This window comes from Teichococcus oryzae, assembly GCF_008386565.1.
In the GTDB taxonomy this organism is placed as follows: Bacteria; Pseudomonadota; Alphaproteobacteria; order Acetobacterales; family Acetobacteraceae; genus Pseudoroseomonas; species Pseudoroseomonas oryzae.
In genome coordinates this window covers 1-83,163 of the sequence record NZ_VUKA01000013.1, presented here as the reverse complement: position 1 = coordinate 83,163, position 83,163 = coordinate 1, and the positions used below count along the sequence as shown (strand labels likewise).

General features: G+C 67.0%; 77 protein-coding genes and 1 pseudogene. 49 read left to right on the top strand and 29 right to left on the bottom strand.

What is annotated here, in order from left to right:
- On the bottom strand, positions 1-400 hold a 400-nt coding region (locus F0Q34_RS17615; protein WP_161600933.1), incomplete at its 3' end, for a Wzz/FepE/Etk N-terminal domain-containing protein.
- A 477-nt stretch (positions 401-877) separates the two neighbouring features.
- Here F0Q34_RS17615 and F0Q34_RS17610 point away from each other — a divergent pair.
- The 17 genes from F0Q34_RS17610 to F0Q34_RS17530 all read left to right on the top strand — a co-directional run bounded on the left by F0Q34_RS17610 (position 878) and on the right by F0Q34_RS17530 (position 22,804).
- Complete coding sequence (locus F0Q34_RS17610) at positions 878-2,164, top strand: hypothetical protein (RefSeq protein WP_149813561.1); 1,287 nt, start codon at positions 878-880, stop codon at positions 2,162-2,164.
- Positions 2,161-3,042, top strand: a complete 882-nt coding sequence (locus F0Q34_RS17605) for an aldo/keto reductase (RefSeq protein ID WP_149813560.1) — start codon at positions 2,161-2,163, stop codon at positions 3,040-3,042. The genes F0Q34_RS17610 and F0Q34_RS17605 overlap by 4 nt, the downstream gene beginning before the upstream one ends.
- On the top strand, positions 3,039-4,754 hold the full coding sequence (locus F0Q34_RS17600) for an FAD-dependent oxidoreductase (protein ID WP_149813559.1): 1,716 nt from the start codon (positions 3,039-3,041) through the stop codon (positions 4,752-4,754). The genes F0Q34_RS17605 and F0Q34_RS17600 overlap by 4 nt, the downstream gene beginning before the upstream one ends.
- A 27-nt stretch (positions 4,755-4,781) precedes the next feature.
- Complete coding sequence (locus tag F0Q34_RS17595) at positions 4,782-5,945, top strand: glycosyltransferase (protein ID WP_306419398.1); 1,164 nt, start codon at positions 4,782-4,784, stop codon at positions 5,943-5,945.
- Between the two features lie 195 nt (positions 5,946-6,140).
- A complete protein-coding gene (locus tag F0Q34_RS17590) occupies positions 6,141-7,460 on the top strand; it encodes a hypothetical protein (protein ID WP_149813557.1) in 1,320 nt (439 codons plus the stop codon).
- A gap of 123 nt (positions 7,461-7,583) precedes the next feature.
- Positions 7,584-8,222, top strand: coding sequence for a sigma-70 family RNA polymerase sigma factor (locus F0Q34_RS17585; RefSeq protein ID WP_149813556.1), 639 nt, complete (start codon positions 7,584-7,586; stop codon positions 8,220-8,222).
- A complete protein-coding gene (locus F0Q34_RS17580; protein WP_149813555.1) occupies positions 8,219-8,632 on the top strand; it encodes a hypothetical protein in 414 nt (137 codons plus the stop codon). Before F0Q34_RS17585 ends, F0Q34_RS17580 begins: the two co-directional genes overlap by 4 nt.
- On the top strand, positions 8,629-9,090 hold the full coding sequence (locus tag F0Q34_RS17575; RefSeq protein ID WP_149813554.1) for a periplasmic heavy metal sensor: 462 nt from the start codon (positions 8,629-8,631) through the stop codon (positions 9,088-9,090). The genes F0Q34_RS17580 and F0Q34_RS17575 overlap by 4 nt, the downstream gene beginning before the upstream one ends.
- A gap of 16 nt (positions 9,091-9,106) precedes the next feature.
- Positions 9,107-10,507 (top strand): efflux transporter outer membrane subunit, encoded by a 1,401-nt coding sequence (locus F0Q34_RS17570; RefSeq protein WP_149813553.1) that lies wholly within the window; start codon positions 9,107-9,109, stop codon positions 10,505-10,507.
- An 18-nt stretch (positions 10,508-10,525) separates the two neighbouring features.
- On the top strand, positions 10,526-11,791 hold the full coding sequence (locus F0Q34_RS17565) for an efflux RND transporter periplasmic adaptor subunit (RefSeq protein ID WP_149813552.1): 1,266 nt from the start codon (positions 10,526-10,528) through the stop codon (positions 11,789-11,791).
- Positions 11,788-14,895, top strand: coding sequence for an efflux RND transporter permease subunit (locus tag F0Q34_RS17560; RefSeq protein WP_149813551.1), 3,108 nt, complete (start codon positions 11,788-11,790; stop codon positions 14,893-14,895). Before F0Q34_RS17565 ends, F0Q34_RS17560 begins: the two co-directional genes overlap by 4 nt.
- A gap of 6 nt (positions 14,896-14,901) precedes the next feature.
- Positions 14,902-17,988, top strand: a complete 3,087-nt coding sequence (locus tag F0Q34_RS17555; RefSeq protein WP_149813550.1) for an efflux RND transporter permease subunit — start codon at positions 14,902-14,904, stop codon at positions 17,986-17,988.
- Positions 17,989-18,068: 80 nt separating this feature from the next.
- The gene (locus tag F0Q34_RS17550; protein WP_241665562.1) at positions 18,069-18,710 is read left to right on the top strand and encodes an AAA family ATPase; all 642 of its coding nucleotides are present in this window, start codon (positions 18,069-18,071) and stop codon (positions 18,708-18,710) included.
- Complete coding sequence (locus tag F0Q34_RS17545) at positions 18,710-19,000, top strand: hypothetical protein (protein WP_149813548.1); 291 nt, start codon at positions 18,710-18,712, stop codon at positions 18,998-19,000. Before F0Q34_RS17550 ends, F0Q34_RS17545 begins: the two co-directional genes overlap by 1 nt.
- A gap of 173 nt (positions 19,001-19,173) precedes the next feature.
- Positions 19,174-20,196 carry an extracellular solute-binding protein gene (locus F0Q34_RS17540; RefSeq protein WP_149813547.1) on the top strand — a complete coding sequence of 341 codons (1,023 nt, stop codon included), beginning with the start codon at positions 19,174-19,176 and terminating at the stop codon, positions 20,194-20,196.
- A gap of 87 nt (positions 20,197-20,283) precedes the next feature.
- Entirely contained in the window at positions 20,284-21,975 is a 1,692-nt protein-coding gene (locus F0Q34_RS17535) for an ABC transporter permease (RefSeq protein WP_149813546.1), read from the top strand.
- A gap of 142 nt (positions 21,976-22,117) precedes the next feature.
- Positions 22,118-22,804, top strand: coding sequence for a protein phosphatase CheZ (locus F0Q34_RS17530; RefSeq protein WP_149813545.1), 687 nt, complete (start codon positions 22,118-22,120; stop codon positions 22,802-22,804).
- A 12-nt stretch (positions 22,805-22,816) separates the two neighbouring features.
- On the opposite strand, the gene F0Q34_RS17525 is transcribed toward F0Q34_RS17530, so the two are convergent.
- The gene (locus F0Q34_RS17525; RefSeq protein WP_149813569.1) at positions 22,817-23,725 is read right to left on the bottom strand and encodes a LysR family transcriptional regulator; all 909 of its coding nucleotides are present in this window, start codon (positions 23,723-23,725) and stop codon (positions 22,817-22,819) included.
- 187 nt (positions 23,726-23,912) lie between these two features.
- Here F0Q34_RS17525 and F0Q34_RS17520 point away from each other — a divergent pair, with 187 nt between their 5' ends.
- The 5 genes from F0Q34_RS17520 (at position 23,913) to F0Q34_RS17500 (ending at position 28,951) form a co-directional block, all read left to right on the top strand.
- The gene (locus F0Q34_RS17520; RefSeq protein WP_149813544.1) at positions 23,913-24,836 is read left to right on the top strand and encodes a ring-cleaving dioxygenase; all 924 of its coding nucleotides are present in this window, start codon (positions 23,913-23,915) and stop codon (positions 24,834-24,836) included.
- Positions 24,837-24,847: 11 nt separating this feature from the next.
- Positions 24,848-25,465: an alpha/beta hydrolase gene (locus F0Q34_RS17515; protein ID WP_149813543.1), complete on the top strand. Its 618-nt coding sequence runs from the start codon at positions 24,848-24,850 to the stop codon at positions 25,463-25,465.
- A gap of 25 nt (positions 25,466-25,490) precedes the next feature.
- Positions 25,491-26,462 carry a pirin family protein gene (locus tag F0Q34_RS17510; protein WP_149813542.1) on the top strand — a complete coding sequence of 324 codons (972 nt, stop codon included), beginning with the start codon at positions 25,491-25,493 and terminating at the stop codon, positions 26,460-26,462.
- 310 nt (positions 26,463-26,772) lie between these two features.
- Positions 26,773-27,765 (top strand): amino acid ABC transporter substrate-binding protein, encoded by a 993-nt coding sequence (locus F0Q34_RS17505; RefSeq protein WP_149813541.1) that lies wholly within the window; start codon positions 26,773-26,775, stop codon positions 27,763-27,765.
- Positions 27,766-28,027: 262 nt separating this feature from the next.
- A complete protein-coding gene (locus tag F0Q34_RS17500; protein ID WP_149813540.1) occupies positions 28,028-28,951 on the top strand; it encodes a LysR family transcriptional regulator in 924 nt (307 codons plus the stop codon).
- A gap of 45 nt (positions 28,952-28,996) precedes the next feature.
- On the opposite strand, the gene F0Q34_RS17495 is transcribed toward F0Q34_RS17500, so the two are convergent.
- Together F0Q34_RS17495 and F0Q34_RS17490 are read right to left on the bottom strand one after the other, a co-directional pair.
- Positions 28,997-29,569: a thiamine pyrophosphate-dependent enzyme gene (locus F0Q34_RS17495; protein WP_241665559.1), complete on the bottom strand. Its 573-nt coding sequence runs from the start codon at positions 29,567-29,569 to the stop codon at positions 28,997-28,999.
- A 20-nt stretch (positions 29,570-29,589) separates the two neighbouring features.
- Positions 29,590-30,141 (bottom strand): thiamine pyrophosphate-binding protein, encoded by a 552-nt coding sequence (locus tag F0Q34_RS17490; RefSeq protein WP_149813539.1) that lies wholly within the window; start codon positions 30,139-30,141, stop codon positions 29,590-29,592.
- A 13-nt stretch (positions 30,142-30,154) separates the two neighbouring features.
- On the opposite strand from F0Q34_RS17490, the gene F0Q34_RS17485 reads away from it, so the two are divergent.
- The 4 genes from F0Q34_RS17485 (at position 30,155) to F0Q34_RS17470 (ending at position 34,918) form a co-directional block, all read left to right on the top strand.
- Positions 30,155-31,207 carry an NAD(P)-dependent oxidoreductase gene (locus F0Q34_RS17485; protein ID WP_370751245.1) on the top strand — a complete coding sequence of 351 codons (1,053 nt, stop codon included), beginning with the start codon at positions 30,155-30,157 and terminating at the stop codon, positions 31,205-31,207.
- Positions 31,208-31,290: 83 nt separating this feature from the next.
- The gene (locus F0Q34_RS17480; RefSeq protein WP_149813537.1) at positions 31,291-32,514 is read left to right on the top strand and encodes an ABC transporter substrate-binding protein; all 1,224 of its coding nucleotides are present in this window, start codon (positions 31,291-31,293) and stop codon (positions 32,512-32,514) included.
- A gap of 555 nt (positions 32,515-33,069) precedes the next feature.
- Positions 33,070-33,852: a LuxR C-terminal-related transcriptional regulator gene (locus tag F0Q34_RS17475; RefSeq protein WP_161600932.1), complete on the top strand. Its 783-nt coding sequence runs from the start codon at positions 33,070-33,072 to the stop codon at positions 33,850-33,852.
- A gap of 211 nt (positions 33,853-34,063) precedes the next feature.
- A complete protein-coding gene (locus tag F0Q34_RS17470) occupies positions 34,064-34,918 on the top strand; it encodes a response regulator transcription factor (protein ID WP_149813535.1) in 855 nt (284 codons plus the stop codon).
- Positions 34,919-34,938: 20 nt separating this feature from the next.
- Here the strand turns inward: F0Q34_RS17470 and F0Q34_RS17465 are convergent, their stop codons facing one another.
- From F0Q34_RS17465 to F0Q34_RS17430, 8 genes are all read right to left on the bottom strand, one after another.
- Positions 34,939-36,309, bottom strand: a complete 1,371-nt coding sequence (locus tag F0Q34_RS17465) for an HlyD family type I secretion periplasmic adaptor subunit (RefSeq protein ID WP_206668078.1) — start codon at positions 36,307-36,309, stop codon at positions 34,939-34,941.
- A 21-nt stretch (positions 36,310-36,330) separates the two neighbouring features.
- Positions 36,331-38,112 carry a type I secretion system permease/ATPase gene (locus F0Q34_RS17460; protein WP_149813534.1) on the bottom strand — a complete coding sequence of 594 codons (1,782 nt, stop codon included), beginning with the start codon at positions 38,110-38,112 and terminating at the stop codon, positions 36,331-36,333.
- 6 nt (positions 38,113-38,118) lie between these two features.
- Positions 38,119-39,852, bottom strand: coding sequence for a calcium-binding protein (locus tag F0Q34_RS17455; RefSeq protein ID WP_149813533.1), 1,734 nt, complete (start codon positions 39,850-39,852; stop codon positions 38,119-38,121).
- Between the two features lie 238 nt (positions 39,853-40,090).
- A complete protein-coding gene (locus tag F0Q34_RS17450) occupies positions 40,091-40,375 on the bottom strand; it encodes a hypothetical protein (protein ID WP_149813532.1) in 285 nt (94 codons plus the stop codon).
- Positions 40,376-40,513: 138 nt separating this feature from the next.
- A complete protein-coding gene (locus F0Q34_RS17445) occupies positions 40,514-40,813 on the bottom strand; it encodes a hypothetical protein (protein ID WP_149813531.1) in 300 nt (99 codons plus the stop codon).
- A gap of 217 nt (positions 40,814-41,030) precedes the next feature.
- Positions 41,031-41,726 carry a hypothetical protein gene (locus tag F0Q34_RS17440; RefSeq protein WP_149813530.1) on the bottom strand — a complete coding sequence of 232 codons (696 nt, stop codon included), beginning with the start codon at positions 41,724-41,726 and terminating at the stop codon, positions 41,031-41,033.
- Between the two features lie 182 nt (positions 41,727-41,908).
- Entirely contained in the window at positions 41,909-42,367 is a 459-nt protein-coding gene (locus F0Q34_RS17435; RefSeq protein WP_149813529.1) for a hypothetical protein, read from the bottom strand.
- A gap of 203 nt (positions 42,368-42,570) precedes the next feature.
- Complete coding sequence (locus F0Q34_RS17430) at positions 42,571-44,049, bottom strand: calcium-binding protein (RefSeq protein WP_149813528.1); 1,479 nt, start codon at positions 44,047-44,049, stop codon at positions 42,571-42,573.
- A gap of 122 nt (positions 44,050-44,171) precedes the next feature.
- On the opposite strand from F0Q34_RS17430, the gene F0Q34_RS17425 reads away from it, so the two are divergent.
- The 3 genes from F0Q34_RS17425 to F0Q34_RS17415 all read left to right on the top strand — a co-directional run bounded on the left by F0Q34_RS17425 (position 44,172) and on the right by F0Q34_RS17415 (position 46,732).
- On the top strand, positions 44,172-44,441 hold the full coding sequence (locus F0Q34_RS17425; RefSeq protein WP_149813527.1) for a hypothetical protein: 270 nt from the start codon (positions 44,172-44,174) through the stop codon (positions 44,439-44,441).
- A 324-nt stretch (positions 44,442-44,765) separates the two neighbouring features.
- Positions 44,766-45,749 (top strand): MDR/zinc-dependent alcohol dehydrogenase-like family protein, encoded by a 984-nt coding sequence (locus F0Q34_RS17420; protein WP_206668077.1) that lies wholly within the window; start codon positions 44,766-44,768, stop codon positions 45,747-45,749.
- The gene (locus tag F0Q34_RS17415) at positions 45,746-46,732 is read left to right on the top strand and encodes a Gfo/Idh/MocA family protein (protein WP_149813526.1); all 987 of its coding nucleotides are present in this window, start codon (positions 45,746-45,748) and stop codon (positions 46,730-46,732) included. The genes F0Q34_RS17420 and F0Q34_RS17415 overlap by 4 nt, the downstream gene beginning before the upstream one ends.
- Before the next feature lie 69 nt (positions 46,733-46,801).
- Here F0Q34_RS17415 and F0Q34_RS17410 read toward each other — a convergent pair whose 3' ends face one another.
- From F0Q34_RS17410 to F0Q34_RS21870, 5 genes are read right to left on the bottom strand one after another with little or no spacing between them, the layout of a single operon-like run.
- On the bottom strand, positions 46,802-47,689 hold the full coding sequence (locus F0Q34_RS17410; RefSeq protein WP_149813525.1) for a beta-xylosidase: 888 nt from the start codon (positions 47,687-47,689) through the stop codon (positions 46,802-46,804).
- Positions 47,689-48,438: a TIGR04290 family methyltransferase gene (locus tag F0Q34_RS17405; RefSeq protein WP_149813524.1), complete on the bottom strand. Its 750-nt coding sequence runs from the start codon at positions 48,436-48,438 to the stop codon at positions 47,689-47,691. The genes F0Q34_RS17410 and F0Q34_RS17405 overlap by 1 nt, the downstream gene beginning before the upstream one ends.
- Entirely contained in the window at positions 48,435-49,049 is a 615-nt protein-coding gene (locus tag F0Q34_RS17400; RefSeq protein ID WP_149813523.1) for a histidine phosphatase family protein, read from the bottom strand. Before F0Q34_RS17400 ends, F0Q34_RS17405 begins: the two co-directional genes overlap by 4 nt.
- A gap of 9 nt (positions 49,050-49,058) precedes the next feature.
- On the bottom strand, positions 49,059-50,141 hold the full coding sequence (locus F0Q34_RS17395; RefSeq protein ID WP_241665558.1) for an inositol-3-phosphate synthase: 1,083 nt from the start codon (positions 50,139-50,141) through the stop codon (positions 49,059-49,061).
- Between the two features lie 38 nt (positions 50,142-50,179).
- Positions 50,180-50,416, bottom strand: coding sequence for a hypothetical protein (locus F0Q34_RS21870; RefSeq protein WP_161600931.1), 237 nt, complete (start codon positions 50,414-50,416; stop codon positions 50,180-50,182).
- Between the two features lie 69 nt (positions 50,417-50,485).
- On the opposite strand from F0Q34_RS21870, the gene F0Q34_RS17390 reads away from it, so the two are divergent.
- From F0Q34_RS17390 to F0Q34_RS17360, 7 genes are read left to right on the top strand one after another with little or no spacing between them, the layout of a single operon-like run.
- Positions 50,486-51,601, top strand: a complete 1,116-nt coding sequence (locus F0Q34_RS17390) for an NAD-dependent epimerase/dehydratase family protein (RefSeq protein ID WP_174242072.1) — start codon at positions 50,486-50,488, stop codon at positions 51,599-51,601.
- Positions 51,598-52,701, top strand: a complete 1,104-nt coding sequence (locus tag F0Q34_RS17385) for an SDR family NAD(P)-dependent oxidoreductase (RefSeq protein ID WP_241665557.1) — start codon at positions 51,598-51,600, stop codon at positions 52,699-52,701. The genes F0Q34_RS17390 and F0Q34_RS17385 overlap by 4 nt, the downstream gene beginning before the upstream one ends.
- Before the next feature lie 32 nt (positions 52,702-52,733).
- Positions 52,734-53,816 (top strand): glycosyltransferase family 4 protein, encoded by a 1,083-nt coding sequence (locus F0Q34_RS17380; RefSeq protein WP_241665556.1) that lies wholly within the window; start codon positions 52,734-52,736, stop codon positions 53,814-53,816.
- Entirely contained in the window at positions 53,813-54,943 is a 1,131-nt protein-coding gene (locus F0Q34_RS17375; RefSeq protein WP_149813518.1) for a CgeB family protein, read from the top strand. Before F0Q34_RS17380 ends, F0Q34_RS17375 begins: the two co-directional genes overlap by 4 nt.
- Entirely contained in the window at positions 54,940-56,025 is a 1,086-nt protein-coding gene (locus F0Q34_RS17370) for a CgeB family protein (RefSeq protein WP_149813517.1), read from the top strand. The genes F0Q34_RS17375 and F0Q34_RS17370 overlap by 4 nt, the downstream gene beginning before the upstream one ends.
- A complete protein-coding gene (locus F0Q34_RS17365) occupies positions 56,022-57,122 on the top strand; it encodes a CgeB family protein (protein ID WP_149813516.1) in 1,101 nt (366 codons plus the stop codon). The genes F0Q34_RS17370 and F0Q34_RS17365 overlap by 4 nt, the downstream gene beginning before the upstream one ends.
- The gene (locus F0Q34_RS17360) at positions 57,119-58,138 is read left to right on the top strand and encodes a UDP-glucuronic acid decarboxylase family protein (RefSeq protein ID WP_149813515.1); all 1,020 of its coding nucleotides are present in this window, start codon (positions 57,119-57,121) and stop codon (positions 58,136-58,138) included. The genes F0Q34_RS17365 and F0Q34_RS17360 overlap by 4 nt, the downstream gene beginning before the upstream one ends.
- A 52-nt stretch (positions 58,139-58,190) precedes the next feature.
- Here the strand turns inward: F0Q34_RS17360 and F0Q34_RS17355 are convergent, their stop codons facing one another.
- The 8 genes and pseudogenes from F0Q34_RS17355 to F0Q34_RS17325 form a co-directional block, all read right to left on the bottom strand.
- The gene (locus tag F0Q34_RS17355; RefSeq protein ID WP_149813514.1) at positions 58,191-59,294 is read right to left on the bottom strand and encodes an LLM class flavin-dependent oxidoreductase; all 1,104 of its coding nucleotides are present in this window, start codon (positions 59,292-59,294) and stop codon (positions 58,191-58,193) included.
- 24 nt (positions 59,295-59,318) lie between these two features.
- A complete protein-coding gene (locus tag F0Q34_RS17350; RefSeq protein WP_161600930.1) occupies positions 59,319-60,284 on the bottom strand; it encodes a Bug family tripartite tricarboxylate transporter substrate binding protein in 966 nt (321 codons plus the stop codon).
- On the bottom strand, positions 60,281-60,403 hold the full coding sequence (locus F0Q34_RS22525; protein WP_277755298.1) for a hypothetical protein: 123 nt from the start codon (positions 60,401-60,403) through the stop codon (positions 60,281-60,283). The genes F0Q34_RS17350 and F0Q34_RS22525 overlap by 4 nt, the downstream gene beginning before the upstream one ends.
- On the bottom strand, positions 60,400-61,557 hold the full coding sequence (locus tag F0Q34_RS17345; RefSeq protein WP_149813512.1) for an acyl-CoA dehydrogenase family protein: 1,158 nt from the start codon (positions 61,555-61,557) through the stop codon (positions 60,400-60,402). Before F0Q34_RS17345 ends, F0Q34_RS22525 begins: the two co-directional genes overlap by 4 nt.
- 15 nt (positions 61,558-61,572) lie before the next feature.
- A complete protein-coding gene (locus F0Q34_RS17340) occupies positions 61,573-62,316 on the bottom strand; it encodes an ABC transporter ATP-binding protein (protein WP_149813565.1) in 744 nt (247 codons plus the stop codon).
- A 35-nt stretch (positions 62,317-62,351) separates the two neighbouring features.
- Complete coding sequence (locus F0Q34_RS17335) at positions 62,352-63,347, bottom strand: ABC transporter permease (protein ID WP_149813511.1); 996 nt, start codon at positions 63,345-63,347, stop codon at positions 62,352-62,354.
- Positions 63,344-64,432 (bottom strand): ABC transporter substrate-binding protein, encoded by a 1,089-nt coding sequence (locus F0Q34_RS17330; RefSeq protein WP_149813510.1) that lies wholly within the window; start codon positions 64,430-64,432, stop codon positions 63,344-63,346. The genes F0Q34_RS17335 and F0Q34_RS17330 overlap by 4 nt, the downstream gene beginning before the upstream one ends.
- A gap of 236 nt (positions 64,433-64,668) precedes the next feature.
- Positions 64,669-64,929 (bottom strand): annotated as a pseudogene (locus F0Q34_RS17325) (MarR family winged helix-turn-helix transcriptional regulator); the annotation flags it as partial.
- Positions 64,930-65,325: 396 nt separating this feature from the next.
- On the opposite strand from F0Q34_RS17325, the gene F0Q34_RS17320 reads away from it, so the two are divergent.
- The 6 genes from F0Q34_RS17320 to F0Q34_RS17295 all read left to right on the top strand — a co-directional run bounded on the left by F0Q34_RS17320 (position 65,326) and on the right by F0Q34_RS17295 (position 70,819).
- On the top strand, positions 65,326-65,637 hold the full coding sequence (locus F0Q34_RS17320) for a hypothetical protein (protein ID WP_149813509.1): 312 nt from the start codon (positions 65,326-65,328) through the stop codon (positions 65,635-65,637).
- Positions 65,638-65,808: 171 nt separating this feature from the next.
- Positions 65,809-66,666, top strand: a complete 858-nt coding sequence (kdsA, locus tag F0Q34_RS17315; protein ID WP_149813508.1) for a 3-deoxy-8-phosphooctulonate synthase — start codon at positions 65,809-65,811, stop codon at positions 66,664-66,666.
- Entirely contained in the window at positions 66,663-67,412 is a 750-nt protein-coding gene (locus F0Q34_RS17310) for a 3-deoxy-manno-octulosonate cytidylyltransferase (protein ID WP_149813507.1), read from the top strand. Before kdsA ends, F0Q34_RS17310 begins: the two co-directional genes overlap by 4 nt.
- 84 nt (positions 67,413-67,496) lie before the next feature.
- Positions 67,497-68,495 (top strand): KpsF/GutQ family sugar-phosphate isomerase, encoded by a 999-nt coding sequence (locus F0Q34_RS17305; RefSeq protein WP_206668076.1) that lies wholly within the window; start codon positions 67,497-67,499, stop codon positions 68,493-68,495.
- A gap of 403 nt (positions 68,496-68,898) precedes the next feature.
- A complete protein-coding gene (locus tag F0Q34_RS17300) occupies positions 68,899-69,621 on the top strand; it encodes a response regulator transcription factor (protein WP_149813506.1) in 723 nt (240 codons plus the stop codon).
- Between the two features lie 430 nt (positions 69,622-70,051).
- The gene (locus F0Q34_RS17295; protein WP_241665555.1) at positions 70,052-70,819 is read left to right on the top strand and encodes a sugar transferase; all 768 of its coding nucleotides are present in this window, start codon (positions 70,052-70,054) and stop codon (positions 70,817-70,819) included.
- 104 nt (positions 70,820-70,923) lie between these two features.
- Here F0Q34_RS17295 and F0Q34_RS17290 read toward each other — a convergent pair whose 3' ends face one another.
- The 3 genes from F0Q34_RS17290 to F0Q34_RS17280 form a co-directional block, all read right to left on the bottom strand.
- Complete coding sequence (locus F0Q34_RS17290) at positions 70,924-71,946, bottom strand: glycosyltransferase family 2 protein (protein WP_149813505.1); 1,023 nt, start codon at positions 71,944-71,946, stop codon at positions 70,924-70,926.
- A gap of 109 nt (positions 71,947-72,055) precedes the next feature.
- Complete coding sequence (locus tag F0Q34_RS17285) at positions 72,056-72,298, bottom strand: hypothetical protein (RefSeq protein ID WP_149813504.1); 243 nt, start codon at positions 72,296-72,298, stop codon at positions 72,056-72,058.
- Between the two features lie 284 nt (positions 72,299-72,582).
- A complete protein-coding gene (locus F0Q34_RS17280) occupies positions 72,583-73,482 on the bottom strand; it encodes a glycosyltransferase family 2 protein (protein ID WP_149813503.1) in 900 nt (299 codons plus the stop codon).
- A 372-nt stretch (positions 73,483-73,854) separates the two neighbouring features.
- Between F0Q34_RS17280 and rfbF the strand changes: the two genes are divergently transcribed.
- From rfbF to F0Q34_RS17245, 7 genes are all read left to right on the top strand, one after another.
- Positions 73,855-74,631, top strand: a complete 777-nt coding sequence (gene rfbF / locus F0Q34_RS17275) for a glucose-1-phosphate cytidylyltransferase (RefSeq protein ID WP_149813502.1) — start codon at positions 73,855-73,857, stop codon at positions 74,629-74,631.
- A 5-nt stretch (positions 74,632-74,636) separates the two neighbouring features.
- Positions 74,637-75,716: an NAD-dependent epimerase/dehydratase family protein gene (locus tag F0Q34_RS17270; RefSeq protein WP_149813501.1), complete on the top strand. Its 1,080-nt coding sequence runs from the start codon at positions 74,637-74,639 to the stop codon at positions 75,714-75,716.
- On the top strand, positions 75,713-76,279 hold the full coding sequence (gene rfbC, locus F0Q34_RS17265; RefSeq protein ID WP_149813500.1) for a dTDP-4-dehydrorhamnose 3,5-epimerase: 567 nt from the start codon (positions 75,713-75,715) through the stop codon (positions 76,277-76,279). Before F0Q34_RS17270 ends, rfbC begins: the two co-directional genes overlap by 4 nt.
- Before the next feature lie 13 nt (positions 76,280-76,292).
- Positions 76,293-77,579, top strand: coding sequence for an NAD(P)H-dependent oxidoreductase (locus tag F0Q34_RS17260; protein WP_149813499.1), 1,287 nt, complete (start codon positions 76,293-76,295; stop codon positions 77,577-77,579).
- Between the two features lie 401 nt (positions 77,580-77,980).
- On the top strand, positions 77,981-78,934 hold the full coding sequence (locus tag F0Q34_RS17255) for a replication protein RepA (RefSeq protein WP_149813498.1): 954 nt from the start codon (positions 77,981-77,983) through the stop codon (positions 78,932-78,934).
- Between the two features lie 173 nt (positions 78,935-79,107).
- Positions 79,108-80,463: an outer membrane beta-barrel protein gene (locus tag F0Q34_RS17250; protein WP_161600929.1), complete on the top strand. Its 1,356-nt coding sequence runs from the start codon at positions 79,108-79,110 to the stop codon at positions 80,461-80,463.
- Between the two features lie 107 nt (positions 80,464-80,570).
- Positions 80,571-81,167: a polysaccharide biosynthesis/export family protein gene (locus tag F0Q34_RS17245; RefSeq protein ID WP_149813496.1), complete on the top strand. Its 597-nt coding sequence runs from the start codon at positions 80,571-80,573 to the stop codon at positions 81,165-81,167.
- 294 nt (positions 81,168-81,461) lie between these two features.
- Here F0Q34_RS17245 and F0Q34_RS17240 read toward each other — a convergent pair.
- Positions 81,462-83,163, bottom strand: a 1,702-nt coding sequence (locus tag F0Q34_RS17240; RefSeq protein ID WP_149813495.1) for a GumC family protein, incomplete at its 5' end; no start/stop codon positions are given.

Below are 83,163 nucleotides of genomic sequence, written 5' to 3'. Positions count from 1 at the left end.
GCGGCTGGCCGTTCTCATCCGTCTGGGCCGGCAGCAGGCTGGTGATGCCATCGCGCACCCAGGCGGTGACGGGGGCGATCAGCTCGGCGATCGCGGCGCCCAGGCCTTCCTTCTCCGGCTTGTCGGCCAAGCCCAGCTCGCGCACCACATCCGCGGCCAGAGCGCGGGAGCGCAGGATGTCGGCCTCGGTCCGGATGCGCTGGGCACTGGACACGTTGGACGGCACGGTCTGGTTCAGCTCGGGAATGGCCTGGTCGCGGCTCTCGACCAACAGGAGGCCCTCGCTGGCGAAGCGGACAGGCAGGGCCTTGGTCACGGCATAGCCGAGCACGCCGGCAATGAACGCGGTCGTGATCAGGGTCAGCTTGCGTTGCCAGAGCAGGCTCAGAAGATCGGTCAAGCGCATATGTTGTGCCTCATGGGGCCAGTTCGACCATCTGGGTTGGTTGTCCCCTCTTGAGTGGCCGAGGCTCCCGCAAACAGCAGGCAGGAACAGGCCGGGAAGGTGTACGGATATTTAAACCTACGCGTGCTAATCTGTCCAAATAATCATCCATAACTCACAGGAATGTGGCTGGAGCCCCGCATTCCCTCACTTTAGAGAACATCCTGCGCCTGGGAGACAGATAAGCGCGTTCATTACTCTGCTTGTCCAGGCTGCGAGTCCAGCGCGGCTATGCGGTGGCCTTGCGGATCGGCCCCGATGCCTGGAGAACGAAATGCTGTTATTCCTCGCTCCGGTGACGATCCCGGCAAATGATGCCTGGCCGTCCTTTTCCTCCCCTGAGCGGTCCAGCCTCTCTAGCAGAGCTTGGGCCGGTTTGTGGAATGACAGGCTAGTGTCCTCTGTTTCCGATGCATGCAAGGGTTTTCGCTGGTGATCTCTCCTTTGGACATCCAGATCCCGGACAGCAGCGAGCGTGCCGCGGCGCAGGCGCGCTCGGTGACGCGCTGGTTGGTGGTGGCGCTGTTCACCTCGATCTTCCTGCAGCGCTTCGCACTGCCGATTGGTCAGGACGGCCTTGCTTTCAATCTGCTGGTGACAACGCTGATCGTGGTGGGGCTTGCCTTCCGCGGCGTGCTGGTGATGGACGCCACGCGCACGGTGATGTTCTTCGTGCTGTCCGCCACGGTGTCGCTCAGCGCCGCGTTGAATGCCGACAGGGCCTCGATGCCGTCGCTGATCTTGCTGCTGGTCATGTATGCCCCCTTCATGTTCTCGCTTCGGGCGGATCTGGCGGAAGCGGTGTTCAAGGGCTGTGTGCGTGCCTTCCAGATCATGGTGCTGATCTGCGCCTTCATGGGCATCGCGCAGTTCGTCGCGCAATTCGTCATCGGCAGCTCGATCCCCTTCACCTTCAAGGGCATCCTGCCGAACGAGATCCTGCTGCAGAACTTCAACACGGCCAATCCGCTGGCTTGGGATTCGCCCTACTTCAAGAGCAACGGCTTCTTCCTGGTGGAGCCTTCCACCTTCTCGCAATACCTGGCCGTCGCCATTGTGCTGGAATTGCTGTTCTTTGGCGCCACCTGGCGGTTGCTGGTGTTCGGCCTGGCGCTGCCGACATCCTATTCCGGCACGGGCCTGATCCTGCTGGCGCTGCTGACGCCTTGGGTGATGCTGCACAAGCGCGCCTATGGCGCGATCTTTGGTAGCGCATTGTTTGTCATCATTATCGTGGCCACCGGCAGCCTGTGGAACGCCGATGCGCTGTTCAGCCGCGCCAGCGAATTCGGATCGGAGAATTCCAGCGCCAATGCACGCTTCGTGGCCGGCGCCTGGCTGATCGGCGCCTTTCTGCTGGATTCCGGCCGAGACGTGGTGTTTGGCCTGGGGCCAGGTTCCTATGCGCAATACGCGAAGATGGTGACCTATTCGGCGCATGATCCGGCCTGGGCGAAGATGATCTTCGAATACGGGCTGGTCGGTTCCATGGTGTTCTGGCCGTTCTTCCTGATCGCGCTGTTCCGCCAGTCGCCGTCGCGCTGGATCAGCTGGGCCATGCTGATCGGCTATTTCACTTTCGGTGGAATGTTGCTCGACCCAAGGTTGCAGGTGATGCTGCTGCTGTTCTGCGTCCTGCCGAAGCAGCCCGCCCAGGCCCCCGCTGTCAACCCGACGGATGACTGGCTTCCTCCGCTCAACATCCGGCCGGCCGAATGACCATTTCCTCCACTGCCTTGCCTTCGGTTGCCCTGGGCTCCCGCAGCGGGCTCCGCGTATCCGCCATCGGGCTGGGGTGCAGCCGGCTTGGCTCCACCCTCAGCGGCTGCACCGGCCCGGTGGCCGAGCGGCTGCTGCGCCACGCGCTGGATTCCGGTGTCACGCTGCTGGATACCGCCAACATCTATGGCCAGGGCGAAAGCGAGCGGCTGATCGGCCGTGCCCTGCAAGGGCGGCGTGATGGCGTCACCCTGGCCACCAAGGCCGGGCAACGCTTCACCGCGGCGCAAAAGGTGGCGGCCCTGGCCAAGGCGCCGCTGCGCATGCTGGCGCAGCAGATTCCTGCTGTCCGGGACGCCATCGCCAATCGCCGGGCAGGCGCGTTGCCGCGCGATGTTTCTCCCACGCATCTGCAATCATCGGTGGAAGCCAGCCTGCGTCGGCTGCGGACCGATCGCATCGACCTGTTCCTTCTGCACAGCCCCGATGCCGAGGCGATCCGCCGTGGCGAGGCCTTTGCCATGCTCGACGGGCTGGTCCGGGCCGGCAAGCTGCGCGCCTGGGGTATCTCGGTCGATGATGCGGCGGCGGCGGAAGCAGCGCTGGCCGTGCCATCGGTCGCGGCGTTGCAGATCCCGCTTGAACTGGCCGAAACCATGCGCCCGGCGCTGGCCACCGCTGCTGCCCGTGGCATCGGCTTCATGATGCGCGAAATCTTCAACGGTGTTACCACCCGGCCAGATGGCCGAGCCGGCGCGATCCAGGCTGCGCTGGGATTTCCGCAGGCCGTGGCGCTGGTTGGCACCACTTCCCCCGCTCACCTGGATGAGGCCCTGGCGCATCTGCGCAACGCACGCCTCCCGGAGACGACCGCTTGATTCTTGATGCCCTGTCCCTGGCCCCCGACGCGATGCTGGAGGCCGATCTTTGCATTGTCGGCGGCGGCGCTGCCGGCGTGTCCCTGGCCCTGGCGCTGGAGGGCTCCGGCCTGTCGGTGCTGTTGCTGGAGGCTGGCGGCCGAAAATTCGATCCGAAGCAGCAGGACGGGCTGAATGGCGAAGTGGCGGAAGGCTCGGTCCATTCGCCGCCCCACATGTATCGTCGCCGGGTGCTGGGCGGCGCCACCTCGATCTGGGGCGGACGCTGCGTGCCCTTCGATCCAATCGACCTGGAAAAGCGCGATTGGGTGCCCGACAGCGGCTGGCCGATCTCCTGGGATACGCTGAGCCGCTACTACCCCAAGGCGCATGATTTTTTTGAAGCCGGCGCCTACGCCTATGACATCGCCGAAGCGTTCGGCGCCGAGGCGAAGCCGGTGATCGAGGGCCTCGCGGATCCGGACATCCTGTCTTCCCGCATCGAGCGGTTCAGCCGGCCGACCGATTTCGGCAAGGTTTATCATGACCGCCTGGCCGCCTCGAACAACACGAGGCTGGTGCTGAACGCCCAGGCGCTGCGGCTGGAAGCCGGCGGTGGCCCTGTGCAGCTTCTGCGGGCGGCCAGTGCCCCGGGCCGCAACTTTGCCGTCAAGGCACGGCGCTACGTGCTGGCCACCGGTGGGCTGGAAGTGACGCGTCTGCTTCTGGCCTCCGATGAGACGCGGCGTGGCGGCCTCGGCAATGAAGGCGGCGCGCTGGGCCGCTACTACATGTGTCATGCCGAGAACACGCTGGGCCGGCTGCGGCTGACGCCCGCCGACCGGCCGGTCACGCTGGATTTCGAGGTGACGCGGGATGGCACCTATGTGCGCCGCAAGCTGTCCGTTTCCGAGGCGGCGCAGCGGCGCGAAGGGCTGCTCAACACCATCTTCCGCCTGCATTATCCGCTGATCGCCGACCCGGCGCATGGCAGCGGCGTGTTGTCGGCCATGTATCTGGTGAAGGACGCCATTCTTCCCGAATACCGCCGCAAGCTGGCTACCATCGAGATCGCCAACCGCGGCAAGATGAAGCGCGATGCCGGCTTCTGGGCCCGCCACATGGCCAATGTGGTGCTGGATGCCCCAGGCGTGCTGGCCTTCGGGCAGAAATGGCTGCGCAAGCGCACCTTCGCCAGCCGCAAGCTGCCCTTCGTCGTGGTCAAGAGCCGGGATGGCAGCTACCCGCTCGACATCAATGCCGAGCAGGTGCCGAACCCGGACAGCCGCATCACCCTGTCCGACCAGCGTGATGCCTATGGCCTGCCGCGCCTGAAGGTGGATTGGCGGTTGCACCAGGCCGATGTGGACAGCCTGGTGCGCACCATGCGGGTGGCGCGCGATGCCTTTGCCCGCTCCGGCGTGGCCAGGCTGGAGTTTGACGACAACACCATCGAGGCCGAGATGCGCGCTTCCACCCCGGTGGGTGGGCATCATATCGGCACGGCCCGCATGGCGGATTCGCCGCGCAAGGGCGTGGTGGATGCCGATTGCGCCGTGCATGGCGTGCCCAACCTCTACATCGCCAGCGCGGCGGTGTTCCCGACCTGCAGCCATGCCAATCCGACATTGACCATTGTCGCCCTGGCCTTGCGGCTGGCCGACCACCTGAAGGCCGAGGCCCTGCGCGAGGCTGCGCCCGCCCGGCCCGCCCTTGCGGAGCTTGCCCCATGACCCGCTGCCTTTGGCTCGCCCGCACCCATTTTTTTCAAGCTGGCCGGCGCCCTGGCCGGTGCCGGCGCCGATATCACCTTTGTGGGATATGCCGCCGAGGTGCCGCCGCAGCCCATGCCCGGCATCACCTGGCACACCGTGCCTGGCGCGCCGCGGGGCCGGCTGGCCGGCCTGGCCAGCCCGATGCCGCTGGTGGCCGCCCGGCACGAGACGCCCGCCTACCATGCCACGCTGAAGGAACTGGCGGCGCAAGGCCCCTGGGATGCGGTGGTGGTGGACCAGTACGGCATGGGCTGGGTGCTGCGGCAGAAGGAGATCTTCCAGGGCGACCCGGTCTTTGTGTTCATCACCCATGACCATGAGGAAAGCGTCACCGGCATGCAGTGGCGCGACAACACAGCCTCGGTCGGCAAGCGGCTTTATCTCGGCCAGAACTACCTCAAGACCCGCTGGTTCGAGCGCTGGATCGCCCGCAACAGCGACCTCGTCACCACCATCACGCAGCATGATGCGGAACTGTTTGGCGCCAATGCGCCGGGCGTGCCGATGCTGCCGCTGGTGCCGGGCTATGATGGCGTCCGTGTCGCCGAGCGGACCATCGGTCCGGAAACGCCCCGCGCCGTGGTGCTGTTCGGCTCCTATCGCTGGTCGGCCAAGCAGGCGAATCTGAAGATATTCCTCGATCAGGCCGATCCGGTGATGGCCAGGGCCGGGGTCGAGATCCGCGTGGTCGGCGACATGCCGGCGGATTTCCGCCGCACGCTCGAAGGCCGCTACAAGGCGGCGCGTTTCACCGGCTTTGTCGATGATCCGGCACCGCATCTGGCCGCCGCCCGCATGGCGGTGGTGGCCGAGCCGATCGGCGGCGGCTTCAAGATGAAACTGCTGGAATATGTGTTCAACCGCGTCCCCGTGGCCGGGCTGACGGTCTGCGCCAGCGGCCTGCCGGACAGCGTCCAGGCCGAGATGCTGCTGGAGCCGGAGATGCCGGGCCTGTTGCAGGCGGTTCTGAAGCGTATCGACGATCCGGCGGCGCTGAACCTGCAGCAGCAGCGGGCCTTCATCGCCGCCGAGCATGCTTTCGACTGGCGCGACCGGGGGCGGCTGCTGTGCGATGCCATCCAGGAACGCCGGGGCGCGCTGCGGCCGGGCGTGGAAGCGCCTTATGCGGCTGTCGGGACAGCCGTATGAGAAAGCTATCTAGCTAGCTAGATATTTCTGGTATGGCGGGTGGGCTTCGGCGGCCCTCCGTCGCCATGATTTTTGGCAAGGCGCCTTTGTTTCCGCGCCGCAGCAGGGTTCCCGCACCACCGCCATGCAACGACCAATCCCGCCCCTTCCCGCCCCACCCCGGCCAGGACCCCTTCACCAGAGGGGGCGCCACTGATGCTGGGCAACAAGGCGGCCAGGAAGTCCGCGGTCTTCTTTCTGCTGAAGGCGAGCAACACTGCCCTCGCCTCGGTCTGGAGCTTCCTGCTGGCCTATGCGCTGGTGCGCATCGTTGGCCTGGAAAGCTACGCCTTCTTCGCAACCGTGATCGCCTTCGCCTCGCTGGTGCTGCAGGCGGATCTGGGCATCTCCATCCGGCTGTTCGGCCAGTTGCGGCAGAACTTCCTGCACCCCGAGAACGGCTCCCGCCAGGCGCTGGGCAATGCCGTGGCAGCCGCCCTTGCCTCCTATGCGGCAATCGCCGTGTTGGCGACGGTGGTGTTTGGCGTGATGGTGTGGGGGCTCGGCCTCGGCGTCGCGCAGTATCATGCCATCTATCTGCTGCTGTTCGCCGGCTCGGTGCTGCCGCTGCCCTGGATGATCCTGCGGCTGACCGCCAACGCCTTCGACTACTACGTGCTGACCGAGGCGATCGATTGCGTCCGCCGCACCCTGCTGCTGGCGCTGACCGCGGCGCTGGTGATCGGCCTGCCGCTGATGGCCTATGCGGTGTGCTTCGTGCTGCTGTGGCTGGCGGCGCTGGCCGTGCTGTTCGTGATGGCGCGCAAGCGGCTCGACATCCTGACCGGCGCCCGCATCCGCGAGGGCTTCGCCGTGCTGCGCGCCGATCTGAGGGGCATCACTGCCTCGGCGGTGCTGTCGATGTCGGAATTCCTGATCTACATCTATCCCTACTACGTCATCCCGCTGACACACCGGGATGCGCTGGCGCTGGTCGCCTTCGACATGTTCTACAAGGTGACGCGCTTCGCCACGACCGCCTACCTGACCGTCACCGAGACGGTGCTGCCGCACCAGACCCGCGCCTTTCATGCCGGCAACGTGCCGATGCTGCGCAAGATGATGCTGGTGGCCTTCGCCCTGGCCGCCGTGCCAATGATCGGCGCCATCGGCATCATCGGCCTGTTCGGCGACCGCTTCTTCGGCATCCTGCTCGGCAATCCGGATGTGGTGACGCCCTCCATCCGGCTGACCATCTGCGTGATGCTGTTCCTGATGATGGTGCAGACGGTGAGCGGCGCGGTGCTGGCGGGCATCGGGCGGCTGGCGGTGCTGGCCCGCCGCGCCTCCACCACCTTTGGTCTGATGCTGGTTCTGGCCCTGGTGTCCGGGCTGCAGAACTGGACCATCGAGCAGTTCATCGCCGGCTATGCCGTGGTCTACGCTTATGAGGCCTTCGGTTATTTCTGGTCGATGCTGATGATGTTGCGGGAGGTGTCGCGCAAGCGGCATGTGCCGGTGGCCAGCGTCGCATGACGGCGCTGGCGCCGGACGGCGCGATCCCGTAACAGGCGGAAACGCTTCGCCACAAAAAACCAGGGCGTTTGTTCATGGGTTGGCGCTGTCTTGTCCGTATCAGGACCGGACAAAGCGAGAGCCATGCCGGACGCCCTGCCCTTTCCTCCTCTTCCCTGGGAGGCCCCCATCACCGAGCGGCCCCTCCCCAAGGATGCCGGAACGCGGCTGTTGCGCGACCTGCCCGCGGCGGATGACGCAACATTGCTGGGCTGGGCCGCCGCCGGCGACCGGCGGGCCTTCGACCAGCTGGCGGGGCGGCACCTGCCGGTGCTCTACCGCGTGGCGTTGCGCATCACCGGCCAGCCTGCCGAGGCGGAGGAAGTGGTTCAGGAGGCCATGCTGCGGCTGTGGCGCCATGCCGCCCGCTTCGATCCGGGGCGGGCGCAGCTGGGCACCTGGCTGTATCGCATCACCGCCAACCTGGCGATCGACCGGATGCGGCGCCCGGCCGCCCATCTGCTGGATGGGGCGCAGAACCCGGAAGACCCGGCTCCCGACCCGGAAGCCCGGCTCGTGGAGCGGCAGCGCCAGACGCTGCTGGCTGCCGCCCTGGCCGAGCTGCCGCCGCGCCAGCGTGCCGCCCTGGCCCTTTCCTATGACCAGGGATTGAGCGGCGCCGAGGCGGCGGCGGCATTGTCGGTTTCCCCACGGGCACTGGAAGGGCTGTTGCGCCGCGCCCGGCAATTCCTGTTCGTTCGTTTGCGCGGAGCATCCTCATGAAGCCCGGCCGTTTCATCCGGCTGCTCGACACCCATGGCGCCGATCCGGCACGCTGGCCGGAAGCGGAGCGCGCGGCGGCTCTGGCCTTGCTGGAACGCTCGGCCGAGATGCGGGCGGCACATGACGCCGCGGCCGCGCTGGATGCAGCGCTGCGCGACAGCCTGCCGGAGCCCGATCCGGCGGCGCTGGCGCGGATGCGGGGCAGGCTGGCGCGGGCCATGGCACGAGAGCCCCTGCCCAGGGCGGAGCCTGCCCTGCTGCGCTGGCTGCGCCCCTTCGCGCCTTTCGGGGCGGGGGCGCTGGTGACGCTGATGCTGTGCGGGGTGTGGCTGAGCCGCCCGGGGATACCCGAGCCGGATGAGTTCCTCGGCGCGCCGCGCCTGATGGCGATGATGGAGGCCCGGCCATGATGTGGCCGATCTGGCTGAAGCCCATGCTGCTGAAGGGAGCGCTGGGCGCTTCCCTGGCCTTGAATCTCGTTCTGGCCGGTTTGCTGTGGTGGCAGCCTGACCGGCCGCCGCCCAGCCCCGGCCGCCTTCAGGCGCGCATCGAGCGCATTCTGCCCGAGGCGGACCAGGAGGTTTTCCGCCGCGCCATGCAGGCCGGCCGCCTCCACCATGAAGCGGCCCAGGCCCGGCTGCGCGGTGGCTTCGCCGCCGTCCAGGCGGCGCTGGCGCAGCAGCCCTTTGATCCGGCGCGGCTGCGCGCCGCCATGGCGGAATCCCGCGCCCGTTGGGCCGAGTTCGGTGAGCTTTACGAGAACAGCCTGGCGGAAGGGCTTGCCGCCATCTCGCCGGAAGGGCGGCAACAGGTCGCGCAGGACATGGCGCGCGGCGACCGGCATGGCGGCAAGCGCGGGCGGGATTGAGAGAATGATCTTGGGAATGGAACGCCGCGGCGCCGGGCGCGCATTGCTGCTGATGGCCCTGGCCGGCTCGCTGGCGGCCTGCGGACCCAGAGCGGCGCCAGTGATGTCGGGGCTGGAGCCGGGCGCCGCCTTCCGCAATGCCGCCCTCGCCGCCGAGCCGCAATGGCCGGACCCTGATTGGTGGCGCGGCTTCAACGCGCCGGAGCTGGACCGGCTGATGCAGGCGGCGATGGCCGGCAATTTCGACCTCGCCGCCGCCGCCGCGCGCGTGCGGCAGGCGGATGCGCAGCTGCGCATCGCCGGTGCCACGCTGCTGCCCAATGCCGGGCTGGATGCCGGGGTGACGCAGAGCCGCTCGACCGCTGGCAGCAATTTCAATCGGGACCGTAACTCCACCAGCTATGACGCCACCCTCTCGGCCAGCTATGAGGTCGATTTCTGGGGCCGCAACCGCAATCTGCGCGAAGCCGCGGCGCAGGATGCCCGCGCCCGTCGCTTCGACCAGGGCACAGTGCTGCTGACCACCGAGGCCTCCATCGCCAACACTTATTTCGAGGTGCTGGCGGCACGCGAGGAATTGCGCGCCCAGAAGGAGAACCTGGCGGCAGCGCGGCGCATCCTCAATGTCATCCGCCAGCAGGTGAATTTCGGCACCGCCACGGGGCTCGACCTGGCGCAGCAGGAGGCGGTTGTGGCGCAGCAGCAGGCCGCCATCCCCGCCCTGCGGCAGACAGCCGAGCAGGGGGTGAATGCCCTGGCCCTGCTGACCGGCCAGCCGCCCGCCACCCTGACCGTGGCCACCGGCCGCTTCGACGGCCTGCGCGTGCCGGCCGCCGCGCCCGGCCAGCCCTCGGACCTGCTGGCCCGCCGCCCCGATGTGCTGGCCGCCGAGGCAAACCTCGCCGCCGCCAATGCCGATGTGGCCGCGGCCCGGGCGGCGCTGCTGCCCACGATCAGCCTCAGCCTGTCCGGCGGCTTTCAATCCGCCGCGCTGAACACGATCCTGCGGCCGGAAGCGCAATTCTTCTCCCTGGTCGGCGGGCTGGCGCAGACCATCTTTGATGGCGGGGCGCTGCGCGGCCAGGTATCGCTGAGCCAGGCCCAGGCGGAGGAATTGCTGGTGGAATACCGCCGCGCCATCGTCCAGGCCCTGTCCGACACCGAGGACGCGCTGGTCGCCCTGCGCGAAAGCACCGAGGGGGAAGGCCTGCGCGCCGAGGCACTCTCGCGCGCGGCCCGCGCCTATGACATCGCCGAGGCGCAGCTGCGCGCCGGCACCATCAACGTGATCACCCTGCTGAACACGCAGCAGACCCTGTTCTCCGCCCGCGTCAGCCTGGTCCAGGCGCGGCTCGCCCGGCTGCGGGCCGCCGTCGCGCTGTTCCGCGCGCTGGGCGGCGGCTGGCAGTCCATCTGACACGGATATCACCGACCCATGGCCCGCTCCCGCTTTCTGCTGCTTTCCCTGGTGGTCCTGACCGGTGCCGGGGCGGGCTATTATTTCTGGCAGGCGCGCCAGGCCGCGAACCCCGCCGATCTCAGCACGGTGCAGACCGTGCCGGGCGGGCGGCGCGGCGGCCCCGGCAATGGCGTCCCCGTGCCGGTCACTGTGGCGGCCGCCGAGCGCCGCGACCTGCGCCTGATGCTGGACGCGCTGGGGACGGTGCAGGCGCTGAACAACATCACCGTCCGTTCCCAGGTTTCCGGCACCCTGACCGAGGTGCTGTTCCGCGAGGGGCAGGAGGTGAAGGCCGGCGAGATCCTGGCCCGCATCGATGACCGCACCTATGCCGCCGCCCTGGCCCAGGCGGTGGGCAAGAAGAACTACGACCTGGCGCAGCTGGAGAATGCCCGCGCCGACCTCCGCCGCTACCAGGGCCTTCTGGCCGCCAGCGGCGTGACGCGGCAGCAGGTGGACACCCAGCGTGCCCAGGTGGCGATGTTCGAGGCGCAGGTGGCGCAGGATCAGGCGGCGATCGACACGGCGCAGGCGCAGCTCGACTACACCACCATCCGCGCGCCGATCGATGGGCGGGTCGGGCTGCGGCAGGTCGATGCCGGCAATCTCGTGTCCTCGGGGGATGCAACGGGCATCGTCACCATCACCCAGATGCGGCCCATCGCGGTCAGCTTCACCATTCCGCAGGGCGAGCTGCCGCGGCTGATGCGCGCCATGGCAGCCGGCCCGGTGCCGGTGGAAACGGTGCCCGCCAGCGGCGGCACGCCGAACCAGCCGCTTACGCAGAACGAGGCGCCGGAACGCGGCACGGTGCTGACGGTGGACAACCAGGTGGACCAGGCCACCGGCACGGTGAAGGTGAAGGCAGTGTTCCCGAACGAGAACACCCGCCTGTGGCCTGGCGCCTTTGTCAGCTTGCGCATCGGCATCGAAACCGTGCCGGATGCGACCGTGGTGCCGCTGGTGGCGGTACAGCAGGGGCCGAACGGCGCTTTCGCCTTTGTCGCCAGGGCGGACAACACGGTGGAGCAGCGCCCGCTGGTGCTGGGCGCCGTCACCCAGAACGAGGCCGCGGTGCGGGAAGGGCTGCGGCCCGGCGAGCAGGTGGTGACCTCGGGCGCGCTGCGGCTGAACCCCGGCAGCGCCATCGCCCTGTCGAACGGCGCCGGCACGGGAACGCCGCCGGCCGATGCGCCGCCGCGCCAGGGGCGGCGCCGGCAGGCGGCGGAAGTCACGCCATGAACATCGCCGCACCCTTTATCAGCCGTCCGGTCGCCACCACGCTGCTGTCGGTCGCGGTGCTGCTGGCGGGGATCTTCGGCTATCTGCGGTTGCCGGTCTCGTCCCTGCCGGAGGTGGATTTCCCGACCATCGAGGTGACGACGCAACTGCCCGGCGCCTCCCCTGACACCGCCGCCGTGCTGATCAGCGCGCCGCTGGAGCGGCAATTCGCGCAGATTGCCGGGCTGCAGGTGATGTCCTCGGTCAGCGGGCCGGGGGTAAGCCGCATCACCCTGCAATTCCGCCTGGACAAGAGCCTGGACGAGGCCTCGCAGGACGTGCAGGCGGCGCTGGACGCGGCGCGCGGCACCCTGCCCTCCACCCTTCCCTATCCGCCGGTTTATTCCAAGGTGAACCCCGCCGATCCGCCGGTGGTTACCCTGGCGCTGACCTCCGACACGCTGCCGATCATGCGGCTGTCGGACACCGCCGACACGCTGCTGGCGCAGAAGCTGAGCCAGGCGACCGGCGTCGGTCGCGTCACCGTGCAGGGCAACATGCGCCCGGCGATCCGTTTGCGCGTCGATCCGCTGCGCCTCGCCGCCTACGGCATCGGGCTGGAAACGGTGCGGACGGCGGTGACGACGGCCAACCAGAACTCGCCAAAGGGCTCTCTGGACGGGGCGCGGCAGGCCTCCTCCATCCTGGCCAACGACCAGATCACCAGCGCCGCCGAGTTCGCCGATATCATCATCGCCTGGCAGAACGGCGCCCCGGTGCGGTTGCGCGACGTGGGCGAGGCGGTGGAAGCGCTGGAGAACGAGCGCAACGGCGCCTGGCTCAATGGCCGCCCCGCCGTGCTGATCGACGTGCAGCGCCAGCCCGGCGCCAACATCGTGCAAACCGTGGAAGGCATCCGTGCGCTGCTGCCGGAGCTGCAGCGCGCCATCCCGGCCGGCGCGCAGCTAACCGTGGTGTCAGACCGCACCGAGACGATCCGCGCCTCGGTGCACGAGGTGCAGTTCACCCTGGTGCTGTCGGTCGCGCTGGTGGTGGGCGTGATCTACCTCTTTCTGGGCAGCGGGCGGGCCACGCTGGTGCCGGCGGTGTCCTTGCCGCTTTCCATCATCGGCACCTTCGGCATCATGGCGGTGATGGGCTACTCTCTCGACAACCTGTCGCTGATGGCGCTGACCATCGCGACCGGCTTCGTGGTCGATGACGCCATCGTCATGATCGAGAACATCGTCCGGCTGATCGAGAAGGGGGTGAAGCCGCTGGCGGCCGCCTATGAGGGCGCGCGGCAGATCGCCTTCACCATTGTCTCCCTCACCCTGTCGCTGATCGCGGTGTTCATTCCGCTGTTGTTCATGGAAGGCGTGGTGGGGCGGCTGTTCCGCGAATTCGCCGAAACGCTCACTGCCGCCGTGCTGGTGTCCATGGTGGTGTCGCTGACGCTGACGCCAATGATGTGCGCCTTTGTGCTGAGGCCGGAGCACAGGCCCTCCTGGGTGGCGCGCGGTTTCGAGAGCGGCTTCGAGCGGCTGCGCCTGCTGTATGGCCGGGCGCTGGCGGTGACCATGCGGCACCAGGCGCTGACCCTGATAGCCGCCACGGCCACCGTGGCGCTGACAGCGTGGCTCTACGTCATCATGCCGAAGGGCTTCCTGCCATTGCAGGACACGGGGCTGATCACCATCACCACCGAAACGCCGCAGGACAGCTCCTTTGCCCGTTCGGCGGAAATCCAGCAGCAGGTGATGGAGGTAGTGCGGGCCGATCCGGCGGTTGCCGCCGTTACCGCGGTTGCCGGCGCCGGCGCGCTGAACCCGGCGCAGAACACCGGCCGCATCACCGCCGTGCTGCGCCCGCGCGATGAGCGCGACCTCGACGCGCAGGGCGTCATCGCCCGGATGAAGCCCCGGCTGGACAGCATCCCCGGCGTCATCGCCTATCCGCAGGCGGTGCAGGACATCCAGATCAGCCCGCGCATCAGCACCACCCAGTACCAGTACACCCTGACTGATTCCGATGCCGCCACCCTGTCCCGCTGGGCGCCCGAGGTGGTGGCGCGGCTGCGGCAGGTGCCGGGCCTGCGCGACGTGGCGACCGATCAGCGCGAGGATGGCGTCCGGCTGGCCATCCAGGTGGACCGCGACCGCGCGGCGCGGCTCGGCGTCAGCATGCAGGCGGTGGACAACGTGCTGTACAACGCCTTCGGGCAGCGGCAGATCTCCACCATCTATGGCCAGAGCAACCAGTACCGCGTGGTGCTGGAGGTGTCCGACCGGCTGCGCACCGACCCCACCGCGATCGGCCAGCTGCGCGTCGCCGGCACCGACAACGCACAGGTGCCATTGGCGGAGATCGCCAGCTTCACCCGCACCCGCGCGCCCCTGCTGGTGACGCGCGAGAACCAGTTCCCCGCCGTGACGGTCAGCTTCAACCTGGCCGAAGGCGTGTCGCTGGGCGAGGCGGTGGACCGCATCCGCGCCGTCGAGCGGGAGATCGGCCTGCCCGACAGCGTCACCGGCCGCTTCGCCGGTGACGCGGCGGAGTTCGCTTCCTCCCTGCAGGGCCAGCCCTGGCTGATCCTGGCCGCGGTGGTGGTGATCTACATCGTGCTCGGCGTGCTGTATGAAAGCTTCATCCATCCGATCACCATCCTGTCCACCCTGCCCTCGGCCGGCATTGGCGCGTTGCTGGCGCTGGAGCTGTGGGGGCTGGATCTTTCGGTGGTCGGGCTGATCGGCATCATCCTGCTGATGGGCATCGTCAAGAAGAACGCCATCATGATGATCGACTTCGCGCTGGAGGCGCAGCGCGACCGCGATCTCGCCCCGCGCGAGGCGATCGTCGAGGCGGCGCTGCTGCGCTTCCGCCCGATCATCATGACCACCGCCGCCGCCCTTCTGGGCGCGCTGCCCCTGGTGTTGCAATCCGGCACGGGGGCGGAGCTGCGGTTGCCGCTCGGCGTGTCCATCGTCGGCGGGCTGCTGCTGAGCCAGCTGGTGACGCTGTTCACCACCCCCGCCATCTATCTGGCGCTGGAAGCGGTGAGCGGCACGCTGCGGCGCTGGTGGCACCGTGGCCCGGTGGGCGACCATCCCGCGGCGGCCGAGTAAGGAAAGATGTTCTCGATCTCCGGTCCGTTCCTGCGCCGGCCCATCGCCACCATGCTGCTGGCGCTGGGCCTGGCGCTGGCGGGCCTGATGGCGCTGCGGCAATTGCCCGTGTCCTCCATGCCGCGCGTCGACATCCCGACGCTGTTTGTCAGCGTAAGCCAGCCCGGCGCCAACCCGGAAACCCTGGCGGCGACGGTGCTGGCGCCGCTGGAGCGCCGCATCGGCGAGATCTCGGGCATCACCGAGATGACGGCCAATGCGTCCACCGGCTCGGGCAACATCATCATCCAGTTCGACATCTCCCGCAGCCAGGCGGATGCGGCGCGGGACGTGCAGGCGGCGGTGAACGCGGCGCGGCAGGACCTGCCATCCGGCCTGCCCAACCCACCGCAGGTGCGCAAGATCAACCCCGCCGATGCGCCGGTGCTGATCCTGGCCATGACCTCCACCACGCAGCGCCCGGCCGCGCTCTACGACGTGGCCGACAGCATCGTGGCGCAGCGCCTGTCGCGGGTGGCGGGCGTTGCGCAGGTGCAGGTGGGCGGCGCCGACCAGCCGGCGGTGCGCGTTTCCGTCGATCCTGATGCCGCCGCCGCCGCCGGCCTGTCCTTCGACGACATCCGCACCACCATCACCAATGCCAATGTCACCCAGCCGGTGGGCAGCATCGAGGGGGCCGAGCAATCGGCCATGCTGCACGTCAATGACCGCATCGGGCGCGCCGCCGATTACGCGACGCTGGTGGTGAAGACGGCCAATGGCAACATCATGCGCCTGTCGCAGGTTGCCAATGTGACGGATGCCACCCGGTCCCGCCGCCAGGCGGCCTGGTTCAACGAGCGCCAGGCCATCCTGATGATGGTGTTCAAGCAAGCCGACGCCAACGTGCTCGACGTTGTGGCAGGGGTGAAGGAACAGCTGCCGCAATTGCAGAAATGGGTGCCCGGCGGCGTCACCATCGAGGTGATGAGCGACCGGTCCGGCACCATCCGCGCCAGCGTCGAGGAAGTGGAGCTGACCCTGCTGCTCACCATCGTTCTGGTGATCGGCGTGGTGGCCTTGTTCCTGCGCCGCACCGGGCCGACGCTCGCCGCCTGCGCGACCGTGCCGCTGTCGCTGCTGGGCACGTTGTTCGTGATCTGGCTGATGGGCTATTCGCTCAATAATTTCTCGCTGATGGCGCTGATCGTCTCGGTCGGCTTCGTGGTGGACGACGCCATCGTCATGATCGAGAACATGGCCCGCATGCGCGAACGCGGCCTGCCCCCGGACGAGGCGGCGCTGGAAGGCGCCCGGCAGATCGGCTTCACCATCGTTTCGATCACTGTTTCCCTGGTCGCGGTGTTCATCCCGCTGCTGGCGATGGAAGGCATCGTCGGCCGCTTCTTCCGCGAATTCTCGGCGACGCTGGCCATCGCCGTCGGCATCTCGGCGGTGCTGGCGCTGACCCTGACGCCGGTGATCGCGGCGCGCATGGACCGCCCCGCCCGCAAGCCGCCGGGCCGCTTCAGCCGCGGCTTCGATGCCGCGATGGATGGGGTGATCCGTGGCTATATGCGCTCGCTCGGCGTGGTGCTGCGCTTCCGCGTGCTGGCGCTGCTGGCGACGCTGGGCTGCGTGGCGCTGACCGTCTGGCTGTACATGATCGTGCCCAAGGCCTTCTTTCCGGAGCAGGACACCGGATTGCTGGCCGGCAGCGCGCAGGCGGCGCCCGACACCTCCTTCGCCACCATGGCGCGGCTGACCCAGGAAGTGACGCGCATCATCCAGGCCGATCCGGCGGTGGCCAGCGTCGGCGCGCAGATCGGCGGCAGCTCCTGGAGCGCGGGAACCAATTCCGCGCAGTTCTATATCGCGCTGAAGCCCGAAGAACAGCGCGATGCCTCGGCGCAGGAGGTGATCGCCCGGCTTCGCGCGCCCTTGTCGCGCATTCCCGGCGTCAACGCCTTCCTGCGTGCGCAGCAGGACATCTTCATCGGCGGCCGCCCCGGCAACGCGGCCTATTCCTACATCCTGCTCGGCACTGACCTCGACGAGCTGCGCCGCTGGACCAACACCATGGTGGAGAAGCTGCGCAGCGTGCCTGGCATTGCCGACGTGTCCAGCGACCAGGAGCGCGCCGGGCTGGTCAACCGCGTGGTGATCGACCGCGACGCCGCCGCCCGCCTCGGCGTCGGCATGGACGATGTGGGGACGGCGCTGAACAACGCCTTCTCGCAGCGGCAGGTCTCGACCATCTATGGCAGCCGCAACCAGTACAAGGTGGTGCTGGAGATCGACCCGGCGCTGCAGCAATCGCCTGCCCAGCTCGACCGCATCTTCGTGCCCGCCGGCGATGGCGCCCAGGTGCCGCTGCGTGCCGTGGCGCGGGTGGAGCGCGACGTGGCGCCGCTGCGCGTCACCCATCGTGGCCAGTTCCCGGCCACCACCATCACCTTCAACCTTGGTGAGGGGATGGCGCTGAGCGACGCCACGGCGCTGGTGCAGCAGGCCGAGCGGGAGGTGATGCTGCCGGGCACCATCCGTTCCCAGTATGGCGGCAACGCCGCGGCCTTCCAGAGCTTCAACCGCTCCCAGCCACTGCTGATCCTGGCCGCGCTGGTGTCGATCTACCTGGTGCTGGGCATCCTGTATGAAAGCTACATCCACCCGCTGACCATCATCTCCACCCTGCCCTCTGCGGGGCTGGGGGCGCTGCTGGCCTTGCTGGTGACGGGGGTGCCGTTCTCGGTGATGGGGCTAATCGGCGTCATCCTGCTGATGGGCATCGTCAAGAAGAACGCCATCATGATGGTGGACTTCGCCCTCGACCACGAGCGGCAGGAGGGGGCCGGCGGCGAGGCCGCGATTCTGGCCGCCTGCCGGGATCGTTTCCGGCCGATCCTGATGACCACCCTGGCGGCGCTGCTCGGCGCCGTGCCGCTGGCGATAGGCACCGGCACGGGGGCGGAGATGCGCCAGCCGCTCGGCATCGCCATCATTGGCGGGCTCGCGGTGTCGCAGGTGCTGACGCTGTACAGCACGCCGGTCATCTATCTGGCGCTGGACCGTTTCCGCCGCCGGCCCCAGGCCGTGGCGCAGGCGGCGGAATAGAAAGCTATCTAGAAGAATAGCTAGCTTTCTGCTTTGCTGGCTATCTAGCTAGATAGCCAGGAGGCAAGTCCTTGATTCTGATGGTAGGCGGTGAGAAGGGGGGCGTCGGCAAGACCACGCTGGCCACGCATCTGGCCGTGGCGCGCAAGGAAGCGGGACGATCCGTCGTGCTGGTGGATGCCGACAGCCAGGGCACCGCCTCGACCTGGAGCGATGCTCGCAAGGAGCATGCCGATGTACCGCAGCTGCCCTGCGTCACCCTGCGCGGCGGCAAGGTGCATGTGGAGCTGAAGGAACTGGCCCGGCACTATGACGACATCGTGGTGGATACCGGCGGCGCCGACAGCCAGGAATTCCGCTCCGCCATGCTGGCCGCCGACACGCTGCTGATGCCCCTGCGTCCCGGCTCCTTTGACTTCTGGACCCTGCTGAAGATGCAGGAGGTCATTGCCATGGCAGAGGGCTTCAACGACAAGCTGCAGGCGGTGGTCTGCCTGTCCCAGGTGCCGCCCACCGCCAGTGACCGCGCCCGCCGCGAGGCCATGGACGTGCTGGCTGAGATGCCGCGCTTCCGCCTGCTGAACTGCATGACGGTGTTCCGCGCCGCCTTCAACCATTCCGCCGGCGAAGGGCTGACAGTGGGCGAGATGCCGCGCCGCGATCCCAAGGCATGCAGCGAGATCGCCTTCCTGCATGACGAGCTGTTCGTGGGAGCCGCCTGATGGCCATCAAGATGCCAGGCCGCCGGCCCCCGCGCAGCGCCGAGGAATTCGTGGCCGAGGCCACCGCCCTTCCCACCCCGCCGCGCCAGGACCTGCCCTGGCTCGACCCGCGGGTGCGGCCGGATCTCCGGGTGCAGGTGAACACCAAGATCCCGGAACCATTGGCGCTGAAATACAGCTACCTCGCCATGCGGCTCGGCATGCGCAAGCAGGATGCGATGGAGGCGGCCTTGTCCAGTTGGGCGGCCGGGCAGCTCAAGGCTCTTGGCCTGCCGGATGATGAAGGCTAGGCGACCGGATTGATGTGGATCAGGGGCCAGCAGGTCATCTGACCCGTAGATAGATAGTAAGGTATCTAGCTAGATATCTTTCTATCTTCTAGCAGACGAGCTGATCGCTTGCCTGCTACTTGATAATCATTCACAACTTCCGCCCCGACCCTGAAATGAGCAGGATTGTGCCCATGTTCCTCCGCCCTTTCTGCGCCGTTCTTGGCGGATTGTCCCTGCTGCTCGGCGCCCAGCTTGCGCAGGCCGCCGAGGTGAACCTTTACACCACCCGCGAACCGGCGCTGGTCAAGCCGTTGCTCGACCGCTTCACCGAGCAGACCGGCACGGTGGTGAACACCGTCTTCGTCCAGGGCGGCCTGGCCGAGCGCCTGGCGGCAGAGGGTGCCCGCTCTCCCGCCGATGTCGCCATGGTGGTCGATGTGGGCAACCTGATGGAGCTGGTGGACCGCAACCTGTCGCAGCCGGTGGAATCCGCGGCTCTCAGCGCGGCCGTTCCCGCGGGCCTGCGGGCGCCGGACGGCCGCTGGTTCGCCCTGTCCACGCGGGCGCGCGCCATCTATGCCTCGCGCGAGCGGATCAGCGAGGCCGATGCCGCCCGGCTGACCTATGAGGATCTGGCCGATCCGCGCTTCAAGGGCCGCGTCTGCATCCGCTCGGGCCAGCATCCCTACAACACGGCGCTGTTCTCCTTCCTGCTGGTCAAGCATGGGGAAAGCTGGCTGCGCGACTACCTGACCGCGCTGAAGGGCAATCTTGCCCGTCGCGCCTCGGGCGGTGACCGCGAGGTGGCGCGCGACATCCTGGCCGGGCTTTGCGATGTGGGGGTGGCCAACACCTATTATGTCGGTCTGATGCTGTCGGGCCGCGGCGGCGATGAGCAGCGCCGCTGGGGGCAGGCGATCCGCACCGTGCTGCCGGCTTCCGGCACCATGGTGAACCTGTCGGGCGCCGTGGTGGCCCGCCATGCGCCGAACCGGGCCGAAGCCGTGAAGCTGCTGGAATTCCTGGTTTCGCCGGAAGCGCAGCAGCTCTATGCCGAAGCCAATTTCGAATACCCGGTCCGCCCGGATGCGGCGCTTCACCCGATTGTTGCCGGCTTCGGCACGCTGGCGGTGGGCGATGTGCCCCTGCCGGAGATCGCCGCCCAGCGCGTGCGCGCCAGCCGCATTGTGGACGAGGTCGGCTTCGACCAGTAAGACCCCGGCCGTTCCGGAAAGGCCCGCCTTTCCGGACGCTGCGGATAATCTGGCCTGGAGCCATGGGAATGGCGGCATGACCTCTCCATGAAGCTCCTGCGCGTTCTGGCGGCGCTGTGCGTCATTCCTGTTGCGCTGCCGGTGCTGGCATTGCTGCCGGCGGCGGCGGCCGGATCGGGCGATCTGTGGCCGCATCTGCTGCGGTTTGTTCTGCCGCAGGCCCTGTTGGAGTCCATCCTGCTGCTGGCCGGTGTCGGCATGCTGGTGGTGACGGTGGGGGCGGGCTGCGCCTGGCTGGTGAGCTGTTACCGCTTTCCGGGCCGCAAGCTGTTCACCGGCGCGCTGATGCTGCCGCTGGCGCTGCCGACCTATGTCGCCGCCTATGCCTGGCTTGACGTGCTGCACCCGGCGGGGCCGGTGCAGATGGCGCTGCGCCGCGCCCTCGGCATCACCGATCCCCGTGCCATTCCGTTGCCGGAGATCCGCTCGCTCGGCGGCTGCGTGATGGTGATGGGCATGGTGCTGTTTCCTTATGTCTATCTGGCGGCGCGCGCCGCCTTCCAGACCCAGGGCGCCGATGCCCTGCGCGCCGGCCGCTCCGCCGGGGCAGGGGGGTGGCTGCTGTTCCGCCGCATCGGCCTGCCCATGGCGCGCCCGGCCATCGCCGCCGGCACCGCGCTCGCCCTGCTGGAAACGCTGAACGATGTCGGCGCCAGCGAGTTCCTCGGCGTTCGCACCCTGACCGTTTCGGTTTATGTCACCTGGATCACGCGCTCCTCGCTGGAAGGAGCGGCACAGATCGCCTTGCTGCTGTTGTTGCTGGTGGGTGTCGTGATGTTGCTGGAACGGCAGGGGCACCGCCCGGGCGCGCATGAGGCGGCGCATCCGGCGCGGCCCGAATTGCAGCCCCTGAAGCTTCCGGCGGCTCTCGCCGCGACGCTGTTCTGTGCCGTGCCGGTTCTGCTCGGCTTCGTGATCCCGGTGGCCTATCTGGTCTGGGCGGCATGGCAGCGCATCGCCCAGTTCGGCCTGCCGCCGGATCTGGGGCAGTGGATCGGCAACAGTGCCTTTCTGGCCGGGCTGGCCACGCTGCTGGCGCTGGGCTGCGCCCTGCTGCTGGCCTTCACCGCCCGGCGCGACCGCACCGCCGCCGAGCCTGGCCGCGCCGGCGTGATGCTGCTGCGCTTTGGTATGCTGGGCTATGCGCTGCCGGGCGGCGTTGCGGCGGTGGGGCTGATCATCGCCTTTGGCGGCATCGACGCGGCGCTGGACCCGCTGGGGCACTGGGCGCCGCCCTTGTTGTCGGGAAGCCTGGCGGCGGTGGTGCTGGCCTATGCCATTCGCTTCCTGGCCATCCCGGCGGGTGGATTGGAGGCCGCCTATGCCCGGCTGCGGCGCGAGGTGGATTGGTCGGCATGCGCCGCCGGCGCCGGGGAAGCGCGGCTGTTCTGGCGCATCCACCTGCCCTTGCTGTTGCCGGCGCTGTCCGCCGCGGCGCTGCTGCTGTTTCTCGACGCCATGAAGGAATTGCCGGCCACCCTGCTGCTGCGGCCGTTGAACACCGAAACCCTGGCCACCGCCCTGTACGCGGAAGCGGCGCGGGGCACCTATGAGAATGGCGCGATCGCGGCGCTGATGCTGGTGCTGATCGGCCTGCCGCCGATCCTGCTGCTGGCCATGGCGCGCCGCTTCTTTCCGGCAGAAGCCCAGCCCGGCCGCGGCCTGCGCATGGCGCTGGCCGCGGGGCTGCCCGGCATGGCGCGGCCCCGGAAGCCTTGACCAGGGCCGGGCTTCCGCTGGCGGCGAGGGGGCGTTGCGGCATCGCGGTGGAGGCAGTGGCTGAGCCCCAGGCGGCAATCAGCCATTTACCTCAATGCCCTAGAACCCAAGGCGCCAGACCAGAGCCCACCGGAGTTCCGCAATGACTGCCCAGGCCCCGAACCCGCACGCTCCGGCCGCGGCCTCCTCCAGCTTGCGGGCCGACATCCGGGCCGAGATGGCGCCGATGTTCGCCGAACTCCGCGCCTTTATGGATCGCCGCATCGCCGAGCTGAGTGCCGAGGTCAGCGCCACGTCCGACATGGCCGACATGGCGGAGGAGAATATTTCCCGCAAGCTGGGCCAGGTGCACGAGCAGATCGCCAAGCTGGTCGCCATTCCCGCCGCCAGCACACGCAACAGCGGGCTGGAGCTGGAGGCGGTGGTGCAGGCCACCGAAACCGCCGCCAACACCATCATGGAAGCCACCGAGGCCATTCAGGCCTGGATCAACAGCGGCCAGAAGGACCAGGCCTCGATCGAGGCATTGTCCGCCAGGGTCAACTCGATCTTCGAGGCCTGTTCCTTTCAGGACGTCACCGGCCAGCGCATCCGCCGCGCCATCCAGCATCTGCAGCAGGTGGAAACCATGCTGGAGCACATCGTGCCCGGCGCCGCCGGCAACGGGCCGATGGCACAGGTGCGGGTGCTGACGCAGATGCGCACGGTCAGCGAGGAGGCCCAAAGGGCGCCCGACCTGTCGCAGGCCGACATTGACGCGCTGCTGAACGGCCAATCGGGCGGGGCGGGGATGTCGCAGGCCGATATAGATGCATTGCTGAATGGCTGAGGTGGGCAGCCTTCAGGCGCTGCCGCCCTCGATCAGCCCGCGCATCCCGGCGATCTCCTCCGCCAGATAGTCAAGCAGGATGCGGATCCGGGGTGCGTGGCGCAGATCGGGGTGGGTCAGCAGCCACAGATCGGTCGCGAAGCCGGGTTCGGGAGGCAACAGCCGGCGCAGCATCGGGGAAGCATCGCCGGCGAAGCAGGGCAGATGGGCAATGCCCATCCCCACCCTTGTCGCCAGCGTCAGCGCCTGCACGGAATCGAAGCGGCCGACAATGCGGGCCTCCGGCACCTGTCCCCGCAGGAAGCGGGCCGGCGCGAGGTGGCCCAACGCATCGGACAGGGACAGCCACCGCGCTTCCTCCAGCAACCGTGCCAGGGGCGGTGGATCGGCTTCATCCAGCGGGCCGTAAAGGGCCCAGGCCAGGCGCGCCAGCCGGCGCCCCACCAGGGTGTCCGGCGGGGCGGAGGTGGCGCGCAGGGCGATGTCGGCGTCCCGGCGGGACAGGTTCAGCGCCATGTTGCCGGTGACAATGTCCAACCGGATTGCCGGATGCGCCTGCCGGAAACGGGCCAGCATCGGCAGCAGCAACTCGGCCAGCAGGCTGTCGCTGGTGGCGATGCGCACCTCGCCCTCCGGCACCGGGGCAAGGCCGGCAAGGCGCCGCGTGACCCCGGTGATGTCGGCATCGACCCGGGTCGCCAGCGCCACCATGGCTTCCCCGGCGGCGGTCGGCACATAGCCGCTGCGGTGCCGCTCGAACAGCGCCAGGCCCAGCATTGCCTCCAGCTGGCGCAGGCGGCGGAATACGGTGGAATGGTTGACGCCGAGCCGTGCCGCGGCGGCGGGCAGGCTGCGCGCCTCGGCCACGGCATGGACCAGGCGCACATCATCCCAGGCGATGGAGTGGAGAGGGTTCGGCAAGCGGCTGTTCTGATGGTGGCCCACCAGGATGGCACTGATGGAAATGCAATTCCATCCCGCCGGAATGCCCGGAAAGCATTGCATGGATGCAATCCGTTTATGCTGGCCAGGAAGGGAGGTGGCCTGTTTCCTGTTCCTGACACGGCGCCTCCCGCGGCGCCCCTCGCACCCGACAGGAGATGCGGCCATGACGCAGAACGGTATCCACCATGTCACCGCCATCGCCGGCGCGGCCCGGCGCAACCTGGATTTCTACACCCGCACGCTGGGCTTGCGGCTGGTCAAGAAGACCGTGAATTTCGACGATCCCGGCGCCTATCATTTCTATTACGGCGATGCCGCCGGCACGCCCGGCACCATCCTGACCTTCTTCCCCTGGGAACATGCCGCGCCCGGGCGCGCGGGCATCGGCGAGTTGCAGGAAACCGTGTTTCGCGTGCCGCAGGCCGCGCTCGGCTTCTGGATGCAGCGCCTGATGGCGCATGGGCTGGAACGGTCCGGTCAGTTCGGCGAAACGCTGCTGCGCTTCCGCGACCCGGACGGCATGCGGCTGGCGCTGGCCGGCCTGCCGGGCATCGAGGCCGAGCCGGCCTGGGACAACGGTGAAATTCCCGTGGAGCACGCCATTCGCGGCTTCCATGGCGTCAGCCTGATGCTGGACAGGACCGAGGCAACGGGCGCCATCCTGGCCGATGTGTTCGGCTTCGCGGAAGCGGGGCGCGAGGGCGACACGGTGCGCTACCAGGTGCCGGGCCAGGCGCTGGGCGGCATTGTCGATCTGTGCGCGGTGGGCGGCTTCCTGCCGGCGCGGCTGGGCCGAGGCTCCGTGCATCACCTGGCCTTCCGCGCCGCCGATGACGCGGCGGAGATGGCGATGGTGCGCAAGCTGTCGGACAACCACCGCATCCAGACCACGGAACAGAAGGATCGGGATTACTTCCGCTCCGTTTATTTCCGCGAGCCTGGCCATGTGCTGTTCGAGATCGCGACCGATATTCCCGGCTTCGCGGTGGATGAGCCCGCGGACCGGCTGGGACAGGCGCTGCAGCTGCCGCGCTTCCTGCAGCCGCATCGCGGCACTATCGAGGCTGCCCTGCCGGCCCTGGATTAAGGAGTAGCGACATGGCCACCATCGATCCGGGCTTTGTTTATCGCTTCGAGCCGGGCGCCGATGCCGCGCGGCCGCCTTTGCTGCTGCTGCATGGCACGGGTGGGAATGAGGACGACCTGCTGCCGCTCGGCCAGGCCGTGGCGCCCTGTGCGGCGCTGCTGTCGCCAAGGGGGCGGGTGCTGGAGAACGGCATGCCGCGCTTCTTCCGCCGCCTGGCGGAAGGCGTGTTCGACGAGAACAGCCTGATCTCCGAGGCGGCGGCACTGGCCGCCTTTGTGCGGGAAGCACAGGCGCGGCACGGCCTGGCGGCGCCGGTTGCGCTGGGCTTCTCCAATGGCGCCAACATCGCCGCCGCCCTGTTGCTGCTGCATCCGGGCCTGCTGCGGGGCGCCGCGCTGCTGCGCGCCATGGTGCCGCTGCGCCAGCCCCCATCGGCGCGGTTGGAGGGAACGCGCGTGCTGCTGCTGTCCGGCACAGCGGACCCCATCGTGCCTGCCGCCAACAGCGCTGCCCTGGCGGAGCAACTGGGCAAGGCCGGCGCCGCCGTCACGCATCACGCATTGCCGGTGGGGCATGGGCTTTCGCAGATGGATGTGACGCTGGCGCGCAACTGGCTGGGCGCGCCCTGAACATCGCAACAAGGAGGAAGACAGGATGAGCGTTGAGCATGATCCCACCCAGCTTCCGCCCGGCCTGCCGGAAGGCCTGGAACAGGTGATATTGCCGCGGGCGCATGACATTGGCGGCTTCGAGGTACGGCGCGCCCTGCCGGCCAGGAAGCGGCAGATGGTCGGCCCCTTCATCTTCTTCGACCAGATGGGGCCGGGCGAGTTCCTGTCCGGCCAGGGGGTGGATGTGCGGCCCCATCCGCATATCGGCCTGTCCACCGTGACCTACCTGTTCGACGGCGCCATCCAGCATCGCGACAGCCTGGGCTCCGATCAGCCGATCGTGCCGGGGGATGTGAACTGGATGACCGCCGGGCGCGGCATCACCCATTCCGAACGCACGGGCGCCGCGCTGCGCAGCACCGGCAGCAAGTTGTTCGGCATCCAGTCCTGGGTGGCGCTGCCGCGCCATGCCGAGGACATCATGCCGGACTTTGCCCATCATCCCGGTGCCACCTTGCCGGTGATCGAGGATCAGGGCGTGCGGCTGCGGCTGATCGCCGGGGAGGGCTGGGGCAGCCATGCCCCCGTCGCGACGCAATCCGATCTTTTCTATGCCGATGCGGTGCTGGCGCCCGGTGCCCGGCTGCCCTTGCCGGACCGCCATGAGGAGCGCGCCGCCTATGTGCTGGAAGGCGAGGTGGAGGTGGCGGGCGACCGCTTCGCGCCCGGCCGGATGCTGGTGTTCCGCGCCGGCGACGGGCTGGCCCTGCGTGCCGGCCCGCAAGGCGCGCGGCTGCTGATGCTGGGCGGCGCGGTGATGGACGGGCCACGCTTCCTGTTCTGGAACTTCGTGTCCTCCTCGCGCGAGCGGATCGAGCAGGCGAAGGAAGACTGGAAGGCGGGGCGCTTCGCCAAGGTGCCGGGCGACGACAAGGAGTTCATTCCGCTGCCGGAGGAACGGGTCCGCCTGCGGGCCGGGACGCAGGCAGCGGCTGCCGGATCGGTCACAAGCTGAGCCAGCGGCCAGGTCGCGAGCCGTGTTCGGTATGAGGTTTCTGGGGGCGCCATCAAGGATATTCGCGCCATGGCGTGCCCGTACCGATCAACGATCGCGGCCGCAGGACAAAATACCCGGTAAGCCGGATTTATCGGATAAAATGCGCAGTTCCCGGTCAGGGCTCCGGCGCCTTGTTCCGGCCCTGTGAGACTGGAGACGTTGATTCCTTGCTTTACGGGTCCTGGCGATGGGTCATCATCCTGGTTCGATCAAGGCACAAGGCTGCTCCATGTCTTTCTTCCGCAACGCATTTGCCGCCGTCTCCCTGATGACTTTTTCTTTTGCCGCAGGCGAACAGGCCTGGGCCGGTGCGACACTGGACGCAGTCAAAAGCCGGGGCATCCTGACCTGCGGCGTCAATACGGGCGTCGCGGGTTTCTCGCAGCCTGACAGCCAGGGAACGTGGCGCGGCCTCGATGCCGATTTGTGCCGGGCCTTCGCGGCCGCGGTTCTGGGCGACGCCACCAAGGTCCGGTTCGTGCCGCTTTCCGGCCAGCAGCGTTTCCCCGCCCTGCAATCGGGCGAGGTGGACGTCCTGGTCCGGCAGACCACGGCGACGATGGGCCGCGACACCGCGCTGGGCCTGCGCAGCGTGGGCATCAACTTCTACGATGGACAAGGCTTCATGGTGCGCCGGGATGCGGGGATTTCCCGCGCCACGGAGCTTGATGGCGCCACAGTCTGCGTCCAGCAGGGCAGCACCACGGAAGGGAATCTGGCGGACTGGTACCGGGCCGCGAACATCCGCATCACGCCCGTGCTGTTCGAGCGCATCGACCAGGTCGCCGCCGCCTTCAGCTCCGGCCGTTGCGATGCGTTGACGACCGATGCCTCCCAGATCGCCGCGGTGCGCGCCTCCTTTCCCAATCCCGGCGATTTCATCGTGCTGCCCGACCGGATCAGCAAGGAGCCTCTGGGGCCCATGGTGCGCCGCGACGACCAGGAATGGTTTGACGTGATCCGCTGGACCCTCAACGCCCTGATCGAGGCGGAGGAACTCGGCATCACCGCGGCGAATGCCGAGGAGCGGCGGGCGAAGGATGCCTCGCCCAACGCCCGGCGCCTTCTTGGCACCGATCCCGTGCTCAGCCAGGGATTGAAGCTTTCCGCGAACTGGGCTTATGACGCCATTCGCGCCGTCGGCAATTATGGCGAGCTCTTCGAGCGCAATGTCGGCAAGGCCACCTCCCTCGGCATGGATCGCGGCCCCAATGCCCTCTGGACCCAGGGCGGCCTGATGTATGCATGGCCCATGCGGTAATCCGCCCGGCCATTCCAGGCTGTTGGCCCGGCTCCCGCATGGCCGGTCCACTGGCTGATGCAGGTATAGGCAAGGCGCGGGCGAGGCACCTTGCTTTTCCGCGCCCGGGCGCTGAAGAGCCGCCCGTGCTGAAAGGCACAGCCCCTTGATCAGGGGGTCCGCCTCCGGCGGGTGCTGGAATCCCGTGCCCGTGCCTGATCGGCGAAGATCAGCTTTCTGTTCTGGTTGGAACAGCCGGGGAGGGGAGAAAGGAGAGGAAAGGTTGGATTTTCGCCAGTTGCGGACCTTCAAGGCCGTGGCGGAGCTGGGAAGCCTCGGCAAGGCGTCCGACAGGCTGCGCATCGCCCAGCCTGCCCTGAGCCGCCACATCAAGCTGCTGGAACACGAGCTGCGCGCCGAACTCTTTATCCGCAACGGGCGCGGCATGCAGCTGACCAGCGCCGGCCGCATGCTGCTGGAGCGCACCGCCGGCCTGGTCCGGCAAATGGAACAGGCGCGCGACGACATCCAATCCTTCGGCGCATCGCCCGCCGGGCGCGTCGTCCTGGGGCTGGTGCCCACGGTCAGCGCCCTGCTTTCGGCCCGCTTCGCGCGCCGTGTCGTCAACGAATTGCCGGATGTGGCGCTGTGCATCGTTGAAAGCTATGGCGGCCATCTTCTTGAATGGCTTTCGCGCGGAGAGATGGACTTGGCGCTGATCTATGGCCCTGCCGTGGACCTGCATCTTTCGGCCAGGCCGCTTGGTCGCGACAAGGTGGTGGTGGTTGGCCAGCCCGGCTCAGGACTGAAGCAAACCGGTCTGGTCCGTCTGGAATGGCTGGTGCAGCAGAAGCTGGTTCTGCCCAGCCATCCCCATGGCCTGCGGAGCCTGATCGAACGTGCCGCGGCGAAGCGCGGACTATCCCTGCGGGTCATGCTGGAAGCCGATTCCTACCGGGTCCTGACCAGCTTCGTGGAGGAAGGGCTGGGCTTCAGCGTTCTGCCTCCTTCATCCATCGCGGCCGAGTTGCGTGCAGGGCGGCTGGAAGCGGCACCGCTCAGCCCCCCCGTCACCCGGGAGCTTGTGCTGGCGGCTCCGGTCGATCGTCCATCCTCCGTGGCGGCCGCCGCCATCGGCAACCTGATCGTCGAGGAGATCCGCTGCCTGTCCGGGGAAGGCCTCTGGGACATCCGGCTGGAGATGTGACGGCGTGCCGCCGGGGCTTCCGCACAGGAAGCCCCGGCCTCCGCCTCAATCCACCGCAATCCCCAGCTTCTCGCGGAAGCGGTTCTTCAGATAAACGCCATCCCGGGCCGGCAAGGCCCGCTCCTGGTTCCCCGGCGCGATCCGCAGGACGGCGAAGCGGGGCCCGCCGCCGACCTCCTGCAAGCGCGGGCGGAAGGCCGCCACCTCGTCGGGGTCGTGAAGGGTGACGACTTCGGAAAACCCGGCGCCCCGTGCCAGCGCCGCCAGATCGACGCCAAGGCCGGCATGGCTGCGCTGCATGCCGGTTTCGCCGAACTGCCCATTGTCCAGAACAACCACCGTCAGGTTGGACGGTTTGCGCACCGAGATGGTCAGCAGGCCGCCAACGCCCATCATGGCCTCGCCATCGCCGGTGATGACCGCGACAGGCTGGCACGGGCGCGCCAGGGCCAGGCCGAGCCCCATTATCGCGGCGCCCCCCATGGCGCCCCAGAGATAGAAGTTGGCCGCATTGTCGCCCGCGGCGAAAACGTCATAGCTGGGCGAGCCCAGGCCGCTCACCACCAGCAATTCCGCCCTGTCCGCCAGCAGATCGCGCACCGCGTCGCGGCGATCCATCGTGCCTTCCTGCATGGCCATCACTCGCTCACCCACTTCTTGCGGCCGATCAGGCGCTGGGAGATCAGCACGGCGATCTGCTGGTCGCCATTGAAGGCCAGGTCCGCCGCGGCGGTGATGACCTCATCCGCCTCGGCGGCATCGTCCAGGCGCATGACGGTGACGCCCATCAGTTCCAGCGCGGCCGGCGTTGCCCGCCCCATCGGGATCTGCCACGGATTGAACTCGGCCCATTCGCCACGCATGGTCACGATCGTCAGGAAGGGAAAGCGGCAGGAGTTCAGGAGCGACAGCATGTTGACGCAATTGCCGACGCCGCTCGACTGCATCAGCAGCACCGACCGGTCCCCGCCCAACCAGGCCCCCGCCGCCAGGGCGATGCCCTCCTCCTCGGTGGTCAGGACGGTGGCTTCCATGGCGGCATCTTCATGCGCCAGGTTGATCAGCCGGGAATGCCCGGCATCCGGCACATAGGAAACCTGCCGCACCCCGGCGCGCTTCAGTGCGCCATGGATGGCCCCTGGCCAGTCGATATCCTGTTGCAGGGCTGGCGGGCCGGCGATCTGGTTCATGGTCTAACCCCTGGTGTTTCCCGACAGGGCTAGGCTTGTTTGGCTCGATGCCGAATTCGCAATTCGATCATTCTGCCATGCCGTTCTTGTATGGGATCGCCAGACGCGAGACGCTGTTAAACCGGGCCTCGTGCCAGAGGCGCGCCATGAAACAAGGGGGAAGGAAACCGGTATGGACGTCGGATTCATCGGATTGGGGCGCATGGGGCGCCCCATGGCGTCGAACCTCTGCCGCAAGGGGTTCCGGCTGGTTGTCAACGACATCAATCCTGAAGCCGTGGCCGAACTGGAATTGCTGCAGGCACGCGCCGCGGCCACCGTGGCCGAGGTGGCGTCCGCCGGGCAGGTGATCGTCACCATGCTGCCGAACTCCGCCATCGTGGAGCAGGTCGTGGGCGGGGCGGAGGGCGTTCTGGCCCATGCGAAGCCGGGCTCCATCGTGCTGGACATGAGCACCATCGACCCCGAAACCACCGACCGCCTGGCGCAGCAGGCCAGGGCGCGCGGCATCGGCTTCGTGGACGCGCCGGTGGGCCGCCTCGCCAGCCATGCGGACCGCGGTGAGTCGCTGTTCATGGTCGGCGGCGATCCGGAGCATTTCGAGGCCGTCCGGCCGTTGCTGGAGGCGATGGGGACGACCATCCATCATTGCGGCCCCGTGGGCAGCGGCACGCGTACCAAGCTGGTGAACAACTTCCTGGCCGTGGCCTCGTGCCAGATGAACGCCGAGGCGCTGGCCCTGTCGCAACGCTTCGGCCTGGAGCTGGAGAAGACGCTGGACGTGCTCTACGGCACCACGGCGGTGAACGGGCAGCTCAAGATCGCCTGGCCGACAAAGGTGCTGAAGGACGATATCGAGCCCGGCTTCACCATCGACCTGGCCCACAAGGACCTGACGCTGATCGTCGATGCGGCCAATGCGGCGAAGGTGCCCATGCCAATGGCCGCCGCCGCGCGCGAGGCCTTCAGCACGGCGCGGTCCCGGGGCTTCGGCGGCAAGGATTTCTCGGCGATGGTTGATGCGCTTTGCGACCTGGCAGGGATCGAGAAGCCCCGGCTGCGCTGAACACGACCAGGGCTTCCGGCGCCATCAACACCAGGCACCGCCCCGCAGAGGGCGGACCATGACAACATACAGGGGGAAATTCCATGTTCACATCACGTCGGGTGCTGCTTCAGGGAACGGCCGGTTTCGCCGCCGGCCTGGCCATGCCGGCCCTTGCCCAGACACCCACGATCCGGATCGGCGTGGTGGCCGCCTTTTCCGGCATCTACACGGATCTGCTCGGCCCGGCCGGGGTGGCCTGCGCACGGCAGGCGGTGGCCGAGTTCATGCCGAAAATGCCGGGCCTCAATGTCGAGATCATGTTCGGCGACCACCAGAACAAGGCGGATGTCGGGGCGACCCTGGCGCGGCGCTGGTTCGACCAGCAGGGGGTCGACATGCTGATCGCGGGGCCCAACTCGGCTGTCGGCCTCGCCGCCGCGACGATCTCGCGGGACAAGGACAAGGCCTGCCTCGGCGTCGCCGTCACCGCGACGGAGTTCACCAACGCGCTTTGCACGCCCAACACCATCAACTGGACCTATGACGGCTACATGTTGTCCAAGGCCGTGGCAGCGGAAACGGTGAAGGGCGGCGGGCGCAAATGGTATTTCATCGCCACGGACAACGCCTTCGGCCATTCCCTGCAGGCCGAGACCACCGCCTTTGTGCAGGAAGCCGGCGGCAGCGTGGTGGGCGGATCGCGGGTGCCGCTGGGAACAGGGGATTTCTCGGCCACGCTGCTCGCCGCGCGCGGCAGCGGCGCGGAGGTGATCGGCCTGGCCCTGGGTGGCAACGACCTGCCGAACTGCATCAAGCAGGCGCAGGAATTCGGCATCACCCAAAGGATGAAGGTGGCGGCCCTGGTGATGTTCCTGAACGACATCAAGGCCGCAGGGCTGCAAACTATGCAGCACCTGCTGTTCACCAATAGCTTCTATTGGGACACCAATGAGCAGACCCGCGCCTTCACCAAGCGTGTGCTGCCCGTTATGGGGGGCGCCTATCCCGGCATGGTGCATGCGGGCTGCTATGCGACCACGCTGCATTACCTGAAGGCTGTCGCGGCACTTGGCGTATCGCGCGCCAAGGAAAGTGGGGCCGCCGTGGTCGCGCAGATGAAGAAGATGCCGACTCAGGATGATGCTTTCGGCTCCGGCACGATCCGCCAGGATGGCCGTGCAGTGCTGGCTGCCTATTTGCTGCAGGTGAAGACACCGGCGGAAAGCCGGCAGGAATGGGATTACTGCAAGCTGGTTTCCACCATGGCGCCTGAAGATACCGTCAAGCCCTTGCAGCTGAGCGCCTGCCCCCTGGTGCGACGATAAGGCGGATTGCGGCCTCCAGTTTCAGAAAGTCGCCTTGATCTTGCTTTGACGAGCCTTCTCACCCGGTCAGGTGATGTCGCCTGTCCGGGACCTACTTTTCCGGAACTTGCTTCAGGTCCATCGAGGATGTTTCTCCGTATGCCACCATCACGCGTGCTTGAGGTATGAATTCCAATTCTGTCATCGACGGGCTTCGAGGCCGGGCGCAGATTTTTCTTCTTCTTTGCCAGACGTCGACCTGACAGGAAGAAATCAACCCGGGGCACTTGGATGTTAACAATAAAGTAAATCAAAGGTTGATTTTTAGGCTTTTGTCCTTGCTTTGGCGTTGGCGAGAGGCTGCCGCCTGCCCTCCGTCCATTGAAGCCGCAAGCCTCCAAGATTTGATCATCAGCATTCTTTGAAATCAATTTAAAGAAAACTTTATCATTTCGTTTTGCTAATGGACTACATCTTATGCTCTGCTTTTGCCGGTTTAAGGAGAAATCTCCTGTTCAGGTTGAGGCCCGGCATTTGCCTGCGCAGCTCACTGGTACCCCGCATGGGAGGGCAAAAATGAACACCCAGATTTCCACAGGCGAAAATGCCTGGCTTCTTCTTCTGGTTGACCGCTTTCCCCTTCGACGAAATGCCTTCCGATATTTCCTGGAACATGGCGCATCAGCGGAGAATCAAGCTTGTCAGGTAATGGAAGCGGGTTCCATTGCCCTTCCGGCGTGCCGCGCGAAGGAGATTTCAGCGGTGCTGGTGGACCTCGGCTCCATGGCACCCTGCCAGAAGCAGTTGCAGGACATGATCGCCGCCACGGAGGAGTTTGCTCCGGAGCGGCCGGTGGTCGTGGTGTCCGACCATTGGAGGGCAGCCGATGTGGCGGTGGCCCTGGGGGCGGGTGTGAAGGGCTTCATCAGCACCGACATGGCGCCCGCGGCGGCCATTCGCGCCTTGTCCTTCATCATCGGCGGCGGCGTCTTCTTTCCCGCCGAAGCCCTGCTGGAGCAGCCGGAACCGAAGGTTCCTGCCATTCCCGCTGCCGAGGCGAACTTCCCGCTCGATGAAAGCACCTTTACCCAGCGCCAGCGCCAGGTGCTTCTGCAGCTTCGCCGCGGATATTCAAACAAGCTGATCGGCCGTGAACTGCATATGTGCGAGTCGACCGTGAAGGTGCATGTGCGGCAGATCATGCGCAAACTCGGTGTTTCCAACCGCACTCAGGTAGCATTGCGAGTTTCGGCGCAGGCGGATGCCTGCATCCCTTCGCCGCCGATCGCGGCGCTGCCGGCGGTTCTCGCATCTCCACCGGCAAAAGCCATCGCGCAGCTTCTACCCCTTCGGGCGTAGTGGCGCAGCCACAGCCGGGTCGCCGCATCCTGATCTTCCCAAGGTCATCCCCTTCTTTCGCCAAGGCTGTTCATCCTTTTGCGCCATGGTTGGCGATGACAAGGAGCGCGCAGAATTTCCCATCCGGAGCAGATTCCGAAAACCGGCACCGGACAAGGTGAGCCACCTGCAACACCAGGTGTCTGGACGCTGCAGCCAGTGAGAACAAACAGTGCAAAAGGCCATAGCTGAGCAAAAACCCGGCAGTGTTGTCCTTGTCGATGGGCGCGCCCTGCGCCGCACCGGCTGGGCGGAATTGCTGGCAGATTGGGCGCGCGGCAATGGCCTCGATGTTGTGGCCATCGCGCCCGAAGCGGTTTCCAACCTGTCCATGGCGGATTCGGATTATCGCCTCGCCATCCTCAGCCTGGGTGCCATGCCCCTCAGGGATCCGGTGGCCCTGGCCTGGCTGGAAGGCATGATGGCCGCGCTGCCCGCAACTCCCGTTGTGGTCATATCCGATCTGGAGGATTCCGCCGAGGTCGTGGCCGCCTATCGCGCAAAGGCGCGCGGCTTCGTGCCCACCAGCACCGAGCCTGAGGTGGCGCTGCGCACCCTCACATTCATCATGGGGGGTGGCTCCTTCTTTCCGCCCACGGCGCTGTTCGGGCGCGGGCAGGAAGCCGAGAACCGTCCCATCGACCTTGATGGCGGGCGCCTGGGCGAAAGCAGCTCACGCCGCAGCCGCGCCGACCTGACGGGGCGGCAGGAGGAGGTGATGGGTCATCTGGCAGCCGGACTGACCAACAAGGCCATCGCCCAGCTGATGGGCATGCGGGAATCAACCGTGAAGGTGCATGTGCGGCAGATCATGCGCAAGCTCGGCGCCACGAACCGCACCCAGGCCGCCCTGGCGGCGACCAACGCGGTGTCCCAGGCGCCCGCCCAGGCGGCTGCCGCGGAGGTGGAAACCGCCTCGCCCGAAGGTGCTGTTCCGCGCCGCCGGGATGCGAGCGCCGAGCCAAGGCTGACACTGCTGCCTTCGTCCCGGCCGGAGGCCCCCCCGCGGCTGCTGGGCCGCTCGTAAGGCCTGCGGGCCCGGGCGGCTCATACCTCGCGGAAGCTGCGCCGGAAGGCGGCCAGGAAAGGCTCCATCAGGTACTGGACCATGGTCCGCTGCCGCCGCACCACCAGCACCTCGGCCGGCATGCCTGGCACCAGGGATATCTGGTCCGCCAGTTCCCGCAGCGCCTCCCGCGGCACCTCGACACGGGCCAGATAGTAGCTTTGCCCGGTGGCCTGATCCGTCAGCCGGTCGGCCGAGACGGTGCGCACGGTTCCGTCGATGCGCGGCAGGCCCCGGCTGGAATAGGCGGTCAGCCGCACCTGCGCGACCAGTCCGGCCTGCACCACGTCAATGTCGAGCGGCGCCACATGGGCGTCGATCAGAAGCGTTTCCTCCGCCGGCACCAGATCCAGGATCGCCTCTCCCGCACGGATCACGCCGCCCACCGTGCTGAAGCGCAGGCCCACCACCGTGCCGCTGACCGGCGCCGTCACCACGGTGCGCGACAACACGTCGTCGCTGGCCAGCAGCCGCTCCCCCACATCGGCCAGCTCGGGGCGCAGCTTTTCCAGCTGCTCGGCGATCTGGTCCAGCCGGTCCGCCTCCAGCGACAGGATCTGCATGCGCGCCTCGCTGATGGCCTGGCGGGCCGTGGCGATGGCCGCCAGATGCTCGCCGAGCTGCCCGCCGATCTCCGCCTCGGCGCGCTGCAGGCGCAGCACGTCCGGCCGCGGCACCAGGCCCTGGCGGAGAAGCTGCTTCTTGCCGGCCAGCTCGTCGGCGATCAGGCCGAGCTGCGCCTTGGCGCTGGCCACCTGCGCCTCCAGCCCGCGGATCTGTTCCTGCGACTGCTCGATGCGCTGCCCCAGCACCTGGCGGCGGCTGGCATGGGCGAGGCGACGGGCGGCGAACAGCGCCTGCTGGCCGGTCAGGATGGTGGTGAGCTCCGCATCCGGCGATCTGCTGGCCAGTTCGGGCGGAAACACCAGGCGGGTCGCGTTGTTCTGTTCCGCCATCAGCCGTGCCTCGGTGGCACGCAGGGTGCGGAAGCGGTGACGCAGCGCGTTCAGCACGGCGCGCGCCTGCAGGCCTTCCAGCACCACCAGGGGCTGGCCCGCAGCCACCATGTCGCCGTCGCGCACGCGCAACTCGCTGATGATGCCGCCTTCCAGATGCTGCACCGTGCGGCGGTTGCCGTCCGGGCTGATGACCCCGGGGGCGATGGCGCCGCCGGCGATCGGCACCAGAAAACCCCAGGCCAGGAAGCCGCCGAGAAACACCAGGATCAACAGGAAGCCGAGCCGCGCGGGCGCGCGGATCGCCTGCCCCAAGGGTGCCTGGGGTGGCAGCGCCCCACCCCGGAACGGGATGAGGCCGGCTGGAGGACGAAGCGCGGGAAGCTGGCTGCTCATGGAAATGTCCGTGTGCTGGGCTTAGGCACTCTGGGCCTTTGCGGCCCCTTCGGAGGCGTCTTCGGCGGCGCTCCGGACCTGGTTGGCCGCCGGCGCGGCGCGCTCCCGGGCGCCCGCGGTCAGGCGCTTGAGCACCGCATCGCGCGGCCCGAACACTTCCACCTTGCCGTCACGCAGCACGAGCACATGGTCCGCCTGCGCCAGGGTGGAAGGGCGATGCCCGACGATCAGCAGCGTGGCGCCGCGCCGCTTCATCTCGCTCAGCGCGGCGGCCAACGCGGCCTCGCCCGCCTGGTCGAGATTGGCATTGGGCTCGTCGAGCACGATCAGCTTCGGGTTGCGGTACACGGCCCGCGCCAAGCCGATGCGCTGCCTTTGGCCGCCGGAAAGCCGCGCGCCGCTGTCGCCGATCGGCGTGTCATAGCCTTGCGGCAGCCGCTGGATCACCTCATGCGCATGCGCCAGCATGGCGGCTTCGACCACGGCCTCGTCATCCGCCTCGCCCATGCGGGCGATGTTCTCGCGCACGGTGCCGGCGAAGAGTTCCACATCCTGCGGCAGATAGCCGATATGCGGACCCAACTCGGCAGCGTTCCAGTGACGCAGATCGGAGCCGTCCAGCCGGACCTCGCCATGGTCCGGCTCGGCGATGCCGACCAGCAGGCGACACAATGTGCTTTTGCCGCTGGCGGAAGGGCCGATCACCGCCACCACCTCGCCCGGGTTCGCGCGGAAGGAGACGCCTTGCAGCGCCGGCAGCTTCGCGCCGGGCGGTGCATAGCTCACCTTGTCCACGCTCAGCACGCCAACCGGATCGGGCAGGCGGGTGCGCGGGCGCTCGGGCGGCACGCCCTGCATCCGGCTTTGCAGCCGGGCATAGGCGATGCGCGCCAGGGCAAGGTTGCGCCAGCTGGCCATGGCGATCTCAACCGGGGCCAGGGCGCGGCCGAGCAGGATGGAAGCGGCGATCATGCCACCCGCCGACAGGCTTCCCCCCAGCACCAGATAGGCGCCGAGGCCCAGCACGGCGGATTGCACAAAGAGCCGCACGAATTTGGTCAGGCCGAGCAGCAGGCCATTGCGTTCACCGCTGCGCCGGGTGGCGGCGGCGGCGGCGTCGCTGGTCTGGCACCAGCGTGCCATCAGCGCCGGCGCCATGCCCATGGCGCGCACCACCTCGGCATTGCGGATGGCCGTCTCGGCCTGTTGCGTGGCAGCGATGCCCATCTGGCTGGCCTTGAGGGTCAGGCCGCGCGTCAGGAACTCGTTCAACAGGCCCAGCGCCAGCAGGGTCAGCGCCGCGCAAAGGCCGAGAATGCCCAGGGCGGGATGCAGCATCCAGATCAGCAGCAGGAACAGCGGCGCCCAGGGTATGTCGAACAGCGCGGCAAAGCCGGGCGACGCCAGGAAGCCCTGCACCACCTGCAGGTCGCGCAAAGGCTGGGCGCCGGAATTGTCCCCCGCCAGCCGCGCGCGGATGCCGCCCTCCAGGAAGGCCGGCCCCAGGCGCTCCCCCAGCCAGCCGCTCATCCGCGTGGTGATGGCCGAGCGCAATGCCTCGACCAGGCCGAAGAACAGCAGGGCCGCGCCCGCCAGCAGCGTCAGCATCACCAGCGTCTCGATATGCCCGGTGCTCATGACGCGGTCATAGACCTGGAGCATGTAGAGCGATGGCGCCAGCATCAGCAGGTTGGAGGCCATGCTGAAGCCGCCCAGCACCCAGGCGGTGCCGCGAAGCGCGGCCCCCGCCTCATCCAGTGCGGTCCTGATCCGCCGGCCGCGCGGTTTGACCAGGGCTGCCATCGTGTCTTACGCGAACCAGTCGGCGTCGGATGCGTAGGACGGATTCACAAAAAGGTCGTTGGCGATGATGTTGCTCCGTATCGCCCTGGCCGTGGCTTCAGTCATCGAAGCAGTCGATCCAAGAATCAGGTTAGTACTGTGGCCGCTGCCGACAAATTGCAGGAACCAAACACCGCTTGCATTAGGCGTAGGCGGGGGGGTGGACCCAAGCCCGACGCCGCTGAGATTGGCGAACTGCAGATCCTCGCCGATCTGGTAGCCGGAAATCTGATTGTTGGTGCCGCCAAGGATACGGTAGGTATCGAGGCCCGCGGTGCCGCCATCGCCAACGCCATCCCCGATCATGGTAACCTGTCCGCCCGTGGCCACCAGCAGGTCGGCGCCGCTGCCGCCACGCAACGTATCGGTGCCGCCGCCACTGACAAGGACGTTGTCGGCTGCCGTGCCGAACATGGTATCGTTGAAAGCTGTGCCGATGATGTTTTCCACCAGCTGCATGGTGTCGGTCTGCCCGCTGCCATCAGTGGCGGTCAGCGTGAAGTTGGCGCCCGGTGCCATGGTGATACCCGTGGTGGAGCTGGAATAATCCACGGTATCGTCGCCGCCGCGGCCAACAATGGTATCTGCTCCACCCCCTCCGATGAACACGTTGTTGTTGTTGTCACCAAGAAACTGATCATTGAAATTGGAGCCGATAAATCTTTCAACAGAAGTGAAGGTGTCACCCATTGCCGCGCCGGCGGTGGCGCCGGACAGAAGGTCAAGACCGACCGCGCTGGCAGCAGTGGAGTAATCCACTGTATCGAAGCCGTCACCGCCATTGAAGAAATCGGCCGCGAGGCCGGATCCGCCGATCATCCGGTCATTGCCCGCGCCGCCTTCCAGCGTGTCGATGCCCTCGCCGCCATCCAGCACGTCATTGCCATTGCCGCCGCGCAGCGTGTCGGCGCCGACGGCACCTAGCAATTCGTCATTGCCATCGCCACCATCAAGCAGGTCGTCGCCCTCGCCGGCGTTCAGCGAGTCATTGCCGGCATCGCCATAAAGTTCATCGGCGCCCGAGGAGGCCACCAGGCTGTCATTGCCGGCGCCGCCGCGCATGATGTCATCGCCCATGCCCCCCAGCAACTCGTCATCACCATCACCGCCTTCCAGCGTATCGTTGCCGCCGCCGCCGATGAGCTGGTCGATGCCCGCGCCGCCGAGCAGCGTGTCGTCTCCATCGCCGCCGGTCAGCAGGTCGTCGCCGGTGCCGCCGGAAAGGAGGTCATTGCCGAAGCCGCCCAGCAGCGTGTCATTGCCGCCGCCGCCATAAAGGCGGTCATTGCCGAAGCCCCCATCCAGCGTGTCATTGCCGCCGGCCGTCGCGGTATCCGCGTCAGGTGGGGCGCTGTTGGGTACGAAATCCCGTGTCCCATCCCCGTTGGTATCGACCACCGCATCGCCATACAGCCAGTCATCGCCGTCATTGCCACGCAGGATGTCGTTGCCCAGGCCACCAAACAATTCATTGCTCAGGCTGTTGCCACTGAGCGTGTCGTTGAAGGCGGAGCCGCTCAGGTTCTCGATGCTGTTCAGCGTGTCCCCGTTGGCGTAGCCGCCGATGCCTCGCGTCGATCGCGTCGGGGTGGCGTTCAACGTAATGGTCACAGCCGCGTTGGAAGCGAAGTAATCCGCCGTATCCGCACCGGATCCGCCGTTCATTGTTTCAGCAGCCGCCTTGCCCCGGAAAATCGCCATGGTCGACACCTCCCCTTCTGATCCGGTCCCGCAGTCCGGTTTCGGCGCTGAGGTTATGGATGCCTACCCGGCATGGGCAACCGCGCGGGAGGAGGCTCCTCCTTTTGGATGAAGGGGCACGGAAGGCGGAAGCATGAGCCCCATACCATCGCACGAAAGAAGGCCACGGGGCGCCCTGCCCGTGGCCTTCCGCATCATGCCGCACAGGCCCGCCCACTGGGCATGCCCTGCCGCGCCATCAACCGACGGCAGAGGTGCCGCTGGCGGTGATCATGGACAGGTTGTCCGTGGTCAGAACCGCGAGGTTCAGCTCGACAAAGGTGTCGTCCCCAATGGCCTCTACATCGACGTTGAAGTTCGCGAGGTTGCCATTGATATCAACATCGACATCGATATTGGCATCGATGTTGATGTCCGAGCTGTAATAAACATCGACATCGGAATAGAGGTCGAGGTCGACGTCAACGTCGATCTCGATATCCGTTTCGAAGTCATAGTTGTCGTTCCCACCATACCTGCTCATGGACGTTTCCTTTTGTTGGTTGGTGCCGGCGTGTCGCCGACGTTCAGCGGGTTATCCAAAAGGCCACGGGGCACCCTCCCCGTGGCCTTCCACGCCATGCTGCAAGGGCTGGTCCGTGGGGCCAACCCAGTCGCGCCGTCAGCCGACGGCGGAGGAGCCGCTCGCGGTGATCATGGACAGATCGTCCGTGGTCAGAACCGCCAGGTTCAGTTCGGCAAAGGTGTCGTCACCCACAGCCTCAACATCGACGTTGAAGTTCGCGAGATTGCCATCGATGTCGACATCGACGCAAATCTCGGCGTCGACGTCGATATCGGAGTTATAGTCAACATCGACATAAGCGTCGAAGTTGTAGTCGATGTCGACATCGACATTGATGTCCTTGTCGAAGTCGTAGTCGTCATTGCCGCCGTGATGGCCACCACCGTAACCGCTCATAGGAGCCTCCTCGTGTCGATTGGCGTCGGCACGCCGCCGACATCGATCAACTTAGCCACGGCACGGCACCATGGAAGAACGCACATGGATGAAACTTCCATCGGTGGATGCGCCTCTGACTTTCTTGCCGGTAGGGCTTCTTTCATCGAAGGGATGATGACCGGACGGATCTGAAAGGCATGCCCTACGCCGGACGCGCCCGCAGAAAAGCCACGCATCAGCCAACGCCGACGGTCACCAGGGCATCCACCACGGAAAGCTGTTCGTCGACCGCCAGGGCAGATAGATCCAGCCCCGCATAGGTGTCATCTCCTATGGCCACCACATCGATATCGAAGAAGACGAGGTTGCCGTCCCATTCATCCACCTCCCAGGAGGGTACTTTGTTGTCCGTCTCAGCAGGCGTAGCGGTGCCTGTGCCACTGACCGGCTGGGACTGGGCGGTATCGTCGTCATCGTCTGACCCCAGATCCACGGCATAAAGGCTTTGGGAGGAGCTCGACTCCCAGGTGGTCGTCTCGTTCGTGCTTTTGCTGCGCTCGGATGTGTGCTGCACCGTCACCACATGATCAGCATCGCCAGCCAAATCGATGAAGGAGGTTGTGTAGGCGGTTCCACCCGATCCCGTCTCCCCCTGCGCGGCGGCATAGAAATCCGCGCTGGCGGAGATTTGCTGGGTGCCCGACTGGCTGCTGGCTTCCGCGGTGATCGAAGTGGAAGCCAGCGTGTCATTGCCGACGGCGGTGGCATTACCCCCTATAGTCGCAGACAAGCCATCGCTGCCGGACGAGGTATTGCCGGGACCCACGGCGACGCTGACTTCCTCTTTGTCGGTCGTCGCTGTCGTTGAGTCGTTCGATGTTGTGCTGACCGAAACGCTGCGGCTGATCCTGGATGATGTTCTGATGGCCATCGCCGTTTTCCCCCTGTTGCACGCCGCGGCATGTTAGGCCGATCATGCGGGAGTGAAGACGGCGCCTTTGGTGGTGGGGCTTCCACCAGGGAGAGGACCCATCCGCCAAGTGGCTGCTACGCCCAATGTGATACATGTCCGGCCCGGTCACGAAAGTGACGCGGGCCGGACATGCCACCAGGCTACATCAGTTCGCCAGCAGCAAAGGCTGCCGCCAATCCTGGCATGGGCATGAACATGTCCGGCAGGGGCAAGGAATCCTGTTGAAGCAGGAATTCTTCGGCAGGGCCAAGAGGCAGCATCATGAGGTCGATGGGCATTGGCATGCTTTCGGCCTCTCCTCCACCAGAGATGTCGAAGACGGTCAGGCTGGTTTCGGAGAACAGGAATCCTTGCGGCGTTTCCTCGGTGGATGTTTCCTCCGTGGTGGTGATCTCCGGCGACACCGCGCCGGGCGCTTCCGCGCTGGTTTCCGCCGAAACCTCGCCCATCCCCGTGGCCGTCACCTCAAGGCTGCCTGAGGCATCGGTCTGGCCATCCTCGGAACTGATCCTGAGCTGCAATTTGGTGCTGATGGAGGCCTGCGGCCCCGTCGCCTCGCCCGAGCCCTGAAGGTCGAGGATCACTTCGTTCCCGTCCATGGCCCTGGCTGAAAACCGGATACTCGCCATCGCTTCTCTCCCGCAGGATTGCCGCGCCACGGGCGGCGCAGCCTATCCGAAGGTGGATGATGCGGCCCGGGGCGGGGCGGGGCGACGGATCATTGGTGGATGCCGCGCACCCGCTGGGAGGAAGCCCCGCACCGCGTTCCTGCTCCGTGCTGACCCGAAGGCGTAGCGCGGCGTCAGGCCAGCATGCCGAGCAGGTCGCCCATGACGAACAGGTCCATCCGGCCCGCCGCCGCATTGTTGGTGTCGCCGTCCAGAAACGCCGCCTGCAGGATGGGAAGGGCGGCGTCATCGGAGAAGGCGCCCCGCGCCGGCGCGCCATTGTAACCCGCATTGAGCAGGAAGAAGTCGTCCAGCGTCAGCACCGAATCCACGCCTGCCATCTTCACCGTGACCACAAGGTCCCTTGCATCGGCACCGCGCTGGAGCGTCAGGCCATTGCCGTTCAATGCGCGCAGCCCGGTGGCCGAGTCCCAATCGCCATCATAGCCCACCACGCGGTCGCCTTCCGCGATGCGGAAGCCGCTGACCACGTCCCGCCCGAAGCGGCCGGCCATCAGATAGTAGTCGGCGCCGCTGCCGGCGGTGTAGCGATCATTCCCGTCGGCGGGGCCGCCCACCGTGCCAAGCAGCAGGGTGTTGTTGCCGCCGCCCGCCTCGATCACATCGTCGCCTCCGCCGCCGCTCAGAGCATCGGCGCCATTGCCCGCGGTGATCCTGTCATTGCCGTTTCCGCCATAGGCGAGGTTCTTGCCGTCGCCGAGCTCGATCACGTCGCGCCCTTCGCCGCCGAAGGCCCAGTCATCACCGGCGCCGGTCCTGATGGTGTCGTCGCCCCAGCCCCCGAACACGGTGTCCGCCCCGGCCCCCGATTGCAGCGTGTCGTTGCCGGTCAGGCCAAAGATCCAGTCATCGCCGCCGCCGGTGCTGATCCGGTCGCTCCACAGGCTTCCGAAACGGAAATCCCCCGGCGTGGTGTCGGCGGCGCCCAGAACGATGCTGGTGGTGGAGGAATAGCGGTCCTCCACCGTCACCGCATCGGCGGCGACATCCAGATAGGTATCGCTGCCATGCACCTCCGCATCGACCGAGAAGGTCGCCAGATTGCCCTGGATGGAGGGCGGCTTGCTGATAGTCCCGGAACTCTGGAAGTTCAGCTTGATGGGGCCGAACAATGGCTGCAGCCCATCGATATCAAGGGCGAGGAAGGTGGTGGTGGCGGTTTCGGTCGACCAGGCCTTGCCATTCGTGACGCCGCTGCCGGCCGTGGTGCGGGTATGGCTGAGGCTGATGTCGGCGCTTCCCACCGAAAGGTCGGAATAAGCGGAAGCGAAGGCCGTGTCGCCATTGGGCGCGAGGGCCGAGGCGGTCATCTTGGCCGAGCCCATCGCCAGGGTGACGGCACCGCGGTCGATGATCCGCAATGCCACGTCAAGCGCGGCCAGCGTGTCCTGCCCCGCGGCATCGGCGCCGGTGGCCAGGCTGACCACCATGGGCGAATCCTGCTTTTCCGCCTTGGTCAGCAACGCGCCCAGCGGCCATTTCCAGGAGGGGATGTCGCCGCCATTCCAGGCAGGATCGGTTTTGAGGTCGCGGCCCGGCCCGCGCGCGCTGTAGCCCTTGCCCCAGCCCCGAGCGCCTTCCCAATGCGGCATGCTGCTGTTCCCCCCTCAGCGAGAAGCAATGGCGCATTAGGCCAGCGGCGATGCCGAACAGAGAGGGGCGCAGAAAGTGGACGGACCTTCGGCTTGTCAAAACGCCGCGGATGGATGGCCGGATGATCCCGTTCCACACCCAAAGATGTACCACTTTCGGAGGTGGTGGCCGGAGGCGGATCGAAAGGCCATGCAACCGCATCACGGCCGGGGCACTTCCGGTTGTGGTTCCCTGGAGCAAGGCCGTGCAGAAAACACCCGATCCTGGCGATGCCGTTCCCGAAGGCGTGGCGGTCGAGCAGCCCGTTCCGCTCACTCCGGAGGAGGAAGCGGTGAAACGGAAACTGGAAGAATTGCCGGACAGCGCGCAAAAGCGCCGCGAGCAGAAATAGCCTCAAAGGAGGCGGCCGGCTGGCAGCCACATCGCGCATGCCTGTTTCGGGAGACTTCCCGGAATCGTGATGCGTTCGCTCCAGCTTCTTCTTCGTTGCTCAAGCTGGACCGTTGGAATGCGTTCCAGAACCATGCCGTCACGGCCATGTTCCGGCGGAAGCCATATCCGGGAACTCCAGGCTATTTCCGATGCCTGATCCGGTTCCAAGCAGGAAGGGTGGCCTGCCGGCGGCCGCCTTCTCGATTAAGTGGAGTATGTCCTTGCGGATCGAATGCCCTTCCCATCTCTCCTTTCCATCCCGCCATCAGCGGGAGATGCGGCGATGAGGAAGGCGGCGCCCGGTTCCACCATGCGCGCGGCGGTGCAGGCAGGCCCCGGCCAGATGCAGATCCGCGAAGTGGCCCGCCCCGTGCCCGGCCCCGGTCAGGTGCGGCTGCGGCTGGAAGGCTGCGGTGTCTGCGCTTCCAACCTGACGCCCTGGGCGGGGCCGGACTGGATGCAGTTCCCCGGTGATCCGGGCGCCCTTGGCCATGAAGGATGGGGCGTGATCGACGCGGTGGGAGAAGGGGTGAGCGGCCTTGCCCCCGGCCAGCGCGTGGCCGCGCTGTCCTTCCGCAGCTATGCCGAATATGATTTGGCCGAGGCGCGCAACGTGCTCCCCCTGCCGGATGCGCTGGCCGGACAGCCCTTCCTGGGCGAGCCATTGGGCTGCGCCATGAACATCTTCCGCCGTGCCGACATCAGGGCGGGGCAAACCGTCGCCATCATCGGCATTGGCTTCCTGGGCTCCATCCTGACGCGGCTGGCGACGGAGGTGGGGGCCCGGGTCATCGCGATCTCGCGCCGGCCTTATTCGCTGGAACTGGCCCGCCGCATGGGCGCCGCCGAGACCATCCCGATGGAAGACCACGGCGCCATCATCGAGCGGGTCAAGGACCTCACCGGCGGCCGCTTCTGCGAACGGGTGGTGGAGGCAGTGGGCAAGCAATGGCCCCTGGATCTGGCGGGGGAGCTGACCGCCGAGCGCGGCCGGCTGATCGTCGCCGGCTATCACCAGGATGGGCCGCGGCAGGTCAATATGTGGCTGTGGAACTGGCGCGGCATCGACGTGATCAATGCGCATGAACGGGATACCGAAATCTATATGTCCGGCATGAGGGATGCCCTGGAAGCGGTTATGTCAGGGCGGCTGGACCCGGTGCCGCTCTATACCCACCATTTCCCGCTGGAGCGGCTGGGCGAGGCGCTGGACGCCACCAGGGATCGGCCGGAAGGCTTCCTCAAGGCCGTGGTGACGATGCCATGAGCCGTCCACGCCTCGGCTTTCTGGGGATTGGCTGGATCGGCCGTCACCGCATGCAGGCCATTGCCGCGACCGGTCTGGCCGAGATCGCCGCCATCGCCGACCCCACGCCCGCCATGCTGGAAGAAGCCGCGAAGCTGGCCCCCGATGCCTATCACGCCGATGGGCTGGACGATCTGCTGGCGCAGGACCTGGATGGGCTGGTGATCGCCACCCCCAGCGCCCTGCATGCCGAGCAATCCATCCAGGCCCTGCGGCGCGGCGTCGCGGTGTTCTGCCAGAAGCCGCTCGGCCGCACGGCACCGGAGGTGCAGGCGGTGGTGGAGGCCGCCAAGGCTGCCGACCGCCTGTTGGCGGTGGATCTGTCCTACCGCTTCACCGAGGGCATGCGGCGCATCCGCGAATTGGTGCGGGCCGGCGAGCTGGGGCGCATCCATGCCGTGGACCTAGTGTTCCACAATGCCTATGGACCGGACAAGCCCTGGTTCTATGACCCGGCGCAATCGGGTGGCGGCTGCGTCATGGATCTCGGCGTGCATCTGGTGGATCTGGCGCTGTGGACGCTGGATTTTCCGGCGGTCGGGCGCGTTTCCGGCACCTTGTTCGCGGGCGGTGAGCGGCTGGGCCCGCAACCAGGCCGCGTCGAGGACTATGCCATTGCGAACATCGACCTGCAGGATGGTGCGGCACTGCGCCTTGCCTGCTCCTGGCGGTTGCAGGCCGGCTGTGACGCGATGATCTCGGCCGCCTTCTACGGCACCGAGGGCGGCGCGGCGCTGCGCAACATCGACGGCTCCTTCTACGACTTCACCGCCGAGCGCTATCGCGGCACGTCGCGCGAGACCCTGGCCACGCCGCCCGATGAATGGGGTGGCCGCGCCGCGGCGGATTGGGCGCGCCGCCTCGCCGAGGGGCAGCGTTACGACCCGGCGATCGAGCGCATCACCGATGTGTCGCGGGTGCTGGACGGCATCTATGGGCGGTAAGGAAAAGGCCTGGAAAAAGGAATTCCTCCAGGCCCACCCCTTCTCCTCGTCGCGCCGAGGCTGAAAGGATCAGCCGGCGTAGCGCCGCACCATGCTGGCGCAGAACTCGGCGAATTCCTCCTTCACCTGCGGCGGGCTGGTGTGGTGCGGCGCGATGCCGCGATGCTCCGGCGTGAAGCAGAAGGTGGCGGTGACCTGGAAGTCGCGCAGCGCTTCCATCTGCCGGTCGAACCAGGCGAGCGCGTCGGGGCGGAAGCTGTCGGCCCAGGACAGGCCGGTGCGCAGATGCGTGACGCCGAGGCGCTTCAGCCAGGTCACGGCATCGTCCAGCCGGTGATCCTGGTAATGGAACCACTGGCAGATGCCGAGATGCGGCGTGTGCTTCTCGAACTCCTCCATGGCCAGCTTCGGCGTGCCATCCTCGCGCAGCAGGCCCATGTGGAAGTGACGGTAATAGGAGGAGCCTTCCGCCTCCCGGTGCCGCGTGGTCGCTTCCCAATGCGACGGCAGGTCGTACAGGCTGTACCAGTGGATGCGCGGCGCCTGGCCGATCAGCAGCTCCGCCGTGCGCTTCAGGCCCCAGAGCTGCACTTCCTCGGCCCCAAAGGTGGACACGCCGACCTCCGATACCCAGACCGGCAGGTGCGTGACCGCCTGGATCTCCTTCAGCTTCGCCGGCCATTCATGGATCAGCCAGTTGTTCCAGTCGAGCGGGAAGCCATGCACCGCGACCGCTTCCATCTGGTCTAGCACGCCGCGCTGCTGCATCTTCATGATGAACACCGGGTCGATCGGCGACATGCCACCTAGCACGCGGGGAAGGGAGCCGTGCTCGGCGCGGATCGCCTGTCCCGCGAGCCGGGCCGTTTCCGCGAACATCACCCAATCCGGATCGAGCTCCGGGTCCCAGTGCGACTTGTTGTTAGGCTCGTTCCAGATCATGGCGGCTTCAAGCATCAACGCGGGCCCTTTGCAGGATAGACGGCCGCCGAGCCATAAGGTGGCGCGACGGGCCGACAAAGATAAATCTCGCGGTCGGGATGGTGCAGGATCTCGAAGCCGGCATTCCGCAGCATCGCCTCGGCACCGGCGCGGTTCGGGATCCACCAATTGGTGACGTCGCCGGCATAGCGGTGCTCGATGAAATGCAGCCGCGGCCAGCCGGGACGAGCGAATTGCTCCTCCGCCTCGAAGGGGTAATCCTCCTGCGCCGGCTCCACCTCGCGCGGGCCGCGCTGCATGCTCTGGAACACCAGAAGGTCGCCGACCACATGCTCGCGCAGCAGGTCAAGTGCCAGAAGCGGGTGCCGAAGATGGTAGAGCACGCCCATGAACAGCACCACGTCAAAGCGCTCACCCAGCGCGCCGACGTCATAGACCGACAATTCGCGGTATTCGATCTCGAGATCCAACGCGCGCGCCGCGAAGCGGGCCTGTTCCAGGTAGCGCGCATCGGAATCGACGCCGAGCACGCGGGCCGCGCCGCGCCGCTTCATCTCGATGGAAAAGAACCCGGCATTGCAGCCGATGTCGAGCACCGACTTGCCACGCAGATCCTGCGGCAAGGCATGGCCGAAATATTGCCAGACGCAGGCAGGGTAATCACCCAAGGGATGCTCCGGCGCGGTTGAAACACCGTGCAGGGTGATGTTGTGGAACCAGGGGCCGAGCTTTGCAGCTTCCGCACGGATCGTGTCGGGTGTCATGCCATCTCCGTTTTGGCCGGCGGCTGTTCGTTCAGGCACAGCACCCTGCCACCCCCCTGCCAGACAACAAGGGCGCTGAGCGAGGCCGGCGCGATGTCGAAGCGCTCATAGGCTTGCAAGGGAAGATCCAGAAAGAAACACAGCGCCGCCTTGATGACGTCGCCATGGCTGACCATGGCGACACGGCCATCCGGGTGCCGATCATGCGCGGCGGTGATCCAGCCCATCACCCGGCGCTGCGCCGCGCGCATGGATTCGCCACATGGTGGCGCTGCATCATCGCGGGCACTGTTCCAATGCCGCCACTGCGGATCATCCAGCAGCTCCGTGAAGCGCCGCCCAGTCCAGTCTCCGAAATCGATCTCGGTCAGCGCGTCATCGACCAGGGGATCGAGGCCCAGGGCGCGGCCAATGGGTGCGGCGGTTTCGTGGCAACGCTGGACCGGGCTGGTGTAGAGCGCCTCGATGCCTTCACCATGCAGCCGTGCCGCCAGGGCATCGGCCTGGGCCAGCCCCGCTCCGCCCAGTGCCACGCCCGGCATGCGCCCGCACAGCGTATCCGCCACACGGTCATGCGCCGCATGCCGCAGCAGGAACAACGTCATCGCCATGCGGTGCGGTCAGTCCAGGCCCTGAATGAAACGCAAGGTGCGCTCCCGTGCCTCCTGATCGGTGTACTGCCTGGGTGGCGACTTCATGAAGTAGCTGGAGGGCGCGGCCAGCGCGCCGGACAGGCCGCGATCCAAGGCCAAGCGGGCGCAGCGCACGGCATCAATGACAATGCCGGCGGAGTTGGGCGAATCCCAGACCTCCAGCTTCAGTTCCAGATTCAGCGGCATCCCGCCGAAGGCCGTGCCCTCCAGCCGGATATGGGCCCATTTCCGGTCCTCGAGCCAGGGCACGTAGTCGCTGGGGCCCACATGCACGTCATTGGCGGGCAGGGGAACGTCGAACTGGCTGGTCACCGCCTGGGTCTTGGAGATCTTCTTGGATTCCAGCCTTTCGCGCTCCAGCATGTTCTGGAAGTCGGTGTTGCCGCCAAAATTCAGCTGATAGGTGCGGTCGAGGCGCACGCCGCGCTCGCGGAACAGGTTGGCCAGCACGCGGTGCACGATGGTGGCGCCGACCTGGCTCTTGATGTCGTCGCCGATGATGGGGAGGCCGCGCTCCTCGAACCGCTTCTGCCAGGAAGGGTTGGAAGCGATGAAGACCGGGATGCAGTTGACAAAGGCGCAGCCGGCCTCCAGCGCGCGTTCGGCATACCATTCGCTGGCCTGCTGCGAGCCGACCGGAAGATAGGACACCAGCACCTGGGTGCCGCTGCGCCGGATGATGTCGGTGACATCGGCGGCCGGGGCATCCGATTCCTGAAACGCGCCGCGCACATAGCGGCCCAGGCCATCTAGCGTGGGGCCGCGCTCGACCCTGACGCCGGTGGGGGCGGGCCTGGCAAAGACCTTGGTGTTGTTGGGCGGGGCCAGCACCGCGTCCGCGACATCCTGGCCCACCTTGGCGGCGTTCACGTCAAAGGCGCAGCTCACCTCGACATCGCGCACATGATAGCCGCCGAGATCGGCATGCATCAGCCCCGGGATCGGCTCATTCACATCGGCATCGCGGTAATAGGACAGTCCTTGCACGAAGGAGGAGGCGCAGTTGCCAACACCGACAATGCCAACCCGAACAGATCTGGATGCCGACACGAATCCTCCTTGCATCAACAATGGGCCGCCGGCCGATCTCAGCGGATGAGTGCCGCGGATGCCAGCCGGGCTGAAACGTCACGGCGCGTTCTGGGCACAACACCACACCAGCTTCTTTGTTCCTCCTGCCCGATGACATCTTCGTGAAACCGCGCAGCCATGTGGGCCGAAACTGCAACCCTTGCCGAAAGAAGGATTTTGGCCTGTGGCCAAAGCAATTCCTGGGCCCTGGAGATTGTAGCAATCTGCAACTCGGCCTTCCCGTCGTCGTTCAACTTCAACTTCTTCTTTGTTCCGGCGCCTGCACAAGACGCCGCATGGCCCGAGGCGGGAGATTTGCCAGAGTGCAGGAAACTGTTCTGATTACAGGGGGCGGCGGCTTCATCGGCTGCCATCTGGCGCGGCGGCTGTTGCGCGGCGGGTATCATGTTCGGGTGCTGGACAGCCTGATCGAGCAGGTGCATGGCGCCCGCGGCCGGCCTGAATTGCTGGACGCCGAGGCGGAGTTCCTGCGGGGCGATGTGCGCGACCCCGAGGCGGTGCGCCGGGCGCTGCGCGGTGTTGATCGCGTCGTCCACCTTGCTGCCGAGGTCGGTGTCGGCCAGAGCATGTATGCGGTGGATCGCTATGTCTCGGTGAACGATGTTGGTACGGCGGTTCTGTTCCAGCAGCTGATCGACGCGCCGGTGAAGCGCGTGGTGGTCGCCTCCTCCATGAGCATCTATGGGGAGGGGCTGTACCAGGACGAAGATGGTGCGCTGCACGAGGATGTTCGGCGCACGCCGCGGCGCGGCCCCGATGCGCCCTGGGACCCGCTGGACAAGGCCGGCCGGCCGCTGCGCCCGGTTCCGACGCCGGAAAGCAAGCGCCCCGCGCTGGCCTCGGTTTACGCCATTTCCAAGCACACCCAGGAATGCCTGACCCTGACCCTGGCACCGGCCTACGGGATGGAAGGCGTGGCGTTGCGGCTGTGGAATGCCTATGGGCCGGGGCAGGCGCTGTCCAACCCTTATACGGGCGTGCTGGCGATCTTCGCGTCCCGCCTGCACAATGGCCAGCCGCCGGTGATCTTCGAGGATGGCCAGCAGCGCCGTGACTTCGTGCATGTCGAGGATGTGGCGCGCGCCTTCCACCTGGCGCTGGAGCGGCCCGAGGCCGCCGGTCAGGTCTACAACGTGGCCAGCGGCCATGACCGCACCGTGGCCGAGGTGGCGCGTGAACTGGCGGCCGCGATGGGCCGGCCGGAGATGGCCCCGGAGATCACCAACAAGACGCGCAGCGGCGACATCCGCCACAACATTGCCGATATCGGCAAGATTCGGCGCGAGCTGGGTTTCAGCGTCAGCCGCGACTTCCAGGCCGATCTCGCGGAACTGGCCGAATGGGTGGCCCGCCAGCAGGCGGAGGACCGGGTGCAGCAGGCCCGCAGCGAACTCGAAACCAGGGGGCTGGTGGCGTGAGCGGCCCCCTCGCCGCGCCGGCGCTGCGGCCGGCGAAGCGGCCAGGGAAAGGCCCGGTTCTCGTGACCGGCGGCGCCGGCTTCATCGGCTCCAACCTCGCCGATCGGCTGCTGCGCGAAGGGCATGAGGTGCTGGTGTTCGACGCGCTGGCGCGGCCGGGCGTGGCGGCCAATCTGGAATGGCTGAAGCAGCAGCATGGCAGCCGCCTGATCCCCATCATCGCCGATCTGCGCGACGATGCGGCACTCACCGAGGCGGCGCGCGACGCGCAGGCAGTGTTCCACCTTGCCGCGCAGGTGGCGGTGACCACCAGCCTCACCGATCCGCGCGAGGATTTCGATGTCAATCTGCGCGGCACCTTCACCCTGCTGGAAGCGCTGCGCCGGCGCGGCGAGGCCGTGCCGCTGGTCTTCGCCAGCACCAACAAGGTGTACGGCAACCTGCTTGACATCGCGCTGGAGCGCAGCGGCGATGCCTACCTGCCGGTGGACCCCGTGATCCGCGCCGCCGGCATTGGCGAGCAACGGCCGCTCGATTTCCACACGCCCTATGGCTGCTCCAAGGGCGCGGCCGACCAGTATGTGCTGGATTACTCCCGCTCCTTCGGCCTTCCCGCCACGGTGCTGCGCATGAGCTGCATCTATGGTGAGCGGCAGATGGGCACCGAGGACCAGGGCTGGGTGGCGCATTTCCTGATCCGCGCGTTGCGGCGGGAGCCGATCACCATTTTTGGCGATGGCTGCCAGGTGCGCGACCTGTTGCAGGTGCAGGATGCGGTGGGTGCCTACATGGCCGCCTGGCGGCACATCGGGGAAGTGCAGGGACAGGCCTTCAATCTTGGCGGCGGGCCGGGCAACGCCGTCAGCCTACGCCAGGTGATCGCCGCCATCGAGGCAGAGATCGGCCATAAGGTGGAAACCGTTTATGGCGACTGGCGCGCCGGCGACCAACGCTATTACGTGTCGGACACAAGGCTGATCCGGTCTCAGCTTGGCCTGCGGGAGCCGGTGCCGTGGCGCCAGGGCGTCGCCGCCCTGGCGCAATGGCTGGGCAGCCGGAAGGGCGGGATGGCGCTGGACGTGGCGGGCGCCGCATCGTGATGGCGGCGGAGCCCCGGCCTCTGCATGCGCTGGTGACAACGGATGCCGTGGGCGGGGTCTGGTCCTATGCCCTGACCTTGTGCCGTGGCCTTTTGGCGCGGCAGGTTCGGGTGACACTGGCGGTTCTCGGCCCACCGCCCGGTGCGACGCAGCGGCTGGAAGCGGCGGCCATTCCGGGACTTCGCCTGCTGGATACCGGCCTGATGCTGGACTGGATGGTGCCGGATGCGGCCGCGGTGCGGGACGCGGGGGGCCGGCTGGCCGCCCTGGCGCGTGATTGCGGGGCCGACCTGCTGCACCTCAACAGCCCGGCCCTGGCGGCGGGCAACCGCTTTCCCATCCCGGTACTGGCTTTCTGCCATTCCTGCATGGCGAGCTGGTGGGCAGCGGTGAGGTCAGGCCCGCTGCCGTCGGATTTCACCTGGCACCGCGACCTGCTGGCCGAGGGCTACCGCGTCGCCGATCTGGTGGCGGCGCCGAGTGCGGCCTTCGCGGCCGCGACGCAATCCCTTTACGGCCTGCCCGAGCGGCCCCGGCTGGTTTTCAACGGCACCGCGCCCTGGGCAATGCGCGGCGCATCGCCCACGCCATTCTTCGCCTTCACCGCCGGGCGGCTGTGGGACGAGGGCAAGAACCTCGCCACGCTGGACGCGGCGGCGGCGCAACTGCCTTTTCCCCTCCTGGCGGCGGGCCCGGTGGAAGGCCCCGGCGGCGCACGCATCGATCTGCGCCATTTGCAAACCCAGGGCAGCCTGGACCGCGCGGCGATGCAGGCCATGCTGGCGCGGCAGCCGGCCTTCGTGTCGGCGGCGCGCTATGAGCCATTTGGACTCGCTGTGCTGGAAGCGGCCCAGGCGGGGTGTCCACTGGTGCTTTCCGACATTCCCACCTTTCGCGAGATCTGGGGCGGGGCGGCGGATTACGTGGCGTCCGGCGATGCTGCAGGCTTCGCGGCGGCGCTGCGCCGGCTGGCGGCGCCGCGGCTGCGCCAGGCCCGCGGCGAGGCGGCCCGGCGTCGTGCCGCGCGCTACACGGCGGACGCCATGGTGACAGCGACGCTGGATCTTTATCGCGAGCTGGTGCCTGCCCGCGCTTTTCTGGAAACGCCGGCATGAAGATCGCCTATCTCACGCATTCCCTTCTGTCCTGCTGGAACCACGGCAACGCGCATTTCCTACGCGGCGTGCTGCGCGAGCTGGTGCTGCACGACCACGAAGTGGCGGTGTTCGAACCCGGCAACAATTGGAGCCTGGAGAACCTGCGCCGCGATGCTGGCGAGGCCGGGCTGAGTGCCTTCCGTGCCGCCTATCCTGAATTGTCCTCGCACAGCTACGCCGATGCGACGGAGATCGAGGATGCGCTGGGCACGGCTGATCTCGTCATCGTGCATGAATGGAATGATCCGGCAGTGGTGGCGCGGATCGGCCGCCTGCGCGCCGGGGGCGGGCGGTTCCGGCTGCTGTTCCACGACACGCATCATCGCGCGGTCAGTGATCCGGAGGCGATCCGTGCCTTCGACCTGTCCGGCTATGACGGCGTGCTGGCCTTTGGCGAGACGCTGGCCCGGGTGTATCGCCGCTGGGGCTGGGGCAACCGCGTCTGGGTCTGGCATGAGGCGGCCGATTTGCGCCACTTCCACCCTCCCGCCATCGAGGCCCCGCGCGAGGGCCTGATCTGGATCGGCAATTGGGGCGATGGCGAGCGCAGCGCCGAGATCGAGGATTTCCTGCTGCGTCCGGCGCGCGGGGCCGGCCTGTCGCTCGACATCCACGGAGTGCGCTACCCGGAGGAGGCGAAGGCGAGGCTGGCCGCATATGGCGCGCGCTATCGCGGCTGGGTGCCCAATGCCCGCGCGCCGGAAGTGTTCGCGCGCCACCTTGCCACGGTGCATGTGCCGCGCCGCTATTACACGCAGCTGCTCCCCGGCATTCCCACCATCCGCGTGTTCGAGGCGCTGGCCTGCGGCATCCCGCTGCTGAGCGCCCCCTGGGACGATGCCGAGCACCTGTTCCGGCCCGGTGAGGATTACCTCGTCGCCCGCGACGGGAACGAGATGCGGCGCCACATGACGGCGATCCGCAACGATGCCGCGCTGCGTGAATCCCTCGTGGCGCACGGGCTTGAAACCGTCCGTGCCCGGCATGGCTGCGAGCACCGCATGCGCGAGCTGCTGGCCATCGCCGGCACCCTGATGACTTCGCCCGACAAGATGGGCCCCGAGAGGATGGAGAACGCCGCATGAAGATCGCGTTCTATGGTTCCAGCCTGTTGTCCTCCTACTGGAACGGCGCGGCCACCTATTACCGTGGCATGCTGCATGATCTGTCCCGGCGCGGCTACGACATCACCTTCTACGAGCCCGATGCCTTTGACCGCCAGCAGCATCGCGATATCGAGCCACCGGACTGGGCGCGCGTCGTGGTCTATACGGCAACGGATGACGCGTTGCGCGGCGTGATGGCCGAGGCGCGGCAGGCCGATGTGGTGGTGAAGGCCAGCGGCGTCGGCGTATTCGACGATGAGCTGATCGAAGGCGTCATGGACGCCGCGCGCCCCGGCGCCATCCGCATCTTCTGGGACGTGGACGCGCCTGCCACCCTCGCGGAGATCACGCCGCAGCCGGACCACCCGTTGCGCCGCACCCTGCCGAAGCTGGACTTCGTGCTGACCTATGGCGGTGGCCCGCCGGTGGTCGCCGCCTATGAAGGGCTCGGCGCGCGGCGCTGCGTGCCGGTCTACAACGCGGTCGATCCCGCCACGCACCATCCGGTGCCGGCCGAGCCGCGCTTCAAGGCCGATTTGTCTTTCCTCGGCAACCGCCTGCCGGACCGCGAGGCGCGGGTGGAGGAATTCTTCCTGCGCCCTGCCGCGCTGCTGCCGGAACGGTCCTTCCTGATCGGCGGCAATGGCTGGGACAGCAAGGCGATGAGCGGCAATGTCCGCCATCTGGGCCATGTCTACACGCGCGAGCACAACGCCTTCAACACCTCGCCGCTGGCGGTGCTGAACATCGCCCGCGACAGCATGGCGCAAACCGGCTGGTCCCCCGCCACCCGCGTCTTCGAGGCGACGGGCGCCGGCGCCTGCCTGATCACCGATGACTGGCTCGGCCTCGACATGTTCCTGAAGGTGGATGAGGAGGTGCTGGTGGCGCGCGACGGAAAGGACGTCGCTGACCATGTCGCCGCCCTGACGCCGGAACGCAGCCGGGCCATCGGCGAGGCGGCGCGGCGCCGTGTCCTGGAATCGCACACCTATGCGCATCGCGGTGCCGAAGTCGATGCGCTGCTGCGTGGCGCCCTGGCGCGGAAGGATGCGGCATGAAGCTGGTGGTGCTGGGGCTGACCCTGTCCTCCTCCTGGGGCAACGGGCACGCCACCACCTTCCGCGCCCTGCTGCGCGCCTTCGCGCAACGTGGCCACGAGGTGCTGTTCCTGGAGCGCGACAAGCCCTGGTATGCCGCGCATCGCGACATGCCGGCGCCGGATTTCTGCCGCCTGGAACTCTATGGGGAACCCGCCGGGCTGCGCCGTTGGCAAGATGAGATCGCGGCCGCCGATGCGGTGATGGTCGGCTCCTATGTGCCGGACGGCGTCACGGTGGGCCGCATGGCGCAGCGGATGGCCGAGGGGGTCTGCGCCTTCTACGACATCGACACGCCCGTCACCCTGGCGAAGCTGGAGAAGGGCGATGAGGAATATCTCTCGCCCGCGCTGATCCCGGGCTACGACCTGTATTGCTCCTTCACCGGCGGGCCGACGCTGGAGCTGCTGATGCGGCGCTACGGCTCGCCCATGGCGCGGGCGCTGTATTGCTCGGTGGATGCTGCGGCCTATCAGCCGGTTGAAACGGGGCGGCGCTGGGATCTCAGCTATCTCGGCACCTACAGCCCCGACCGGCAGCCGGTGCTGGAGCGGCTGTTGCTGGAGCCGGCGCGCCGTGCACCGCAACTCCGCTTCGCCGTGGCCGGCCCACAATATCCGGCGGAGATCGACTGGCCCGCCAATGTGGAGCGGCTGGAGCATGTGCCGCCCAGCGAGCATCCGGCCTTCTACAGCGCCAGCCGCTACACGCTGAACGTCACCCGCGCAGACATGGTGCGCGCCGGCTTCAGCCCCAGCGTGCGGCTGTTCGAGGCCGCCGCCTGCGGCGCCCCGGTGATTTCCGATCGCTGGAACGGCATCGAGGACGTGCTGGAGCCCGGCTCCGAGATCCTGCTGGCCGATGGCGCGGAGGATGTGCTGCGGGTTCTGCTCAACCCGGACGAGGCGGCGCGCGACCGCCAGGCCGGGGCGGCGCGGCGGAAGATCCTCGCCGCGCACACGGCGGAGCATCGCGCCGCGCAGCTGGAAGCCATGCTGCGCGCGGCACGGCGAGACAAAACGACACGCCCGCAGGCCCAGGAAAGGGAAAGCGCATGAGTTCTGCCAAGCCTCAGAACGTCCTGGTTGCCGGCGGCGCCGGCTTCCTGGGCTCGCATCTGTGCGACGCGCTGATCGCGGACGGCGCGCATGTGATTTGCGTGGATAACCTGCTCACCAGCTCCGGCGAGAATCTGCGTCATCTGCGGCGCTCGCCGCGCTTCACCTTCATTGAAGCCGACATCATCGACGAGCTTCCGGCCTCGGCGTTGCCGCGCAGGCTGGACCGCGTGTTCAATCTGGCCTGCGCCGCCTCTCCGCCGCTGTACCAGGCGGATCCCGAGCACACCATGATGACCAATGTGCTGGGCACGCGGAACCTGCTGCGCCTGGCCGAGCGGCACCGCGCGCGTTTCCTGCAGGCTTCCACCAGCGAAGTCTATGGCGACCCCGAGGTGCATCCGCAGGTCGAGGCCTATTGGGGCAATGTCAATTGCACCGGTCCGCGTGCCTGCTACGACGAAGGCAAGCGCGCAGCAGAGGCGCTGTGCTTCGATTTCGACCGTGCCCGCCGGGTGGAGCTTCGGCTGGTGCGCATCTTCAACACCTATGGCCCGCGCATGCAGCCGGATGACGGGCGCATCGTATCCAACGTCATCACCCAGGCGCTGAGCGGCGCCGACATCACCGTCTATGGCGATGGCAGCCAGACCCGCTCCTTCTGCTATGTCGATGACCTGGTGGAGGGGATGACGCGGCTGATGGCGCATGACGGGCCGCAGCCGGGGCCGGTCAACCTCGGCAATCCGAACGAGCAGACGGTGCGCAAGCTGGTGGAGGATGTGCTGGCGCTGACCGGCCATCGCTCGGCGGTCACCTACCACCCGCTGCCGCAGGACGATCCGCGCCGCCGCAAGCCGGACATCAGCCGGGCGCGGGAGGTGCTGGGCTGGGTCCCAAGGACGCCGCTGGCTGAAGGCCTGCGCCGGACGCTGGAATGGTTCCGCAAGGCGGAAGCGCCCGCTACCGTGGCCAATGAGGCATCCGGCGCGGCGATGCCGCTTTCGGCGGATTGAAGGCCAGGGCCAGGGGTGCCGCCCCTGGCATCATGGCACCGGCGGAAAAGGTTCAGGCCGCGGCGCGGTTCGGCGCGCGGTCCAGGGAGCGCAGTGCCGGGATCAGCCCGCGACCGAAATCCACCGCATCCTCCAGCGGGTCGAAGCCGCGGATCAGGAAGGTGTCCACGCCTAGGCCGCGATATTCCAGCAGCGATTCCGCCACCTGCTCCGGCGTGCCGACCAGCGCCGTGGTGTTGGCGCCGGCGCCGACCGCCGCCGCCACCTCGGTCCAGAGCCGCTTGTCGCGCACCGCGCCGCCCTTCGCCGCATCCAGCAGGCGCTGGGAGCCGACGCTCTGCGGCTTGGCGCTGGTGCCCGGGGTGGCGCCGGCGGTGACGCCGCGCACCTCGTAAACGCGGGCCAGGATGGCGCGGGCCCGGTCCCAGGCGGCTTCCTCCGTATGCGCCAGCACCGGGCGGAAGGACAGGCTGAAGCGGATGCCGTCAGGGTCGCGCCCGGCCGCCACGGCCGCCGCGCGCACCTTGCCGATGGTCTCGCGCGCCTGGTCCAGCGTTTCGCCCCAGAAGGCATAGATGTCGGCATGCTTGCCGGCGAAGGCGATGGCATCGTCCGAGGAGCCGCCGAAGAACACCGGCAGATGCGGCTGCTGCACCGGATGGATGTCGGAGCGCGCATTGGTGAAGCGGTAATAGCGGCCCTCATGGTCGAAGGCTTCCCGGCTGGTCCAGACCTTCTTCAGCAGCCCGACATATTCATCGGTGCGGGCATAGCGCTCGGCATGGGACAGGTAGTCGCCGTCGCGCTGCTGGTCGGCATCGCTGCCGCCGCTGATGATGTGGATGCCGGCGCGGCCGCCGCTCAGATGGTCGAAGGTGGCGAATTGCCGCGCCGCCAGGGTGGGGGCGATGAAGCCCGGGCGGTGCGCCACCATCAGCCCGATGCGCTGCGTCGAGGCCGCCGCGTGCTGCGCCACCAGCAGCGAGTCCGGCGAGGTGCCGCTCCATGCCACCAGGATGCGGTCGAAGCCCGAGGCCTCATGCGCCTGCGCGAAGCGGGCGATGTAGTCGGGGTCGAAGGACGGGCCGCTCGGCGGGTGGATCTCGGAAACCGGGCGATGCGCGATCATGCCGATGATCTGCAGGGGATGGGCCATGATGGGTTCCTCCGTTCTCGTTGTTCAGGCTGTGATGCGCAGGCGTTGCAGGGTGGCACCGCTGGCGGCGTAGTCCTGCGCCAGGCGCTGGCTGATCTGCCTGGGCGCCGTGGGCTCCGGCTTCAGGCCGAGGCGGCGCAACGCGGCGGCGGTTTCCGGCTCGGCCAGGGCGTCGTTATAGGCGGCGTTCAGCCGCTCGATGATCGGCTCCGGCACGCCGGCGGGGGCGAACAGGCCGTACCAGCCGCTGGAAGGCCAGTCCTGGCCAATGTTCAGCTCGGTGATGTTCGGTACGTCCGGGAAGTCATCCCAGCGGCCGGAGCCGACCACCGCCACGGCGCGGACCTTGCCACCCTGGACATTGGGGGCGACCACCGGGTCGATCAGGATCTGGCAATCGCCGGCCAGCAGGCTGTTCACCGCCGCGGCGCTGCCGGGGAAGGGAATGTGCACCGCCTCGAAGCCGGCCTGCTCGGCCAGCAGCGCGCCGCGCAGATGGCCGGTGGAGCCGATGCCGGAGGACGCATAGTTCAGCTCGCCCTTGTGCTGCTTCGCATAGGCGATCAGCTCCGGCAGGGTCTTCACCGGCAGGGCGGCGCTGACGCCGATCAGCGAATACGCCTCGCCCGCCATGGCGACGGGGGCGAGGTCGCGCAGCGGGTGATAGCCGACCTCGTTCAGATAGGGCGAGATCAGGAAGTTGCCGCCCGAGGCGTTGAGCAGCGTGTAGCCATCCGCCTTGGATTCCGCGACATGGCGGGTGCCGACGGCGCCGCCGGCGCCGGCCCGGTTCTCCACCACCACCGTCTGGCCGAGCCGCGCCGACAGCGCGCGCGCCATCACCCGCGACACATTATCGCTGGTGGCGCCGGGCGGGTAGGGGCACACCAGGCGGATCGGCTGGCTGGGATAGCCTTGCGCGCGGGCGGTGCCGGACAGCAGGAAGGGCGCGGCGAGGCCGGCGCCGAGCAGGATGCGGCGGGTCGTCATGGTGTGGCCTCCTGGGCAGGGGTGTGCGGAGTGAAAGCGGGCGTGGCGAGGCCCAGCCACTGGGCCGCCAGCAGGGCGCCGCCGAGCAGCAGCCCGGCACGCAGGGCGAAGCGGGTCACGCGCCGCCCTCCAGCGCCTCGCGCCCGGCGGATTGGTGGGCGAAATCAACATGCGGCACATGGGCGCGGCCGCATTGCGCGTCGCGCCAATGGCGCTCCAGCGGGTTGCGGCGCGACAGGGCGTGGTTGCCGGCGAGCGACACGGCGATCTCCACGGCGCGGGCGGCATTCTCCACCAGCGTGGTCTTCAGCAGGCCGCTTTCGGCCGGGCCGGGCGGGGTGCCGGCATCCACCTCCGCCGCCAGCCCGCGCAGCAGCCGGGCATTGGCGGTGAGCAGTTCCTCGATGGCGCCGGCCTTTTCCTGCATGCGCGGCAGGGTGGCCAAAGGCTTGCCGAGGCCGCTCGGCACGCGGTCGCGCAGGAATTGCGCGATCCAGGCGGCAGCGGCGCGGGCCACGCCGGTGTAGAGCGCGCCGATCCCGGCGGTGTTCCAGGCGAGGCCGGTGGCATCCGGCACGCGCCACTCGGCGGGCGGCCGCAGCGCGGCGAGCTGGGCATCCTCCAGCCGCACATCGTCGAACACCACGTCATGGCTGGCCGTGGCGCGCAGGCCGAGATGGTCCCAGCTTTCCTCGATGCGCACGCCATGGGCGCGGGCCGGCACCAGCACCGGGCCGACGCGCGGCGCGGCGCCATCGTCGCGCGCCCAGACCAGCATCCAGCCGAGGCCAGGCGAGCCGGTGGAATAGATCTTGCGCCCCGAAAGCCGCCAGGAGCCGTCCGGCTGGCGGCATGCGATGGTTTCCGGCAGGCCGCCGCGCGAAGGGGAGCCCAGTTCCGGCTCCACCCGCAGCGCGTTGATCAGCGCGCCCTGCCGCACCGCATCGGCGCCGACCCGCGCACGCAGCGCCTCGGGGAAGGCGGTCTCCCGCGCGACGCCGGCCTGGTGCGTCAGGTGCATGGCGAAGACCAGCCCGGTGGAGGCGCAGCCGCGCGACACCGCCTCGATGGCCTTCAGAGCCGCCGCCATGCCCTCGCCCTGGCCGCCATGCGCGCGCGGCACGGTCAGGCCGAGCAGCCCGGCGGCGTGCAGCGCCGCGAAATTGGCATGCGGGAAGCGGCCGGTGCGGTCATGCTCGGCGGCGCGGGCGGCAAAGGCCTCGCTCAGCGCATCGAGATCCGGCGCGGTGTCCTGGTGCAGGGCAAGGGACATGCGACAACTCCGGGTTCAGGTTTCGAGGCCGAGCAGGCCCAGCGCCTCGCGCCGCAAGGACACGAGGTGCGGATCGTCGCGATGGCGGGGATAGGGGCGGTCCACCACAAGCTCGGCGGTGATGCGGGCCGGGCGCGGGCTGAACACGATGACACGCTGCGCCAGCAGCAGCGCTTCCTCGACATCATGCGTGACCAGCAGGGCGGTGAGGCCGGAGCGCTGCCACAGCCGCACCAGCTCGGCCTGCATGGACAGCCGCGTCAGGCTGTCCAGCTTGCCCAGCGGCTCATCCAGCAGCAGCAGGCGCGGATCGTTCACCAGGGCGCGGGCCAGCGCCACGCGCTGCGCCATGCCGCCGGAAAGCTGGTGCGGGTAGGCGCTCTCGAAGCCGGTCAGGCCGACCAGGTCGATGGCCTGCTGCACCCGGTGGGACTGGCGCCGCAGCAGCCCCTGCGCCTCCAGCCCGAGCGACACATTCGCCCGCACCGTGCGCCAGGGATAGAGCGTCGGGTCCTGGAACACGAGGACGCGGGACGGGTCGGGCGCGGTGATCGGCACGCCATCGCCCAGCACCGTGCCGCCGCTAGGCCGGTCCAGCCCCGCCAGCAGCCGCAGCAGGGTGGATTTGCCGCAGCCTGAGGGGCCGAGCAGGGCGACGAACTCGCCCGGCTGAACGTCGAGCGAAACGCGGTCCAGCACCGGCAGGGTGCGGTCCTCGATGGCGAAGGCCTGGCTGGCGTCGCGGATCGCGACCGCCATGCCGGGGTCGCGCGGGGTTTGGGAAAGGGCCGCGCTCACCACCGCACGGTTCCCTTCTGCCAGGCGAGCACCCGGTCCCGCCCCTTGAACAGCAGGGTGACGAGGCTGGAGCACATCAGCGCCATCACCAGCAGCGCGGCATACATGTTGCCATAGGCGGCCCAGCCCTGCGCCCATTGCAGGTACCAGCCGAGCCCGGCCTTCACCCCCAGCATCTCGGCGACCACGAGCACGGAGAAGGAGGCGCCGAGGCCCATGAACAGCCCAACGAAAACCTGCGGCAGGGCGGCCGGCACGGCGACCTTCAGCACCAGAAAGGTCTGGCTGGCGCCCAGGGTGCGGGCGATGTCGTAATACGCCTTGTTGACGCCCGCGACGCCGGACCAGGTCAGCACCGTCACCGGGAACCAGGTGGCCAGTGCGACGAGAAAGGTGCTGGCGCTGCCGCTGGTGGGAAAGGCGAAGAAGGCGATGGGCAGCCAGGCCGTCGCCGGCAGCGGGCCGATCAGCCGCAGCACCGGATGCACCCAGTAGCCGATGGCGCGCGACCAGCCGAGCGCGACCCCGGCCACGAAGCCCGCCGCGGCACCGATGGCATAGCCGCTGAGCAGCAGCCACAGCGAATGCAGCACGCTTTCGCCCAGGCGCGGCCAGTCCTCCAGATAGACTTCCAGCAACCCCTGGGGAGAGGCGAAGAAGGGCAGGGGCAGCAGGGCCAGCTTGGCGGTGGCCATTTCCCAGCCGCCCAGCGCCAGGGGCAGCACGGTCAGCCAGGGCCCGGCCTTGCGGATCTTCTGCCCGGCCGTTCCCAGCCATGGCGTGGCGAGGCCGGCCAGCAGCAGCGCGCCGCCCAGCGCCAGGGCGATCAACGCCAGCTCCTGCGTGCGGCCGACCTCGATCCGGTCGGGAAGAAGGGCCGTGACGGCGGCGGTGCCGATCCAGACAGAAGCGGCCAGGAAGCCGACCGGCCAAAGGCGCGGGCGATCGGCCACGGGGCTGCCGCTCAGCCCGCTGATGACGGCGCCGCTCATGCGCTCAGCACATCCACGGTGACGCGCTCGGCGAAGCGCTTCGGATCGGTGCTGGCACGCATCACACCGACCGATTTCAGCTCCTCCGCGTAAAGCTCGATCTCGCGCCGGATGTCGAGGCCGGCGGGGCTGTGGCCATGGGTGTGGCTTCGCATGATGGCGATCAGGTCGTCGCGCTTCACGCTGGCAGGGGCATAGGTGAGGAAGGCGTCCACCGCGACCTCGGGATGGTGGGCGGAAACCTGCTGCGCCTCGATCAGCGCCTGGGTCAGGGCGCGCGCGGTTTTCGGCTCCTCCTTCACCAGCCCGCCGGAGATGCCAAGGATGCAGCAGGCGCGGTCGGCCCATTCGCCGGACAGGTTGGTGGCCACCTCCAGCAGGTTGCTGTCGCGCCGCAGGGTCCAGGCGATCGGGTCACCCAGCGCATAGGCCTGCGCCTCGCCGCGCTCCAGCGCCAGGCCGAAGACATGGGCAGGGAAAACGCGCCATGTCACGTCGCGGTCCGGGTCGATGCCGCGCCGCTTCAGCAGCATGGAGAAGAAGTTCTTGTCGGGCGCGGCCATGTCGGTGACGGCGATGGTCTTGCCACGCAGCGAGTTGAGGTCCGTGGTGATGCCGGCCGCCGGATTGCCGACCAGCCGCATGCAGCCGCCATGGGTGCCGCCGGTGATCTTGACGTCGAAGCCCATTTCCATCGGCTTCAGCCAGCGCAGCGCCATGCCGACGCCGGCATCCGCCTTGCGGGTGGCGATGGCTTCCAGCAGCGCCTCGGTGGCGGCGCCGAAATTCACCAGCTCCACCTCCAGCCCATGCTTGGCGAAAATGCCGGAGCGGCGGGCGACCTCGACCGGCGAGGTGCAGATAGCTGTTGCGTTGAAGGCCAGGCGCAGCTTGCGCGGGGCGCCGGGGGCGCCGGGGGCGGCGGCCAGGACCGGGGCGCGGCAAAGCGGATCGCGGGCCAGCATCGCCTCGAAGGCGCGCCGTTCGGCACTGAGCGGCATGAAGCCGGCCAGTGGCAGGGCGAGGCCGGCGCAGCCAAGCGCACCCAGCAGGCGGCGGCGGGGCAGATCAGGGACAGCGGACATGGCGACTCCTGGGGCAGCGCCCGCGCGGGAACCGGGGACCGATTCCACATTGGAATGTCGCTATATCAGAAAAACACCATTAGACAGCAGTCAATTATTTTTGTGCGACGCAGGACGGCGATTAATTGCCTTCCCCCGCAGGGCGCCAGCTATCAGAGCCCGCAGGGCGGCGCCGGACATACAAAATAATCCGTCAGATTGATCACGCCTTCTCTATTCGCCGCGTGGTTTGGAATTCAGCTGCTTGCGCAGCTTGGCCACGGTCTCGTGCAGCTCTTGGCTTCCTCGCTTTGCTCGCAGAAGGTCCGCTCGAGCCAGATCGGCAGGCTGCGGGTCTTGTCGTGCAAGGCGACGCTCTGCTCGGTCAGGTGAATGCGGACTTGCCGTTCATCCTCGGCATTGCGGGTGCGCTTGATCAGGCCGGCCGTTTGCAGCCGCTTCAGAAGCGGCGTCAGGGTGCTGCTTTCCAGAAACAGCCGGTCGCCGATGGCACTGACCGTCTGCCCATCCTCCGCCTACAGCACCACCTGACGAGGTATTGCGGATAGGTCAGCCCAAGCTGTCCAACATGGGCTTGTTGGCACGCTGGATGGCGTGGGCGGAGTGGAGGGCGAGCAAAGGAAGTTTTCCAGCTTCAGCGGGTCATTCGTGCTCATCAGGCTAATGTCCTATGGCGGAAAGCGAAAAGCCCGGGCTGCCCTGGAGCGGCCACCGGCAAGGACAGGCATCAAGATGTGTAGCATTCCACATCAAATCGTTCGCGATTAAATCGGGCACAATAAAATGCATGGCTCCCATGCCAAATTGTATATCGCGTGCGATTTAATCGATAGTTATCTAGTCGCTCACACCGAGGCGCCGAGGGCGCTGACCTCTTCGAAAGGATTACCATCATGACCGCTTCCCGCACCCTTCTGGCCGCCGCCCTGCTGGGCCTCGCCGCTGGTTCCGCCGTGGCCCAGCCCCTGACCGTGACAGGGGAAGGCGAGAATTTCGCGGTCGCCTATGACCCCGCCTACACTGGCAATATCGTGGGTGGTGGCGCGGTGAAGGTGGTGAACTGGGGCCAGAACGTCCGGATCGTCCATCAGGATCCCAGCTTCACGCATCACTCCGCCGGCATTCCGGTGTTTGAAGGCGGCTCCGAAGGCAATGTCGTCTATCTGCCGCAGCTTGACGCCGGCACCAGCCTGGCTTCCCGCTGAGCCATCCGGCTGAAGCGTGAAAGGGCCGGCCCCGAAAGAGACCGGCCCTTTTCAATGGGCGAGGCGCCTCCGCCTGTCGCCATGGCCGCGGCCCGGCCTTCGCCAAAACCCATCGGGATGCGCTAAACACCCGCCCGGGCCACGGCCCCGATGCGAGTGAGAATGTATCCGATGCCCCATCCTGCCCCGATTGTTGACGTTGGCGCCGTCCGCTTCGGCAACACGCTGCCATTGGCGGTGATCGCCGGCCCCTGCCAGCTGGAAAGCCGCCAGCACGCGCTGGAAACCGCCGCGGCGCTGAAGGAGATCGCGCTCCGGGTGGGTTTCGGCCTCGTCTACAAGACCTCCTTCGACAAGGCGAACCGCACCAGCGCCAGCGCCCAGCGCGGATTGGGGCTGGAAAAGTCGATGCCGATCCTGGCCGAGATCCGCGAAACGCTTGGCCTGCCGGTGCTGACCGATGTGCATGACGCGCATCAATGCGCGCCCGTGGCCGAGGCGGCGGACATCCTGCAGATCCCCGCCTTTCTGTGCCGCCAGACCGACCTGCTGCTGGCCGCCGCCGCCACGGGGCGGGTGGTGAACGTCAAGAAGGGCCAGTTCCTGGCGCCCTGGGACATGGCCAATGTGGTGGACAAGCTGACCGGCGCCGGCAATCCGAAGGTGCTGCTGACCGATCGCGGCACCTCCTTCGGCTACAACACGCTGGTATCCGATTTCCGCGGCCTGCCGATCATGGCGCGCACCGGGGCGCCGGTGGTGTTCGATGCGACCCATTCGGTGCAGCAGCCGGGCGGACAGGGCGCCTCCTCCGGCGGGCAGCGCGAATTCGTGCCTGTTCTGGCGCGCGCGGCCGTCGCGGTGGGGGTCGCCGGGGTGTTCATCGAGACGCACCAGGACCCCGACCGCGCGCCCTCGGACGGGCCCAACATGGTGCCGCTGGCGCAGTTCGAGGGGCTGCTGCGCGACCTCGTGGCGCTCGACAAGCTGAGCAAGGCCCAGCTGGCCCAGGCAGGGGCCGCGGCATGAGGCCGGTTGTCCTGATCCCATCGCGGCTGGCGGCGACACGGCTGCCGAACAAGCCCCTGGCCGACATCCATGGCGAGCCCATGATCGTCGCCGTGTGGCGCCGCGCGATGGAAGCCGACATCGCTCCCGTCTGGGTGGCGACCGACGCCCCCGCCATCGCCGAGGCCGTGCGCGCCGCCGGCGGCCAGGCGGTGATGACCGCGCCCGACCACCCTTCCGGCTCCGACCGGGTGTTCGAGGCGATCGGCCGCATCGATCCCGATGGCCGCTTCGATGCCATCCTCAACGTGCAGGGCGACCTGCCAACGGTGCAGCCGGCCACCATCCGCGCCGCCGCCGCGCCGCTGGAGGATCCCGAGGTCGCCATCGGCACCGCCGTGGCGCCGATCCTGCGGGCGGAGGAGCGCGAAGCATCCAGCGTGGTGAAGATGGTGGGCTCGCCGCTGGGCGGCGGCCGTTTTCGCGCGTTGTATTTCACCCGCGCCCAGGCCCCCTGGGGCGAGGGGCCGCTTTATCATCATATCGGCCTGTATGCCTGGCGCCGCGCCGCGCTGGAACGCTTTGTCCGCCTGCCGCCTTCGGCGCTGGAACTGCGCGAGAAGCTGGAACAGCTGCGCGCGCTGGAGGCTGGCATGCGCGTCGATGCCATGGAGGTTGCGGAGGTGCCGCTCGGCGTCGATACACCGGCCGATCTGGACCGCGCCCGTTCGCTGCTGCGCCGCCGCGACGGCCAGCCCGCCCCCTGAGGGCACCCCCGCTTCTTGTTTGGCGGCCTCCTTGCCCGGCCAGGTGACGTTGCCGGGCCGGCACCCGCTTTAAAGGACTTGCCCATGCACGACCTGGCTCCCATGGCCGCCGCCCAGACCACCGCCCTGGCCTCGGCCCGCCATACGCTGGAGTTGGAGGCGCAAGGCCTGACCGCCCTGCGCGCGGCGCTGGATGGCGAACTGGGCACGGTGCTGGCGCGCGCCGTCGCCACGTTGCAGGCGGCCACGGGGCGGGTGATCGTCACGGGCATGGGCAAGTCCGGCCATGTCGGGCGCAAGATCGCCGCCACCCTGGCTTCCACCGGGCAGCCCGCCTATTTCGTGCATCCGGCCGAGGCCAGCCATGGCGACCTCGGCATGATCCAGGAACAGGATGTGGTGCTGGCGCTGTCCTGGTCGGGCGAGGCGCCGGAACTGTCCGACATCATCGCCTATACCCGCCGCTTCAAGGTGCCGCTGATCGCCATCACCGCGCGCAGCAGCGGCGCGCTGGGCCGGGCGGCCGACCTGCCGCTGATCCTGCCGGCCATGCCGGAAGCCTGCCCGAACGGCCTCGCGCCCACCACCTCCACCATTATGCAGATGGCGATGGGCGATGCGCTGGCGGTCGCGCTGCTGTCGCTGCGCGGCTTCACGGCGCAGGATTTCCGCCGCTTCCATCCGGGCGGCAAGCTGGGCGCCCAGCTGCGCAGCGCGCGCGACCTGATGCATACCGGCCTTGCCGTGCCGATGGTGCCGGACAATGCCACCCTTTCCCAGGCCATTGTGGAGATGACCGGCAAGCGCTTCGGCATCACCGCCGTGGTGGACGGGGAGGGCCGCCTGGCCGGTGTCATCACGGATGGCGACCTGCGCCGCGCCTTCGAGAGCGGCGGCTTCACCGATCGCCCGGTGCGCCAGGCGATGACGAGCAACCCCCGCACCATCGGGCCTGAGATGCTGGCGCCGCAGATCCTCGCCGAGTTGAACGCCGCCGCCATTACCGCCGTGTTCGTGGTGGAGGAGCGGCGGCCGGTCGGCGTGCTCAACATCCACGACCTGCTGCGCGCCGGCGTGGCATGATGGAAGGCGGCCCAGGCCGCCATTTGGCAGAATGGGGTTCCGGGCCCCGGCGCGTCCCGCGCCTTGCCATGATCCATGGCGGAACAGGTCCGTATGGATCACCAGCCCGCCATGCTCAGCATACAACCAGGCGATGCAGAAGCGCGGCGCGGCAGAGGAACGTGAGGCGGGTGGAAGCGGGGTGAAGCATCTCCCGGTTCCCTTTGCCTGGATCGCCCAGCGCGTTGCGCGATATTGCAGGCTCAAAGCACAAGCTTAAGGTTCATTGAAGCCCTGATGCTGAAAGGGCTGAAAAATCACAAAATCTTTATCGAGTTCACGAACTGTTGAATTCTTAGTTTGCGTTTACATTGTGAATCCGATATGCACGTCTTGGTTGCAACGACCGCGATTAGGCAAGCTCATGCGGATTCTTCTGGCGGAAGCCGATATCAAGCTGGCTCAGACGCTGAAGGGCGCCTTGAGGGATTATGGCGTGCTGGACGAGGCGCCGAATGGCGAGGAGGCGCTCGAGCTGGGGCGCCTTTATGATTACGACATCATCCTGCTGAGCCTGACGCTGCCTGGCCCCTTGAGCGGCCATGAGGTGCTGCGCCGCCTGCGGGCCGCTCGCATCACCGCTCCGGTGATGATCCTGTCCGAGGCTTCCCAAGCGCAAGCCCGCATCGAGAGCCTGAAGCTTGGCGCCGATGACGTGATGTCCAAGCCCCTGGACCCTGCGGAATTGCTGGCCCGCATGCAGGCCATCGTTCGGCGCGCCAAGGGCTACAGCGACTCTGTGCTGTCAGCCGGCCCGCTGACGCTGTGCCTGCACTCGCATGAGGTCCAGATCAATGGCCAGCCCCTGCGGCTGACCGCCAAGGAATACGCCATTCTGGAAGTCATGATGCTTCGCAGGGGGCTGGTGCTGACCAAGCAGGCCTTTCTGGACCACCTTTATGGCGGCATGGACGAACCCGAGATGAAGATCATCGACGTCTTCATCTGCAACCTGCGCAAGAAGCTTGCCAAGGCTGGACTGGGCGGATTGATCGAAACCGTTTGGGGTCGCGGCTATGTGCTGCGCGAGGAACGGAAGGTGGCGCCGGCTGTTCAGCAATCCCTGATGCGGCAAGCGGCAGCCTGAGCGAACAGCCAAGACAATCCTAGAAGAATTATCGAGTACAAGAATTCAACTATTAGGTTAGATCGCCAGCTGATGCTTTTCAGCAGAGCGTGATTCCGCAAGAAAAAGCACGCTTTCAGTCATTTCCGGCTCGATCATCGCGTCACTTCACGACAAGTTACGCCCGCTTGTCTTGCTGGCCGTTATGCTGGCACATGAACGAGTGGAGCCGACCAGCTGCACAGCACCTGGCGCAGCTTCCGCTTATCTGGGGGAAACACATCTGATCACCGGCAAGCGCTGGGGTTGAGTGCTGCCTGCAAGGGCAGGCCAACTCCTGGTAGCGATTGGTCACAAGGGTAGGTAGAGGCGTGTCATTAATATACACACAAACAGTTTATGAAGCTTAATAGGAATTTGCCGAATTAATTCTACCTTATCTTAATGGTGTGTGTATTTTGAGACGCAAGAGAACGGAAATCGAGGCCGTCTGTCAACGGAGTTCCTCCCAATGACCCATACGAACTGGCCCAACGACATCCAAATGGTGAATGCCACGAAGGTGGATGAAGGGCTGTATGGATCTGCGGCTTTCAGCGGTCGCGGCTTACATCATTTCGCCAAAAGGTCATTCGACATCGTCGCGGCAGGCAGCGCCCTGCTGGTGCTGTCACCATTACTGCTGATCATTTGCCTGCTGGTGATGATGGATGGCGGTCCGGCGGTTTTTGGGCATAAGCGGGTCGGCCGGAACGGCCGCAGCTTCCATTGCCTGAAGTTCCGCAGCATGGTGCCGAACTCTGCTGAAGTTCTGGCCAAGCTGCTGGCGGAAGATCCGGAGGCGGCGCGCATCTGGGCCACGACGCGCAAGCTGCAGAACGATCCGCGCGTCACCCGCATCGGCAAGTTCCTGCGCGGCACCAGCCTCGACGAACTGCCGCAGCTGCTCAACGTGGTGCGCGGGGAAATGAGCCTGGTCGGTCCGCGGCCGGTGGTGCAGGAAGAACTGGACCAGCATTACGGCGTCGCCGCCGCCAGCTACATGGCGGTGCGCCCCGGCATCACCGGGCTGTGGCAGATCAGCGGCCGCAGCGACACCACCTATGTCGAGCGCGTCCAGCTCGATTGCCGCTATGTGCGCGAGTTCTCCTTCTGGGGCGACATGCGCATCCTGCTGAAGACGGTTCCGGCCGTGCTGTTCGGGCGTGGCGCCTATTGAGGCTCCACGCCAACGCTCCGGCGCCATGATCACCCCGCCCTGTGGCGGGGTTTTTCATGTCTGCCATTCATGGAGGGCCGGGAACGCTGTTCCGGCCCGGCCTTTCATCCCGCCGATGCGGAAAGCGCGGCTGGCTGCGCGCCACGATGCTTCAGCAGGCTGCGCAGGAAACCGGCACCCCAGGCCATGTGCATGGTGATGGCCGCCGGGCCAGCGCCGGCCAGCCAGGGATCACGCTTCCGGATGGCCAGAAGCCCGCCCCAGCCCAGGCAAAGCGCCCCGTAAAGCCCGGGAACCAGCAGGGCGATGGGCCAGAACGGCGCCAGGGCCAACCCGCCGAGGCAGCCCAACAAAGCGATCACAGGCGCCATCTGCCGGGGCTTCGGCCGCATCCGGTGCTTCAGCAAGGTGCGTGCGCGGCCAGCGCCATGCTTCATGTATTGCCGCGCCAGGGAGGCAAGGTCCTTGCGCGGGTAATAGGTGCAGGGAGCATCGGCGCAAAGCCAGATACGGCCACCGGCCAGCTTGGCGCGGTGATCCAGCTCCGCATCCTCATTGTGGGTGAAGCTCTCGTCGTAGCCGCCGATCGACAGGAAGAAGGCGCGATCAAAGGCGGCATGGTGGCCGTGATCGATCCATTCCGAGCGCCGTCCGGTCCGGTGCGCCGATCCGCCATTGCCCAGGCGGCTGTTCTGCGCCGCGGCGATGCCGCGCTGCAGGCCTTCCCGCCCTTCCGTCAGCATCGGCACCACCACCGAGGTCGCGTTCTGCTCCCGCAATGCCGTCACGATGCGGGTGACGAAGCCAGGCGGATACCAGGCATGGGCATCGGCGCGGATCAGGATTCCGGCTTCCGGAGAAGCGATGCGCGCCGCCAGGTTGATGGCGGCCGATTGCAGGCGCGCGGGGTTTGCCACCAGCCGGATTTCCGGGTGCCGCGCCTGCAGGCCACGCACGATCTCGGCAGTGCGATCGGTGCTGCCGCCATCCAGCACCAGGATCTCCAGCCGGAACCTGTCGTTCTGCTCCAGCAGGGAGGCCAGGCAGGCGGCGATATAGGCTTCCTCATTAAGGACAGGGACGGCGAGCGCGATCAAAGGGGCGCAGGTATCAGTTGAAGCAATCATGGCCGATGCGGAAATCCTGTTTTAAGGCCCGCCACACCATACCGCACCGCAGCGCGGCAGCCTTCCCTTGCCGCCAACAAAAGCTGGCTATCGAGATTTCGTCTTGTTTCTACAGAGCCAGAAGGAAGCCGATGATGGCGGCCCAGATCAGCGCCGAGAGCGCGAGGCCGATCAGGATACCCTTTGCCGGTGAGGGGCGTGAATTCTGAAGGCTGTTTCCCCACCGGGTGATCAGGTCCTCCCGCGCCGAAAGCCATCCATGCCGGGCCATACCTGATGGCAAGGTATCTTGCATCGCCTCATTCTGAGGCAGCGGAGTATGGGCTTTAGGCCCGATCGATGCGGCGCTCATGGTGGCGGCCCCTCATAACGACACCAACACTCATCACGCTAAGTTCATGAAAGACATTGATCGCACGCTATCGTGATGAAATGCAATGGTAGAAATGTAAAACATCAAAACTACCAAAAGTTTCTATTCAACCTTTAGTTGATAATCTGATTGGATTATCTCCCGTGTCAAGGTTGAGGAATCTTGCCTGTCTGACATGTAGGAAGCGCGCCACGAAAAAAAGCCACGCCGCAATGGCGTGGCCTTAATCACCGCTTCTGGTTGGCTGTTTTCTTCGCGTGGCCTCAGGCGGCGCTGATGCCGCGCGTGCGGGTCCGGGCCCGTTCCAGGGCAGCTAGACCACGGATCAACGGGGCCATCAGGGGAACGCGGTACTTCGCATACATCAGGGACTGGATCAGGTTCCGGCGCAGGACACCGGCACGGCTCGCCCGCCAAACCTCGGGCGGGAGCCGCTCCCTGAGGATGCGCGTCATCGGCCAATGGGGCATCCAGCGATACAGCCGACGCGGCTCCCGGCGCAGCAGGGTGCGCTGGTAATGGTCCTCACTGTGATCCTCACGCGTCAGCAGCACTTCCGACAGTTCGAGATGCTCGCCTTCCAGCAGGTTCAGCGCCATGACGATCCAGTCATAGCCAAACACGTCGATGTCAGCCGGGAAGCTCCGCTTCAATGGTTCGGTGCGGAACACGCCATAGAAGCGTGACACCTCGCCCGGATCCCACAGGAAGCGCCGCAGCCGCTGCACATGGTCGCCTTCCAGCGCGAAGGTGCCGTTCGACAGGTGGCTATCGCCCTCCACCGTGACCATGGCGACGCGGGAAGTGCTGCACACCGCCGTCGGATGGGACTTCAGGTTCTCCAGATTGCGCTGGACGAATTCGGGCGACCAGATGTCGTCATGGCACGCCCACATGAAATAGTCGGATTTGGCCTGCATCAGGACAAAGCGAAAATTCCCGCAGATGCCAAGGTTCTCCGGCTGCTCATGCAGCACAACACGGCTATCACGCCGCGCGTAGTCCCGGCAGATCGCCGCCGTATCGTCAGTGGAGCAGTTATCCGAAATAACCAGCCGGATGTTGCGGTGCGTCTGTGCCAGCAGAGAGTCGATGGCGACCTTGATCTGCTGCCCGCCATTCCGGACCGGCATTCCGATGGTAACTAGCGGCTCTTCCGTCATGTGTTCATCCCAGCACAGATTGGGGGCGCGAAACTAAGGATAGCGTCATCATCCGCGAATGGCGGCGCGATCAATAAAAACTAATGGCGAGATCCTCAGGACAGGAAACAAGTTTTCGAGATTTTGCTTCTTTTTGCCCTGTTTGCTGCAAAAATCCCCCAGCCATGGCACAACAGCCACACCCTTCTTATGATCGCAATCGAACTGAACTTCTCTTCTCGGGGTTGTGAAAGTAAAAGCCCTCAGCGGTAACTCAGCAGTGATCGGCCGCATGCCTATACAAAACGATAATATCTCATCAAACTGAGAAACCGTCGCGGGAAAGATATGCCCGCCTTATCGCTTTCTCACTGTGAGCAACGAGGTCTCAACATGAAGGCAGTAATTCTGGCTGGTGGCCTGGGCACCCGGCTCGCAGAAGAAACCAGCATTCGCCCGAAACCGATGGTTGAAATCGGTGGGAAGCCTATTCTTTGGCATATCATGAAGATCTATTCCGCGCATGGCATCAATGACTTCATTGTGTGTCTTGGCTATCGCGGCAGCGTGATCAAGGATTACTTCAAGAATTACTTTATGTACATGTCGGACGTCACTTTCGACCTCCAGCAGAACACCATGGAGGTCCATAATGCCCGGGCCGAACCCTGGCGCGTGACGCTGGTCGAAACCGGCGAGGACAGCATGACCGGCGGCCGCATCAAGCGCGTGCTGCCTTATCTGCGCAATGAGGAAGCCTTTTGCCTGACCTATGGCGACGGTGTCGGCAATGTTGACATCAGCGCGACCATCGCCCTGCACAAGAAGGAAGGGCGGCTGGCCACCATGACCGCGACGCAGCCCGCCGGCCGCTTCGGCGCCCTGCAGATCGAGGGCAACCAGGTGCGCGCCTTCAAGGAGAAGGTGCATGGCGATGGCGGCTGGATCAATGGCGGCTACTTCGTCCTCAGCCCCCGCGTCGGCGAGTACATCGAAGGCGACGGCACTGTTTGGGAAGACCAGCCGATCGAGCAGCTGGTGGCCGACAACCAGATGAGCGTGTATCAGCACCACGGTTTCTGGCACCCCATGGATACGATCCGTGACCGCAGCCACCTGGAAGGCCTGTGGGCCTCGGGCAAGGCGCCGTGGCGCGTGTGGAAGGGTTGAGAGCGATGCGCATCCTGATCACCGGCAACATGGGCTATGTCGGCCCGGTGGTTGCCGCCCATTTCCGGAAGATTTTTCCCGCGGCGACGCTGGTCGGCCATGACCGCGGCTGGTTCGGCCATTGCCTGACCACGCAGGATCAACTGCCGGAAACCGTGCTGGACGAGCAGCGCTTCGGCGATGTGCGCGACCTGGGCGTCGAGGATCTGCGCGGCTTCGATGCCGTGGTGCACCTGGCCGCCATCTCGAACGACCCGATGGGCCAGCGCTTCGAGGCGGTGACAGACGCCATCAACCACCAGGCCAGCGTGGCCGTCGCCAAGGCTGCGGCCGAGGCCGGCGTGAAGCGCTTCGTTTTCGCCTCCTCCTGCTCCGTCTACGGCATCGCCGGTGACGGCAATGCGCGCGTCGAGAGCGACCAGCTCAACCCGCTGACCGCCTATGCCCGCTCCAAGATCGACACGGAGAATTCGCTCCGTGCGCTCGACAACAGCGGCATGGTGATCTCCTGCCTGCGCTTCGCGACTGCCTGTGGCATGTCGCCGCGGCTGCGCCTCGACCTGGTGCTGAACGATTTCGTGGCCGGCGCGCTGGCCAACAAGGAAGTCAGCGTGTTGTCCGATGGCACGCCCTGGCGGCCGCTGATCCATGTCCGCGACATGGCGCGCGCCATTGAATGGGCGATCACCCGCCGTCCTGAGAATGGCGGCCACTTCCTCACCGTCAATGTCGGCAGCGAGCGCTGGAACTACCAGGTGCGCGACCTGGCGGAGGCGGTTGGCCGCGCCATGCCGGAAGCCAAGGTGTCCATCGCCACCTCGGCGCCGCCGGACAAGCGCTCCTACAAGGTGGATTTCTCGCTTTTCGCCAAGCTGGCGCCACAGCACCAGCCGCAGGAAACGCTGGACGGTGCCATCGCCGAGCTGCGCGACCGGCTGACCGAGCAGGGCTTCAGCGATCCGAACTACCGCAAATCCTTCGCCATCCGGCTGGTCACGCTGGAGAAGCTGATCTCCTCCGGTGCCGTGGACAGCAATCTGGAAGCGGTGCGCGAGCTGCCGCAGATCCGTGGAGAGGCCGCGTGAAGTTCAACGCGACCCCCCTGCAGGACGCCTTTGTCATCGAGATGGAGCCGCGCGGCGATGAGCGCGGCTTCTTCGCCCGGGCCTATTGCGAGAACGAGTTCCGCGAGGCCGGGCTGGTCAGTCAGTACGCGCAGGTCAACAACTCGCTCAGCGTGACCAAGGGCACGCTGCGCGGCATGCACTATCAGCTGCCGCCGGCGGCGGAGGTGAAGCTGGTGCGCTGCCTGCGCGGCGCGCTGTATGACGTGATCGCCGACATGCGCCCGGACTCCCCTAGCTACGGCAAGTGGTTTGGCGTCGAGCTGACTGAAGACAACCGCAAGATGCTCTACGTGCCGCGGGGCTTCGCGCATGGCTTCATCACCCTGCGCGAGAACACCGAAGCCTTCTACATGGTCAGTGACGCCTACATGCCGGGCGGCGAGCGTGGCCTGCGCTACAATGACCCGCATCTGAGCATCGAGTGGCCGATCGCGCCGGAAGTGATTTCGGAGAAGGACCAGAACTGGCCGCTCTTCGATCCCGAGTTCCATGCCGTCGAGCAGCTGCGCGGCATCCGCTGAAAAGAGAAACGCGATGATCTACGACACGCTGCTGCGCCAGCGCGAGGCCGAGGGCAAGCCGGTCCGCGTCGGCATGTTCGGCGCCGGCTTTATGGCCCGCGGCATCACCAACCAGATCGCCAACTCCGTGCCGGGCATGGTGCTGTCGGTGATCTGCAACCGCAGCCTCGACAAGGCGCGCAACGCCTATGAGCAGGCCGGCGTCACCGACATCGCCGTGGTGGAAACCGAGGCCGCCCTGGCCGAGTGCATCCGCGCCGGCCGCGCGGCAATCACCTCTGACCCGATGCTGCTGTGCCGGGTCGAGGGGCTGGACTGCCTGATCGATGCCACGGGCGCCATTGAATACGGCGCAACCGTCACCCTTGCCGCCTTTGAGAACGGCAAGCCGATGGTCTCGATGAATGCCGAGCTGGACGCGACGGTGGGGCCGCTGCTGAAGCGCAAGGCCGACGAGGCGGGCGTCATCTTCACCGGCTGCGACGGCGACCAGCCGGGCGTCGAGATGAACCTGTTCCGCTTCGTCAAATCGATCGGCCTGACGCCCCTGGTTTGCGGCAACATCAAGGGCCTGCAGGACCCGTACCGCAACCCGACGACGCAGGAAGGCTTCGCCAAGCAGTGGGGCCAGGACCCCTACATGGTGACCAGCTTCGCCGACGGCACCAAGATCAGCTTCGAGCAGGCCATCGTCGCCAATGCCACCGGCATGACGGTGAACAAGCGCGGCATGATCGGGCGCGACCATCGCGGCCATATCGACGAGTTGACCTCGGCCTATGATGTCGAGGAGCTGCGCAAGCTTGGCGGCATTGTTGATTACGTGGTGGGCTCCAAGCCGGGCCCTGGCGTGTTCGTGCTGGCGGCGCATGACGATCCGAAGCAGCAGCACTACCTGAACCTGTACAAGCTCGGCACCGGGCCGCTCTACAGCTTCTACACCCCTTACCATCTCTGCCATTTCGAGGTGCCGATCTCGGTCGCCCGCCTCGTGCTGTGCCAGGATGCGGTGATCCAGCCGCTGGGTGGGCCGATGGTCGATGTGGTGGCCACTGCCAAGGTGGACTTGGCCAAGGGCGATGTGATCGACGCTCTGGGCGGCTACAAGAGCTATGGCCAGTGCGAGACCTACGCCATTTCCCGCGGGCAGCGCCTGCTTCCCATGGGCTTGGCCGAGGGCTGCCGCCTGAAGCGCGCCGTGTCCAAGGACACGGTGCTGACCTATGACGATGTGGAGATCCCGGCCGGCCGCCTGATCGACCGGCTGCGGGCGGAGCAGGACGAGGTGTTTCCCGCCTGAGGGCGGGCGGGCTCGCCGGAAGGGACTCCGCTTCTTTTTTCCGGATCCTGCGGGCTTTTGCCGCAGCTGGGCCGGGCTGTCCGCAAGGATGGCCCGGCCTTTTTGTCATGGAAAAGGGCCTGAAGCGGACCCATCCGATTCCCCCACATTGTCCCGGGGGGTTAACTCCGGATGGCGCTTCCGAGGAACCGTTATCCACAAGGCCGCCGGCTTATCCTGGGGGGTTAACTCCGGAAACTGGGGGGTTAACTCCGAAAAAGGCGGTTATACTGGGGGGTTAACTCCGTACTTCAACTAATAGACTCTACTAGTTCTCTACTAGAGTCCGGAGTTATCCCCCCATTGACGCAGCCTGGGCGGAAACGGCACCTAGTCCATCGAAAGTCTTGATGGAGCGAGCCATGCAGGAAGATGCGGCGCATGGCGTCCGGAAGCTGGTGTTGCTGCATGGACGCGATCAGGCTCGCGCCATGGTGCCGCCTGAGCGCAAAGCCCTGGTGGACATCGCCGCGGAGGTGCTGGCGGATGACGCCAGCCGCATCGGCATCACCTATACCGGCTTCTGCCTGACCTCGCTGCCGCATAAGCGCCTGCCCGATGAAGCTGCCTGGGAAAAACGTGGCCATCGCGTGACCCTGCTGGTCGAGCCAGGCCGGCTCAAGGCGGCGGGTCGGGCGCCGCGCCTGCATGGCGTGCCCTATGGCGCCCGTGCCCGCATGATCCTGCTTTACCTGCAAACCCAGGCCGCGCGCACCAACAGCCGAGAGGTGGAGCTGGGGCGCTCGATGCGCGACTGGCTCGGGCGCATGGGCCTTTCTTGGGGTGGCGAGACGGGCAAGGCGCTGCGCGAGCAGGCGGTTCGCATCGCCGCCTGCTCGCTGAAATTCTTCTGGGAAGATGAGGACATGGAAGGCTGGGCGGCTGGCCGCTTCGTCCGCTCCGGGTTGCGCTTCGCCGAGCGGGGCAATGACAGCCGCCAGGGTGAGCTTTGGGACGAGCGGGTGGTGCTGGACGAGGTCTTCTTCGATGCCATGCGTCAGCACCCCGTGCCACTGCAGGAAGCCGCCCTGCGGGAACTGGGCAACCGCAGCGCCAGCCTCGACCTGTACATCTGGCTGGCCTACCGGCTGCACACCCTGCGCGGCCCGACCACGGTGCGCTGGGCGGCGCTGCGCGATCAGTTCGGTGCCGGCTATTCGGAGCTGCACACCTTCCGCCGCGACTTCCGTAAGTCCCTGGCCCCCGCCGTCGCGGCCTATCCCGAGGCCAAGGTCGAACTGACCGATGACGGCGTGATGCTGCATCCCTCGCGTCCGCCGGTTTCCGTCCGGCTGATCAGCGCGGCCCGGAGTTAACCCCCCACCTCTTGCCGATCACTGCAACCCAAAAGCCACAACGCGGCGCATGTTGCATCCGAAGGGCATGGTGGGAAGGCGAAGGCTTGATCGATGGTTCATTCATGGGACAATCCAGCGCATTACGCGGATTGGCGCGGAGCCATAGCATGGAATTGGGCAGGATCGCTGAAATGCGGCTGAAGAACAGAACACTGCGTGCGGCGAAGGCGATCCGCCCCTGGTCCCTGATGGCCCTGCCGGCGATGGCCCTGCTGGCTCCTGTGGTGGGCTTCTCCCAGGAAGTGCTGCAATCGATCCAGACCGAAGCCCCCTTGGCCGGCCGGGGACCATCGCAGACGCCGCAATCGATCAATTCCACTGCCACGGCCCGGAACGTCACCGTGCAGACGCGGCAGCGCCCGGATTACGATCCGGCGGGCATCCGCCTCGGCGGGTTCCGCTATGATGCGGCCCTGGAAGCGGGCATGGGCTATGATGACAACCTCCAGCCCAATTCTCCGGAAGATCAAAGCGATGGGTACTTCACCCAAGGTGTGAACGTTTCCGCCGCCAGCACCTGGAGCCGCCATGCCCTGGGACTGACGGCTTCCCAGGAAACCCGCCAGCATCTGCGCTACAACGACCTGAACTGGCTCGATTACGCTATCGGCCTCAGGGGGCGCTACGACATCGGCCGCGCTTCCTCGGTGAATGCCAGCTACCGCCGTGTGCACAGCCACCTCGCAGTCAACAATTTCGAGCTGCAGAGCGAAGGGGTTAACCGCCCCATCCCCTATGACAGCGACATCTTCCAGATTGGCGGCACCGCAGCATTCAACCGCCTCTCGGTGAGTCCCACCGTGAGCTACACGACCCTCCGCTATGAGGAGGAGACGATCAACGGCCAGCGCACCAACAACAGCCAGAACGACTATGATTCGCTTCTGGCTGAAGTGGAGGCCGGATACAGCCTGGTACCAGGCCGCAGCCTGCTGGCCCTGGTGCGGCTGCAGGACATCACCTATCAGGAAGCCGGCCAGCAGAACCGTGACTCCTTCACCTGGGAGGTCCAGGGCGGCTTCAACTACGATCTGACTGGGTTGTGGCAGGCCCGCCTCCTGATCGGCTACCGCAGCCGCGACTATGAGGAGCCGGGCCGCAAGCCGTTGGAAGGCCTCGCTTTCGAAGGCCAGATCACCTATCTGCCGACGCAGCTCACCACTGTCACCCTTGCCGCCTCGCGGACCATCGAGGAATCGATCCGCGAGAACAGCGTCAGCTACACACGCACTGCTGGCCGGCTGACGGTGGATCACGAGCTGCTGCGCAATGTGATCCTGACCGGCGAGTTGCGGGCTGAGCACCGTGAATACCCACAACAAGGCGAGGTCACCGACGGCATTGGCCTGATCGGCGCCCGCTATCTGATTAACCGCAACCTGTCCCTGGTGGCCAACTACCAGCACACGGAGCGGCTGAGCGCGCCCAATGGCTTCCGTGAATACGGAATCAACCAGGTGCAGGTGCGGCTGCGGATCGCCCTGTAACGATTTGGCGAATAGTGGCCATGGTTTGAACCGGCAGCGTTCACGGGCAGCGCTGCCGCGGATACAATATCTTGCTTTGTCTCAAAGAGCTGCATCCGGGAGTTCCCATGTTCCGTCCTGCTTCCTTGATCTCCTTTGGCCCGGCTACCCTGCGCAGGATGGCCCTGGGGGCTGCCCTGCTGGTCGCGGCCTGCGGCAATCCCGCCGCCAATCTGCAGCCGCTGCCGGAAACCACGGCCAGCGCCTACAAGCTGGGCGCTGGCGACCAGCTCCGCGTGACGGTGTTCAACGATCCCCGTCTTTCCGGTGATTTCCGCATCAGCGATGCCGGCAATGTGGCGCTGCCGCTGGTTGGCGCCATTCCCGTCACCGGCCGCACCACCACCGAGGCGGAGCGTGCCATCGAGCGCAGCCTGCGCAGCCGCAACCTGTTCAACGACCCCTCCGTGGCGGTCGAGGTGCAGGAATACCGCCCCATCTTCGTGCTGGGCATGGTGGAGCGCGGCGGCCAGACCCCGTATCAGCCGGGCATGACGGTGCTGTCCGCCGTGGCGGTGGCCGGCGGCTTCAACTACCGCGCCATCACCGACACCGTGTCGATCACCCGCGTGAACGCCAATGGCGTGGCGGAGGAATACCGGGCCGGGCGCGACGCCCTGCTGATGCCGGGCGATGTGGTGACAGTGTTCGAGCGCCGCTTCTGATCGCCGCGCGCATCACGCGCTGATCCAGGCCGGGGACCATGTCCCCGGCTTTTTTTGTGCCCCGATGCGGGAATGAAGTGGCGGCAGGCCTGTTGGTGCTTTGGGTTGGAATTGGTCCGACCCGTTGGTGGGGCGCGTGGAAAGCCGGCGGGGATGCCATGCATGGGCCTGCCGCTTCCTCATCCAGCGGCGACCGTGAACGCATGAAGGGTCTGGCGGAGGCAAAAAAGAAGGGGCGCGGCCTTTCGCCGCGCCCCTTCCGCTTGAACCGGCAAGCCCTTGAAGGGCCTGCCCTCAGGCTCCCGGCGCCGGCAGGCGCTTGAGGTCGGGCGTGGTGCTCTTGGCATAGCCCTCGTAATAGCCCAGCGGATCCAGCCGGCCCGGGCGCACCCGGGTCATCACCGTTGCCATGCGGGCGCGCATGGAGCGCGGCAGGCGGCGCATCGCCTCCAGCACCACGGTGCGCGGGGTCCGCTCCCAGCCCACGGCGAACAGCACGGCATCGCTGTGCTGCGACAGCACCACGGCATCGGCCACGCGCATCACCGGCGGGCTGTCCAGGATCACCAGCCGGTATTCGCGGCGGGCCCGGTTGATCAACTCGGCGAATTGCCGGGATTCGATCAGCGCCTGCGGGTTGGAGGAGGAGCGGTCGGACAGCAGCAGGTGCAGGCCAGAGCGCTCATCCACCTGGATGGCATCCTCGAAGCGGGTTTCGCCGTTCAACACCGCCTCGATCGAGCGGCCCGGCCAGGGGGCGCCGAAGATGGCGGAAAGCTGGGGGCGGCGCATATCGGTTTCGATCAGCAGCACGCGCAGCCCGTCGGCGGCGGACAGGCGAGCCAGCGAGGAGGCCACGGTGCTCTTGCCGTCGCCGATCGCCGAGGACGTGACCAGCACGGTGTTGGCCGGGCCACCGCCCGCCACGGTCTGCATGTTCAACCGCAGCGCGCGCAGGGTTTCGGCGATGCCGGACTGGCCCTGGTCGAGCACCAGCGCCGGCATCTTGTTGCGGCGGCCGCGGCCCAGCGCCGGCAGGCTGCCGACATTCTGGATGCCGGTCATGGTCACCAGATCCTGCACCGAGTTGAAGGCGCCATGGGTCAGGCGGCGCAGCACCAGGATGCCACCCACCAGGAACAGGCCGACAAAGGCGCAGAAGGCGGCGACAACCGAGCCGGGCGGGCCGCTCGGGCGGTACGGCGCCACGGCCGGAGAGATGACGCGCGCCAGCGGAAACTGGGCGGAGGCCATCCGGGTCTGCTCGGCGCGGGTCAGGAAGGTCTGGTAGATCTGCCGCTTGGCATCGGCCTCGCGGGTCAGGGCCAGCAGGCCTACCTCGGCCTGGGCACCGGTGCGCGCCGTCCGGGTGGTGCTGGTCAGCGAGCTTTGCGCCTCGGCCAGGCGATCGCGCGCCGCGTCCACCTCGCGCCGGAGGGAAGCCACGACCTTGCTGATCTCGGCGCCGATCTGCCGCTGCACGCCGCGCAGCTCGGCCTCGGCGGCCAGGCGGTCGGGATGGTTGCGGCCCAGCTGCTGCGCCAGGCTGGCGGAGCGGGCGCTGATCTCGGCCTCGCGGGTGCGCAGCGCCTGCACGGTGGGCGAGGTCAGCGCTTCCATGGCGGCGCTGCCGCCGCTGCCGGAGCGCAGTGCGCTGTCCAGCGCGGCCTGGGCGCGGGCCAGTTCCTGGCGGGCCACGGCGACGCGGGTCTGCTGCTCGCCCAGCTGCAGGGTGCTGATGGTGCCCTGCGAGGTTTCCAGCAGGCCGGTGCGCTCGCGGTATTCCTGGATCTTGCGGTCGGCCGCCTCCATGTCCTCGCGCAGCGCCGTCAGCCGCTCGGTCAGCCATTCATTGGCCTGCAGGGTGGTGTCGCGCTTGGCGTTCACTTCCTGCGAGATGTAGCGGTTCATCAGCGTGTTGACGACGAGAGCCGCTTCCTCCGCCGTGTCGGCGACATAGCGCACCACGACGACGTTGCTGTTCTCGGTGGTGCCG

Bases quoted from the DNA above. Each gene is read 5' to 3' on its own strand.
- F0Q34_RS17605 (WP_149813560.1), top strand. From the start codon at position 2,161: ATGACCATTTCCTCCACTGCCTTGCCTTCGGTTGCCCTGGGCTCCCGC.
- F0Q34_RS17590 (WP_149813557.1), top strand. From the start codon at position 6,141: ATGCTGGGCAACAAGGCGGCCAGGAAGTCCGCGGTCTTCTTTCTGCTG.
- F0Q34_RS17585 (WP_149813556.1), top strand. From the start codon at position 7,584: ATGCCGGACGCCCTGCCCTTTCCTCCTCTTCCCTGGGAGGCCCCCATC.
- F0Q34_RS17580 (WP_149813555.1), top strand. From the start codon at position 8,219: ATGAAGCCCGGCCGTTTCATCCGGCTGCTCGACACCCATGGCGCCGAT.
- F0Q34_RS17575 (WP_149813554.1), top strand. From the start codon at position 8,629: ATGATGTGGCCGATCTGGCTGAAGCCCATGCTGCTGAAGGGAGCGCTG.
- F0Q34_RS17570 (WP_149813553.1), top strand. From the start codon at position 9,107: ATGGAACGCCGCGGCGCCGGGCGCGCATTGCTGCTGATGGCCCTGGCC.
- F0Q34_RS17565 (WP_149813552.1), top strand. From the start codon at position 10,526: ATGGCCCGCTCCCGCTTTCTGCTGCTTTCCCTGGTGGTCCTGACCGGT.
- F0Q34_RS17560 (WP_149813551.1), top strand. From the start codon at position 11,788: ATGAACATCGCCGCACCCTTTATCAGCCGTCCGGTCGCCACCACGCTG.
- F0Q34_RS17555 (WP_149813550.1), top strand. From the start codon at position 14,902: ATGTTCTCGATCTCCGGTCCGTTCCTGCGCCGGCCCATCGCCACCATG.
- F0Q34_RS17550 (WP_241665562.1), top strand. From the start codon at position 18,069: ATGGTAGGCGGTGAGAAGGGGGGCGTCGGCAAGACCACGCTGGCCACG.
- F0Q34_RS17545 (WP_149813548.1), top strand. From the start codon at position 18,710: ATGGCCATCAAGATGCCAGGCCGCCGGCCCCCGCGCAGCGCCGAGGAA.
- F0Q34_RS17540 (WP_149813547.1), top strand. From the start codon at position 19,174: ATGTTCCTCCGCCCTTTCTGCGCCGTTCTTGGCGGATTGTCCCTGCTG.
- F0Q34_RS17535 (WP_149813546.1), top strand. From the start codon at position 20,284: ATGAAGCTCCTGCGCGTTCTGGCGGCGCTGTGCGTCATTCCTGTTGCG.
- F0Q34_RS17530 (WP_149813545.1), top strand. From the start codon at position 22,118: ATGACTGCCCAGGCCCCGAACCCGCACGCTCCGGCCGCGGCCTCCTCC.
- F0Q34_RS17520 (WP_149813544.1), top strand. From the start codon at position 23,913: ATGACGCAGAACGGTATCCACCATGTCACCGCCATCGCCGGCGCGGCC.
- F0Q34_RS17515 (WP_149813543.1), top strand. From the start codon at position 24,848: ATGGCCACCATCGATCCGGGCTTTGTTTATCGCTTCGAGCCGGGCGCC.
- F0Q34_RS17510 (WP_149813542.1), top strand. From the start codon at position 25,491: ATGAGCGTTGAGCATGATCCCACCCAGCTTCCGCCCGGCCTGCCGGAA.
- F0Q34_RS17505 (WP_149813541.1), top strand. From the start codon at position 26,773: ATGACTTTTTCTTTTGCCGCAGGCGAACAGGCCTGGGCCGGTGCGACA.
- F0Q34_RS17495 (WP_241665559.1), bottom strand. From the start codon at position 29,569: ATGGATCGCCGCGACGCGGTGCGCGATCTGCTGGCGGACAGGGCGGAA.
- F0Q34_RS17490 (WP_149813539.1), bottom strand. From the start codon at position 30,141: ATGAACCAGATCGCCGGCCCGCCAGCCCTGCAACAGGATATCGACTGG.
- F0Q34_RS17480 (WP_149813537.1), top strand. From the start codon at position 31,291: ATGTTCACATCACGTCGGGTGCTGCTTCAGGGAACGGCCGGTTTCGCC.
- F0Q34_RS17475 (WP_161600932.1), top strand. From the start codon at position 33,070: ATGAACACCCAGATTTCCACAGGCGAAAATGCCTGGCTTCTTCTTCTG.
- F0Q34_RS17465 (WP_206668078.1), bottom strand. From the start codon at position 36,309: ATGAGCAGCCAGCTTCCCGCGCTTCGTCCTCCAGCCGGCCTCATCCCG.
- F0Q34_RS17460 (WP_149813534.1), bottom strand. From the start codon at position 38,112: ATGGCAGCCCTGGTCAAACCGCGCGGCCGGCGGATCAGGACCGCACTG.
- F0Q34_RS17455 (WP_149813533.1), bottom strand. From the start codon at position 39,852: ATGGCGATTTTCCGGGGCAAGGCGGCTGCTGAAACAATGAACGGCGGA.
- F0Q34_RS17450 (WP_149813532.1), bottom strand. From the start codon at position 40,375: ATGAGCAGGTATGGTGGGAACGACAACTATGACTTCGAAACGGATATC.
- F0Q34_RS17445 (WP_149813531.1), bottom strand. From the start codon at position 40,813: ATGAGCGGTTACGGTGGTGGCCATCACGGCGGCAATGACGACTACGAC.
- F0Q34_RS17440 (WP_149813530.1), bottom strand. From the start codon at position 41,726: ATGGCCATCAGAACATCATCCAGGATCAGCCGCAGCGTTTCGGTCAGC.
- F0Q34_RS17435 (WP_149813529.1), bottom strand. From the start codon at position 42,367: ATGGACGGGAACGAAGTGATCCTCGACCTTCAGGGCTCGGGCGAGGCG.
- F0Q34_RS17430 (WP_149813528.1), bottom strand. From the start codon at position 44,049: ATGCCGCATTGGGAAGGCGCTCGGGGCTGGGGCAAGGGCTACAGCGCG.
- F0Q34_RS17425 (WP_149813527.1), top strand. From the start codon at position 44,172: ATGATCCCGTTCCACACCCAAAGATGTACCACTTTCGGAGGTGGTGGC.
- F0Q34_RS17420 (WP_206668077.1), top strand. From the start codon at position 44,766: ATGAGGAAGGCGGCGCCCGGTTCCACCATGCGCGCGGCGGTGCAGGCA.
- F0Q34_RS17415 (WP_149813526.1), top strand. From the start codon at position 45,746: ATGAGCCGTCCACGCCTCGGCTTTCTGGGGATTGGCTGGATCGGCCGT.
- F0Q34_RS17410 (WP_149813525.1), bottom strand. From the start codon at position 47,689: ATGCTTGAAGCCGCCATGATCTGGAACGAGCCTAACAACAAGTCGCAC.
- F0Q34_RS17405 (WP_149813524.1), bottom strand. From the start codon at position 48,438: ATGACACCCGACACGATCCGTGCGGAAGCTGCAAAGCTCGGCCCCTGG.
- F0Q34_RS17400 (WP_149813523.1), bottom strand. From the start codon at position 49,049: ATGGCGATGACGTTGTTCCTGCTGCGGCATGCGGCGCATGACCGTGTG.
- F0Q34_RS17375 (WP_149813518.1), top strand. From the start codon at position 53,813: ATGAAGATCGCCTATCTCACGCATTCCCTTCTGTCCTGCTGGAACCAC.
- F0Q34_RS17370 (WP_149813517.1), top strand. From the start codon at position 54,940: ATGAAGATCGCGTTCTATGGTTCCAGCCTGTTGTCCTCCTACTGGAAC.
- F0Q34_RS17365 (WP_149813516.1), top strand. From the start codon at position 56,022: ATGAAGCTGGTGGTGCTGGGGCTGACCCTGTCCTCCTCCTGGGGCAAC.
- F0Q34_RS17360 (WP_149813515.1), top strand. From the start codon at position 57,119: ATGAGTTCTGCCAAGCCTCAGAACGTCCTGGTTGCCGGCGGCGCCGGC.
- F0Q34_RS17355 (WP_149813514.1), bottom strand. From the start codon at position 59,294: ATGGCCCATCCCCTGCAGATCATCGGCATGATCGCGCATCGCCCGGTT.
- F0Q34_RS17350 (WP_161600930.1), bottom strand. From the start codon at position 60,284: ATGACGACCCGCCGCATCCTGCTCGGCGCCGGCCTCGCCGCGCCCTTC.
- F0Q34_RS17345 (WP_149813512.1), bottom strand. From the start codon at position 61,557: ATGTCCCTTGCCCTGCACCAGGACACCGCGCCGGATCTCGATGCGCTG.
- F0Q34_RS17340 (WP_149813565.1), bottom strand. From the start codon at position 62,316: ATGGCGGTCGCGATCCGCGACGCCAGCCAGGCCTTCGCCATCGAGGAC.
- F0Q34_RS17335 (WP_149813511.1), bottom strand. From the start codon at position 63,347: ATGAGCGGCGCCGTCATCAGCGGGCTGAGCGGCAGCCCCGTGGCCGAT.
- F0Q34_RS17330 (WP_149813510.1), bottom strand. From the start codon at position 64,432: ATGTCCGCTGTCCCTGATCTGCCCCGCCGCCGCCTGCTGGGTGCGCTT.
- F0Q34_RS17320 (WP_149813509.1), top strand. From the start codon at position 65,326: ATGACCGCTTCCCGCACCCTTCTGGCCGCCGCCCTGCTGGGCCTCGCC.
- kdsA (WP_149813508.1), top strand. From the start codon at position 65,809: ATGCCCCATCCTGCCCCGATTGTTGACGTTGGCGCCGTCCGCTTCGGC.
- F0Q34_RS17310 (WP_149813507.1), top strand. From the start codon at position 66,663: ATGAGGCCGGTTGTCCTGATCCCATCGCGGCTGGCGGCGACACGGCTG.
- F0Q34_RS17305 (WP_206668076.1), top strand. From the start codon at position 67,497: ATGCACGACCTGGCTCCCATGGCCGCCGCCCAGACCACCGCCCTGGCC.
- F0Q34_RS17300 (WP_149813506.1), top strand. From the start codon at position 68,899: ATGCGGATTCTTCTGGCGGAAGCCGATATCAAGCTGGCTCAGACGCTG.
- F0Q34_RS17290 (WP_149813505.1), bottom strand. From the start codon at position 71,946: ATGATTGCTTCAACTGATACCTGCGCCCCTTTGATCGCGCTCGCCGTC.
- F0Q34_RS17285 (WP_149813504.1), bottom strand. From the start codon at position 72,298: ATGAGCGCCGCATCGATCGGGCCTAAAGCCCATACTCCGCTGCCTCAG.
- F0Q34_RS17280 (WP_149813503.1), bottom strand. From the start codon at position 73,482: ATGACGGAAGAGCCGCTAGTTACCATCGGAATGCCGGTCCGGAATGGC.
- rfbF (WP_149813502.1), top strand. From the start codon at position 73,855: ATGAAGGCAGTAATTCTGGCTGGTGGCCTGGGCACCCGGCTCGCAGAA.
- F0Q34_RS17270 (WP_149813501.1), top strand. From the start codon at position 74,637: ATGCGCATCCTGATCACCGGCAACATGGGCTATGTCGGCCCGGTGGTT.
- F0Q34_RS17260 (WP_149813499.1), top strand. From the start codon at position 76,293: ATGATCTACGACACGCTGCTGCGCCAGCGCGAGGCCGAGGGCAAGCCG.
- F0Q34_RS17255 (WP_149813498.1), top strand. From the start codon at position 77,981: ATGCAGGAAGATGCGGCGCATGGCGTCCGGAAGCTGGTGTTGCTGCAT.
- F0Q34_RS17250 (WP_161600929.1), top strand. From the start codon at position 79,108: ATGCGGCTGAAGAACAGAACACTGCGTGCGGCGAAGGCGATCCGCCCC.
- F0Q34_RS17245 (WP_149813496.1), top strand. From the start codon at position 80,571: ATGTTCCGTCCTGCTTCCTTGATCTCCTTTGGCCCGGCTACCCTGCGC.